Source organism: Pantoea sp., from assembly GCF_039594315.1.
In the GTDB taxonomy this organism is placed as follows: Bacteria; Pseudomonadota; Gammaproteobacteria; order Enterobacterales; family Enterobacteriaceae; genus Pantoea.
In genome coordinates, this window is sequence record NZ_JBCNNP010000013.1 from 1 (window position 1) to 93,103 (window position 93,103).

Sequence of the window (93,103 nt, forward strand, 5' to 3'; positions counted from 1 at the left end):
GATTTGTTGGTGGGTTTATTTCCTGCCATAGTGAATGCATTACCGATCGTGAAAGGGACGCGCAAGTATACCGTCCCAGGATGAACAATCACAGGAGTCAGAATGGCAAAGCGGATTCAATTCAACCAACACGGCGGCCCGGAAGTTTTGCAATGGGTCGATTTCGAGCTGGCCGATCCCGCTGCACACGAAGTGCAGGTGGAAAATAAGGCCATTGGCATTAACTACATTGATACTTACGTGCGCAGCGGCTTGTATCCGCAAGCCAGCTTCCCTTCGGGCGTCGGCACCGAAGCCGCGGGCGTGGTGAAACGTGTCGGATCGGGTGTAACGCGTTTTAAAGTTGGCGATCGCGTGGTCTATTGCCAGGCGGCACTGGGCGCGTACAGCGAACTGCACAATGTGGCAGAAGACAGATTGGTGATTCTGCCGGAAAGCATCAGCTTCGAGCAGGGTGCCGCGTCCTTCCTGAAAGGGCTGACTGTGCAGTATTTGCTGCGTCAGACTTACAAAGTCAAAGCCGATGAAATCTTCCTGTTCCACGCTGCGGCGGGCGGCGTCGGTTTGATCGCTTGCCAATGGGCAAAAGCGTTGGGCGCGCATCTGATCGGCACCGTCGGCTCTGCTGAAAAAGCCAAAATCGCCAAAGATGCCGGAGCATGGGCAACCATCAATTATCGCGAAGAGGATATCGCCAAGCGCGTCAGCGAGTTGACCAACGGTGAGAAAGTCGCGGTGGTGTATGACTCAGTGGGCAAAGATACCTGGGAGCCGTCGCTCGACAGCTTGCGTCGCCACGGTTTGATGGTGAGTTTTGGCAATGCTTCCGGGCCAGTAACGGGCGTGGACTTGGGCATTCTCAACAAGAAAGGCTCGCTGTTCGTTACGCGCCCTTCGCTGTTTGGTTACATCACCAATCGCGAAGAACTGGATGCCGCCAGCAATGAGCTGTTCTCGCTGATTGCCAGCCGTGCCATTCAAGTGAATGTTCCAGATCAGCAGAAATTTACCTTGAGCGATGCGGTGCGCGCGCATCAAGTGCTGGAAAGCCGAGCCACGCAAGGTTCGAGCTTGCTGATTCCCTGATCGCTAAATGCAAACGGGGCTTCCCGTAGGAAGCCCCTTTTTCTTTCTTTTTATAGTTCGCGCTGGTGTAGGGACAGCGGCGATGAATTCGTGTTGAAACAACGCCAATCATCCTGGCAGAAAACATAAGTAAAAAATATGTTTAATTGCGGATTCGTACTAAGCAATTTCCTGGTCTGTGATCTTCACCGCAATTAGCGCCAACCCTTCCGTTCTAAGTCACTGATTTTTCTTTTCAGACGGTTCAATTTTGCTTCGCCCGATGGGGTGGAAAATGCACGATACAGCCACGCCGCCACTAGCGCCAAGATCAGCCACGGCAACAATTTAATAACAATTGCCAGCAATCCGCCAAAGAACATTAAAGCGGTAGCAACAATCAAGGCCGCGATGACACCCAGCAATGAAACGCCGGTCACCAGCAGCATGAGAAAGAAGCCGAGAACAAAGAGTATTTCCACGAAGGTTCTCCAGAATTTCCGATATGGGTACATCAGGAGCATTACAAGATGCGTGCCAACTCCGTGGAGATGCTAACTGATTGAAATTATTGAATGAGGGAAAAAATGCACAATTGCAGAGTGGTGAAAAAAACCAACATGTGGCGAGGAAATAATTAACCAGATATGTACGATTCGTAGCGGCGCGATTTATCGCATTGTGTTGAACTTGCCTAGTTGCGCCACACAGCCCATCCAGACATTGCGCAATAAATTGCGCCGCTACGGTATGTGCAAACTTATTAGGCTTCCTGCGGGATCTTATCCGCTACCAGCGCCAGCGCCGCTTCTAACACGCGCACATCAGCACCCGGTTTGTGGGCATTTTCACTCAAGTGACGGCGCCATTGGCGTGCGCCAGGAATCCCCTGGAACAGGCCCAACATATGGCGCGTAACGTGGCCAAGATAGGTTCCCTGCGATAACTCCGCTTCGATATAAGGATACATGGAGCGCACCACCGCCACCGGATCCGTCAGCGGCGTATCGCGGCCAAACAGCTCACGATCCACCTGCGCCAGAATGCCCGGATTTTGGTAGGCTTCGCGCCCCATCATCACGCCATCCATGTGCTGCAAATGCTGCTTCGCTTCTTCCAGCGTCTTAATGCCGCCGTTAATCGCCATGGTCAGCGCCGGGAAATCACGCTTCAGCTGATACACACGCGGATAATCGAGCGGTGGGATTTCACGGTTCTCTTTTGGACTCAAACCAGAGAGCCAGGCTTTACGCGCATGAATGATAAAGGTGTCGCAGCCGCCCTGTTGCGCCACGGTGCCGATAAAATCACACAGGAATTCATAACTGTCCTGCTCATCAATACCGATGCGGGTTTTCACCGTGACCGGGATGCTCACCACATCGCGCATCGCTTTAATGCAATCCGCCACCAGCTGCGCATCCGCCATCAGGCAAGCGCCAAAACGGCCGTTCTGCACGCGATCGGATGGGCAACCGACGTTGAGGTTAATCTCGTCGTAGCCGCGCTCTTCAGCGAGCTTGGCACATTGCGCCAGCGCCGCCGGATCGCTTCCGCCCAATTGCAGCGCCAGCGGATGCTCGTCCTCGCTATAAGCCAGATAATCACCTTTGCCGTGAATGATCGCGCCAGTGGTCACCATTTCGGTGTACAGCAGCGTATCGCCGCTGAGTTTGCGGTGGAAATAACGACAGTGGCGATCGGTCCAGTCGAGCATTGGGGCAATAGAAAAACGTTGCGAGGAGAAGGTATCGGTCATGAAACGCAGTAAATCCGCAGTAAGTGAGTGATGAGAAACTGCGCAAATGATAGCACAGCAATAACGGGCGACACAGCCGCCCGTTATTAGCACTACACCGTACGTGCTTTTGTCGCAGAAGCAGGCTGACGAGCAGGCTCACCCACGCGCGCCGGAGCAGTTTCTCGCGTGTGCAAGGCAACCCAAGTGGAAATCACTCCCAGCAGCGAGAACATCACCGCCGGTCCAATCCAGCCCACCATGCTGTAAACGCCGGTGGCGATGAACGGCAGCAAACCCGCCACTACCGATGCGCCGTTGTAGCCGAGTGAAATCCCTGATGAGCGCACATTGGCCGGGAACTGCTCGGAGAACCAGCTCGATTCCACCGCAAAGATCGGGTCATGGCTGAACAGCAGCGACATCGCTACCGCCACAATCACCATGGTTACGGCGCCGGTATTGATCAGCATGAACATCGGGATACCGAACAAGATGGTGAAGATGGCGCCAATCAGGAAGATTGGGCGACGACCGTATTTGTCACTCAACGCGCCGTACAGCAAGTGGCTGCCCAAACCAAGCGCCGAACCGATCAGCGTGCCCCACAGCACATGATGGGTATCGGTAATTTTCGCCAGCACCACATACGAAAGCATAAAACTGGTGGTGATGTAGTAACCGCCGGTTTCCGCCAGACGTAAGCCCATAATCTTGACGATGGTGCGCCAATCGCGGCGAATCACTTCCAGCGCCGGTTGTTTGACGATCTGATTGTCGGCTTTGGCTTTTTCAAACTCCGGTGATTCCGCCACTTGCAGACGAATAAAGATGCCGATCGCCACCATCACAAAGGAGATCAGGAACGGCATGCGCCACACCCAATCGCCTTCAAACAATGCGGCCGAGAGCAGAAAAGAGCCGTTCGCCAGCAGCAGGCCGAGCGGAATGCCCAATTGTGGCACCGCGCCGAAGAAACCGCGCTTTTTGGCCGGCGCATGCTCAAAGGCCATTAACACTGCGCCGCCCCATTCCGCGCCGAATCCGATCCCCTGGATCATCCTGAGTAAGATCAACAAGATTGGTGCCAGGATGCCCGCTTGTTCATAGGTGGGTAACGCGCCGATCAGCACCGTCGCGCCGCCCATTGCCAGCAGCGACCAAAACAGCACGGTTTTGCGGCCATAGCGATCGCCAAAGTGTCCGGCCAGATAACCGCCCAGCGGACGCATCAGGAAGCCAACTGCTAAGGTGGCGAAGGCCGCGAGAATGCCGATGATCGGCTCTTTGGTATGGAAAAAAATCGGGCCAAAATAGGCCGCCGCCGCCGTGCCGTAGATGAAGAAATCGTAGCTCTCAACTGCCGATCCAATCATCGATGCGAAGGAGACTTTGGCCGCGTTTTCGCGGGTGCTTGCAGGTACAGAAGTCGTGTTCATGTCTTACCCCGGTATTATGATATTTTTTCGGGCAGCGTGACTGACTGGTTAACGTGTCGGTTTTTGCCAGGTTTCAATCACTCTGCTGTCATCACGTTGCCCCAATCCGGCTTCTGCTGCCGCCAGATAACGAGCATGAGCGACCTGTAAGAGCGGAACCTCTGCGTGACAGGCGATCGCCGCCTCTGCCACTAACCCGCTGTCTTTCACAAAAATATTGATGGCGCTGGAAACCGCCACATCGGTGCCCTCCAACATGCGTGGGCCACGATCCGACAACATCCACGAACCCGCCGCACCGCGTTCCACCAGCTTCAGCACCTGCGCCGGATCCAGCCCTAATGATGTTGCCAGACTTAGCGCTTCGGCGGCCGCCACGATGTGCACCGAACACAGATGCTGGTTGATCACTTTGATCCCCTGACCTTCGCCGATCTCGCTGCCGACGATCGACACCGATCCCATGGCTTTTAATATCGGATCAACGGTGGCGATCGCCGCCGCTTCACCTGATGCAAAAATCACTAATTCCCCGGTGCTGGCGCGCGCGGTGCCGCCCGTCACTGGCGCATCGACCACTTTTGCCCCTGCCGCGATCAGCTGAACGGCTGCTTCCCGCACCGCTTGCGGGCCAACGGTGGACATAATCACCCAATGTTGCCCCGCCACCTGCGGCAAGGCTTCAGCCACCAGCGCCTGCAACTGCTGCGGCGTGGCAACCATCACCACCACCACATCCGCTTCTGGTGCTTGCGTGATGCTGCTGACCGCTTCAATGCCCTGCGCCTGCGCACGTTGGCGCGACGCCTCGAACACATCCACACCCAAAACCGCATGTCCGGCCTGCTGAATCTGGCAGGCCATCGGTACGCCAATCGCCCCGGTGCCGACGAAGATAACTTTCATGCTTTTCTCCTTACGCATTTACGCCAGCCAGACGCGAATCGCGCTGACCACGGCATCAGTGGAAATCCCGTAACGGTCGTGCAAAGTTGGCAACGCACCGGCATCGAGGAATTTGTCTGGCAGGCCAATATGTTTGAACACCGGCATCACCTGCGCGTGCAGCAAGCTGGTGGCAATCGCTTCACCTAAACCGCCGACCACGCTGTGATTCTCCATCACCACCACTAAACGCCCGGCGCGCTGGCACTGCGCGATGATGGTTTCTGTGTCCAGCGGCTTGATGGTCGGCACATGCAGCACCGCCACATCCACGTTGTCATGCGCCAACGCCTTGGCCGTTTCCAGCGCGCGCATGGTCATAATCCCGCTGGCGATCAGCAAGACATCGCGGCCATCGCGCAGCATTTTGGCTTTGCCTAATTCGAAATGGTAATCGTATTCGTCCAGCACCAGCGGTACTTTGCCGCGCAGCAGGCGCATGTAAACCGGGCCTTGATGATCGGCAATCGCCGCCACCGCTTGTTCGGTATCCAGCGCATCGCAAGGATCAACAATCGTCAGGCCCGGAATGCCACGCATCAGCGCAATATCTTCCGTGGCTTGATGACTCGGCCCGTAACCGGTGGTTAAACCCGGCAGCGCGGCGCAAATCTTCACGTTGAGCTGCTCTTCGGCAATCACCTGATGGATAAAGTCATAGGCGCGACGCGTGGCGAACACTGCATAGGTGGTGGCAAACGGCGTCATGCCCTCTTTCGCCATGCCGCCCGCAGCGCCCATTAGCAGCTGTTCAGCCATGCCCATCTGAAAATGACGTTCAGGATGAGCCTGAGCAAAAATGTGCAGATCGGTGTATTTCGACAGATCGGCAGTCAGGCCAACAATATTTGGTCGCGTGGCCGCGGCTTTCACCAGTGCATGACCAAACGGCGCGGAGACGGTTTTCTGTCCTTCGCTGGCGATCGAGGCAATCATCGCCGAAGTGGTCAAGCGCGGTTTTTTCTCTGCGGTGATGCTGCTCATTGTGCGGCCTCCTGAGCCTGATCGAGGATGGCGATGGCCTGCTGCCATTCATCGGCATCAACCCGAATAAAGTGGTTCTTTTCTCGTGCTTCAAGGAACGGCACGCCTTTGCCCATCAAGGTATCCAGCAGAATCACCCGCGGTTTCGGCTCTTGCAGCGCACGCGCACGGTCAAACGCCTGTTGTACTGCGGCGATATCGTTGCCATTCACGCGTTGTACGTGCCAGCCAAACGCCTGCCACTTATCTGCCAGCGGTTCAAAACCCATCACGCTGCTGGAAGGACCGTCGGCCTGCTGCTGATTGATATCCACTAATACGATCAGGTTCGACAGCTGATGATGCGCCGCACCCATCGCCGCTTCCCAGGTGGCGCCTTCATCTAACTCGCCATCCGACATTGAGTTATACACAAACGCCGGATTGCCTTTGTGGCGCAGCGCCAGCGCCATGCCGACACCAATCGTCAATCCCTGGCCGAGCGAGCCGCCAGAGATCTCCATGCCGGGCGTGTAGGTTGCCATGCCGGACATTGGCAAACGGCTGTCGTCAGAGCCGTAGGTTTCCAACTCTTCTTCAGGAATCACGCCCGCTTCAATCAGCGCCGCGTACAGCGCGATAGCGTAATGACCGTGCGACAGCAGGAAGCGATCGCGACCTTCCCATTCCGGATCTTCCGGGCGGATATTCATCGCGTGGCACCACGCCACCGCCAGCATATCGGCCAATCCCAACGCCTGACCGATGTAGCCTTGCCCTTGTACTTCGCCCATTTGCAACGCGTAGCGACGGATGTGATACGCGTGTTGCTGCAAACGTTGCAAAGTGGTCACTTCAGGTTCTGCGAGAGTCGTCATAAGTGTTCCTGAGAAAGGTGAAATCTTGCAAAAGTGGCGAGTAGCGGGCAGATCTATCACGGAGAAATGTGCATGCTATTCACCTGTGAGAACGGCTGCCCACGCTCGCTTTGCCCCTTGGGAACAGATTACGCAGCCACAGCGCCGACCGACAAAAGCAAAAAATGCATCTACTGTTGAATGGGATTCACGAATGTCGTTATTGAGAAAAGCCCCGCTTTCACTATTACGGGCGTTTGAAGCGGCTGGTCGTACTGGCGCGTTTGCCAGCGCGGCGAAAGAACTCGATCTCTCGCCCAGCGCCATCAGTCACGCCATCCGCAAACTGGAAGAGACGCTGGAGACGCGTTTATTCCAGCGCAGTACGCGCGAAATCATCCTCACCAAAGAAGGCGTGGTGTTGCTGGAGCACATTCAGCGTGGCTTTGATGAGATGCAGCGCGGCTTGGCGCTGGTGACCGCCGATGAGTCGCGTCCGCTGCGCTTGCACACCGCGCCGAGTTTCGCTCATCAATGGCTGTTGCCGCGGCTGGGCAGCTTTATTCAGGCGCATCCGCATATCGATTTGCGTCTATCGGCCAGCACCGAATACGCGCGCTTCGAGCAGGATGACTTTGATTTGGATATTGTTTATGGCGAGCCGCGTCCATCGCCTTATGAAAAGATTCCGCTGGCGGTGGAAGAGTTAACGCCGCTTTGTTCGCCAGCGCTGGCCGCGCAGATCAAGCAGCCTGAGGATCTTTATCATCAGCCACTGATCCAATGTGATGTGCAGCTTTATCAATGGAAAGGTTGGTTTGAGGCTAATAACCTCACGCCGCCGCGCCATTATGGTTTGCGCTTTGACCGCAGCTTTATGGCGATTGCCGCCGCCGTCGATGGGCTGGGCGTGGTGCTGGAATCCAAATTGCTGGCCGAACGCGAATTGGCGAGTGGGCGTTTAGTGTGTCCGCTGATCAATACCACGCAAGAGATTCATTACATCGGCCACTATTTGGTGTTTCCGCGCCATCAGCATCGCCATTTTGCGCTCGACAGCTTTAAAACCTGGCTGCTTTCCCAGCTCAATCTGGCCCAGTTACGCTGATTGATTGCGATCACAATTTCCCGCAGATGAAAAAAAACAGGTCGCCGATTGCGACCTGTTTTATGTGAGCCTGTTCACGAGAAATCAGGTTGAATGTAACCGTGATGTGAAATTCATCGGTTAGAAGTTAAATCCAAGCTGCAACATGGCACCGACAGTATTGTCTTCGCCCACCGAACCGGCCAGATCCAGATGTACCGTATTGTGGAATGGCGACACGCCCAAACCAGCGGTGAAGACATTGGTATCGTTCGATTTCATATCGGCGCGATAACCGGCACGTAGCGCCAACCATTCCAGCACGCGATATTCGGCACCGACGCCAGCATATTGGCTGCTCTCTTGCGATTTAAAGCGTTTGGTTTGTGTCAAATCCACATCACCGGCCACGGTAAATGCCCCGTAATTCCACGAAAGTCCGGTGGTGACCAGCGGTCGGATTTGGTAGGTATCGCTGTAACCATTGACCTCTTTGGTGTCGATGTCACGCGAAACCAGGTTCTGTCCGGTCACGCCTAACGTCCAGTGGTCACCGAAATCGGTGGCAAGACCGGCATCGACGTTAAAACCGGTATCGCTGCTGCGATAGCGACTGTCGTTGATATCGTTCTTGTCGTAGTTGTAGATGCTGGCGGTGTAGTTATACAGCCAGGTTTTTTGCACCTTTGGCGTTACGCCCAGTGAAACCGGATGACCTGCAATCGAGAACTCATGAGCAACGGCAACGCCATAATCGGTGATTAACGCCGCCAACCCGTTAGCGCTGGAGCGCAGATTATCTTCATCACCGGGACGCGGAATGATGCTGCCATTGGCTACGCCGCGCAGGTAAGCAATATCGCTGTCCGCCACGTTGGCGCGCACGTGCGCCGTGCCATACGCCTTGGTAATGAAGGCAAACGGCAGGGTTTCATTAGGAACCGTGACAGCCAGCGCCACACCCGCAGTGCCATCGGCTTTGTTGCCACGTAAATCACTGAGCTGATTCGCCATATCGCCAGCAGCCGCTTTAAGTTGCGGGTAGCCATTGAGGTAATCGGCGAATGTCAGGCCATCAATCACTTTCTGATAGCGATCGACGGTATCGGTGATGTCATCGACACGGTCGATTAATTTGTCTTTGTCAGTAACCTGTGCGCCCGCTGAAGGGAAAATGATGCTGACGTTGTCTTCAGGCTGCGCTTTGGTCATCAATGCTGGGTTAGCCAGCACCGCTGAACTCCATGTGGAAGACGCCACGCCAGTGCCGCCCATCGCATCATTGCGTGCGTCGTACCATGTACCTGCTGCCAGAGCCGAAGTAGAAAGAAATACCGCATTCAAACCAACAAGATAAGCAACTTTTTTGTGCCTGAATAATGTCTTCACCATGAGCCTGCCATCACCTTTAAAATGTCGCTGAGCCTCTCACCGACTGAACAGTTTAGTTAGCCGCTATTCTGAACCCTGGCTAACGCTTCATTGCTGTGAATTAAAAGGAAATAGCACTGCTATTCGCAGAATTGGATACGCCCGCACCATTCTGCTGTGTTTTTATGCAGAAATATTAACAGTGAGTAAATTGATGCCAGAAATTACTTAAGACCTTTTGAACCATAGACGCTAACCTGGTGAGTTGCAAAGCAAAAGCCCTCAACCGTTGTCGTGCCTACCAGTTACGATTGGTACAGCAAAAATGCTGCAAAAAAATAACCGGGGAAATGATTCAGGTAATTTGTTGATTGGTGGGAATTTTCTGAGGCGCTTTAAGGATAAAAAGCAATCACAGCAGGGTAAAAATTTGTGTGATAAAATAACATCACCTGTAACCTGGAGAACGCTTATGTCAAACCTCACGCCCGAACAACTTCTGACTCAGGCTGAATCACTTTGCCTCGACCGCGGCGTGCGCCTCACCACCCAACGCGCAGAAGTGCTGCGTTTAATGGCGGAGCAAAATGGTTCGATAAGCGCCTATGATTTGCTGGATCAGTTGCGTGTCAGCGAGCCACAGGCTAAACCGCCGACCATTTATCGTGCGCTGGATTTTTTGCTGGAACAGGGCTTTATTCATCGCGTTGAGTCAAACAACAGCTATGTGGTTTGCCATCATTTCGATGAACCGGCGCATACTTCGGTAATGTTGGTATGCGATGGTTGTGCGGCAGTGACAGAAAAACATGCTCACGGCGTGGAAAAAACCATTGCAGGTTTAGCCGATCAGGCAGGATTTTCACTGCGACATACAGTGATTGAAGCACATGGTTTGTGTGAGAACTGCGCGGAAGTCGCGGCTTGTACCCATCATGAAAGCTGCGAACATGACCATCAGGTGGAAGGGAAAAAACGGGCGAGAAAATAGGGTGGCACTTCCGTGTGCCTTACCGATCACTACGCTAAATGATCGGTGGGTAGGAGCATCTTCCTGAACGGGAATTACCAGCGGTAATCTTTATTGGTGGTTTCCCAATCCTTCACTTCTTTCTCGGCTTGATCTTTCGCGTAGCCGTAGCGTTCCTGAATTTTGCCGACCAGCTGATCGCGCTTACCTTCAATCACGGTCAGATCGTCATCAGTGAGTTTTCCCCACTTCTCTTTAAATTTCCCTTTAAACTGCTTCCAGTTACCGCTCGCTTCGTCTTTGTTCATATAATCCTCCACGTCATCCTGAGTGAGACGGGTAGATCCCCTGTATAAATAAGGAAATACCCACACAACGCGCTACTCATTTGCGCCGTTTGAGATAATTATAGTAGGCGCTGCGCAGTTTGCCGGGAAATACAGATTAATCTGTAGGTTACGCTTCGCTTATCAAGCATTAAACCAGCTGTCACGCCGCCAATGACCGCGCCAGACCAGCCACAACGTTAATCCGCGCAAGGCAAGAAACACCGTCACCGCCAGCCACAAGCCGTGATTGCCCAGCCACGGTAATGTCAAAAGCGTAATGCCATAACCGATCGCCGCCATCACCATGCTGTTACGCATTTCACGTCCACGCGTGGCACCGATAAACATGCCATCCAGCAGATAACACCACACGCCCACCAGCGGCAAAATCACCTGCCAGATGAGGTAGCGATCGGCCATTTCGCGCAGCGCTTCAAGGGAAGTCAGCATGGCGACGATCTGTGGTCCGGTGCAGGCATAAATCACCGCAAACATCAGCGCAACAAAACACGCCTGACGACAGGCCGCATGCCAGATTAGCAGTAACTTACTGCGATCTTTCGCGCCAACCGCTTCACCGGAACAGGCTTCTACCGCGTAAGCAAAGCCATCTAACGCATAGGCCGTGAAAGTCAGGAACATCAGCAACACCGCATTGACCGCCACCACATCTGGGCCAATACGCGCGCCAAGTAACGTCAACGAAGCGAAACAGATTTGCAGCATGAGGGAACGCAACATGATGTCGCGATTAAGACGGAACAAGCGCGCCGCATCGCCGCGCCAGCTGCTTTTTAATAATGAAAAGTGAATACCGCGCATCTTGAGTACACGCGCCACCATCCACAAACCAACGGCAAGCGTGACATATTCCGCCGATGCAGTTGCCGCCGCCGCACCGGCCACGCCCCAGTGCAGCTTAAGCACGAACAGCAGATCAAGCAGGATATTCACCAGATTACCGATAATCAGCAGCACCATCGGCGCTCTCGCATATTGCACGCCGAGCAACCAGCCAAGAATCACTAAATTGGCTAGCGTGGCGGGCGCGCTGAGCCAGCGAATCTCAATGAATATTTGCGCCTGTTGCTGCACTGCTGCGCTACCGCCCATCAATGCGGCGGCCAAATTACTCGCCGGCGTTCGTAACAGCATAAACAGCATGCCAAACACCAACGCGATCAGCAGCGGCTGGGTTAACGCGCGCGCCAGTGCGGTTTTATCATTGGCGCCAAACGCCTGAGCGGTTAGTCCGGTGGTGCTCATACGTAGGAATAGCAGCAACATAAAGATAAAGCTGGTTGCTGTGGTGCCCACCGCGACGCCGCCCAAATAGATTGAGCTGTCGAGATGACCAATCACTGCGGTATCCACCACGCCCAATAATGGCACGGTGATATTAGAGAGGATCATCGGCAGCGCTAGCCGCCAGAGTGTTTTATCTGAAGAGGAAAACAGCCGCATCAGCCCATTCCGTTTTATGCGGTGATCAGCGTGATAACGCCGGACTGTGCCGCAGAAGAAGTTTCAGGAGAGTAGAATAGCAGACTGCGGCCAGCGAATTTCACGCCGCCGCAGTTGGGAAAATCCAGAAATAAATCAGAGCCACTCGCCGTTGCGCACGATGCCAACTGCCAAGCCTTCAATGGTCAGCAGTTGCTCGCGCGTATCGACCACAATCGGTTGGAAATCGTTGTTTTCTGGCAGCAAATGCACAATCGCGCCCTGCTTTTTCCAGCGTTTCACCGTGACTTCATCATCAATGCGCGCCACCACAACCTGGCCGTTACGCACTTCCTGCGTTTTATGCACTGCTAATAGATCTCCATCCATAATGCCGATGTCTTTCATCGACATACCGCTGACGCGCAGCAGAAAATCCGCGCTCGGTTTGAACAGGTTGGCATCTACTTGATAGTGCGCTTCGATATGTTCTTGTGCCAACAGCGGTTCACCCGCAGCAACGCGGCCAATCAGCGGCAGCCCTTCGCTCGGTTCTTCTTCCATTAGCAAACGAATCCCGCGCGATGCGCCAGAAACGATTTCAATTACGCCTTTACGCGCCAGCGCTTTCAGATGCTCTTCAGCAGCATTGGGCGAGCGAAAACCCAGTTGCGCAGCAATTTCCGCACGCGTTGGCGGCATGCCCGTCTGGTTAATATGGTCGCGAATCAGGTCATAGACCTGTTGCTGCCGTGCAGTTAACGCTTTCATCCCGCCCCCTGGTTGTTTATACAGTCGCTGTGAGTATATACAGGTATTGGCGGAATGAAAACCATAACAGAGGGAAAAATCAGCGGGTTGAGGAATCTGGAATCTTTATCTCAAATGCGACCAGAGCAAGGCGATCCAAACAAACAGAGCCAGTAAGATAGTCAGCAGTACCGCAGCCGACCCCATATCTTTGGCGCGCCCCGCTAGCGGATGTTGCTCCTGCCCGATGCGATCAACCACGGATTCGATGGCACTATTAAGGACTTCGACAATGACCACCAGCATCACAGAGCCAATCAACAACACGCGGGTGATGGCATCCACATCCAGCCAGCAAGCGATAACAATCGCCACCAGCGCCGCAACCGCTTCCTGGCGAAACGCGGCTTCATGCTGCCAGGCAGCGCGCAATCCTTGCCAGGAATAACCGGCTGCTTTCACTATTCTTACAATACCGGTGACATTATTTGCCATGTACGTGGAACCCTTGATCTATTTTGACGTCAATGTGTGGCAGTGTGAGGCGGCAGAGCCACAGATCTTCGCTGCGCTTTCTGGTATGCTTGCCGCGCTTTGCTAACAAGAGGCTTTAAGTTGTCTATGTCAGGTTGGCGTAAACTCTATTACAAATTATTGAATTTACCACTCTCTATTTTGGTAAAAAGTAAGGTCATTCCGACCGATCCTGTCTCTGAACACGGGATCGATCCGACACGTCCGGTGATGTATGTTTTGCCTTATGATTCAAAGGCTGACTTGCTGACACTGCGGGCGCAATGTTTGAAACATGATCTGCCCGATCCGCTGGCACCGCTGGAGATCGATGGCACCTTGCTTCCGCGCCACGTGTTTATTCACGATGGCCCGCGCGTTATTCCCTATTTCGTGGCGAATCCGGAATCGGTAAAGCTGTTCCACGACTACCTCGATCTGCATCGCAGCAACCCGCAGCTTGATGTGCAAATGTTGCCGGTCGCGGTGATGTTTGGTCGCGCGCCGGGACGTGAAACGTTGGGCGAAGCCGCACCGCATTTGCGCGTGCTGAATGGCGTGCAGAAGTTCTTCGCTATTCTGTGGCACGGCCGCGACAGCTTTGTACGTTTCTCGCAAACCGTTTCGCTGCGCCAAATGGCCACCGAACACGGCACCGATAAGTCGATTGCACAGAAGCTGGCACGTGTGGCGCGGATTCACTTCGCACGCCAACGTTTAGCCGCGGTTGGGCCGAGTTTGCCGGCGCGCCAGGATCTCTTCAACAAGCTACTTCAGTCCAAAGCGATTGAAAAAGCGGTAGAAGATGAAGCGCGCAGCAAAAAGATTTCGCATGAGAAAGCCCAGCAACACGCCATCGAAATGATGGAAGAAGTGGCGGCTAACTTCTCCTATGAAGCGATTAAAATCACCGATCGCGTGATGGGTTGGCTGTGGAGCCGCTTATATCAAGGCATCAATGTGCATGGCGGCGAGCGCGTACGTCAGCTGGCGCAGGATGGCCATGAGATCGTCTATGTGCCCTGCCACCGCAGTCACATGGACTATCTGTTGCTCTCATATGTCCTTTATCACCAGGGTTTGGTGCCGCCGCACATTGCTGCCGGTATCAACCTGAATTTCTGGCCAGCAGGTCCGATTTTCCGCCGTTTGGGCGCGTTCTTTATTCGTCGTACCTTTAAAGGCAACAAACTCTACTCCACCGTATTCCGTGAATATCTGGGCGAGTTGTTTAGCCGTGGTTACTCGGTTGAATACTTCGTGGAAGGTGGACGTTCGCGTACCGGCCGTTTGCTCGATCCAAAAACCGGCACGCTGTCGATGACGCTGCAAGCGATGTTGCGTGGCGGCAGCCGTCCCATCACTTTTGTTCCGATCTACATCGGTTATGAGCATGTGATGGAAGTAGGTACCTACGCCAAAGAGTTACGTGGCGCGGCGAAAGAGAAAGAGAACTTCCTGCAAATGGTACGCGGCTTGCGCAAACTGCGTAATCTCGGCCAGGGTTACGTCAACTTTGGCGAACCGCTGCCATTGATGAACTACCTGAACAAAAACGTGCCGGAATGGCGTGATGCGATTGATCCGATTGAACCGCAGCGTCCCGCCTGGATGACTCCCGCAGTGAATGACATTGCGGCGAAGCTGATGGTGCGCATTAACGAAGCCGGTGCGGCCAACGCCATGAACCTGTGTGTGACTGCGCTGTTAGCGTCACGCCAGCGTTCACTGACGCGCGAACAGCTGATTGAGCAACTTGAGTGCTACACCCAGTTGCTGCGTAACGTGCCGTATTCGCCAGAAGCGACGGTGCCCGATATGAGCGCCGAAGCTCTGCTTGATCACGCTATGGGCATGAACAAGTTCGAAACTGAGCAAGACAGCATTGGTGACATCATCATTCTGCCGCGTGAGCAGGCGGTGTTGATGACGTACTATCGCAACAACATTCACCACATGCTGGTGATGCCGTCGCTGATTGCCGCTGTAGTGCAACAACATCGTGAAATCAGCGAAGCAGAACTGCTGCGTCAGGTGAGCCTGGTGTATCCGATGCTGAAGAGTGAACTGTTCCTGCGCTGGAAAGATGAAGAACTTCCTGCGCTACTCAATGCCTTGTGCGCAGAAATGGCACGTCAGGGACTGATTTCTCAGCAAAATGGTCAGCTCAAAATGAATGCGGCACGTCATCGTTCACTGCAATTATTGGCAGCGGGCATCCGTGAAACCTTGCAACGTTTTGCGATTACCTTTGCGATTCTCAGCGCCAAACCGGCCATCAACCGTGGCACGCTGGAGAAAGAGAGCCGCACGCTGGCGCAACGTCTATCTGTGCTGCACGGCATTAATGCACCGGAATTTTTCGATAAAGCGGTGTTTACGGCGCTGGTGCTGACGCTTCGTGCTGAAGGCTACATCAGTGATACCGGCGATGCCGATGCCGAACGCACCCACATGATGTGGCAGATGCTGGCGGAGTTGGTGACCAATGATGTGCGATTGACGATTGAAAGTGCGATAACGCACGAGTAACGCGGCAAGCGATAAAAAGGGCGCACTTCGGTGCGCCCTTTCATTTTATAGCATATCGACAAACGGTACCGTGCTGAGCAGGATGCCCAGGAACAGCACCATGCCAACATAGTTGTTATTCAGAAACGCCTGGAAGCAAGGATCACGCTCGCGCTGGGCAATCAGTTTCTGCTGGTGCACAAACAGGCCCGCAGCCAGCAACAGCGACCAGTAAAACGCGCCGCTCAAATTGAGCATCATGCCGACCAGCGCCATCAGCGCCAGCGTCGCCAGTTGCAGCAAACCGATAATCAGCTTGTCATAGCGACCAAACAAAATCGCCGTGGATTTCACGCCAATCTTCAAATCATCATCACGATCAACCATCGCATATTGCGTGTCGTAAGCCACCGTCCAGCAGATATTTGCCAGGAAAACCAACCAGCAAACCAAAGGTAAGGACTCACTAACTGCCGCCCATCCCATCGGGATCGCCCAGCCAAATGCCGCGCCCAATACTACTTGCGGCAGATGGGTGTAACGCTTCATGAAGGGATAAACCCACGCCAGCGCCAATCCGCCGAACGACAGCAAGATCGTCATGGTGTTCATGGTTAACACCAGCATGAAGGCCAGCAATCCCAAACCCGCGAACAGCAGTTTGGCTTCCTTCTCGCTTACCGCGCCGCTCGCCAGCGGGCGTGAAGCGGTGCGCTTAACGTGACCATCAATTTTGCGATCCGCGTAATCGTTGATCACACAGCCAGCGGCGCGCATCACGATCACGCCAAGCACGAACACCAACAGCACTGACAGCGGCGGGATCGCCATGCCAGAAAGCCACAGCGCCCACATCGTTGGCCACAGCAGTAAAACAGTGCCGATCGGTTTGTCGATTCGCATCAGGCGGCAATAGGCTTGCCACTTGGTCATCGGTAAAGTGTTTTGCACAGTCATTTATCCTTGCTCCAGCGAGCGATACAGCGGCGACGCCGGTAAAAACAGTTCGGTTAGCAACAGCGGTTTGCCTGACAAACGCAGCCGGGAACGGCGTCCCCAAAAATCATCAACCTGGCCGGGGTCGATAAAATCACGGCTCAAGGTTGATGAAGAGAACAGATAGCGGCCTAGCGGTCGCGTGCCGAGCTTTTGCAGCATCTGTTCCGGGCCGTTCAATGTGCTTTCAGGGACGACCGTGCGGCCAATCAGCCAGGGTTCGCCATCGCCGCACAGTACAATTTCACGCAGCCAAAAGCGTTCATCGGCAGGCAAGAATGCCGCTTCTTCCTGCACTTCATCGGCAGCAAAAAAGCCTTCGCGGATCGGCTCAACGGTGACCTGCTGGCAATGCTGCTCGAAACGGCGCGTCATGGAATCTTCTTCCAGTAGCCAGTCCAGCAAAGGGGCGGAAAGCAGCGGGGAAGAGGCTGGTAGCCAGTGCAGTGCGCGTAACTGGCGCAGCGCTTCATGCGACATCAGGACATCTCCGGAAAAAAAGTTGCCCTAGTTTAACGCAGAGGAGAATGCGTGGCACGGATCGTTGTGCCACGACAAAGAAAGAAGATTATTTACTCACGTTTCAGGCGATTACTGTTCGCCAGCCACAACGTCACCACCAGAATCAGGATAGCAGCCGAGTAATACAAGGTATCGAACGGGTTTTTATGGTCGACGATGATCAGACGAATAATCGCTGTAATGCCGATATAGATGAAATAGCGCAGCGGGAAGTGGTAGCCCGACTGAAAATACTTCACAATCAGCGCGATAAACTCGAAATAGAGGAAATAGATGACGATGCCTTCGATCAGCAGATACGAAGAAGTTTGCTCGCCGGTACTAAATAGCACGTTAGCAAGGTGAATGGTCTCCTTGCCGAGAAACACCACCAGAATAATCGCCAGAATGATCAGGCCAATATTCAGCACCCATTGCAGCGCCAGGGAAATGTACTGCCCAACGCCTGTTTTTATTGTCATTTTTTCACACCTCGTGCTCTGAATAGCTCTGGCGCTATCATGCTGTAGTGTGATCAAAATCACAATATCTATACTTCGACATCCACGCAAAGCGCGTCGTAGCGCCAGAACTCGCAGTCGCAATCAATTACGCGCTTGTGCTGATCGCGGTTAATGCGGGTGATGAGCAATCCCGGCGTGCCGCTGGCAACATTCAACGCAGGCGCAGCCCGCGTGGGCAGCGGCCCCGGTAAAATCGTAAAACGTGCGCCACCGTAGCGAATGCCATAGCGTTGCTGATACAAATCGGTGAGAGAACGGGTGAAATCTTCGTCTAACAAGCCGGGAAAATAGGCTGGGTTGAGGTAATGCTCAACATACAACACCGCGCGACCATCAATACGCCGCAAGCGACGAATACGGAAAACGATATCGCCTTCCAGCAGCTGAAGATGTCGCGCAATCGCCAGTTGCGCGGGCACCTCGCGCGCCTCAAGCACTTCGGTGCTGGCCACACGCCCCTGCTCTGTTGCCATCGCGTGAAAGTGGCTGTGATGCGACGGGTTATACACCAGTCGCGGCGGCGCCAGAAACCAGCCGCGACGCAGTTCACGATAGATTATCCCCTGCGCTTCCAGCAAACCCAGCGCCTCACGCAAGGTGATGCGTGTGGTGGAATACTGCTCGCTAAGACTGCGCTCCGCTGGTAAGCGTCCGCTGGCAAATTCACCGATTTCAATGCGTTCACGCAGCCCTGCCGCAATCACATCCGCCGTTTTCGACAACATTTTTCAGCCTCATTTTGGGGCAAAACTGCACTATGACAGTTCGATGACTACAATGTGACAAGAACAAACCCACGCTTTAGCGCGCTGTAACCGCATGTGGATCGTCGCGCCACACCACATTTCACCACCATGGTCATAAAACCTTCATCTACTCGGGCTACATTGGCTCGGTTCTTGCTGGTCTAGACCAAGAAGTCCCACAACATATACCGGGAGCAATCGAGATGAAAGCGTTTATCGCCTCTGTAGTAGCCAGTGCCGTACTGCTTGCGTTGCCTGCCGCGCAAGCCGCAGATAATGACCTCGCCACGCTGGAAAAAGCTGCGCGTGCTGAAGGCCAGGTTAACAGTGTCGGCATGCCAGACAGCTGGGCCAACTGGAAAGATACCTGGAGTGATCTCAGCAGCAAATACGGCCTGAAGCACAGCGACACTGATATGTCCTCTGCCCAGGAACTGGCGAAATTCGATGCCGAGAAAGAGAACGCCAGCGCGGATATCGGCGATGTGGGTGCCGCGTTTGGCCCAATTGCCGTAGCGAAGGGTGTCGCACAGCCTTATAAACCCACCCATTGGGACCAAATCCCAAGCTGGGCGAAAGATCCAGAAGGCAACTGGATGCTGGCGTATACCGGCACCATCGCGTTCCTGGTCGACAAGCAACAAGTGAAAGATGTACCGCACAGCTGGGCCGATTTGAAGAAAGGTAAGTATGTGGTCACTATCGGCGACGTCGGCACTGCGGCTCAAGCGGCTAACGGTGTCTTGGCTGCCAGCTATGCGATGGGCGGTGATGATAAGAACGTAAAACCGGCGCTGAGCTTCTTCGGTGAGCTGGCGAAAGAAGGCCGCCTGGGCGTGACCGATCCGGTGATTGCCAACATTGAGAAAGGCGAAATTCAGGTTGCCGTGGTATGGGACTTTAACGGTCTGAACTACCGCGATCAGATCGACAAAAACCGCTACGAAGTGGTGATTCCATCCGACGGTTCAGTGACTTCAGGTTACTCCACCATCATCAACAAATACGCCAAGCACCCTAATGCCGCCAAGCTGGCGCGTGAATACATCCTGTCTGATGAAGGTCAGATCAATCTGGCGAAAGGCTATGCGCGTCCAATTCGTGCCGAGCATTTAACACTCCCTGCCGACGTGCAAGCCAAGCTGCTGCCGCAGTCTGAGTATAAAAATGCCCGTCCAATCAAAGACCAGGCTGCCTGGGACAAAACCTCGAAAATGCTGCCGCGTCTGTGGCAAGAGAACGTCATCATCAATATGAAGCAATAACGTTGTTTTTGTAGGGTGCGCATTCATGCGCACCTTTTTCCATTAAGGAGAAAGGATGAAAACGATCCTGGTGGTATTGGATGGGCTGAGCAATCAGGTGGCGCAGCATGCAATGGGTTATCTGTTTGCCGAATGCGCCCAGGGCAACGGCCAATATTATACGCTGACCTGCGAACTGCCTTCGCTGTCGCGTCCGTTATACGAATGCATTTTGACCGGCATTCCACCGGTGCGCAGCGGCATTATTCATAACGGCGTCAATCGCTTGAGTAATCAGCGCAGCATCTTCCATTACGCGCGCGCTGCTGGCTTAACCACCGCCGCCGCCGCATATCACTGGGTGAGCGAGTTGTACAATCAAACTCCGTTTAATGCCGCGCGCGATCGCCACACCCACGCGCCCGATTTGCCGATTCAGTATGGCCACTTTTACTGGGACGACGGTTATCCCGATTCCCATCTGTTTGAAGACGCCGAAAGTCTGCGCCTCAAGCACGATCCCGATTTCCTGCTGATCCACCCGATGAACATTGACGATGCCGGGCACAAGCACAGCTTGTCGTCGCCGCAGTATCGCAACCGCGCGCGCATGGCCGATGGTTATTTATCGCAATGGATGCCAACCTGGCTGGCGGAAGGCTATCAGGTGATTGTCACCGCCGATCACGGCATGAACAACGATCGCTCGCACGGCGGTATTTTGCCGGAAGAGACCCAAGTACCGCTGTTTGTGTTTGGTTCAGGCTTCTCACTTCAGGCGGATCTGCAACCACAGCAAACCGAGTTATGCGGCATCGTTTGCAGTTTGCTCGGCGTCGAACACGACAAACCGGTTTGTCGCGCACTGCTGGCGGAGCGGCATTAATGAAAGGCAAAACGCTGGCTACATTATTGCTGCTGCCGTTTGCGCTGTTCTGGGTAGCTTTCCAGCTCGCGCCGCTGTTGTGGATTGCCATCAACAGCTTCTGGAGCGATATCAACGAACGTTGGGGCATCGATAATTACAGCGATATCCTCACCTCGCCGTTCTATTTACAGGCGTTTCGTCTGTCGCTGGATATCTCCATCTGGTCGAGCATTTACGGCTTGTTGATCTCGTTGATTGCTGGCTATTCGCTGCATCAGTTGGGAAGCGGCCGTTTTCAGCGCTTTTTGATGTCCTTTACCAACATGACCAGCAACTTTGCTGGCGTGCCGTTGGCGTTTGCCTTTGTGATTCTGCTCGGCCTGAACGGTTGCCTGACGCTGCTGCTGCGCCATTACGGCGTGCTGGAAGGCTTCAAACTGTTTTCGCGTGACGGCATGGTGCTGGTTTACACCTGGTTCCAAATCCCGCTCGGCATTCTGCTGCTCTATCCGGCTTTTGACGGCTTACGTCAGGATTGGCAAGAGTCTGCGGCCTTGCTCGGTGCCAGCCGCTGGCGCTATTGGTGGCATATCGGCTTACCAATTCTGTTCCCGGCGCTGCTTGGCACCTTTGTGATTTTGCTTGCCAATGCGCTTGGCGCGTACGCCACCATTTATGCGCTCACCACCGGCAACTTCAACGTGGTGCCGGTGCGTATTGCTGCGCTGGTTTCTGGCGATATCTCGCTGGATCCAAACACCGGCGGCGCGCTGGCGATGCTGCTGGTGCTGATTATGGCGCTGATTACCGTGGTGCAGCAGTATCTGGTGCGTCGCAGCTATCTCAACGCCAAACCTTCCTGAGGAGCCACACGTGTCCCGCGCGGAAAAATTTTATCATCGCCTGATTGTCTGGCTGCTGTTGTGTATTTTGGCCGCGCCGCTGCTGGCGACGCTGTTGTACGGCATCTCCACCGAATGGAGCGACACTATCTTGCCGCAAGGTTTTACCTTGAAGTGGCTGAGCGAATTGTGGAGCGATCCACGCTTCCTGACGGCGTTAGGTCATTCGTTGCTGGTGTGCTTTGGTGCGCTGCTGTTCTCGTTAGTGCTGGTGCTGCCTGCGATGTTTGTAATCGCTTACTACTATCCAAAGCTGGACGCGGTAATGAATGTGCTGATTCTGATGCCGTTCGCCGTGCCACCGGTGGTGTCATCGGTTGGTCTGTTACAGCTCTATTCGTCTTCCCCGCTGATGCTGACCGGCACGCCGTGGATTTTGATTGGCTGTTACTTCACCATAGCGCTGCCGTTTATCTATCGCGCCATCTCCAACAACATGCAGGCGATCAATCTGAAGGAACTGATTGATGCCGCACATCTGCTGGGTGCCAGCACCTGGCAAGCGGCGCTGTTTGTGGTGTTGCCGAATTTGCGCAAAGGGGTGTTTATTGCGGTGCTGCTCTCCTTCTCTTTCCTGATTGGTGAGTTTGTGTTCGCTAACATGCTGGTCGGCACCCGCTATGAAACCTTGCAGGTTTATCTGTTCAATATGCGCAACGGCAGCGGCCATTTCACCAGCGCCCTGGTGATCTCCTATTTTGCCGTTGTTTTGCTGGTCACCTGGCTGGCGAATGCCCTCAATCCTGAACGAGGCTGATCATGAGTTATCTGAACGTCACCCAGTTGAACAAAAGCTACGGCCCAACCACCATTTTCGAGAACATCGATTTCAGCGCTGAACAAGGCGAATTTGTTACCCTGCTCGGCCCGAGCGGCTGTGGCAAATCGACACTGCTGCGCTGCATCGCCGGATTAACGGAAGTGGATAGCGGCAACATCTTGCTGCAAGGCCAGGATCTGGTGCCATTGCCGCCGCAGAAACGCACCATCGGCATGGTGTTCCAAAGCTACGCGCTGTTCCCGAACATGACGGTCGAGAAGAACGTGGCGTTTGGCCTGAAGATGCAGAAACTGGCGGGCGGCGATATCCAAAAACGCGTGATGGAAGTGCTGGCATTAGTCGAACTCACCGATTTCGCTAAACGTTATCCGCATCAACTCTCTGGCGGCCAGTGTCAGCGCGTGGCACTGGCGCGTTCGCTAGTCACACGTCCGCGTTTGCTGCTGCTGGATGAACCGTTATCGGCGCTGGATGCGCGCATTCGCCGCCACTTGCGCGAGCAGATCCGCAATATTCAGCAAGAGCTGAAGCTCACTACCATTTTCGTTACCCACGATCAGGAAGAAGCGTTGACGCTGTCCGATCGCATCGTATTAATGAATCGCGGCAAGATTGTGCAGAACGGTAATGCGGAAATGCTCTATACCCAACCGGCCGATCTGTTTGCTGCCGGCTTTATTGGTAACTACAACTTGCTGAGTGCAGAACAGGCCACGCAGTTAAGCGGCCAGCCTTTCAGCGGCCAGGTGGCGATTCGTCCCGAGTCGATTCGCCTGTGCGCGCCGCAAGAGGGCATTCCCGCCACCATCCTCAGTCACAGCCTGCTTGGCAACGTGATTCGCTATCGCGTATTGGCGCAAGATATTGAGTTGTCGGTGGATGTGCTCAACCGCAGCGCAGCAGATTTGCACCCCGCAGGCATGCAGATTGGACTACAGTTAGAGATGTCGACGTTGCGCCAGGTCGCTTAATTTAAACGAAAAAAGGTAACGCAACCCGGCAGTGGTTTTACCGGTTGCGCTCACCGTCAGGCTGGCAATCGGCGCATTTTGAGCCTGACGGATGAGGAGCCCTTATACGTGTTAACTCTGCTTAATCTACTCTCTGCCGTGGCGCTGTTGGTGTGGGGCACGCACATTGTGCGAACCGGCATCATGCGCGTGTACGGTGCCGATCTGCGCCGCGTGCTGAGTCGCAGCGTCGAGAAAAAACCGATGGCGTTTCTCGCCGGGATTGGTGTGACGGCGCTGGTACAAAGCAGCAATGCCACCACCTTATTAGTCACTTCGTTTGTTGCGCAGAATCTGGTAAGCCTCACGCCCGCGCTGGTGGTGGTGCTCGGTGCCGACGTCGGGACCGCGATCATGGCGCGTATTCTGACCTTCGATCTCTCCTGGCTATCGCCACTGTTTATCCTGTTTGGCGTGGTGTTTTTCCTCAGCCGCAAACAAACGCGCCTCGGCCAATTGGGCCGCGCCAGCATCGGCTTGGGCCTGATTTTGCTGGCGCTGCAACTGATCGTCGCCGCCGCTCAACCGATCACCCAAGCCGCTGGCGTGCAAGTTCTGTTCTCGACGCTAACTGGCGATGTGATGATGGATGCGCTGATTGGCGCGGTATTCGCCATCATCAGCTATTCCAGCCTTGCGGCAGTGCTGATTACCGCGACCTTAACTGCCACCGGCGTAATCTCGTTTAAAGTGGCGCTGTGTTTGGTGATCGGCGCCAATCTCGGCAGCGGTTTGCTGGCGATGATCAACGCCAGCGGTTCCAATGCGGCCGGTAAACGCGTGGCGTTGGGTAGTCTGCTGTTCAAGCTGATCGGCAGCATCGCCATTCTGCCGTTCGTCAATGTTGTCGCCGACGTGCTCGACAAATTGCCGGTCGATGACGAAGAGTTAGTGATCTTCTTCCACGTGTTCTACAACCTGATTCGCTGCGTGATCATGGTGCCGTTCGCCGATGCAATGGCGCGCCTGTGCCGCCGCATGATTGACGACGATCCGGAGAATGAAGCGCACCTCAAACCCAAACATCTCGATAGCAGCGCGCTGGATACGCCCGCATTAGCATTGGCCAATGCCTCGCGCGAGACGCTGCGTATCGGCGACGTGATCGAACAGATGGTTGAATCCTTTAATAAAGTGGTGCATGGCGATCTGCGTGAAGAACGTGCGGTGCGACGACTGGATGATGATGTCGATGTGCTGTATACCGCCATCAAGCTCTATCTGGCGCGCATGCCGAAAGAGGATTTGCCGGAAGATGATTCACGCCGCTGGGCCGAGATCATTGAAATGGCGCTTAATCTGGAGCAGGCGGGTGATATTCTTGAACGCATGTGCGCCGATGTCGCTGATAAATCGCTGACCGCACGCCGTGCATTTTCACCAGAAGGTTTGGAGGAGTTGAATACCTTGCAAGAACAGGTGCTGTATAACCTGCGCCTGAGTTTGTCGGTGTTCCTGTCGCACGATGTCACTAGCGCCAAACGCCTGCGCCGCTCCAAACATCGTTTCCGCATTCTGATTCGCCGTTTCTCTCACGCTCACGTTGAGCGCCTGCACATGCAAAACGTGCAAAGCATCGAAACCAGTTCGCTGCACCTTGGCTTGCTCGGGGATATGAAGCGTTTGAACTCGCTGTTCTGCGCCGTGGCGTACACGGTGCTGGATCAGCCGGATGATGAGCGGGATGAGGGTTGAGTCGGTCAGGTAAATGCGATAAATCGGTCGCCAAAAATGGCGACCACACAAAAATTACGACAACAAACTAAACGCGATCATGCCGACAATCGCACCGGTGGTGCCGAGGATGGTTTCCATCAGCGTCCAGGTCTTCAACGTTTCCGCTTCGGTGGCACCGGTGAAGCGGCCAAACAGCCAGAAACCGGCATCGTTAACGTGGCTGATAATAATCGAGCCGCCGCCAATACAAATCGACAGTGCCGCCAGTTGCGCGCCGCTGTAATGCAGCGGTTCAATCACCGGCATCACCAAACCGACGGTGGTTAAACAAGCCACGGTTGCCGAGCCCTGAATCACGCGAATCGCGCCAGAAAGGATGAAGCAGGCCAACGCAATCGGCATCCCCGCGCCGGTTAACGCGTGCCCTAAAACCGGGCCGACGCCGGAATCCACCAGCACCTGTTTAAACACACCGCCCGCACCGATCACCAGCAGAATGATTCCCGCCGGTTGCAGCGCGCTGCCGCACACTTGCATCACCTTCTCTTTATCCATGCCCTGACGATAGGCCAGGCCATAAATCGCCACCAAACACGCCAGCAGAATCGCAGTGAACGGATGTCCGATAAATTCCAACCATTCATACAGATGTGAACCCGGCGTGGTGAAGCGCGCGCCGATAGTTTTCAGGCCAACCAACAGCAGCGGGAACAATATCAGCGAAAGGCTAAAACCAAACGACGGCAGTTTGCTCTCTTCAACATCCGGCTGATGATCTTCCGGCGGCGTGCTGAAGCTGACGTGACGGGCGATGAAGTTGCCAAACAGCGGTCCGGCAATCAACATGCCGGGAATCGCCGCACATAAACCCAGCAGGATCATCCAGCCGAAATCCGCGTGCATTTGCGAGGCCAGCAGCATCGGCGCCGGTCCTGGCAACAAAAACGCCGCCGACGCAGCCACGCCCGCAAACAGCGGAATCACCAGCTTGACCAGATTACCTTGAGTGCGACGCGCCACGGCAAAAGCGATACTGATCAGCAACACCACCGCCACTTCAAAGAACAGCGGCAATGCGCAGATCAAGCCCGCCACGCCCATCGCATAATGCGCGCGGCTTTCACCAAAGGTTTTCAACATGCGGATGGCAATTTGATCGACTGCGCCGGTTTCATGCAGGATTTTGCCGAACATCGCGCCCAACGCCACTACAATAGCGAGAAAGCCGAGCGTGCCGCCCATGCCTTTTTCCATGGTTTGCGCGATTTTATCCAGCGGCATGCCGGAGAATAATCCGGCACCAATTGAGACTAACATCAGGGCGACAAAGGCATGCATACGCGCTTTCATCACCAAAAACAGCAGCAGCAGGACAGAGCCTGCTGCGGTTAACACTAGCGTTGCGGTACTCATGACTAACCCTTGTTGATTGCGTCCTTAATGGTCGCAACCGTGGCCGCAACAACGTCATCCAGTGAGTGATTGATATCCACCACTAATACATCCGGCTCATCTGCGCCTGGTTCCTGCAAGGTAGCAAACTGCGTCACCAGCATCTGCGGCTTGAAGAAGTGGCCTTTACGCGCTTTCAGGCGTGATTCTATGGTCTCAAAATCGCCTTTCAGATAGATGAATTTCAGGTTCTCGTTGCCCTGACGCAGGATGTCACGATAGGACTTTTTCAGCGCCGAACAGACGATAATCGAGACTTCCTGAGTGCGCTGCATGGCAAACGCCGCATCATTGAGCGCTTGCAGCCACGGCTGGCGATCGGTGTCATCCAGTGGATGACCATCGGCCATTTTCAGGATGTTGCTGCGCGGATGAAGGAAATCTCCATCAAGAAATGCGGTGCTTAATTGATGAGAAACCTGATTAGCGACGGCAGACTTTCCGCTGCCGGAAACGCCCATCAGGATAAAGACGTGATGCGATGGAGATGGCGTGGTCATGGTTTTGCGCTCCGGCAGTTTTTCTGCCCAATGTTACCGATAACAAATTGTATTGCCATTGTCGGAGCCGACAGAAAAGCTGGCAACCCTTGTTAGGCGGAAAAGCACGAAAGTGTGAACTGACTCAAAAAATCGCCAAAATCAGATGCTGTCACCTTCGGCAATTTCAAATCCGACATCCAACGGTGCAGTGACGTTACGATCGCCGCCAATCCGCGCCAGTAGCATCGCCGCCGATTCCCGTCCCATGCGCTCACGCGGCGTGAGCACGGTTGCCAGACGCGGATTGACCACTTGCGAGATATCGTGGCCGTGGAAACCGGCAATCGCCATTTGTTCGGGCACACGCAAGCCCTGACGTTGGCACTCAAACATCGCACCCACCGCCAGGTCATCGTTGGTACAGAACAAGCTGTCGGTTGCGGGATAACGTTTTTGCGCTTCGCACAGCAACTGCGCACCGGCGCTGAATGATGAGGCGTCTTCCATCATTACGCTGTGCGGCGTTAATCCGGCTTCACGCATCGCTTTCTCGTAGCCCTGCTGTTTCTGCAAGGTACGTTCATCAAGACGCGCGCCAAGGTAAACGGTGTGGCGATGGCCTTTTTTCAGGATAGCATGCGTCATCTGACGCGCTGCTTCGACGTTATCGAAGCCAACTGCCATGTCGAGGCACGGCGTCACGGAATCCATCATCTCAATCACCGGAATGCCCGCCACTTCCAGCATGCGCAGCGTACCCGGCGTATGAGTGCGTTCGGTGAGGATCACGCCATCAATGTTCCAGCCCAGCAGCGAACGCAGCTGCAATTCCTCTTTCTGCGCGTTGTAACCAAAGTGCGCCACCAGCGTTTGATAACCCGCTTCGTCGGTGACGGCTTCGATACCGCGCAACACGTCGGCGAAAACCTGGTTAGTTAAGGAAGGCAGCAACACGCCAATAGCGCGACTGGTGGCGTTAGAGAGCATGTCGGGGGCGCGATTGGGGATGTAACCGAGTTCGTCGAGCGCCACAGCGATTTTGTCGCGCAGCGCCGCAGAGACCTGATCGGGATTACGCAGGTAGCGGCTTACGGTCATTTTTGTGATGCCGACGCGATCGGCAACGTCCTGTAATACCGGTCTTTTCTTCTTCATCGTATGCGCCTGAAATCGGAGATACGACGAGTTTATCATTTTTTTGTCATGTTCAGCGTCAGGCGCGCGTCAATGCGCGCCGCGCCAAAAGTTGCCGTAGGGTCGCCATTTTTGGCGACCGGGGGTTTTACACTGGCGGCAAATCAAACAACAGAATCTCAGCATCGCTGTCCGCTTTGATGCTCAGCGCGCTTTCATCCCAAATCGCCAATGCATCGCTGGTGCCCACTTGTTCACCGTTCACGCTGATCAAACCTTTAACCACCTGAATCCACACGCGACGACCGGCTTCAATCTGCACTTCATCGCTTTCATCGGCGGTAAACACCCAACGCGACAACGTCATGTCCTGGAACACCTTGAGCGATCCGTCACGTTCATCCGGCGTCAGTACAAACTGGCGGCCTTTTACATCGTCGAAACGGCGCTGCGCGTAGCGTGGCTCAATGCCTTTGCGCTCTGGAATGATCCAGATTTGGTACAGGTGCAGCGGATCGGTGGCGCTGGCGTTGTATTCCGAATGACGCACGCCGGTACCGGCGCTCATGATCTGGAACTCGCCGCTTGGGATCTGCTCTTTATTGCCCATGCTGTCCTGATGCTCAACGGTGCCGGAAAGCACATAGGTCAGGATTTCCATGTCTTTATGCGGATGAGTACCAAAACCCTGGCCGCCATCAATCACGTCTTCGTTAATCACGCGCAGCGCCGAGAAGCCCATGAAGTTGGCGTCGTAGTAATCGGCGAAGGAAAAGGTGTGCCAGCTATCCAACCAGCCGTGATTGGCGTGACCGCGTTCTTCAGCTTTACGTACATAAATCATGTTCAATTCTCCTCAATGTTTTTTGTAGTTTGAGCTTGAGATGCATTGATTGATAGCTGAAAAACTTCACTCCTCAGTTCAAAAATAATGAATGAAAAAGGAATTAATACCGATGTGTTTATTAATAAGAACCCGCTAACGAGATTGGTCTTGTAGATAACATCTCTCATAACAAAGAGCATCTCTGACCCTGCTAGCAGGAATAACAAGGAAAAATTATGTCAGAACACATCACTCCACCCGCCAAGCGCCCAATTGAGCGTTTTCTGAATACCGTTGAATGGCTGGGTAATTTATTGCCGCATCCGATTACCTTATTCGCGTTGTTTTCACTGTTTATCATCGTTGCGTCGGCTGTAGCAGCAGCGTTTGGCGTCAGCGTTATCGATCCGCGCCCCGCTGGCGCAGCAGGACGCGCCGCCGATGGCGTGATTCACGTGGTGAGCTTGATGAGTGCCGATGGTTTGCAACGCATCGTCAGTCATCTGGTGACCAACTTCACCGGATTTGCACCATTGGGAACCGTGCTGGTGGCGCTGCTTGGCGTCGGCATTGCCGAGCATTCCGGCCTGCTTTCTGCGGCGATGCGTGCGCTGGTATTTAACGCGCCGAAAAAGCTCATCACCTTTACCGTGGTGTTCGCCGGTATCATCTCGAATACCGCGTCTGAACTGGGTTATGTGGTGCTGATTCCGCTGGCAGCGATGATTTTCCATTCGCTGGGACGCCATCCGCTCGCTGGTTTGGCTGCGGCCTTTGCCGGTGTTTCTGGCGGTTACAGCGCCAACTTGCTGCTCGGTACTATCGATCCGCTGCTGTCGGGCATCACTCAAAGCGCCGCGCAAATCATCGATCCGAATTACCTCGTTGGCCCGGAAGTGAACTGGTACTTCATGTTCGTCAGTACCTTTGTGATTTCCATCCTCGGCACCTGGATCACCAACAGCATCGTCGAGCCAAAACTCGGTCAATATCAGGATAGCGAAGGCGATGCGGTGCGCGGCGATATGGGCGAATTAACGCCGCAAGAACGTCGGGCGTTGAAAGGCGCGGGCTGGGCGGTGTTGGGCGTCACTCTGCTGCTGATCCTCACGGTAATTCCTGGCTATGGCGTGTTGCTCAATCCCAAAACCGGCACGCTGGCAGGTTCACCGTTCCTGAAAGGCATCGTGGTATTCATTTTCGTGTTCTTTGCTATTCCGGGCGTGGTTTATGGCCGCATGATGGGCAATATGCGCAACGATCGCGACGTGATCAACGCCATGTCGGCCAGCATGAGCAGCATGGGCATGTACATTGTGCTGGTGTTCTTTGCCGCGCAGTTTGTGGCCTTCTTTAACTGGAGCAACTTTGGCACCGTGGTGGCGGTTAAAGGAGCCACGCTGCTGGCTTCGCTGGATATGGGCGCGCCGCTGCTGTTTGTCTGCTTCATCCTGATTTGTGGCTTTATCAACCTGATGATTGGCTCCGCGTCAGCGCAGTGGGCGGTGACGGCACCGATCTTTGTGCCGATGTTGATGCTGGTAGGCTTTGCGCCAGAAGTGATTCAAGCGGCCTATCGTATCGGCGATTCGGTGACCAACGTGATCACGCCGATGATGAGCTATTTCGGCCTGATTATGGCGGTAGCGGCACGTTATCGTCGCGATATGGGAATCGGTACGCTGGTCGCCATGATGTTGCCGTATTCGGTGGTGTTTATGATTGGCTGGACGCTGCTGTTTGTGTTGTGGGTGTTTGTGTTCAATCTGCCGGTCGGGCCCGGTGCAGCCACCTGGTACACAATGTAACGGCAAAAAAAAGCCAGCACCCGAGCTGGCTAAATAATACTTGGAAGCAATGTGAGCAATGTCGTGCTTACCCGGCTGTCAGGAGACGTTCCCGAGCTCGCATGACAATAATAATCATTATCATTCGCGTCTGTAAAGTGATTTTGCGATTTTTTTCGCATTGACGTGCCGCGAGAATTCCTTGATGTTAAAGGGGATTTTATCCATTTTGCACAAGGAGCGCTCTATGAGTCAGATCGTCATTCGTCACGCGGTTCCTGAAGATGCTACGGCATTAACGCGTATGTACAGCCAGCCGGAACCGCAAGCCAGCACGCTACATCTGCCATTTCAGTCGCCAACGCTATGGCAAGAGCGCCTGAGCCATCCGCGTCAGGGCGTGCAAATGTTGGTGGCGTGCATTGACGATCAGATTGCCGGGCAGCTCACGCTAGAAGTGCTATCTCTCGCACGACGTCGCCATACGGCAACTTTTGGCATGGGCGTCGATTCAGCTTTCCAACGACGCGGCGTGGGCAAAGCGCTGATGTCAGCGATGGTGGATTTGTGCGACAACTGGTTGCAGGTGACGCGCATTGAGTTGACGGTGTTCGCCGATAATCACAAAGCGCTGGGTTTGTATCAGCAATTTGGCTTTGAGATTGAAGGCACCGCGCGCCGTCATGCCATGCGTGACGGCGAATTGGTGGATACGCACTATATGGCGCGGTTGAAATAACCCTTAAAACCGCGCGATAAATCGCGCCGCTACAAATGCATGCACATACCGTAGCGGCGCAATTTATTGCGCATTATTGATCAGTATCCCGCACTCAAATCATCTACCGAACGCGGATCTGACGCGCCATAGCGCGTGCCATCTGGCCCAATCATAATGCTCTGCGTGCTGCCCATCGCCGGCATTACTTTCACATGCTGACCTTTCGCTTCTAGCAAACGCAGCGTATCCGGGCTAAAGCCCTTCTCGACGCGCAACTGATCCGGCAACCATTGATGATGGAAACGCGGCGCATTGGTGGCTTCGGCGACATTCATGCCAAAATCAATGCTGTTCACCACCATTTGCAACACGGTGGTGATAATACGGCTACCGCCTGGGCTGCCGGTTACCAGCCAGGTTTTGCCATCTTTGGCCACAATCGTCGGTGACATTGACGACAGCGGACGCTTCGCCGGTTGTACCGCATTGGCTTCTCCGCCGACTAAGCCATACACATTTGGCGTGCCCGGTTTGGCCGAGAAGTCATCCATTTCGTTATTCATCAGAATACCGCTCTGACCGGCGACAATGCCGCTACCGAAATAGGTATTCAGCGTATAGGTCACCGCCACCGCGTTACCGTCTTTATCCACCACCGAGAAATGGGTGGTTTGATTGCTTTCGTACGGTTCAAGTTTGCCGGGTTTGATCTCGCTCGATGGACGCGCTTTATTGACGTCAATCTGCTGCGCCAGCGTTTTAGCGTAGGCTTTGCTGGTCAGCGCTTGCTGCGGCACTTTGACGAAGTCAGGATCGCCGAGATATTCCGAGCGATCGGCATAGGCGTATTTTTCCGCTTCGGCCATCACCTGCATGGCATCGGCGCTGCCAAAGCCCCATTTCGCCAGATCGAAGTTCTCGAGGATATTGAGGATTTGCACGATGTGAATCCCGCCAGACGATGGCGGCGGCATGGAGAACACTTCATAGCCGCGATAAGTGCCGCTCACTGGCTTGCGCTCCACCGCGCGATACGCCGCCAAATCGGCTTTACCAATCAAGCCACCGTGTTGCGCCATTTCACCGGCGATCTCATCGGCGATTTTGCCTTTATAGAATGCATCCGGCCCTTGCTGCGCAATCAGTTGCAGGCTGTGCGCGAGATTTTTCTGCACCAAACGTTCGCCTTTCTGATACGGCTTGCCGTCGGCTTGGTAGAAAATAGCGCGGCTGTTGTCGTGATTAATCAACGTCTCTTTGCCGTAAGTGGCAAGATCGTCGGCCAACGCGTCATTCACCACAATGCCGTCACGAGCCAGTTTGATGGCCGGTGCCAGCAGTTTACTCAGCGGCAAGGTGCCATATTTCTGCGCGGCCAAGGCAAAACCGGCCACGGTGCCCGGCGTGCCTGAGGCTAAATGCGAAGTGAGTGATAACTTACTATCTGCATTGCCCTGTTTATCGAGGAACATATCGCGGGACGCGCGCGCCGGTGCCATTTCACGGAAGTCGATGGCGGTGGCACGGCCCGATGCGGTGCGCAGCAACATAAATCCGCCGCCGCCAAGATTACCGGCTTGCGGATGGGTCACCGCTAACGCGAATCCTACCGCCACTGCCGCATCCACCGCATTGCCGCCCTGCTTTAAAATATCGACGCCCACTTGTGTCGCCATCGCATCCACCGACGCCACCATGCCATGTTTGGCTTTGACCGGGTGGAAGGTATCGCTATCGACGCCGTAAGAAACCGGCGGCGCGCTGGCGGGCGCGGCTTGTGCGCCCTGCACCACCGTGAAACTCATCAGCAATGCCCAGCCCAATTGACGCACGTTGCCCTGTATCCTCATCCTGCCACCTCTCTTTTAAGTTATTTACATTTGTTATTAATTGATGCAAGTGTTTGCAAATACTGTAAAAAGCGTAGCAGCTAAGCCAAATTAGGCGCACTCCTGGTTCGAGACTTTGTGATATTGCATAAACTTATGACAGCAGCGCGTGTTGCCACATTGGTAGCATCAGCACACAGCAGGCTGCATTAATGGAGGAAGACCATGAACAAATGGCTAATTGTGATCGCAGCATTGCTGCCGTTGAGCAGCATGGCGAATATGCTGAACAACACTAATAACCCGAACCAACCCGGCTATAACCCGAGTCAGCAGCGGATGCAGACGCAAATGCAGGTTCAGCAGCAACAGCAGAAGCTTAAGTTGCAGCAGAATCAGCAGCAGCAAAGTCAGGATTTACAGCGGAAAGTGCAGGAACAGCGGGATAGTGCCCAGCAGCGCGTGATTCAATCGCAGCCGGGCCAGGTGCAGCAGCAGTCGAACTAACGGAAGTCGGGACCGATAATGTCGATGCGATCGGTACAGATGGCATCAACGCCCCAATCCAGCAGCTCGCGCGCCCGCGCGGGCTGATTCACGGTATATACAAGAATATGCAAACCGGCAGCTTTTAACTGCGCGGTGCGTTCGGCATCCAAAAGCTTGTGATTCAGATGGATCGAAACACAATCCAGCGCCGAGGTTAGCGCTTGCCAATCATCATGCCATTCGTCCAGCAGCAAGCCGCGCGGCAGTTCTGGCACCGCTTGCATCGCGGCTTCTAATGCTTCGTATGAGAACGATGAAAGCAGCGGCGCGGTTTGCCCTTGCCACATCTCGCGTGCCGCCAGCGCCACGTTGCATCCGGTAACCACGTCCAAACCAGTAGTCGGTTTGATCTCGATGTTCGCCATCATGTGATGTTGACGGCAACGTTCGGCCACTTCGCTTAGCAGCGCCAGCGGCTCGCCTTCGTAATCACGGCTGTACCAACTGCCCGCATCCAGCTGCGAAAGCTTGTGCCACGACAAATCTCCCGCTACACCCCAACCATTACTGGTGCGATCCAGCGTGTCATCGTGCAGCAGGAAGATTTGCTTATCTTCCGACAGCTTGGCATCAAACTCGATCATGGTATGACCGTACTGCGCGCCGACATCAATCGCCGCGAGGGTATTTTCCGGTGCCAGTTTGCCGCCGCCGCGATGCGCGACGATGTGCGGATAAGGCCAGTTGTGTTGACTCATTCCAGACGCTTTCCATGGGTTGAATCGAAGAAGTGTAACGCATCTGCCGGCAGATGTAGCCACAAGGTGCTGCCCGCTTGCGGACGTTCGCTATGCGGCAAACGCACCACCATGCGCGCGTTGCCAATACGACCGTGCGCGAGGTTATCGGCGCCGAGCATCTCCAGCGTTTCGACCACCAACGGAATGCCACCGGCATCACGGCTGCTCAGCTGAATGTGTTCCGGACGGATGCCGAGCGTCAGCGGGCGATTGGCCCACTTCGCTTTGCTTTCGCCCAGCAGCAAGCTGTTCAGCGCATCAAGCGTAAAGCGCGTGCCATCGCTGTTGATATTGCCCGGCAACAGGTTCATCGCTGGCGCACCGATAAAGGAAGCCACGAACTGGCTGGCTGGACGCTCATACACTTCCACTGGCGTGCCGACCTGCTCGACCACACCTTTGTTCATCACCATCACGCGCTGCGCCAGCGTCATCGCCTCTACTTGATCGTGGGTGACGTAAATGCTGGTGGTTTTCAGGCGGCGATGCAGCTGTTGCAGCTCAAGGCGCATCTGCACGCGCAGGCGCGCATCCAGGTTGGATAACGGCTCATCGAACAGGAACACCGCCGGTTCACGTACGATAGCGCGCCCCATCGCCACACGCTGACGCTGTCCACCTGACAGCTCACGCGGGCGGCGATGCAGCAGATGATCCAGCTCGAGGCTGCGCGCCGCTTCCATCACGCGTTGATCAATCTGCACTTTGCCCATGCCGCGAATCTTCAGGCCGTAGGCCATGTTTTCGCCGACCGTCATATGTGGATAGAGCGCGTAGTTCTGGAACACCATCGCGATGCCGCGATCTTTCGGTTCGAGGTTGGTGACGCGTTTGTCGTCGATATAAATATCGCCAGAAGTCACGCGTTCCAGGCCAGCCACCATGCGCAGCAGCGTGGATTTGCCGCAGCCGGAAGGGCCAACCATCACCATAAATTCGCCATCGTTAATGGTGATATTCAGTGGCTGAATGATCTGATTTTTGCCGTCATACGATTTGGTGACGGTCTGAAGGGTTACGCCTGCCATTTATTTATCACTCTCCACCAGGCCACGCACAAACGCACGTTGCATCACGAGGACCACCACCACCGGTGGAATCAGGGTTAATAACATTGCCGCCATCACTTCATTCCACTGCGTCGGCCCGCCACTGGTGTTGATCATGCTTTTCACCCCGGCAACCGCGGTGCTGAGGCCCGGATCGTTGATGATCAGCAGTGGCCACAGATATTGGTTCCAGCCATAGATAAAGGTGATCACAAACAGCGCGGCGAGATTGGTTTTTGACAGCGGTAACACGATGTCCCAGAAGAAGCGCATCGGGCTGGCACCGTCGATACGCGCCGCCTCAATTAACTCATCCGGCAGTGACATAAAGAACTGGCGGAACAAGAACGTGGCGGTGGCGGAAGCCATCAGCGGCAACGTCAGTCCGCTGTAGCTGTCGAGCATATTCAGCGTCGAGATCACTTCCACCGTCGGGAAAATACGCACTTCAACCGGCAGCATTAAGGTGATGAAAATCAGCCAGAAGAACAGCGAACGCAGCGGGAAGCGGAACCACACCAGCGCAAACGCCGATAGCATCGAGACGGTAATTTTGCCGATGGTGATGCCCAACGCCATCAGCAAACTGTTGAACATCATCATGCCAAATGCCGGGCCATTACCGTTGACGCCGTGCGTCCAGATGCGCGCAATGTTCTCCCACAGATGTGTACCCGGCACCAACGTCATCGGCACTTGATACACCGCGTCGTTATCCAGCGTTGCTGCCACCAAGGCGATGTAGAGCGGGAACAAAATAGTCAGTACGCCGAGCACCAGCAAGGTATGGCTGAAGATATCCAGCCCGCGTCGATTCTCAATCATTGGTATTGCACCTTACGCTCGACAAAGCGGAATTGCAGAATAGTCAGGCCAATCACCAGCAACATCAGCACCACTGACTGCGCAGCGGACGCCGAGAGATCGAGACCGGTAAAGCCTTCGCGATAGATTTTGTAGATAAGCGTGGTGGTTGCTTGCACCGGACCGCCGCCGGTCGCAGCATCAATCACCGGGAAGGTATCGAAGAAGGCATACACCAGGTTGACCACCAGCAGGAAAAAGCTTACCGGCGTAATCAGCGGCAACGACAAGTTGAAGAAACGTCGCACCGGACCGGCGCCATCGATCGCCGCCGCTTCCACCAGCGATTTAGGGATCGACTGCAATGCGGCGAAGAAGAACAGGAAGTTGTAGCTCATTTGCTGCCAGATCGACGCCAATACAATCAGGAACATCGCCTGGCCGCTGTTTTGCGCGTAGTTCCAGTTGTAGCCCATTTGATTCAGCAGATGGCTGAACAAACCGAGGCCAGGATTAAACAGGAACATCCATAATACCGCCGCCACTACCGGTGCCACTGCGTACGGCAGCAGCAGCAAGGTTTGATAGAGTTTTCGCAGGCGGATAACGTAATCCACCAGCGCCGCCAGCAGCAGAGAAAAGGTCATGCCGCATACCGTCACCAGTGCACTGAATTCAATGGTGGTCCAGAAGGACGCCAGATAATAATCGTCGCTGAACAGACGTTTGAAGTTCGCCAGACCGACAAAGGTGCTAGAGATACCAAAAGGATCAATACTTTGCAGTGAATACCACAGCGCTTCGCCAGCTGGCCATAAGAAGAATATAGCGGTAATCACCAGCTGCGGCAGCACCAGTAAATAGGGCAAAAGACGGGAGCGGAACACGGGGCGTGATGAGGACATAGCAGGCTCGAGCAAAGGGAAAAAATCGGGACTGACGCTTAAGTCAGCCCCGAGATGACGGCATTACTTCACTTGCTGCTCGAAACGGCGCAGCAGTTCGTTACCGCGTTTTACGCTGTTATCCAGCGCGGCTTGTGGTGACTGTTTGCCCGTCCACACGCCTTCCAGCTCTTCGTCCACGATGGTACGAATCTGTGGCATGTTGCCCAGACGCATGCCTTTGGTGAATGGCAGCGGATCTTTGTTCAGCATCTGACGCGTCGCGATGTCCGCACCTGGATTCTTGTCATAGAAGCCCTGTTGCTTGGTCAGCTCATACGCCGCGGTGGTGATTGGCAGATAACCGGTTTTCTGGTGCCATTCAGCAGCGATTTCTGGCTGGGCCAGGAACTTCATGAACTCCGCCGCGCCTTTGTAAGTGTTGGCATCTTTGCCTTTCATCACCCACAAGCTCGCGCCGCCAATGATGGCGTTCTGCGGTGCGTTTGGTACGGTTTCGTCATACGGCATCATGCCTACGCCGAAGTTAAACTTGGCGTAATGTTTGATGTCAGCCAGTGAACCTGAAGACGCGGTAGTGATGCCGCAATCGCCGTTATAGAACTTGGCGGTTGATTCATCTTTACGACCGAAGTAGGTGAAATCACCCTTCTTGTTCATGTCTTCCAGCATCTGGATGTGGCGCACCTGCACCGGCTTGTTAAATTCCAGCACCGCATCGGTACCATCAAAGCCGTTGTTTTCGGTGGCAACTGGCAATGCATGCCAGGCGCTGAAGTTCTCGATCTGAATCCAACCCTGCCAGCCGCTGGCGTAACCACAGGTCATGCCCGCTTTACGCAGCGCGTCGGCGTCTTTCGCCAATTCCTGCCAGGTTTTTGGTGGCTGATCCGGGTTCAGACCGGCTTTTTTGAAGGCGTCTTTGTTGTAGTACAGCACCGGCGTAGAGCTGTTGAACGGCTGAGAAATCAGCTGGCCTTTGCTGTCGCTGTAGTAACCGGCAACAGCCGGTACGAACTGCTTCGGATCCATCTGTACGCCAGCGTCTTTAAACACTTCATTCACTGGCACGATAGCTTTCGAGGCCATCATGGTTGCCGTTCCGACTTCATACACTTGCAGCAAGGCTGGCGCTTTACCTGAACGCACCGCAGCGATACCCGCCGCTAAGCTCTGCTCGTAGTTGCCTTTGTAAGTCGGGACGATTTTGTATTCTGGGTGAGCCTGGTTAAAACGTTGTGCCAGAGAATCAACTTCTTTGCCTAACTCGCCTTCCATTGAGTGCCAGAAAGGGATCTCAGTTGCAGCCAGCGCATTACCGCTGAGCGCCAGACCGAGCAAAACACTCATCAGGCGGGGACGAAGCGTAAAAGCGGACATAAGGTTTTTCCTGTGCTGTTAAGTACGCGCGAAATCGCGCATTTTTTTGTTCGCGAAGTAACATGACACGAGGAAATGACGGATTAATAACAGGTTTGTGACGGCGGTGTGACAGGGGAGAATTAGATTAATTGAGTTAATGTTGGCCGTGGTTCGGAGAGCGTTGTCCCCCATCCCAACCTTCCCCCGCAAGCAGGGGAAGGAGACGCTGCCACATGCAGCTTCATATTTTTTATATGGCAGCGTCTTCCTCCCCCACGTGTGGGGGAGGACCGAGGTGGGGGACAGCCAGCACAATCCTAAGCGCCTAAATATGCGCTCCTGACGGCTTCATTGGACAACAACGCGTCGCCGCTGTCTTCCAATACCACGTGGCCGTTTTCCAGCACGTAACCACGATCCGCCAGCTTCAGCGCCTGGTTGGCGTTCTGCTCGACGAGGAAGATGGTCATACCTTCTTTACGCAGCTGCTCAATGGTATCGAAAATCTGCTGAATAATAATTGGCGCTAAACCCAGCGACGGCTCATCCAGCAGCAACAAACGCGGCTGGCTCATCAGCGCACGACCAATCGCCAGCATCTGCTGCTCACCGCCGGACATGGTGCCCGCGCGCTGCGCTTTACGTTCTGCCAGACGCGAAAACAGCTGATAGACGCGATCAATACGCTCCAGATACTGCTGGCGCGTGGCGAAGAAGCCGCCCATCGCCAGGTTCTCTTCCACCGTCATACGCGAAAATACCCGACGGCCTTCCGGCACAATCGCAATCGCTTCACGCATGATTTTCGCCGTTTGCCAGTCGGTGATCTCTTTGCCATCGAAAGTGATGGTGCCGCTGGTGGCGCGCGGTTCGCCGCACAGTGTGCCGAGCAGCGTGGTTTTACCCGCGCCGTTAGCGCCAATCAGGGTGACGATTTCGCCCTGATTGATGTGCAGATTGATGTTGTGCAGCGCCTGAATCGGGCCGTAATGGGCGTTGACACCCTGCAAGGTTAAAATCGGGTTTGCCATGTTACGCCTCACCTAAATAAGCACGGATCACATCCGGGTTGTTACGCACTTCTTCCGGCGTGCCGTTGGCCAGCGGCGTTCCCTGATTCACCACATAAATGCGGTCAGAAATACCCATCACCAGCTTCATATCGTGTTCAATCAACAGCACTGACACCTTGTGCTCACCGCGCAGTTCAGCGATCAGCTCATCCAGTTCGTGAGTTTCACGCGGGTTGAGACCGGCCGCCGGTTCATCAAGCATTAGGATTTCCGGGCGCGTCACCATGCAGCGCGCAATTTCCAGCCGACGCTGCTGACCGTATGCCAGATTGCCCGCCTGGCGGTTAGCCAGATCCAGTAAGCCGATACGATCCAGCCAGGTGGCGGCGCGATCCAACGCTTCGCTCTCGCCGCGACGGAACGCCGGAGTTTTGAATAAGCCGGAGAACACGCCACTTTTCAGATGCTGATGCTGCGCGACTAACAGGTTTTCAATCACCGTCATTTCACGGAACAGGCGCACGTGCTGGAAGGTGCGCACAATGCCCATGCGCGCAATCTTCTGGCCCGGCATCCCTTGTAACTGCTGATCGCGCAGCTTGATGGTGCCGCCGGTCGGCTTATAAAAACCGGTCAAGCAGTTGAATACGGTGGTTTTACCGGCACCGTTCGGGCCGATCAACGAAACGATTTCCTGCGGATGCAGCTCAAGCGCCACATTGTTAACGGCTAACAGGCCGCCGAAGCGCATCATCAGGCCTTCAACGGCTAATAAAGGCTGACTCATGCCTGCTCTCCTTGTTTACTGCTTTTCATCTTCAGATGCGGACGCTTCATCGGTAGCAATCCTTGCGGACGCCAGATCATCATCAGCACCATCAAACCGCCGAGCACCAACATGCTGTACTCGTTCAGATCACGCATCAGCTCGCGCGACACCACCAGCAGAATCGCCGCGAGGATCACCGCCAGCTGTGAACCCATGCCGCCCAGCACCACAATCGCCAGCACAAACGCCGATTCGACGAAGGTAAAGGATTCCGGGCTAACAAAGCCCTGACGTGCCGCGAACAACGTGCCAGCAAAACCAGCGAACACCGCACTGATGGTGAAAGCAGTCAACTTGATGCGCGTTGGGCTGAGGCCGAGTGAACGGCAAGCGATTTCATCTTCGCGCAACGCTTCCCACGCGCGCCCGAGCGGCATGCGCAGCAAACGGTTGATAACGAACAGCGTCAATACCACCAGCAACAGCGCCACCAGATAGAGGAAAATCACGCGGTCGCTGGGATCGTATTTTAGGCCAAAGAAATCATGGAACGTGCTCCAACCGCCTTCACTCACACGACGGCCAAACTCCAGGCCAAACAGGCTCGGTTTAGGAATCTGCGCGATGCCGTTCGGGCCGCCGGTAATCGCGGTGTTGTTGAGCAGCAGAATGCGCACGATTTCGCCGAAGCCCAACGTGACAATCGCCAGATAATCACCGCGCAAGCGCAGCACCGGGAAGCCGAGCATCAAACCAAATGCGCCTGCCACTAAACCGGCCAGCGGCAAACTTTCCCAGAAGCCAAAACCGTAATAGTGATTGAGCAAGGCAAAGGTGTACGCACCGATGGCGTAGAAGCCGCCGTAACCCAACACCAGCAAACCGGATAAACCCACCACCACATTCAGGCCAAGGCCGAGCATCACGTAGATCAGCGTCAGCGTGGCGATATCGACGCTGCCGCGCGACACCAGAAACGGCCAAATTACCGCTGCTGCAATCACCAGCGCCATCAACAGTTTTTGTTTCGGCGTCGAGCCATCAAAGCCCGGCAACACCAACGCTTTGCCGCTGCGTTTGAATTTGCCGTGCAGCAACGGACGCAGCAGTTGAAACACAAACACCACTGCGCAGCCAATCCAAATCCAGTTCCAACGCACCGCGCCCGCGTTGGCGACCACCAATTTGGTGCCGTTCAAATCAAGGCGTACGCCCATAAAGAAGGTGGCGAGAATCAGTAACATCACCGTGGAGATCACGGCGTTGACCAAACCGAGGCGTTTCATACTTTCTCCACCTCCGGACGGCCAAGAATCCCGGTTGGCATCACCAGCAGCACCACAATCAGCAGTGCGAATGAGACCACATCTTTATATTCGGTGGAGAGATAGGCCGAGGTCAGCGCTTCGGCAATGCCGAGAACCAGGCCGCCAATCATCGCGCCCGGAATGCTGCCGATGCCGCCCAACACCGCGGCGGTGAAGGCTTTCATCCCAGCCATAAAGCCGATAAACGGGTTGATGGAACCGTAGAATTGACCGAGCAACACGCCCGCCACTGCCGCCATCGCCGCACCAATCACAAAGGTCAGCGAGATCACGCGGTCCGTGTTGATGCCCAACAAACTGGCCATTTTCAAGTCTTCTGCGCAGGCGCGGCAGGCGCGGCCCATGCGTGAATAGCGAATGAATAAGGTCAGCGCCAGCATTGACAGGAAGGTCACCACCCAAATCACCAATTGCATGGTGGAAAGCGTGGCGGCAAAGCCGTTGCTCTCGCCCAGCGTCCATTGGCCGGTGATCAGACTCGGCAACGCGAGATCGCGCGAGCCTTGCGTCAGGCTGACGTAGTTTTGCAGGAAGATCGACATACCGATGGCGGAGATCAGTGCGATCAAACGCTTCGACGATCGCACGGGTTTGTACGCCACGCGTTCGATGCTCCAGCCGTAAGCGCTAGAGATGATCACCGCCATCACGAAACCGGCGGCAATCATCAGCCACGAAGTGTCGATGCCCATCATCATCAGGGCGGCAATCACGATAAAGGAGACATAACTGCCGATCATGTAGACCTCACCGTGGGCGAAGTTGATCATGCCGATAATGCCGTAAACCATGGTGTAACCGATGGCGATCAGCGCGTAGGTGCTCCCGAGGGTAACCCCGTTGAACATCTGCTGAATGAAATAGAGAAACTGCTCGGACATAGTGAGGGCCTGCTCTGGGGCTGAAAATTCCCTCTCCCACTTGTGGGAGAGGGCTAGGGAGAGGGAAAAACGACTCGATAGTCCATGCGCGCTGTCCCTCCCCCTGCCCCCTCCCGCAAGCAGGAGGGGGAATGTTTGTTCCACCTTCCTCGCTGGAGGGGGGAATATTAGGTGAATTACTTAACTGCGGTAGAAGAACCGTCTTTGTGCCATTTGAAGACACCAAATTCGAAGCCCTTCAGATCGCCCTTCTGATCCCAGTTCAGATTGCCCATCACGGTAGGAACCGCGGCGCCTTCTTTCAGGTTCTTAGCAATCGCATCTGGCTCATCGCTCTTGCTGCGTTCGATACCAGCCACCAGCGATTGAATCGCGGCGTAAGTCGTCCAGACGAATGGACCGGTTGGATCTTTGCGGTTCGACGCGGTGTTGGCTTTGATGGCATCAACAATCGCTTTGTTCTCTGGCAGTTGGTCATAGCGCTTCGGCAGTGTCACGAACAGACCTTCGGACGCATCGCCCGCGATGTTAGACAGTGAAGCGTTACCCACGCCTTCCGGGCCCATGAAGCCAGCGGTCAGGCCAGCGGATTTCGCCTGGCGCAGAATCTGGCCCAGCTCTGGGTAATAACCGCCGTAGTAAACGAAATCGACGTTCTCTTTTTTCAGGCGTGCAATCAGCGTGGAGAAGTCTTTATCGCCAGCAGTGATACCTTCGAACATCACCACGTTGCCGCCTTTAGCTTTCAGGGTTTTCTGCACGGATTCCGCCAGGCCCTGACCGTATTGCTGCTTGTCATGTACCACAGCGATACGTTTTGGTTTGATGTGATCGAGGATGTAAGTTGCGGCAGTTGGGCCCTGATCGGAATCCAGACCGGTAGTACGCAGCACATCCGCATAACCACGTGCAGTCAGTTCTGGCGCGGTCGCCGCTGGGGTGATCATCAGCACGCCTTCGTCGTTATAGATGTCTGAAGCAGGCTGAGTAGAGGAGGAGCACAGATGGCCGATAACGTATTTGATGCCGTCGTTAACCACTTTGTTGGCAACCGCAACCGCTTGTTTCGGGTCGCAGGCATCGTCATATTCCACGCCAACCAGTTTGTCACCGTTAACGCCGCCTTTGGCGTTGATGTCCTTGATTGCTTGCGCTGCACCGGTAAATTGCATGTCACCGTATTGCGCGACCGGGCCGGTTGAAGCGCCAACGATGGCAATTTTGATGTCTTTCGCCAACGCCGCGTGGCTCATAGCCAACGCGATGCAGCCCGCCAGTAATGCGCGTCCTTTACTCATTTTCATGCGAACTTCCCCATCTGTTGTGTCGTGTCTGTTGTGATTGCATTATTTTCTGCCAGTCAAAGAGAAAAACTCATTTTGCAATAATGAGTTAGCCCGCTTTTCTGGCATTTATTGGTAATAAGGCTTTATTTTTCAGGTTATTAAACAGGAACTTTCTTCTGTAAATCAACTGACATATTCAGAATTGACTGAGTGGATCAGCAGAATCATCTGGTTGTTATGGCCATTTTTCCAGCAGAATGCCAGCGCGTTATGCTGGCTTTTTCAACGTATAGTGATGGCTTACGCCACAATTCTGGCAAATTGAACGGCATTTGACCTATTTTCATTGCAAAAAAGTGACAGCACGCTGACTGTTTAAATTCGCTACAATATCGCCTTTGCACTAGTACAGGTATTAGGTATGAAGCTGACAATCCAGCGCTTAGCATCGTTGACCGCTCAGGATCGAATCGATTTAGCTAAAGTCTGGCCGCAAATCGACATTTCGCCACTTGAAGCGCAATTAAGCGAAACGCAGCGTCTGTACGCCGCGCGCTTTAACGATCGTTTGCTGGCGGCATTGCAGTTAACCATTAGCGGAACGCAGGGAAAGATTACCCATCTCAACGTGCGGGAAGTGACGCGTCGCCGCGGCGTTGGGCAATATTTGCTGGAAGAGACGTTGGCGCAGAATGGCGCGTTAACCGGTTGGTGGATTGCTGATGATGGCGATGCCGATCAGGGCGTGCGAGCAGCGTTTATGCAGGCGTGCGGGTTTCGTGCGCAGGTGGATGGTTGGGTGCGTTAGTCAATTTTCAGACAATAAAAAGGGCGACTTAAAAGTCGCCCCATTTCACTGCCTGATGATTATCAGGCTTCAATCGCCACGCGCAGTTTCTTCATGGCGTTCTTTTCCAGCTGACGCACTCGCTCAGCAGAAACACCGTATTTATCGGCCAGTTCCTGCAAGGTGGTTTTGCTGTCATCATCCAACCAACGTGCGCGGATAATGTCCTGACTACGTTCGTCGAGGCTCAGCATCGCATCACTCAGCTTGTCAGCGGCATGGGCATCCCAGTTGTCCTCTTCAATGCCATCGGCAAAGTCAGAGGTTTTATCCTGCAGATACAGCACCGGCGCCATCGCTTTACCTTCGCCTGCTTCATCATCTGAAGACATGTCGAAAGTCATATCCTGCGCGGCCATGCGCGATTCCATTTCAAGTACGTCTTTGCTGCTCACGCCCAGCTCGCGTGCGACCATTTCCACTTCGTCCTGGTTAAACCAACCGAGACGCTGTTTGCTTTTACGCAGGTTAAAGAACAGCTTACGTTGCGCTTTGGTGGTCGCGACTTTCACGATACGCCAGTTACGCAGCACGTATTCGTGAATCTCTGCTTTAATCCAGTGCACAGCAAACGACACCAGACGCACACCGACTTCAGGATTGAAGCGACGCACCGCCTTCATCAGGCCGATGTTACCTTCCTGAATCAAGTCCGCCTGTGGCAAGCCGTAACCGGAATAGTTACGAGCAATATGAACAACAAAGCGCAGGTGAGACAGGATCAGCGTTTTAGCTGCATCCAGATCGCCCTGGTAATGCAGCCGCTCAGCCAATGCTTTTTCCTCTTCTGCCGTCAGAACCGGCCAGTTGTTGGCAGCCCGAACGTAAGATTCCAGGTTACCCAGAGGAGCAATCGCTAAAGTTTGCATTTCTTTGGTCATTCAAACCCTCACAAATTCAATGGACTTGCTGCACGGTATTTTGCGCAGACGTTACATTATGTCAACGTCACGAGAAAACCAGAAGCAATCTGTGCTACTTGGACGACAAAGTTATCCACAAGTTCAATTATAGCAGTGAATATTTTACACACAGATGACGGCGGGGGAAATAGGAGAATTCCTCTGCTCCCAGATCGTCGGCAGCAGAGGAAGAGTATATCAAAAAACGTTGCTTTTGGTTACTGCGGCGTAAATCGACGTAAATGTTGCACCGTTGCCAGCCAGGCGGCAATCCAGCCAATAATGGCGGCAATCAGCAATAACAGCAGCCCTTCATCCCAGGAAAAACCTTCCAGAACAAAGGTGGTGCCAAATACGTTTGCCACTTGCGCTACCACCGATTGCAGGCGCAACACCAACACTTCAGAAAGAATCAGTGACAATACTGCGCCGCCAAAACCTAATAACGCGCCGCCATACAGGAACGGACGCAGGATAAAGCCATCCGTCGCACCAATCAGTTTCTGCACATTAATGGTGTCACGACGCGCGAAGATGCTGAGGCGCACACTGTTGCCGATCACCAGGAACACCGCCACCACCATCAGCAAGCCAATCATTGAGGCAATTTGTCCGACTAATCCGGTCAACGCCGCTAAGCGCGCAAACCAGCTGTCATCCATACGCACTTCATCGACGCCCTGCACTTTCGCCACGCGATCGCGCAGATTAGCCATGGTGTCTGAATTCTGGAAATTGAGTTTTGGCGTGATGATGGCAACGGCCGGCAGCGGATTCTGTTCCAGCATATCCATCGAACCGCCAAAACCGGACCAGTTGCGGAACTCATTCAGCGCTTCTTCACGCGTCAGATAGTTGACGTTATCCACACCGTCGAGCTGCTTAAGCTGCGCAGTGACGTTTTCCGCCGCCGTATCATCCAGCGATTTATCGAGATAAACCGTGAGCTGCGGCGCGGGATACCACTGCGTTGCCGCCTGGCTGACGTTTTTCCACACCATGTAGCACACGCTCGGGAGTGTCAGGGAGATGGCAATCACCATCACCGTCAGCAGCGTCGCCAACGGCTGACGCCACATATCCGACAGCGTGCCGCGCAGCGCATAGCGCCACTGTTCCTGCCAACCGCCTTTCAGCGCTTTGGTTTTGGAAGGCTGTTTCGCTTTCGGCGCAGGTGCGCGCTTGTTGCGTTTATTGACCATCGTGGCCTCCGTGCAGACGTCCCTGATTGAGCGTCATCACGCGGTAATTTCGGCGTGCAATCAGCCCGACATCGTGCGTTGCCATCAACACCGTGACGCCAACGCGGTTGAACTCTTCAAACAGGCGCAGAATATCTTCCGACAGCGCGTTATCGAGGTTACCGGTTGGTTCATCCGCCAGCAGCACCGCCGGTTTGTTCACCACCGCGCGAGCAATGCCCACGCGCTGCTGTTCACCGCCGGAGAGCTGAATCGGATAGCTTTTCGCTTTGTCGAGCAAACCCACTTTATCCAGCGCTGCCGATACGCGACGGCGAATATCTTCGCCGCTGGCACCGGAAATAATCAGCGGGATCGCCACGTTGTCGTAGACCGAACGATCCATCAGCAAGTGGTGATCCTGGAAAATCATGCCGATCTGACGTCGCAGGAAAGGCACTTCGCTGTGACGCAGACGCGAAATATCGTGGCCGCTAAACCAGATCTGCCCGGCACTCGGGCGCTCAATGCCACAAATCAGCTTCAGTAAGGTACTTTTCCCCGCACCGGAATGGCCGGTCAGGAACGCCATTTCGCCGGGACGCAGATGGAAATCCACTCCCTGCAGCGCCTGACGTCCTCCCAGGTAAGCTTTACTGACCTCTTCAAAGCGAATCATCCCAATCATTCCTCTCGGGCAAACAGTGCCTCAATAAAGTCTGCGGCCTTAAATGGCCGTAAATCCTCGATGCCTTCCCCAACACCGATATAACGAATCGGAATGCCGAACTGGTCAGCAACCGAGAAGATCACACCGCCTTTGGCAGTACCGTCTAATTTGGTCAGGGTGATGCCGGTTAAGCCCACCGCTTCATGGAACAGTTTGGCCTGGCTGACGGCGTTTTGCCCGGTGCTGGCGTCGAGCGTCAACATCACTTCATGCGGCGCGTCTTCATCCAGCTTCTTCATCACACGGGTAATTTTCTTCAGCTCTTCCATCAAGTGCGCTTTGTTCTGCAAGCGACCGGCGGTATCAGCAATCAACACATCGACATGACGTGATTTGGCGGCCTGAATGGCGTCAAAAATCACCGAAGCCGAATCCGCGCCGGTATGTTGCGCCACCACTGGAATATTATTGCGCTGGCCCCAAACCTGAAGCTGCTCAACCGCAGCGGCACGGAAGGTATCGCCTGCGGCCAGCATCACCGATTTGCCTTCGGCTTGATATTGGCGCGCCAGCTTACCGATGGTGGTGGTTTTACCCACGCCGTTGACGCCGACCATCAGAATCACGAACGGCGTTTTGCCGCCGACGTCGAGTGGCGCATCCACTTTATCCAAAATACCGGCCATTTCGGCTTTCAGCAGGCCGTAGAGCGCTTCGGCATCACGTAACTGTTTGCGATTGGCTTGCTGCGTCAGATTGGTGATGATGCGGCGCGTGGTTTCTACGCCAACGTCGGCAATCAGCAGTTGTTCTTCCAGCTCTTCAAACAGCTCGTCATCAATTTTCTTGCCGCGGAACAGGCTGATAAAGCCCGAACCGAGATTTTCACGCGTTTTAACCAGGCTGCGTTTTAGACGGGCGAAGAAGCCCTCTTTGGTAGGACGCTCTTGCTCCTGCGCGATAATCGGCGCAGCAGCCAGCGGTAGATCGCTGACGGTATCCGAAGGCTTTTGCTCCAGCTCCGCATCTTCCGCATAGGTTTCTGCTAACGCCAGCGCTTCCAGTTCTTCGTCGCTTAATGGCGCTTCTTCTTCCAGCTCAAGCTCAGCTTCCGCAACAATCTCTGGTTCAGCCGCGGCAATCACGATGTCTTCGCGCTGCGGCTCTTCTTCAATAGGTGCGACAACCGGCTGTTCAACCTCTTCCGGCAGCACCTCTTCTACGCTGGCAACCGGTTCTTCAATCACTTCCGATTCCGGCTGCTGATGTTCTGCAACCTGCTCAGTTACCGCAACGGTTTCAATCGCCTGCGCTTCGGCGCGATCTAACGCGCTCTCTTCAACGGCCGGCTCTGCAACCACCTCGGCAGTTTGCTGCTGTTCTTCAGCAGGCTGTTGCGTCTCTTCTTCTTTGCCAAAGCCTAACCAGGAAAAAAAGCCGCGTTTTTTCTCTTTTGCCATTGTGTGACCCTACTCCTCGATGGCTTATTCCCGGTAGCACGCTGTTCCCAGGGGATAAAATATTCATTTTTTAGCGGGTGAGCGGCGTAAAAATCAGGTAATTACGCGCGCTATACCAACTCAGTAGTCTAACACTTTCCAGCCAGCGCACCACAGCACCCTTTTTTAACGTTTCTTCTGCCTGCAACGCCCGTTAAACTACGCAACAAATTATGACGAGTTGTGAGTGAAATGAGTAAATCCCCCCGCAACAGCGGCGCCGCAGGCCAGATCCGCATCATTGGTGGCCAATGGCGCGGACGCAAATTACCGGTGCCGGATAGTGCTGGCCTGCGTCCTACCACCGATCGCGTACGTGAAACCCTGTTTAACTGGCTGGCACCGGATATTCAGGAAGCGCGCTGCCTCGATTGTTTCGCCGGTAGCGGCGCGTTAGGACTGGAAGCGTTGTCGCGTTATGCCGCGTCCGTCACGCTGCTGGAGATGGAGCGTGCCGTGGCGCAGCAACTGTCGCAAAACGTGCAAACGCTGCGCGCGACGCAAGCCAAGGTGGTGCAAACCAACACGCTGCAATGGCTCAGTCAGACGGGCGAACCCTTTGATGTGGTGTTTGTTGATCCGCCGTTCCGCAAAGGGTTGTTACAGGAAACGCTGGCGCTGCTGGAGCAAAATGGCTGGTTGGCCGATAACGCGCTGATTTATGTCGAGAGCGAAGTCGAGAACGGTACGCCAGGCGCGCCTGCCAACTGGGATCTCTATCGCGAGAAAATTGCTGGGCAAGTAGCGTATCGCTTATATCAACGTCAACAGGAGAGAGACGATGTGGCTTAACTTAGGACGTTTGCTGATGATTTGCGTGTGGGCATTTTTGTTGCTCAATCTGGTCCATCCGTTCCCCACGCCGCTGCGCTATTTTGTGCACGTTGCACTGTTCTTCATGGTGATCATGCACGGATTGCAGTTGGTGTTGCTGCGCGCCACCCAGCCGAAAGAAGCGCCAAAATTAAGCGGCGTAACCCAGGCGAAGATTTTCTTCTTTGGCGTGTTCGAACTGCTGGCGTGGCAGAAAAAGCATTACCCAAAAGCGTAAGCTTTATCTGTAGCGGCGCGATTTATCGCGCGTCTTTTGAATTCTTTCTGGCTGAAAGATGCGCGATAAATCGCGCCGCTACGGTTATTGTGTGGGAGTGAAACTAACAAAGCGCGTGCCCTGCATCTTCAATTCCCCTTTCGTACCTTTATCGATCTTGTCGTAATCGCTGGCGTTAATCGTCGCTTTAATATCTGAAGCGCCATTCAACGGATGGAACCAGGCTTCATACTTCATATCTTCTGCCACAATCTCTTCACGCTGACGTGAACGACGATTCGGCGACGGGAATTCGCGTTTGGTTTTCACTTCGACGGTTAAAGAACGGATCGGAGAAGCATCGTTGACCGCCGATTCGCGGCGCTGCTTAATAAACTGTCGGGTCGCCAAAACGGCAATAATCGCCAGGACGATGAGAAAGATTAGCGGTGGTTTGCTCATGATTTGTCTCGTGCTTTGCGTGAATGTCGGGTCAGGTCAAGACGACAAAGCATACAACCAGAGTCGGCTGATTGTCACATTCGCGGCCGGTAACTTACACTGAGAACGTGATTTTGGGAAAATTCATCAAATCTGGCGAACATGCTAGAAAAGGGAGAAAAAATGCTTTGGTCTTTCCTTGCGGTACTTTTTTCCGGTTGGCTCTACGTCGATGCTTCCTACCGCGGCCCGCAGTGGCAGCGCTGGTTGTTTAAACCTGTCACCTTACTGTTGTTGGTTGCCTGGGCGTGGCAAGCCCCAACGCTTAACACCACCGATTACCTGATTCTGGCTGGCCTCATCGCGACCTTGGTAGGCGATGCGCTGATGTTGTTACCGCGTCAGCAAATGCTCTACGCGTTGGGCGCATTCTTCCTGTCGCATCTGCTGTACACCATCAGCTTTGCGGCGCATATGACCATGAGTTTCTTCTGGCCGATTCCTCTGACCTTCCTGATTATTGGCGTGATCGTCATCGGGATTCTGTGGAGCAAGCTTGAGGATTTGCGTTGGCCGATCTGCACCTTAATTGGCATGACCTTGGTGATGAACTGGATGGCTACGGAGAATTATTTCTTCCGCCCAACCGATTACAGCTTCTCGCTGCTGGTTGGCGCAGCTTTGCTGCTGTTAGCCAACATTGTCTGGTTTATTTCACATTATCGTCGCCGTTTCAGCGCCGATAGCGCCATTGTTGCCGCGTGCTACTTCGCCGGTCATTTCATGATCGTGCGTTCGTTGTGGCTCTATTAACCACGACAACTTGACTCTGGAGTCGACTCCAGAGTGTAGGATAAGGACGCGGGCATTTGCCCGCCCCTGATTCCGGAGGTTGTATGCATCAACACACTCACGCATGCCGCTGTGGCAAATCCCACAGCCAGCCTAAGCCGCTGTGCTCAATTAGCAGCATCAAACCCACTACTTTGAAGATTTCAGCCGTTCAGCCGGTTACGCCCGACAGTGATTGCGGCTGTTGCGCAGACGAATCACCCGGCGGCGAAAGCGACGGCGAAAGTGACAGGCCCGCGTTAACATCCCATCAATTCCGCTGGCAAATAGCCGGCATGGATTGTCCAAGCTGCGCACGAAAAATCGAAACCGCCGTGCAACGAGTACCGCAGGTGCAACAAGCGCGCGTCATTTTTGCCAGTGAAAAACTGGTGGTCGATGCCGACCAGGATATCCGCACCGCCATTGAACAAGTGGTAAAAGATGCCGGATTCACACTTACCTCTAACGATCCGCAATCCCCCACCCAACCCGTAAGCCGCTGGCAGGAAAATGCCGGTTTGTTGCTGCTGGCCGTTTTGATGCTCGCCAGTTGGCTACTGAGTCAGGTTGCGCCGGTTTGGGGCGATCGTCTGTTTATCGCCACCACCTTGGTTGGGCTCGCACCTATCGCCCGCAGCGCGTGGAAGCTGCTGCGTAACGGTTCGCCATTCAGCATTGAGATGCTGATGACGATTGCCGCCGCCGGTGCGCTGGTGATTGGCGCGCATGCCGAAGCCGCGATGGTGCTGCTGCTGTTTCAACTGGGCGAACGTTTAGAAGCTTACGCGGCGGCACGCGCGCGCAAAGGCGTTACCGCGCTGATGGCACTGCGCCCAGATACCGCCACGCGTCTTAAAGGAACATCACGCGAGCAAGTGGCTCTTGATGCTCTGCGGCCCGGCGATGTGATTGAAGTAGCCGCAGGCGGACGTCTTCCGGCAGATGGCGAATTACTGCAAGCCGCCGCCAGCTTTGATGAAAGCGCGCTGACCGGTGAATCGCTGCCGGTGGCACGTGAACCTGGCGAGCAAATCATGGCGGGCGCCACCAGCCTCGATCGCCTGGTACAGCTCAAAGTGATTTCCCAGCCCGGCCAAAGTGCGATTGATCGCATCCTGCAACTGATTGAAGAAGCCGAAAGCCACCGCGCGCCGGTCGAACGTTTTATCGATCGCTTCAGCCGCCTGTATACCCCAGCGATTATGCTGCTGGCACTGCTGGTGATGGTGCTGCCGCCGCTGCTGGGTTTGGGCGAATGGCAACCGTGGATCTACAAAGGATTGACGCTGCTGCTGATTGGTTGCCCATGCGCGCTGGTCATTTCTACACCTGCGGCGATCACCTCCGGATTGGCCGCCGCCGCACGTCAAGGTGCGCTGATCAAAGGTGGCGCAGCGCTGGAGCGTTTGAGCCGCGTCAACATGATGGCGTTTGATAAAACCGGCACGCTGACAGCTGGCAAGCCGCAAATCAGCCTGATTCACGCATTCAACGCGATGGATGAAAACAGCCTGCTGCGTATCGCGGCGGCGGTTGAACAAGGTTCTACCCATCCGCTGGCGCGGGCGATTGTCAGCGAGGCCGAACGTCGCACGCTGGACATTCCTGCCGCATCGCATCAGCAAACGCTGATCGGCAGCGGTATTCGTGCCCAAATCGATGACGTGACTTACCAATTGCTGACGCCGCGCGAAGCCAAAAACCTCGACCCAGCCCAACAACAGCAGATTGCGAATTGGGAAGCGCAAGGCCAAACCGTGGTGCTGCTGTTGCAAGATGGCGTGGTGCTCGGCGCACTGGCGATGCAGGATCAGCTGCGTGCCGAAGCGGCAAGTGCGCTGGTGGAACTGCGCGCACTGGGCGTGTACAGCGTGATGCTTACCGGTGATAACCCGCGCACAGCGGCCAACATTGCCGCTCAGTTGCAGATTGATTATCGCGCTGGCCTGTTACCCGCCGATAAAGTCGAAGCGGTGAAAAGCTTAGGCGCGCAACAATCATTAGCGATGATTGGCGATGGCATCAACGATGCACCGGCTATGAAAGCGGCGACGATTGGTATTGCGATGGGCAGTGGCACGGACGTGGCACTGGAAGCCGCCGATGTGGCATTGACGCAAAATCAGCTGACGATTCTGCCACGCACGCTGCGATTGGCACGGCGCACGCGCGCCATTATTCGTCAGAACATTGCGTTGGCATTGGGATTGAAGGCAATTTTCCTGGTCACCACGCTGCTCGGCTTCACCGGATTGTGGTTAGCGGTGCTCGCCGATTCCGGCGCCACCGCCTTAGTCACGGCGAATGCGCTGCGACTGCTGCGCCAGCGTTAAGCGCCTTTTTGAATCAGGAACTGGTACGGCAAGATGTCAGTTTGCTGTGCCAGCAACTGATGTTCCATAAAGCGGCAAAAACCGGGAATATCGCGCGTTGTCGCCGGATCATCGGCGATGATCAGCAAGGTTTCACCGGTTTGCATGCCGCGCACCGCTTTACGCACCATCATCACCGGCTCTGGGCAACGCAGGCCCAGCGCATCCAGTTGATGGTCAAACGCAGAAAAGGGATCGCTCATAATTCTCTGTTAGTTATTGGTGATGGGCGCACATTCTAGCGCGCTTATTAGCCAACGCAAGGCGATAACGATTGCGTTAAAATTAACCATTGCATAATTTGCGCAACGCGCTAAGATGCCGACCGATTTTTTATTTATCGCTGTGTTATTCAGCAGCAATGGGTTCCCTCACCCCACTTTTCAAAAAGGTTAGAGATGATCAACTTTTCCTCACGTCAGCGCATGCACGCGCTGTTTTGGCTATCGCTTTTCCACCTGCTGGTGATTACTTCCAGTAACTATCTGGTGCAGCTGCCGGTTTCGATCTTCGGTTTCCACACCACGTGGGGCGCGTTTAGTTTCCCGTTTATCTTCCTTGCTACCGATCTTACCGTGCGCATCTTTGGCGCGCCGCTGGCTCGTCGCATCATTCTTGCCGTGATGATTCCGGCGCTGGTGATCTCCTACATTGTTTCATGCGTGTTTTATCAAGGTGCGTGGCAAGGTTGGGCTTCACTGGAAGAGGTGAACCTGTTCGTTGCGCGTATCGCCTGCGCCAGCTTTATGGCTTATGCGTTAGGACAGATTCTCGATGTGCACGTTTTTAACCGTTTGCGCCTTTTACCGCAGTGGTGGGTTGCCCCGGCAGCAGCGATGTTCCTCGGCAATATCAGCGATACGTTGGCCTTCTTTTTCATCGCCTTCTACAAAAGCACCGATCCCTTTATGGCGGCGCATTGGGTCGAAATCGCCTTGGTGGATTACAGCTTCAAAGTGCTGATCTGCATGATTTTCTTCCTGCCCGCTTACGGCGTATTGCTCAATGCCATGCTGAAGCGTTTAGCTGAGCGTTCTGCACAGCGGCAGATCAATTTCGGCTAATTGCACGCATACCCTAAATAATTCAAGCTGCAAGAAGGCGGCAAGTGTATGAATCCCCGGGAGCTTACATAAGTAAGTGACTGGGGTGAATACACGCAGCCAACGCACTTGCAGCTTGAAGTATGACGGGTATAGACGCTACGCCATATCACGCTAAAATTTCCTGACACTCCGGCGGTTGCTTTTGACCGCCGATTCCGTTTTGATAACGCCTGACTGGAATCATGTAAAAGGGATAAGAATGCGTAACGTAGTGAAATATGTGGGTATTGGCCTGTTAGTCATCGGCCTGGCGGCATGTGACCAGAAGAAAGATGATGCAGCGGCGAACAGCAATGGCGCGAGCGCCAGTCAGTCTGCTCAGACGGTTAATCTAATGGACGGCAAGCTGAGCTTCTCATTGCCAGCGGGCATGTCTGATAAGAGCGGCAAACTCGGTTCTGAATCGACCAACATGCACGTTTATGCCGATGAAACCGGGCAGCGCGCGATTATTGTGATTGCGGGCGATCCAACCAACGAAGGGCTGGATGCGTTAGCACAGCGTCTGGAGCAGCAGCAGCGTAGCCGCGATCCACAGTTGCAAGTGGTGGCGAACAAAGCGGTAACGTTGAAAGATCAACAAGCGCAGCAGTTGGATACCGTGATTTCGGCCAATAATCAGACCTCATGGTCTTCAGTGATTTTGGCAAAAGTGGACGGCAAATTGCTGACGCTGCAAATCACCTTGCCAGCCGATAATCAGCAGCAAGCGCAAAGCGATGCAGACGGCATCGTGAAAAGCATTACCCTCAAATAACCTGTATTCAGGTGCCCATGAATGGGCACCTGAACATCCTGCGCTACAACCTCACTGGCGAAATATGCCAGATCTCATCCGCGTATTCCTGAATGGTGCGGTCCGCCGAGAAATATCCCATATTGGCGATATTCAACGCCGCGCTGCGCTGCCACTTCTCCGGCTGCAGATACAACTTATCCACTTTGTCTTGCGTATCGACATAACTGCGATAATCCGCCAGCAGCTGATAGTGATCACCAAAGTTCACCAGCGCATCAAACAGATTGCGATAGCGTCCCGGTTCCTGAGGACTGAACACGCCGCTGGCGATTTGCGTCAACGCCTGATGCAGCTCCGCATCCTCTTCGTAATATTTACGCGGGTTGTAGCCCTCTTTACGCAACTTCTCGACCTGCGGCGTGGTGTTACCGAAGATAAAGATGTTCTCCTTGCCGACATGCTCCAGCATCTCGACGTTAGCGCCATCCAGCGTGCCGATTGTTAACGCGCCGTTCAGCGCGAATTTCATGTTACTGGTGCCCGACGCTTCAGTTCCCGCGGTAGAAATCTGTTCCGAGAGATCCGCCGCCGGGATAATGATCTGCGCCAGGCTCACGCCATAGTTCGGGATGAACACCACCTTCAGCTTGTTCTTCACCTGTGGATCGTTGTTGATCACATTGGCGACATCGTTGATCAAGTGGATGATGTGCTTCGCCACGTAATAGGCCGACGCCGCTTTGCCGGCGAAGATATTGACGCGCGGCACCCAGTCCGCCGTGGGATCGGCTTTGATGCGGTTGTAACGCGTGATCACGTGCAACACATTGAGCAGCTGGCGCTTATATTCGTGGATACGTTTGATCTGCACATCGAATAGCGCATGCGGATCAAGCACGATATCCATGTTCTTCGCCACCCAATCGGCCAGACGTTTCTTGTTGGCAAACTTGGCATCAGCGATCTGCTCGATAAACGCCGGATAATCGATTTGCGTGGTCAGCTCATTAAGCTGGCCGAGATCGGTACGCCAGTTGCGGCCAATCGCTTCATCCAGCACTTCCGACAGCGCCGGGTTCGCCAGTGCCAGCCAGCGGCGTGGCGTAACGCCATTGGTTTTGTTGCAGAAGCGGCCAGGGAACAAACGTGCAAAATCAGCGAACAGCGATTGCACCATCAAATTGGAGTGCAACTCAGACACGCCATTCACTTTGTGGCTCACCACCACCGCCAGCCACGCCATGCGAATGCGGCGGCCATCGTTTTCATCGATGATCGAGATACGCGACATCAACTCCCAATCATCCGGATAATAGTCCTGGATGGTTTTCAGGAAGTAGTCATTGATTTCAAAGATAATACTGAGATGACGCGGCAGGATTTTGCCGATCATATCCACCGGCCAGGTTTCCAGCGCTTCAGTCATCAAGGTGTGGTTGGTGTAGGAGAACACCTGGCAGGTCACTTCAAACGCATCGTCCCAGCTAAATTTCTGCTCATCGATCAGAATGCGCATCAACTCGGGAATCGCCAGCACCGGATGGGTGTCGTTGAGGTGGATGGCGATTTTATCCGCCAGATTGTCCCAGGTTTCGTGCATCTGCCAGTGGCGGTTGAGAATGTCCTGCACCGTTGAGGAGACGAGGAAATACTCCTGACGCAAGCGCAACTCGCGCCCCGAATAGGTTGAATCATCCGGGTACAGCACGCGCGAGACGTTTTCCGAATGGTTTTTATCTTCTACCGCAGCGAAGTAATCGCCCTGATTAAACTTACCGAGATTGATTTCATTACTGGCTTGCGCGCCCCACAGACGCAGCGTGTTGGTAGCATCGGTATCAAATCCGGGGATGATCTGATCGTAAGCCATTGCCACGATCTCTTCGGTTTCGACCCAACGCACGCGCGCGCCTTCGTGCTGCAAACGGCCACCGAAGCGCACTTTGTAGCGGGTATTAAAACGCTGGAATTCCCACGGATTGCCGTATTCCAGCCAATAATCCGGCGATTCACGTTGTTGCCCATCGACGATGTTCTGCTTGAACATGCCGTAATCGTAGCGAATGCCGTAGCCGCGTCCCGGTAAACCCAGCGTCGCCAGTGAATCAAGGAAGCAGGCCGCCAAACGTCCCAAACCGCCGTTGCCGAGGCCAGGATCGTTCTCCTCTTCCATCAGCTCGCTGAGATCGAGTCCCATCTCATCCAGCGCCTGATTGAGGTCGTCATAAATGCCCATCGCCAGCAATGCGTTGCCGAGCGTGCGTCCCATCAGGAACTCCATCGACAGGTAATAAACCTGGCGCACATCCTGCGAGAGTTGCGCGCGACTGGAGCGCAGCCAGCGTTCCACCATACGATCGCGCACCGCCAGCAGCGCGGCGTTGAGCCACTCATGCTTGTTGGCGATGGAAGGATCTTTACCGATAGTAAACATGAGTTTATAGGCAATCGAGTGCTTCAACGCGTCAACCGTTAAGGTGGGTGAGGCGTAGGTGAAAGGTGCATTCATATCAAGTATCCCAATCTCTCATTACAGCAAACGTTGATAAAGATCGCGGTAGGCTTGTGCTGCCACCTGCCAACTAAAATCCATCCCCATTGCCTGCCGCTGAACGTATCGCCAGAGTGCAGGTCGAGACCACAGAACAAATGCGCGCCGAATCGCTCGCAGCAGCGACCAGGCATTACTGTCTTCGAAGGTAAAACCGCTGGCCACACCGTCGGCGAGGTTCTCCAGCGAACTGTCTTGCACCGTATCCGCCAATCCGCCGGTGCGGCGGACCAGCGGCAGCGTGCCGTATTTCAAACCGTACAGTTGTGTCAGTCCGCACGGCTCAAAACGGCTTGGTACCATAATCACATCCGCGCCACCAACAATGCGGTGCGAGAAGGCTTCGTGATAACCAATTTGTACCCCAACGCGGCCCGGATGTTCCGCCGCCGCGGCAAGAAAACCTTGTTGCAACTCGGCATCGCCCTGGCCAAGCAGCACCAGTTGGCCGCCTTGCGCCAGCAAACCCGGCAGCGCTTCCAGCACCAAATCCAGCCCTTTTTGCTTGGTCAGACGACTGATAACGCAGAACACCGGCGCTTTGTCATCGACCTTCAATCCCATGGCAATTTGCAGCTGGCGCTTGTTTTCCGCCTTGCTCTCCAGCGTTTCGCTGTCGTAGCGCGCGGTGAGCAATAAATCATGCGCCGGATCCCAAATCCCCGGATCGACGCCATTCAATATCCCGCTAAGCCGACCTTCACGCAGACGCTGCTCCAGCAGCGCTTCCATGCCATAGCCGAACTCTGGGCGGGTAATCTCCAGCGCGTAAGTGGGACTGACCGCCGTAATATGATCGGCATAGAACAGGCCCGCCTTGAGATAAGAAATCTGCCCGAAGAACTCCAATCCGTGCATATCGAAGAAAGCACGCGGGATCTCAATCTCATCTAAATGACGCGCCGAAAACAGTCCCTGGTACGCCAGGTTGTGCACGGTAAACACCGTCTTCGCCGGGCGTCCGCGCGCCGCGATGTAGGCGCAGGTTAATCCGGCATGCCAATCATGCGCATGCACGATGTCCGGCTGCCAATTGAAGTCCAGCCCGCTGGCAATCTCCGCGCCCATCCACCCCAGCAAAGCAAAGCGCAGATAGTTATCGACATACGCAAACTGCGAGGTGTCGTGGTACGGGCTACCGGGACGTTCGTACAATCCCGGCGCATCAATTAAATAAATGCCAACACCGTTGAATTGTCCAAAAAGTAAGCGAACCGGTCCAGCAAAAGTTTGTAACTCCGCCAGCGTTTCAGTATCAGGAATCCCTTTACGCAGATCCGGATAGGCGGGTATTAACACCCGCGCATCCGTACCATCGGCTATTTGCGCCTGTGGTAATGCACCGACGACATCAGCCAGTCCGCCGGTTTTCAACAGCGGGAAAAGCTCTGAACAGACATGTAAAACCTGCATCCTGAACCCCTATTGTGTGTTCGCCTGCGTTCCCCGCGGCGAATTGCTGTGTGCCTTGTCGTTACTTACTGACCCGCTCCGGCCAATTTGGCCAGCATGGCGCGCGTCACCAGTACGATGCCCTCTTCTGAACGGTAAAAACGGCGGCTGTCGTCATCGGGGTTTTCGCCAATCACCATGCCTTCTGGGATTTCGCAGGCGCGATCAATTACGCAGCGACGTAAACGGCAGGAACGGTTGATCACCACGTCCGGTAACAGCACCGACGAGTCGATATTGCAAAATGAGTTGATGCGCACGCGCGGGAACAGCACCGAATTCACTACTACCGAACCCGAAATGATGCAGCCGCCAGAAACCAGCGAGTTCATCGTCATGCCGTGGCTACCGGAACGGTCCTGCACAAATTTCGCCGGTGGCAGCGGCTCCATGTGGGTACGAATCGGCCAGGTGTGGTCGTACATATCCAGTTCGGGGGTGACGGAAGCCAGATCCAGATTGGCGCGCCAGTATGCTTCCAGCGTGCCGACATCGCGCCAGTAAGGTTCCGCGCTTTCGTCTACCTGCACGCAGGAGAGCGTGAAGGAGTGCGCATAGGCCTCGCCGCTGGCGACAATTTTCGGCAGCAAATCCTTGCCAAAATCGTGGCTCGATTCTGGAATCTGCAAATCCTCTTCCAGCAGTTGATAGAGATAATCCGCGTTGAACACGTAGATGCCCATGCTGGCCAGCGCTTTGCTGTCGTCGCCCGGCATAGACGGCGGTTTCGGCGGTTTTTCGACAAAATCGATCACGTTATTCTCGGCGTCCACCGCCATCACGCCAAACGCCGTGGCTTCGGCGAGTGGCACTGGCAAGCAGGCAATGGTGCATTTCGCGCCACGATCGGCGTGATCGAGCAACATGCGCGAATAGTCCATTTTGTAGATGTGATCGCCGGCGAGGATCACGATGTACTGCGCGTTGTAGCGGCGAATAATGTCGAGGTTCTGCGACACCGCATCGGCAGTACCGCGATACCAATGTTCGGTCGCGGCGCGCTGCTGCGCGGGTAGCAAATCGACAAATTCGTTCATCTCTTCGTTGAACAGCGACCAGCCACGCTGGATGTGCTGCACCAGCGTATGTGACTGATATTGGGTGATCACGCCGATGCGCCGGATGCCCGAGTTGATGCAGTTGGACAGCGCAAAGTCGATGATGCGGAACTTGCCGCCGAAGTGCACGGCAGGTTTGGCGCGTTTCGCGGTAAGATCTTTCAGACGCGTTCCGCGTCCGCCAGCAAGGATCAGGGCAACCGTTTGTGTAGGGAGCTGGCGCGCCAGCATCAGATGATCTGTTCTATCTAATTTAACCATGTCTGACTCCTTATGATTGCTTTAGGAACACACACACACCGTGCGCGGGACCGTGCCAGACAGTTGTCAGGATGGGGTTATCTTCCCCGGCGAAAGGAGGAATGGCACGCCACTCTCCGTCTGGTAAGGCGACATCATTCACCGAGTCCGTGGCGTTTATTGTTATTAACCAGCGGCTGGAGAGCAGGATCTGCATTCTGTGCGTCCCCTGTTCCCACTCGTCGTTACTCAGTGGTTTGCCGCTGGCATTCAACCACTGCACGTTGCCGTCGCCTTCCTGCCACCAGCCATCCGCCGTCAGCGCGGGAATGCGCTGACGCAGATGAATCAATGCGGCAGTGAAGTCGACCAGTCCTAAATCATCGTGTTGCCAACTCAACCAGGTCAGAGGATTGTCCTGGCAATAGGCATTATTGTTGCCGTGCTGGCTGTGACCGCGTTCGTCGCCGGCCAGCAGCATCGGTGTACCCTGCGCCAGCAATAACGTGGTGAGTAATCCATGCACGCTACGCCGCCGCCGCTCAACGATGTCGAAATTAACCTGCAATCCCTCTTTGCCATGGTTATGGCTGAAGTTATTGCTGCTGCCATCGCGATTGTCTTCGCCGTTGGCCTGATTATGTTTGTTGTTAAAGCTCACCACGTCGCGCAGCGTGAAGCCGTCGTGGGCGGTTATGAGATTGATGCTGGCGTGCGGCAAGCGCGCCTCACGCTGGAATACGTCGCTGGATGCGGCAAAACGGCGGGCAAAATCGCCGTTGTTAAGCTGGCCGTGCAGCCAGTAACGGCGCGCCGCATCGCGAAAATGGTCGTTCCACTCGGCAAAATCCACCGGAAAGTTACCAACCTGATAACCGCCGGGGCCGATATCCCACGGTTCCGCAATCAGTTTGACCTGCGAAAGCAGCGGGCAGGCTTTGATGGCGGCAAACAGCGGCGCATCCTGGCGGAATTCCGGTGTACGCCCCAATACGCTGGCGAGGTCAAAACGGAAACCATCAACGTGGCATTCGCGTACCCAATAACGCAGCGCTTCTAACGCCCACTCCAGCACCTGTGGATGACTGAGATTCAGCGTGTTGCCGCAGCCAGTCCAGTTTTGGTAGTCACCGTTGCCATCCAGCCAGTAATAACTGGCGTTATCCACACCGCGCAGGGAAATCGTCGGCCCAATCTCTTCCAGCTCGGCGGTGTGGTTAAACACCACATCGAGGATCACTTCGATACCGGCGGCATGCAGCGCTTTCACCGCCTGTTTAAACTCCTGCAACGGCGATTCACCGGATGCATAACGCGCATCCACCGCCCACAAAGCAAACGGGTTGTAACCCCAATAGTTGCTCAAGCCCAAGCGCCGCAGGCGCGGCTCGCTGGTGAACTGCGCAATCGGCAGCAACTCCAGCGCGGTAATGCCAAGATGGCGCAAGTACTTCACCATAACAGGATGACCTAACGCCGCATAAGTGCCACGCAGCGTTTCCGGAATTTCCGGATGCTGCTGAGTCAAGCCGCGCACGTGCGCTTCATAAATCACCGTGTTACCCCACGGCGTGCGCGGTGGTTGGTCATCCTCCCAATTGAATTCGTCGGCGATCACCAACGATTTCGGCGCGACCGCCGCGCTGTCCTGCACATCGATTTCCTGCTCGCCGCCGTTAAAACGCGCATCGTCGGCGACATCGCTGGTGACCGCTTTGGCGCAGGGATCGACCAGCAATTTGGCCGGATTAAAACGATGCCCTTGCCGCGGTGCCCACGGGCCATGTACGCGATAGCCATAACGTTGACCAGGTTTCAGCGCCGGATAATAGCCGTGCCAGATATCGCCGCTGCGCGCTGGCAACGGGAAACGGCGCTCAACGCCATCCGCGTCAAACAGGCACAGTTCAACGTGTTCAGCGTGCTGGGAAAACAGCGTGAAGTTAACGCCGCGCCCATCGTAATGCGCGCCCAACGGCGTTGGCTGCCCCGGTTCCAGCATCAATCGCCCTCCCGCACCAGCCAGATGGTTGCCAGCGGCGGCAAGGTCAAACTCAGCGATTGCGGTCGTCCGTGGCTGGCGATTTCATCGGTGTGCACCACACCATGATTGCGCGTATCGCTGCCGTGATAGTCGTGCTGATCGGTGTTCATCACCTCGCGCCAACCTCCACGTTGATTGACGCCAAAGCGGTAGTTGTGGCGAGTGACCGGCGTAAAGTTACTGGCAACGATGATTTCATTGCCTTCGCGATCGCGGCGCACAAACACGAACACCGAGTTCTCGTGGTCATCAACCACCAGCCATTCAAAACCTTGCGCATCGAAATCGAGTTGATGCAACGGGGCAAAATGTTGGTAGCTGTGGTTGAGATCGCGCACCAAACGCTGCACGCCGTTGTGCCAGTTGTCTTCACCTTCCAGCAAATGCCAGTCGAGGCTGCTGTCGTGATTCCACTCACGGCCTTGGGCAAATTCGTTGCCCATAAATTGCAGCTTCTTGCCGGGAAAGCCCCACATCCAACCGTAATAGGCGCGCAGGTTGGCAAACTTCTGCCATGCATCGCCGGGCATGCGATCAAGGATCGAGCGTTTGCCGTGTACCACTTCATCGTGCGACAGCGGCAGCACAAAATTTTCGGTGTAGTTGTAGAGCATGCCGAAAGTCATCAACTGATGATGATAGCGACGATGTACCGGATCGAGTTTCATGTAATCCAGCGTGTCGTGCATCCAGCCGAGATTCCATTTGAACCAGAAGCCGAGGCCGCCATCTTCCGATGGGCGCGTCACGCCGGGATAATCGGTCGACTCTTCCGCCACGGTGACGCTGCCTGGCGCAGCGGCGCCCAGCGTGCGGTTGGTGTGGCGCAGGAAAGAGATGGCTTCGAGGTTTTCGCGCCCGCCAAACACGTTGGGCACCCATTCACCTTCGGCGCGGCTGTAGTCGCGGTAGATCATCGAAGCCACCGCATCGACGCGTAAGCCATCAATGCCGAAGCGTTCCATCCAGTACAACGCGTTGCCAGAGAGATAATTGCTGACTTCGCGGCGACCGAAGTTATAGATCAGCGTGTTCCAGTCCTGATGAAAACCTTCGCGCGGGTCGCTGTGTTCATACAGTTCGGTACCATCGAATTTCGCCAGGCCAAAGTCGTCGCTGGGGAAATGGCCCGGAACCCAATCAAGCAGCACGTTGATGCCGGCATCATGCGCCGCCGCCACGAAGTGACGAAACTCATCGCGCGTGCCAAATCGGCGCGTCGGCGCGTACATGCCGAGCGGCTGATAGCCCCAACTGCCGTCGAACGGATGCTCGTTAATCGGCATCAGTTCAATGTGGGTGAAACCCATTTCTTTTACGTAAGGAATCAGCTGCTCGGCTAACTCCTTGTAAGTCAGCCAATAATTGTTGTGACCGTGACGACGCCACGAACCGAGGTGCACTTCATAAATCGAAATCGGCTTATCAAACGCATTAGCGGCTTTGCGCTGTGGCTGCATTTCGGTTTTAGGCGGCAGGCCGCAAATCATTGAGGCGGTTTGCGGGCGCATTTGCGCTTCAAAGGCAAACGGATCGGCTTTAATGCGCATCTGGCCGGAGGCATCGACGATTTCGTATTTATACAGTTGGCCATTTACCGCGCCCGGCACAAACAATTCCCAAACGCCGAGTTCGCGGCGGAAGCGCATCGGATGGCGACGGCCATCCCAGAAGTTGAATTCGCCCACTACCGAAACGCGCCGCGCATTCGGTGCCCACACCGCAAATCGCGTGCCGTGCACGCCATCAATAGTGGTGCCATGCGCGCCCAGCGTTTCATAAGGGCGCATGTGCGTGCCTTCTCCCAACAGCCACGCATCCATTTCCGCCAGCAGCGGGCCAAAACGATAAGCATCATCAATCAGGTTTTGCTGGCCGTGCCAGGTGACCGCCAGTTGATAACCAAACAGGTTTTTACGACGTGGGATCACGCCGCAGAAAAAGCCGCGTGAATCGAGACATTTGAGTTGGGCGCATTTGCGTCCGGTGCTGGTTTCAATCACCCAAACATCAGAGGCATCTGGCAACAGCGCACGTACTTCGAGGCCTTCAGCAGTTTGATGCATCCCCAGCAAGGAGAAGGGATCGGCGTAATTCCCGGCAAAAAGGGCATTGATCGCATGGCGATCGGGAAGCTCTGACATGATTTCTTCCTATGATTTTGCGCAGGCGACCAGAGTCGGCAGGATTATCGCCTCGGGTGCGCTGCTTTTCATTGAGCCTTGGGGTACACCGCGAGGACATAACCGTCCGTGGGAAAGATCATCACCGTGTACAACAACTATTCAGTTCGAAAAACAAAAACAGTTAACAACCGGCACATCTCTGTTAAATCATAGCTTGGGGCTGGCAGAAGCCAGGGAGGATCGTGAAAAATTCTTGTCGGGCGAGCAAAAAGGGGAAGCGGATCACTTGTCAGGCGCAATTTGGGTTAATTTTTGCAGCCTGGGTTACATAAAAAAGGCCGGGAAACCCCGGCCTGTCTGGCTTACCGCTGCGCTTAATCCACCAGCAGACGCAGCATGCGACGCAGCGGTTCTGCCGCGCCCCACAGCAATTGGTCGCCAACGGTGAAGGCAGAAAGGTATTCCGGCCCCATGTTCAGTTTACGCAGACGACCGACTGGCGTGGTCAGCGTGCCGGTTACGGCGGCTGGCGTCAGTTCACGCATGGTGATTTCGCGGTCGTTTGGCACTACTTTCACCCACTCGTTATGCGAAGCCAGCAGCTGTTCGATTTCGCTCAGCGGCAGGTCTTTTTTCAGCTTCAGGGTGAACGCCTGGCTGTGGCAGCGCAACGCGCCGACGCGCACGCACAAACCATCCACCGGAATCACGCTGCTGGTACGCAGGATTTTGTTGGTTTCCGCCTGCCCTTTCCACTCTTCGCGGCTCTGGCCGTTATCCAGCTGCTTGTCGATCCACGGAATCAAGCTGCCCGCCAACGGCACGCCAAAGTTGTCGGTTGGCAAGGTGCCGGAACGGGTGAAATCGGTCACGCTGCGTTCAATATCCAGAATCGCTGATGCCGGATCTTGCAGCGATTTCGCCACGTGATCGTGCAGCATGCCCATTTGCGTCAACAGTTCACGCATATGACGTGCGCCGCCGCCAGAGGCCGCCTGATAAGTGGCTACTGAAGCCCACTCAACCAAATCGTTGGCGAACAGGCCGCCGAGCGACATCAGCATCAGGCTCACGGTGCAGTTGCCGCCGACAAAGGTTTTGATGCCGTTGTCGAGGCCCTGGCGAATCACGTTGTGGTTAACCGGATCGAGAATAATGATGGCGTCATCTTTCATGCGCAGCGTGGACGCCGCATCAATCCAGTAACCCTGCCAGCCACTTTCACGCAGCTTCGGATAGACTTCACTGGTGTAATCGCCGCCCTGGCAGGTGATGATAATATCCAACGCTTTCAGCGCCTCGATATCAAAAGCATCCTGCAACGCACCGGTCGACTTGCCGCCGAACGACGGTGCCGCCTGACCAAGCTGTGACGTGGAGAAGAACACCGGATTGATCACATCAAAATCGCGTTCTTCGCTCATGCGTGACATCAGCACTGAGCCAACCATGCCACGCCAACCAATAAAACCTACATTCTTCATTTTCTGTCCGTCCAGGCTTCTCTCAGAGGAAGCCCTGTGTAGTGCGAGAAAAAGACGGACCGGATAATCCCGTCCGTCTGCGTAATAATCAGGTTTACCTATGACCGTCAACTCTACAAAATGCAGCACTTCTGGCAAGTGAATTAATTCGATAAGCCTAACTTTTTCAGCAACACAACTAATAATGGCTACCCAACATGACTGAAATGATATCCGCGACCATACTGCTGCTGCTGATTATGGACCCGCTGGGCAACCTGCCGATTTTTATGTCGGTGCTCAAACATCTGGAACCCAAGCGCCGTCGCGTGGTGCTGATGCGCGAAATGCTGATTGCGCTGATTCTGATGCTGCTGTTTCTGTTTGCCGGTGAACGCATTCTGGCGTTTCTCAATCTGCGCACCGAAACGGTGTCGATTTCCGGCGGCATTATTCTGTTCCTGATCGCCATCCGCATGATTTTCCCCTCTGGCGAAAGCAGCACCAGCGGTTTACCGGCCGGTGAAGAACCGTTTTTGGTGCCGCTGGCAATTCCCCTAGTGGCTGGCCCGTCACTGTTGGCGACGCTGATGCTGTTGTCGCATCAATATCCCAACCAAATGACGCATTTAGTCGGCGCGCTGCTGATTGCGTGGGGTGTGACGGTGGTGATTTTGCTGATGTCAGGACTGTTTTTACGCTTGCTGGGTGATAAAGGCGTGAATGCACTGGAACGTTTGATGGGATTGATTTTGATTATGCTGGCGACGCAGATGTTTTTGGATGGGATTCGAACTTACCTGAAGCTGTAATGAAAAAGGGCGGCTATTGCGCCGCCCTCAATGCTTATTTCTGCTTCTTATCGATGGGTTTACCTGACCAATAACCGGCCAGCAGCGAACCTGACAAGTTGTGCCACACCGAGAACAGTGCGCCCGGCAATGCCGCCAGCGGCGAGAAGTAAAGCTTGCCTAACGTGGCCGCCAAGCCGGAGTTCTGCATACCGACTTCCAGCGCCAGCGTACGGCAGGTGGACTCATCGAAGCCAAACAGCTTGCCGCCCCAATAGCCGCCCAATAGACCAATCGCGTTGTGCAGAATCACCGCTACAATCACCATCAAACCGACCGAACCGATAAAGCCTTGGCTGCCAGCCACTACCGCGCTGATGATCAGCAAAATGCACAGCATAGAAAACGCTGGCAGATACGGCTCAACGCGACGCACCACGCTGTTCATGGTGTGGTGAATAATCAGGCCAAGACCAATCGGGATCACCACGATTTTCACGATGCTCAGCAGCATGCCGACCACATCCACCTGAATGTGCGTATCGACATAGAAGCGCGTCAGCAACGGCGTGGCGAACACGCCAACCAGCGCGGAAACAGACGAAATGGTCACCGACAGTGCCACATCGCCTTTCGCCAGATAGATCATCACGTTTGAAGCGGTACCGCTGGCGACGCTGCCGACCAGAATCATACCCGCCGCCAGATCCGCGGGCATCTGGAACAGTTTCGCCAATCCCCATGCCGCCAATGGCATCACTAAATAGTGCAGGAATGTGCCAGCGATAACCGGCGCAGGACGCACCAGCACGCGTTTGAAATCGTCGATGTTAAGCGTGACGCCCATGCCGAACATAATCAGCATTAGCAGATAAGTGACCCACGGGCCAATGCCGAGAAAAGTCGAGGGAGAGTAATACGCCGCGACCGAGAGCAGCACGGCCCAGAGCGGGAACAGGCGAGTAAGTTTGCCGAGCATGAAGCACTTCCTATTGGTTTTTTAATTTATGTTGCGTTGCCACAGATGAATTGCCGCGCGGGGAACGACCACAGCAGCGGACGCGGGATCATAACATTTCATTATCATGGCGTAAGGCGGGAAGTGGCTTCAGAGGGAAAATGCGGATCGGCTGCTGCCGATCCACGGAAATGATTAGAAATTACTCTGCTTTTTCCAGTAAAAAGCGGTAGATCGCACCACCAATCGCCGCACCGATAATCGGTAACAGCCAGAACATCCACAGCTGTTCTAATGCCCAGCCGCCCTGGAAGATGGCAACGCCGGTGCTGCGCGCCGGGTTAACAGAAGTGTTGGTGACGGGAATGCTCACCAAGTGAATCAGCGTCAGCGCCAGGCCAATCGCAATCGGTGCAAAGCCTGCTGGCGCACGTTTATCGGTCGCGCCCATGATCACAATCAGGAACACCGCCGTCAGCACCAGTTCGGTGATCATGCCGGCATTCAGGCTGAAACCGCCCGGTGAATGCTCGCCGTAACCGTTTGAGGCGAAGCCGCTGGCTGCCGCATCAAAACCGGCTTTACCGCTGGCGATCAGATACAACACGCCTGCCGCGGCAATCGCGCCAACCAATTGCGCGATGATGTAAGGCACCACCTGCCCCGCCGGGAAACGTCCGCCGACGGTTAAACCAATGGTGACTGCCGGATTGAAATGACCGCCCGAAATGTGGCCGACCGCAAACGCCATCACCAACACGGTCAAACCAAACGCCAGCGCCACACCAGCAAAGCCAATCCCTAACTCTGGAAACGCCGCAGCCAATACCGCACTGCCGCAACCGCCCAATACCAGCACGAACGTGCCCAAACTCTCTGCCACCAATCTTTGCATATCTATTCCCTCAAATAATTTAATGTTTTCGCGGCGGGATTATCGTTTTAGGCGATTAAAGCGCAACCGCTGATTGAGAGATTAGTGTGATTTTTAGGCAATTCCAGCGAAAACAAGACGGTTCTCGCCAGGAAGAATGGGGATCATCAGAAACGTCTGGTGCGAAAAGTTGGGTGTCGCTGGGCTTAATTTATTGTTTAGTAAAATTTACCAATAAAAAAGCCGGACCATGTCCGGCTTGATTTTATGCACTAAAAATTTGCCTTAAGAACCAAAAAGATTCTTATGCAGCGCACGCACCACTTCTTCAGCATCTGGCGTTGGCACCAGGAAGCACAGGTTATAACTGCTTGCGCCGTAACAGATCATGCGCAAATTGAACGGCTCCAGTGCGCCAAATACCTGTTTGCCCACGCCACAGGCTTTCGACAGGTTGTTGCCGATAATCGCCACCAGCGCCAGATTCTCTTCCACTTCCACGCGGCACAGTGACGAGAGCTCGGTAAGCAGCGCTTGAGTTAGCAAGCTATCGCCGGTCGTAGTCGAACCGGTGCTATCCAGGGTCAACGCCACGCTCACTTCAGAGGTGGTCACCAGATCAACCGAGATATTGTGGCGTGCCAGAATCGCGAACACTTCAGCAAGGAAACCGTGTGCATGCAGCATATTCAGGCTATGCAGCGTGACCAGCGTTTGCTTGCGGCGTAACGCCAGCGCGCGGAACAGCGGTGGATTCTGCGTTTCGTTGCATACGCGCGTACCGCCGGCAGCCGGATCTTTACTCGAACCAACAAACACCGGGATATCGCTGCGCACCGCGGGTAGCAGCGTGGCAGGATGCAGCACTTTGGCGCCAAAGATCGCCATTTCAGCCGCTTCTTCGAAGGTGATCTCTTCGATGCGTTTGGCGGTTGGAACCACACGCGGATCGGTAGTGTAGATACCGGCCACATCGGTCCAGATATCGATACGCGCCGCCTGCAACGCTTCACCCAGCAACGCTGCGGTGTAGTCGCTGCCGCCACGGCCCAGCGTGGTGGTGCGGCCTTTGATTTCGCTGCCAATAAAGCCCTGCGTTACCACCAGCGCTTCAGCCACACGTGGCTGCAATTGAGCGACCGTCAGCTCTTTCAACGTGGCGACATCCGGTTCTGCACGACCAAAACGATCGCTGGTACGCATCACTTTGCGCACGTCAAACCATTCGCTGTTGACCTGACGCTCACGCAGGATCTCGACGAACAGCAGCGTTGACATCAACTCGCCGTGGCTGACCAGTTCATCAGTTAAAGCATGTGAGGTTGCCAGCGAGGTGGCTTCAGAAAGCATCGCGATGTTTTCCAACATGCGATCAATTTCCTGGCGAATCACCTCAGGTGATTGCAAGCGATCGATGATGGCGTATTGGATGTTGCGGATTTCATCCAGCAAATGTGCACGCTGCTCAAGTTCACGGCCTTCCGCCAGCGCCACCAGCAGGTTGGTCACGCCAGCAGAAGCGGAGAGCACCACTAAACGAGTATTGGGATCAGACAGCACGACATCCGCGCTGCGGTTCATAGCATCGAAATCGGCAACGCTAGTGCCGCCAAATTTAGCCACGATCAGAGTTTGAGACATTTAACGAACCCCGTGTCAGGTTATCTTTCTTCCGTTTTTGGCGACGGAAGACATAGTAGCAGCCTAGGCACAAGAGAAGAGCAGAATTGGGCGGACAAGATCAAAGTAGACAAGTCACCAAAAGCGCTTCACCTTGCGAACCGTCCGACTGTGGACGATTCTGGTGACAACCCAGAGGATTCAGCCCCTGCAGCCGACAGTGCAACACCCCGCGTGTTGCCCCACCTCGGCGTCACACCCCCTGATGTGTTATCTGCGGATACGGATCCTCAAACACACTGCCTGGGCGACGCGCCTCTTCTGGCTTACACCCGGAGGTGTAAGTAGCGCGCATAAATTACTGATTATTTTCCCCCCTGTCCATCCCTGCAATTTGAGGATTTCTCACTTTTACACTTCGACAAGCGCATCGCAGAACAAACGCGCTGGCCCACATCGCCCTAAAGTGGTTTGCAGTTAAGACAAACGCGGCTTTTTTCTGACGCAGCACAGAGAAGTTTGCGGCAGTGCTGCGCAAAATCACCGCCGGATAAAACTGAAACGCTGCGGCCACGGTCACAAATTTTTTCCCTTCGCTTGCAACTGTGGTCATACTAATTCGCGTCGCAAGCATGCTATGGATGCCGGGCCAGCAGGATGCCCCGGATGGAATGACGGTTTTAATTTCAACTAGAGTGTTGCCATGAAAAATATCAATCCGACCCAAACCGCAGCCTGGAAAGCGCTGCAACAGCATTTTGAACAGATGAAATCGGTACAAATTTCCGACCTTTTTGCCCAAGATGCCGATCGTTTTGCGAAATTCTCTGCCACTTTCGATGACCAGATGTTGGTGGATTTCTCAAAAAACCGCATCACCGCTGAAACGCTAGAAAAATTGCAGGCGCTGGCTAAAGAGACCGATCTGGCGGGCGCGATTAAATCGATGTTCTCCGGCGAGAAGATTAACCGCACCGAAGAGCGTGCGGTGCTGCACGTTGCCCTGCGTAACCGCAGCAACACGCCAATCGTGGTGGATGGCAAGGATGTGATGCCAGAAGTCAACGCGGTGCTGGCGAAGATGAAAGGCTTCTCCGAGCGCATCATCAGCGGCGAGTGGAAAGGGTATACCGGCAAAGCCATCACTGACGTGGTGAACATCGGTATCGGCGGTTCCGATCTCGGTCCGTTCATGGTGACCGAAGCGCTGCGTCCGTATAAAAACCACCTCAACATGCACTTCGTTTCCAACGTCGATGGCACGCACATTGCTGAAACGCTGAAAGATCTCAGCCCGGAAACCACGCTGTTCCTCGTGGCATCAAAAACCTTCACCACGCAAGAAACCATGACTAACGCCCACAGCGCGCGTGACTGGTTCCTGAAAACCGCTGGCGATCAGCAGCACGTGGCCAAGCACTTTGCTGCGCTGTCGACTAACGGCAAAGCGGTGGGCGAATTCGGTATTGATACCGACAACATGTTCGAGTTCTGGGATTGGGTTGGCGGTCGCTATTCACTGTGGTCAGCGATTGGTTTGTCGATCATCCTGTCGATTGGCTTCGAGAACTTCGAGCAGTTGCTGAGCGGCGCGCATGCGATGGATAAGCACTTTGCTAACACGCCTGCCGAGCAGAACCTGCCGGTGCTGCTGGCGCTGATTGGTATCTGGTACAACAACTTCTTCGGTGCTGAAACCGAAGCGATTCTGCCATACGACCAATACATGCATCGCTTTGCGGCTTACTTCCAGCAGGGCAACATGGAATCCAACGGTAAATACGTCGACCGTGAAGGCAATCCAGTGGATTACCAAACCGGCCCAATCATTTGGGGCGAGCCGGGTACCAACGGTCAGCATGCGTTTTATCAGTTGATCCATCAGGGCACCAAACTAATCCCTTGCGACTTCATCGCACCGGCGCTGAGCCACAACGTATTGGCCGATCACCATCCAAAGCTGCTGTCGAACTTCTTTGCGCAGACGGAAGCGCTGGCGTTTGGTAAATCACGTGATGTGGTAGAGAAAGAGTTTACCGATGCCGGTAAATCAGCCGAGTCCGTCGCGCACATCGTGCCATTCAAAGTGTTTGAAGGTAACCGCCCGACCAACTCCATCCTGCTGCGTGAAATCACCCCGTTCAGCCTCGGCGCGCTGATTGCGCTGTATGAGCACAAGATTTTCACCCAAGGCGCGATTCTCAACATCTTCACCTTTGACCAATGGGGCGTTGAGTTGGGCAAACAGCTGGCGAACCGTATTCTGCCAGAGCTGGAAAATGACGCGGAAATTAGCAGCCACGATAGCTCCACTAATGGCTTAATTAATCGCTACAAATCCTGGCGTTAATATTCCTGCCAATTGATCAAAGGCGGCTAATTAGCCGCCTTATTTATGTCAAATATGGAATAACAATCGCAAAGCTTCTATTTATTGGCGCCGAGAAGGTTAGATAATTCTTAAAGTGCAGTAAGGAAATTCGCATTATTTGCAGATTATTCCGAACACCACTCGATAAAGAATGGCCCTAATTATGAGGACCAAATAGGTTATCTCACTGATAGATTTATTATTTTTATTTATCCCCCGTCAGTATTTTCTGAATTTTATCCTTTGATATCAATAGTTAATGCAAAAGTGAAAAATCCTGCCACCAGTGCGGGATCCCATCAGTTATTCCACTGTGAAAAATAATCGCCATTAAAAAAAGCAGTTATCGCCAATTCGCCTTATTTATCACCAGAATTGTCCTCACATTCCGCCCTCTTTTCCTCGCGCTGAACTCTGGTAATTTGTTGCCCTATACTGAACGCGCCCGAAATCTGGGTAAATCCTTCATTCATTTTATAAATGCAGGAAACGTTATGAAAAAACTGATGGTTGCTGGTGCAGCCTTACTTTACGTCGCCGTTTCTTCTGCTGCGATTGCCGCACCAGAGGAAGCTGGTGCTGCAGCAGGCGCGCAAGCGGGAGCAATCTCGTCCGGCGCGTCCACCGCTGTCGGTATCGGCGCGCTCGGCGCGTTAGTGGGCCTCGGCATTGCTGCTACTGGCGGCGGTGACGGTGCAAATACCGGTACAACAACAACCACCACAACGAGCACCACTCGTTGATGTAGCACCTTTAAGCATAACCACACAGTCGTGTGGTTATTTTTTGCTTGGTTTGATTAGACAGGGATACACAGTGCGCCGACTCTCTTTGCTACTCCTTTGCCTGTTGCTACAGGCCTGCACACAAACGCAAAAAGGCCTCGAACAAACCGTGAAGCTGGCCATCAGCGGCCCGGATGATGTCACGGTCACCGATGAACAAGTCAACAACCTGCCTTACGCCAGCATGTACGCGCGCGTTAATGAAGGACCACGTATTTTCGTAGTACTGGGTTACAACGAAAACGGCCAACAGAAATGGATCACCCAGGACAAAGCCATGCTGGTGATGCAGCACGGCCGTTTGGTGAAAACGCTGGGCTTGCCGAGCAACCTCACCGACGTCAGCAACCTGGCGCAAGATCCACTCGCCGATGCGCTGCACCTGCAAAACGGTGCCAGCTGGACGCGCGTGGTGCAGTGGCGCGAGCAGGATAAAGTGCGCGCGGCGACGGCAACCTCCACCTTCCAGCGCGGTGACGATACGGTGCTGGATATCGCCGGTGAACGCGTGCCGTGTCGCGTGTGGCAGGAAACCGTGCGCATGGAGAGCGTCGGTGCAGAATGGCAGAACACCTTCTGGATCGATAACCGCGATGGCAGCGTGCTGCAAGCCAACCAGATGTTGGCAGCCGATGCATTCCCTGTTGATACCACCATTCTGAAGCCGGCTAAATCATGAAAAAAATAACGCCACTGCTCGCCGTTTTAGCGCTGCTGACGGCAGGCCATGCGCTGGCTGCCAGCCAGGTTACCGTGCACGATGTGCAGGGAAAAAAAACGCTGCAAATCAATGATGCGCAGAATCTCAGCCAATTGCTGACCAACCCGGCGCTGCACAGTTGGTGGCCGGGTACGGTGATCGCTGAACGGGGTGCAACCGCTGTAGCGCAACAACAGCAGCAACAACTGCTGGCCGATCTGCGCGTCTGGCAAGCCGACAGCGGCGAGTCGCTGTCTGCCACCATTAGCGCGGTGATCCACCAGCTCAGCGCGGTGCCGGTTACCGGTCGCCAGTTCACGTCGCTCGATCCCGATGAAGTGCGCCTGCGCCCGCAAGCGAACCGCACGCTGCAAGGCAGCTACGACCTTTACACCCTGGCGCAGCCTACACAGGTGCTGGTGCTTGGCGCGCTGGAAAATCCCGGCAAAGTCAGCTGGCAACCGGGCCGCGAAGTGCGTGATTACCTCGACGGACACGATCGTTTGTCCGGTGCTGAACGCAGTTTTGCCACGGTGATTGCGCCGTCCGGCAAGACGCAGCAAGTGCCTATCGCTTACTGGAATCATCGCCACATTGAAGTGGAACCTGGCAGCATTATCTGGCTGGGATTCACCTCATGGAGCCTGCCTTGGGGCCACAGCGATTTGAATGAGCGCATGCTTTCCGTTCTGACTCACCGGATACCAGACTGATGAAAAAACAATTACTTCTCAGCCTGTTGGCTGCTTCTGTTTCCGCCGCTTGCCAGGTGCATGCGGAAACCTGGCCGGATCCGGTCGGCCCTTCGCAATCCGATTTCGGCGGCGTGGGATTGATGCAAACGCCCACCGCGCGTATGGCAAAAGAGGGCGAATTTAGCGTCAACTTCCGCGATAACGACCAATATCGCTACTATTCAGCCTCAATGCAGCTGTTCCCGTGGCTGGAAACCACCGTGCGTTATACCGATGTGCGTACCCGCCGCTACAGTGCGGTAGAAGGTTTTAGTGGCAACCAAAGCTATAAAGACAAAGCTTTCGATCTCAAATTGCGTCTGTGGCAAGAGAGCTATTGGCTGCCGGAAGTGGCATTTGGTTCGCGCGATTTGGGCGGCACCGGCTTGTTCGACAGCGAATATCTGGTGGCCAGCAAAGCGTGGGGGCCGTTCGATTTCAGCCTCGGCATTGGTTGGGGTTATCTCGGCAACAGCGGCACGATTAAGAACCCGTTCTGCTCCTACAGCGACAGTTTCTGTACTCGCACCGGCGGCGGCGAAACCGGCACCATCAACGGTTCACAGATGTTCCACGGCCCGGCAGCGCTGTTTGGCGGCGTGGAATATCGAACGCCGTGGCAGCCGCTGCGCCTCAAGCTGGAATATGAAGGCAACGATTATCAGGACGACTTTGCCGGTCGTCTGGAGCAGCGTAGCAAGGTTAACGTCGGTGCGATTTATCGCCTCACCGATTGGGCGGATATCAACGCCAGCTACGAACGCGGCAACACCTTTATGTTCGGCTTCACGCTGCGCACCAACTTCAACGATCTGCACCAATCGCATATCGACAGCGCCAAACCGGCATACAATCCGCAGCCGCAGGGCAATTTGTTGCAGCCAACGGTGGTGGCGAACCAGCTGACCGATCTGAAGTACAACGCCGGTTTGAACGGCCCGCGCATTCAGACCAAAGGCAGCACCTTGTATGTCTCTGGCGAGCAAAACAAATATCGCGACACGCGTGAAGGCGTAGATCGCGCCAATCGCATTGTGATGAATAACCTGCCTGCTGGCATTGATACCATTGATGTCACCGAATCACGCTTTAACATGCCGCAGGTGACGACGCGCACCAACGTTGAGAGCTTGCACAACGAGCTGGCAGGTTATCCGCTGGGACATGAGCAGCCGCTGCAACAAACGCGTGAGAATCCGGTTGATGCGGGCAACACCGAGCAAGGTTTCTTTATCCGTAAAGATCGCCTGAATTACAGCCTGTCGCCGGTGCTGAATCAGTCGGTGGGTGGGCCAGAAAGCTTCTACATGTATCAGGTTGGCGTGATGGGCAACGTCGATTACTGGCTTACCGATCACCTGTTGGTCGGCGGCAGCGTATTCGGCAACCTTGCCAATAACTACGACAAGTTCAACTACAACGGCGCACCGGCGGATTCCACCTTGCCGCGCGTGCGTACGCACATCCGCGACTACGTTGAGAACAACGTTTACGTTAACGATCTGCAAGCCAACTACATGGGCTATCTCGGCAACGGCTTCTACGGCCAGCTTTACGGCGGTTATCTGGAAACCATGTACGGCGGCGTGGGTGGCGAAGTGTTGTATCGTCCGGTGGATAGCAACTGGGCCTTTGGTGTGGATGCCAACTACGTGAAGCAGCGTGATTGGGACAACATGATGCAGTTCACCGATTACAAAGCGCCAACCGGTAATCTGACGGCATATTGGCGTCCGTGGTTTATGCAGGATGTGTTGGTGAAAGCCAGCGTTGGGCAGTATCTGGCGAAAGATAAAGGTGTGACGGTCGATGTGTCGAAGCGCTTTGACAGCGGCATTATGGTCGGCTTCTACGCCACCAAAACCAACGTCTCTGCCGAGCAGTATGGCGAAGGAACCTTTACCAAAGGCTTCTATATTTCGGTGCCGATGGATCTGTTCACCGTGACGCCAACCCGTGGTCGTGCGCAGGTGAATTGGGTGCCGTTGACGCGTGATGGTGGCCAGATGTTGGGCCGCAAATATCAGCTGTATGATCTGACGTCAGATCGCGATGCGCGATTTAATTGATTGATTGCATTGAAATAGTAGAAAGGTCGCCATGTAGGCGACCTTTTTCACTTAATCCGCGTCGTAACCGAGGTTTGGCGCTAACCAACGCTCGACTTCACTGACGCTCATCCCTTTACGCGCGGCGTAATCTTCCACCTGATCGCGCTGAATCTGCGCCACGGCGAAATATTTGCTCTCAGGATGGCTGAAGTACCAGCCGGACACCGCTGCGCCCGGCCACATGGCGAAAGATTCGGTGAGCTTCATGCCGGTATGCTTTTCCACATCCAGCAACTGCCAGATTGGCGCTTTCTCAGTATGTTCCGGACAGGCCGGATAACCTGGCGCCGGACGAATGCCCTGATAATTTTCGCGAATCAGCTCTTCGTTGCTGAGATTTTCATGGGCAGCAAAGCCCCAAATCACCTTGCGCACGCGCTCGTGCAGATACTCAGCAAAGGCTTCAGCCAGGCGATCCGACACCGCTTTCACCATGATTTTGTTGTAATCATCGTGCTGCTGATCATACGCCTCAGCCAACGCATCCTCTTCCAGTCCGCCGGTCACCGCAAACGCACCGAGGTAATCCGCTTTACCGCTGGATTTCGGGGCCACGAAGTCGGCGAGGCAATAGTTAGCGAAGTCGGTCTTTTCGGTTTGCTGGCGCAAGTGATGGCTAACGCACAACACTTCGTTGCGGCCTTCATTGCTGTAGATTTCGATGTCATCGCCCACGCGGTTAGCCGGGAAAATCCCCACTACGCCGCGTGGATTGAGCGTGCCCGTGCTGCTCAGCATATCCAGCATCGCGTTGGCATCGGCAAACAGGCGCTTGGCTTCCTCGCCCACCACTTCATCTTCGAGGATGCGCGGATATTTGCCCGCTAGCGACCAGGTCATAAAGAAAGGCGTCCAGTCGATGTAATTGCGCAGCGTTTCAATGCTGGCTTCCACTGGGCTGACACCAAGGCGATGCGCCACCGGCGGCGTATAGCTTTCCCAATCGATGGCGTAATCGTTGTCGCGCGCAGTTTGTAAGCTAACCGGCGGCGTGCGCGGCTTTTTACGTCCGTGCTGAATACGCACCGTGTCGTACTCTTTGCGCGTGCGCGCCACGAAATCTTCTTTCAAAGTGTCGGACAGCAGCGAAGACACCACGCCAACGGTGCGCGAGGCGTTCTGCACATACACGGTTGGGCCGCTGTAGTTCTGCTCGATTTTCACTGCGGTATGCGCTTTGGAAGTGGTCGCGCCGCCAATCAGCAGCGGAATGGTGAAGCCCTGACGCTCCATCTCTTTCGCCACATTGACCATTTCATCCAGCGACGGCGTGATCAAACCGGAAAGTCCGATGATATCGGCATTCTCAGCTATCGCGGTTTTAAGGATTTTGTCGCTCGGCACCATCACGCCCAGATCGATGATTTCGTAGTTGTTGCATTGCAGCACCACGCCAACGATGTTTTTGCCGATGTCATGCACATCGCCTTTGACCGTTGCCAGCACGATCTTACCGTTGCTGCGCCCGGCTTCTTTGCTGGCTTCGATGTAAGGTTCGAGGTACGCCACCGCTTGCTTCATCACGCGCGCTGATTTCACCACCTGCGGCAAGAACATTTTGCCCTCGCCAAACAGGTCGCCGACCACGTTCATGCCGGACATCAGCGGCCCTTCAATCACCTGGATCGGACGTTCAAAGCCCTGACGCGCTTCTTCGGTATCCAGCTCAATAAATTCGGTAATGCCTTTTACCAACGAATACTCAAGACGTTTCACCACGTCCCAGCTGCGCCATTCCGCCTGCTGTTTTTCCTGCTCGCCATCGCTTTTGTTGCCGCGATATTTTTCCGCCAGCTCCAGCAGCCGTTCGGTGCCATCCTCGCGGCGGTTGAGAATCACGTCTTCTACCGCATCGCGCAGCTCGGCTGGCAAATCATCATAAATCGCCAGCTGACCGGCGTTGACGATGCCCATGTCCATGCCGTTGCGGATGGCGTAATAGAGGAACACCGCGTGAATCGCTTCACGCACCGGTTCGTTACCGCGGAATGAGAACGACACGTTAGACACGCCGCCGGAAATCATCGCGTGCGGCAGTTCGCGCTTAATGTCTTCACACGCGCCGATGAAGTCCATCGCGTAGTTGTTGTGCTCTTCAATCCCGGTGGCAACGGCAAAAATATTCGGGTCGAAAATGATGTCTTCGGGCGGGAAACCGACTTCTTCGGTGAGGATCTTGTAGGCGCGGCGGCAGATTTCGATTTTGCGCGCGCGCGTATCGGCCTGGCCGACCTCATCAAACGCCATCACCACCATCGCCGCGCCGTAACGACGCACTTTACGCGCGTGCTCAATGAACGGCTCAACGCCCTCTTTCATTGAGATCGAGTTGACGATGCCTTTGCCCTGAATGCATTGCAGACCTTTTTCGATCACTTCCCATTTCGAGGAGTCGATCATGATCGGCACGCGCGCGATATCCGGTTCACCAGCAATCAGGTTGAGGAAACGCACCATTGCTGCTTCCGCATCCAGCATGCCTTCATCCATGTTGATATCGATGATCTGCGCGCCGTTCTCAACCTGCTGACGCGCCACATCCAGCGCTTCGTTGTACTTCTCTTCTTTAATCAGGCGCTTAAATTTCGCCGAACCCGTGACGTTGGTACGTTCACCAACGTTGACGAACAGCGAATCGGCCTGAATGTTCAGTGGTTCAAGACCCGCCAAACGGCAAGCAACGGGAATGTCTGGCAATTGGCGTGGCGCAACGCCTTCCACCGCCGCCGCCATCGCGGCGATGTGTTCCGGCGTAGTACCGCAGCAACCGCCGATAATATTCAGGAAGCCTGAGCGCGCCCATTCGCCAATTTGTTCCGCCATGATCGCCGCATCAAGATCGTATTCGCCAAAGGCATTCGGCAAACCGGCATTCGGGTGCGCGGTAACGTAGCCTTCAGCAATGCGCGATAACTCGGCCACATATTGACGCAGTTCGTCTGGTCCCAACGCACAGTTGAGGCCGAACGACAGCGCATCGGCGTGGCGCAGCGAGTTGTAGAAACCTTCGGTGGTTTGCCCGGAAAGTGTGCGGCCAGAAGCATCGGTGATGGTGCCGGAGATCATCAGCGGCAGGTCAACGCCCATCGCTTCCATCTCGGCTTTTACCGCGTAAATCGCCGCTTTGGCGTTCAAGGTATCGAACACCGTTTCAATCATGATGATGTCGGAACCACCGGCAATCAGCGCATGGGTGGATTCGCGATAGGCTTCCACCAGCTGATTAAAGGTGACATTACGGAACGCAGGATCGTTAACATCTGGCGAAATGGAACAGGTGCGGTTGGTCGGGCCTAATACGCCTGCGACGTAGCGTGGACGATCCGGCGTTTTCGCCGTCCAGGCATCAGCACTGGCGCGCGCCAGTTTGGCGGCTTCGAAGTTGATTTCGGCGGATAGCGCTTCCATCGCGTAATCGGCCATCGCAATGGTGGTGGAGTTGAAGGTGTTGGTTTCCAGAATGTCCGCGCCCGCGGCGAGATAGGCATCATGGATTTCGCGAATCACCTGCGGTTTGGTTAGCACCAACAAGTCGTTGTTGCCTTTCAAATCGGATGGCCAATCGGCAAAGCGGCTGCCACGGAAATCCTGCTCACTCAGTTTATAACTCTGGATCATGGTGCCCATGCCACCGTCCAGAATCATGATGCGTTGCGCCAGCTGCTGTTGCAGCATTTCTGTTTTAGTGCTCACTCTTGCCCCATCCACGTCATTGCGTTGGCTAATATGCCAGCCAGACATACTGGCACAACTTTTAGATGAGCAAAAGTCAGGGTAGATGAGACATTTTCAGGAATAACGCCCTACAGGTCTGACCAGAAAGTCAGCGTTTGCATTAATAGCGTTAAAAACGAAAATGGTTTCCAGCATTGATGCGAATTGGAGACGTTATGGCAACCCCCGTGCCCGCGAAACGCGGCAAGAAACCTCGTGCTACAACGACCACCGCCAGCGCGCCCGTTGGCGGGCAAGTCCAATCTTTAACGCGCGGCCTGCGTTTGCTGGAATTGATTGCTGAATCACACGGCAGCGTGGCATTGACCGAACTGGCGCAACAGGCCGGTTTGCCCAACTCCACCACCCACCGTTTACTCACCACCATGCAGCAACAAGGTTTTGTCCATCAGGTCGGTGACCTGGGCTTGTGGACCATTGGTTCACACGCGTTTGTGGTCGGCAGCAGCTTCCTGCAAAGCCGCAACTTGCTGGCGATTGTGCATCCGGTGCTGCGCAAGCTGATGGAAGATGCGGGCGAGACGGTGAATCTGGCGGTGCTGGATCTCAGCGATTATCAGGCAGTGATTATCGATCAGGTGCAATGTACGCAACTGATGCGCATGTCGGCACCGATTGGCGGCAAGTTGCCGATGCACGCGTCCGGCGCGGGTAAAGCGTTCCTGGCCCATCTCAGCGATGAGCAAGTGACGGCGCTGCTGCATCAAAAAGGGCTGCATCACTACACGCCGAAAACCCTGATGTCGCCGCACAGCCTGAAGGAAAATCTGGCGCTGATTCGTAAGATGGGCTTTTCACACGATGATGAAGAACACGCGCTGGGTTTGCGCTGCGTAGCTGCACCGATCTATGACGAACATGGCGAACCGTTTGCCGCCATCTCGATTTCTGGCCCAATTGCGCGCATGACTGATGACCGTATCACCGAACTTGGCGCGCTGGTGATCCGCGCCGCCAAGCAGGTGACACAAACCTATTCCGGCCGCTAAGCGGCTACCGAGGTATATCGCGCGCTAAACCTTTGATTGGCGCGCCACGCAATCACCTCTTCGATATGCCCTTGTCGAATGCGCGTTTGCAGCGCGCGCCACCAGTTGGCATCAAACAATTGCGGATGCAGCGCTTGCAGTAACTTGCCGGTCGCCGGTTCACTGCACAGCGCGTAGCGGAAGGTTTCCGGGAACACATCATCTGGCCCAACGCTGTACCACGGCTCGGCCTGCAACTCATCTTCTTCATAGCGCGCAGCCGGCACATCGCGGAATATCAGTTCGGTCATCGGGCGAATTTCGTCATAGTCGTAAAACACCACGCGACCATGCCGCGTCATGCCGAAGTTTTTAAACAGCATGTCGCCGGGGAAGATATTCGCCGCTGCCAGTTGGCGAATCGCATCGCCGTATTCACCAATCGCATGCTGACGCTGTTCTGGTGTGGCTTGCGCCAGCCACAGATTGAGCGGCTCCATGCGGCGCTCCAGCCACAAATGACGGATGATCACCACATCGTCGCGCACGTCGAGCTTTTCCGGGATGTCGCGCTCAAATTCTGCCATCAAGGCCGCCGGAATGCGCGCGCGTGGAATGGCGAAGTGCTCGAACTCTTGGGTATCGGCCATGCGTCCGACGCGATCGTGCTCTTTGACCATGCGATAACAGTCACGCACCTGCGCATCGGTGACCTCTTTTTGCGGCGCGAAGCGATCTTTAATCACTTTGAAAACGCGATCAAAACCCGGCAGCGTAAACACCATCATCACCATGCCGCGAATGCCGGGCGCGATGGTGAAATCTTCCTGGCTGTGCGCCAGATAGTGCAGATATTCGCGATAACATTCGGTTTTGCCGTGCTTCTGGCAGCCAATCGCCATATAACGTTCAGCCACGGTTTTGCCCGGCAGAATCGGTTGCAGCCACGCCACCAGCGCGGCTGGCACCGGCGCATATACCATGAAATAGGCGCGCGCGAAGCCAAACACAATGCTGGCGTCATCGCTGTCGGTGAGACAGGTATCGATCCATAAACGCCCCGCATCATCGCGCTGGATCGGCAGCAAACACGGCACCATGCCGCTGCTTAATTGCAAACGCGCCACAATCCACGCGGTTTTATTGCGGTAAAACAACTCGCTCGACACATCCAGCGTCGCCGTCGCCAGTTGCGCTGCACCAAACTGTTCGTGCAGATGGCGCACAATCCAGCCGATATCGCGGGTTTGATCCTGCCACGTTAATCGCAACGGAATGTCGTTCAGCACCTGACGCAAGGTTTCCTGCCAGCTTTGTTGTGGGCGATACAGGCGCGACAGCGGGCGCTGCGCATCCGGCGCCGGTGCGTACGGCTGCGACGGGAAGATAAATAAACGTTCGGGAGACAAATGGCTGTGACCTTGCAGCCGACAATAGACCGAATTAAAGAAACTCTCGGCGATTTCATGACGCGGATAACCCGGCAGCAGGCTTTCATAATGGCTTTTGACGCGCAGCCAAAACGCTTCATCCCAACTTGAAGTGTCATTAAGAATGCGCAGTTGATGGGTAACCAAGCCAACGTGGTGATCGTAAAGATGGATACGCGCTTTCATCGCCTGTTGTACCGCATGCCAATCAGCCTGTTCGAAGCGCTGTTGCGCACCAGCGGTGATATCCAGAAAGCGTCCATACTGCGCGTCAAAACCTTGCAGAATGGTATGGGCGATCAGCGATTCTCTTGGGGTCATCGGCAACGCTCCGCTATCGGTTTGCCAGAAAAGCGGTCGCCATGAATGGCGACCCTACGAAGTGCGGTGCAATGCGCACCGGCTGGCGGTTAAAACTGCGAGGCTTCGGTAGAACCGGTTAAGGCGGTCACGGAGGATTGGCCGCCCTGAATCACATTGGTGATGCGATCAAAGTAACCGGTGCCGACTTCCTGTTGATGCGAGGAGAAGGTGTAACCTTTATCGCGCGCGGCAAATTCCGGCTGCTGCACTTTCTCGACGTAATGGCGCATGCCTTCACCTTGCGCATAGGCGTGCGCCAGATCGAACATGTTGAACCACATGCTGTGAATGCCCGCCAGCGTGATGAACTGGAAGCGATAGCCCATGTCGCTCAGCGCCTGCTGGAATCGTGCGATGGTGCGATCGTCGAGATTCTTCTTCCAGTTAAACGATGGCGAACAGTTGTAGGCCAACAGCTTACCGGGATATTGCGCGTGGATCGCATCGGCAAAGCGCTGTGCCAGTTCAAGATCTGGCGTTGAGGTTTCGCACCACAACACATCGGCATACGGTGCATACGACAAGCCGCGACTGATAGCTTGTTCAATACCCGCATGGGTGCGGAAGAAGCCTTCCGAAGTGCGTTCGCCGGTGATAAACGCTGAATCACGCGGGTCGCAATCGGAGGTGATCAGATCGGCGGCATCAGCATCAGTGCGCGCAATCAACACCGTAGGCACGTTCATCACATCCGCCGCCAGGCGCGCCGCCACCAGTTTCTGAATCGCTTCCTGCGTCGGCACTAACACTTTGCCGCCCATGTGGCCGCACTTTTTCACCGCCGCCAGTTGGTCTTCAAAATGCACCGCTCCGGCACCGGCCTGAATCATAGATTTCATCAGCTCGAAAGCGTTGAGCACGCCGCCAAAGCCCGCTTCCGCATCGGCGACAATCGGCAGGAAATAATCAATGAAATCGTCATCTTCCGGCGACACGCCGCTGGCCCACTGAATTTGGTCGGCACGCTGGAAGCTTTGATTGATACGCTCCACCACGTTCGGCACGGAATTGACCGGATACAGCGATTGATCGGGATACATTTGCCCGGCCAGATTGGCATCCGCCGCCACTTGCCAGCCAGAAAGATAAATCGCCTCAATGCCGGCTTTCGCCTGCTGTACCGCCTGGCCGCCGGTTAATGCGCCAAGGCTGTTGATGTAGCCTTTGCTGGATTCGCCATTCAGCAGCGACCACAGCTTGGTAGCTCCACGTTCCGCCAGCGTGCACGCCGGATTGACCGATCCGCGCAGATTTATCACATCCTCAGCGCTGTATGGACGAGTAATTCCCTGCCAGCGCGCTTCGTTCCAGCTTGATTCCAGTTGTTTGATCAGTTGCGTACGATTCATAGCACTATCTCCAAATTCAAGGCAGCAGGCGGTAGCCCGGCAGAGTGAGGAAAGAAACCAGTTCATCATCGGTGGTGATTTGCGCCATCAGCGCGGCGGCATCGTCGAAACGTCCGTTGCGGCAACGTTCTTCGCCCAGGCTGTGTTGCAATGTTTGTAATTCTTCGGCCAGTAAGCGTTCAAACAGCGCCACGGTAACCGGCTGCCCATCGCTGAGAATTTGTTTGTGGTGAATCCATTGCCAGATGGAAGTGCGGGCGATTTCGGCGGTCGCGGCGTCCTCCATCAAGCCATCAATCGGCACGCAGCCGTTACCGCTGATCCACGCCTCAAGATATTGCAGCGCCACGCGAATGTTGGCGCGCATGCCCGCTTCGGTGCGTTTGCCACGGCAAGGCGCCAGCAGACGTTCGGCGGTGATCGGTGCATCTTGCTCACGCGTGATATGCAGCTGGTTGGGATGATCGCCGAGACGACGGTCAAACTCCTCCATCGCAATGTCAGCCAAACCAGGATGCGCCACCCAAGTGCCATCGTGACCATTGCTGGCTTCACGTGCTTTGTCCTCCTGCACTTTCTGCGTCACCCATAAATTGCGCTCGGCGTCTTTGCTCGGAATCAGCGCCGACATGCCGCCCATCGCCAATGCGCCACGGCGATGACAGGTTCGAATCAGTAAACGCGAATAGGCATCAAGGAACGGTTGATCCATGCTGATTTGCTGGCGATCCGGCAAGATGCGATCCGGATGTTGGCCCAGCGTTTTGATGTAGCTGAAGATGTAATCCCAGCGTCCACAATTCAGGCCAACGACGTGATCGCGCAGTTCCCACAGGATCTCATCCATCTGAAACACCGCAGGCAGCGTTTCGATCAATACCGTGGCTTTGATGGTGCCACGCGGCAGATCGAAGCGATCTTCACTGAAACGGAAGATCTCACGCCACCACGCCACTTCCGCCGCATGCTCGGTTTTCGGCAGATAAAACCACGGCGCGTGGCCCTTCTCCAGCAACGCTTCCACGTTGGTAAACAGGTACAACGCGAAATCAAACAGTCCGCCGGGAATCGCGCGGTCGCGCCACTCCACATGCTTTTCGTTGAGATGCAAACCACGCACGCGGCACATCAGCAACGCCGGATTGGCACGCAACTGATAGATCTTGCCGGTGTCGCTGGTGAAGCTCAGCGTGCCGTTAACCGCATCGCGCAAAGTTAATTGCCCATCGATCAGCTTCGGCCAGGTCGGCGCCAGCGAATCTTCGAAGTCCGCCATGAAAACGTTGACGTTGGCATTCAACGCGTTGATCACCATTTTGCGATCCGGTGGCCCAGTGATCTCGACGCGGCGATCTTGCAGCAGTTGTGGAATCGGGCGCACTTGCCATTCACTTTCGCGAATGGAAGTGGTTTCCGAATTAAATCCCGGCAATTCGCCTTGATCATAACGTTGCTGACGTTGTTGGCGTGCTTTGAGCAGCCGTTCGCGCTCGGGCGCAAAACGCACCACTAACGCGTGCAGAAAGTCGATGGCTTCTGGGGTGAGCAGCTGCTTTTCCTTGTGGGTAAAGGGCTGGCTGAAGGTTAGCGTATTGCTGATAACCGAGTCTGTCATGCGGGCTGCCTCCTGTGTTGATCCTTCGTCTGGCGATCGGATCCGGATGTAGGGTGATTTTTAACCTGCAAGATCAGAGCATAATGATTTTTATTTTATTTTCAAAAACTATTTCCATTTTCATCTTTCAGATGATTTATATCATTGATTATTATTTAATTTAATCTCTCGAATTAAAGGCAATGCATTCCACTGGTAAATTTCAGGCAAAAAAAAGCCGCGACATTTGGGGTTGTCGCGGCAGGATCTGTTTTGCTTTGGATTATTCGAGCGATGGATTCATGTGGCGCAGATCGAATGGCGTGATCTGATAAACGTAGTAGTTGAGCCAGTTGGAAAACAGCAGGTTACCGTGGCTGCGCCAGCTGGCACGCGGCGGCAGTTCTGGGTTGTCGTGCGGGAAGTAGTTAAACGGTACGTCCGGATGCAGACCCGCATCGTAATCGCGATGGTATTCGCCTGAAAGCGTTAACGCATCGTACTCTGGATGTCCGGTAACAAAGGCCAGACGCTTGTCTTTGCTCGCCATCAAATAGGCGCCGGTGGCTTCCGATTCCGCAAACAGTTCCAGATCGGTGTAATCGCGAATCAACTGGCTGGGGAAATCAGCATATCGAGAATGCGGTGCGAGGAAATTGTCATCAAAACCACGCGTTAGCAATGCATGAGGATGCAGAATCTGATGCTCGTAGACGCCAGATAATTTGTTCTGCCGTGTCTGCTTAGGAATTCCATACAAGATGTTAAGCGCCGCTTGTACCGCCCAACAGACAAACAGCGTGGAAGTGACGTGCTCTTTCGCCCAATGCAGCACGCGCTGGATCTGCGGCCAATAGGCAACATCATTGAAATCCACCAATCCTAAAGGTGCACCCGTGACAATCAAGCCATCGAAGTTGTCGTTTTGGATGTCTTCAAAGTTGCAGTAAAAGTTGTTGAGATGCTCACTCGGCGTGTTGCGTGATTCACGGCTATCAATGCGCAGCAGCTGCACATCAATCTGGAGCGGCGAGTTGGAAAGTAGGCGCAAAAACTGGTTTTCCGTTTCGATTTTCTTCGGCATCAGGTTAAGAATCAGCACTTTAAGCGGACGGATTTCCTGAACACTGGCGCGCGACGACGTCATGACAAAGACGTTTTCATCACGCAAGAAATTCACTGCCGGTAATTCGTCGGGAATCCTGATTGGCATAACCTACTCACCTCTTACTTATAACCGTATAAACGTTTAGACATCCAGATGCCCGACATTAGCCTGGTGCTTTGTGAATGTCGAGCCTTCATGCGGAATATGAAAATGTTTCAGCTTAAATCGGCAAACATCTCGACGAATGGCTGAATCACCGATGCCTCGCTGCTGGCGTGTCGATACAGCAGCCAGGTGCGGCTTTTCAGCGTTTCACCCGCAACCTGCAATGGCTGACAGCACAAGCGATCGGACAAAGGCTGGTAGCTCGACACGATGGCATATCCAAGACCACGCTCCACCATCGCCAGACACACTTCCAGCTTGTCCACTTGCATTGCGACACGCGGAGCCAATGTGAAATTCGCATTCCACCATCGCTCAATCAGATGGGTGATATGACCGCCATGATTGATACGAATCTGCGGCAATTGCGGTAATAGGCGCAGATCAAGCGGTTGCTGACTCACCAGCCAATAGTCATCAACGTCGACCAAGCGTTTGCCATCGCGCCAATGATAATCATCTTTGACCAGCGCGGCATGGACCTCTTCCCGCTGTAGCTTCTGGTACATCTCTTCGCTCAGACCGCTAACCAGGTTAACGCGAATACCGCTGTGCTGCGTGCTGAAGCGCGCGAGAATTTCCGGCAGGCGATAAGCCGCATAATTGCTGGTGACACCAAGGCGCAGTTCCCCCTGGCGCGGCTGCGTTAGGCTTTGCAAGGTTTGTCGCAGCAACTGCGATTCATTGAGCATTTTCGCCGCGTGCTGCGCCAGATAACGGCCTTGCGCGCTGAATACCAGCTGACGCCCGCTCTCTTCAAACAGCGCCACTCCCAACTTACGTTCTATCTGCTTGAGGCGATAACTCAACGCCGGTTGCGAGGTGAAAAGCTGTTCTGCTGCACGCGTGACGTTTTGGTGTTGCCACACCGTATGAATGATCAGCCAATCTTTTTCGTTCATCGCATCTCCCCGCTACGTTGCCATCCATAAAATAATTTTTGCCAACAGTGAGCAAGCAATAAAAAAGCTCAATTGGGAATTTGTGACGCAGAGGTTTATATCTGAACAATACATTTTAATTCAAAGCATTACTCGCACCATGATGGTGAGAGCATGATTGCAGGTGCACTATGTCAGAGCAGAAAGAAAAAATTATTTATGCCGTAAATCATTTGAGTGAGGCGATGGCGCTGTTGGCTCGCGATATTCATGCTCATCCTGAACTGAGCTTTGAGGAGCATCGTTCGGCAGCGGCTTTGCAGCAACCACTGCGCGAGGCAGGATTTGAAATTACTCAGCCATTGGCTGGCATGGAAACCGCGTTTCGTGCGCGCTATGACACGGGCAAAACTGGGCCGCATATTGCGCTGTTAGCCGAGTATGACGCGCTGCCCGATTTAGGCCACGCCTGCGGGCACAACCTGATTGGTACGGCTTCAGTTACCGCGGCATTGGCGCTGGTACAAAGTGGCCAGTGGCAAAGCGGCTGTTTAGAAGTGATTGGCACGCCGGCTGAAGAGGAAGGCGGCGGGAAAATTATCATGGCGGATCAGGGCATTTTCTCTGATGTTGATGCGGTGATGATGTTCCATCCACGTGAGAAAAATATGATGACGCGCGGCGCATTAGCCTGCGTGGATGCGGTATTCAAATTCTATGGCAAGGCGGCACATGCGGCTTCCGCGCCTCATCTGGGTGTTAGCGCGCTGGATGCGGTGATTCACACCTTTGTAGGCATCAATGCCCTGCGCCAGTTCTTCACTGATGACGTGCGCGTGCACGGCATCATCACCCACGGCGGTGATGCCACCAATATTGTTCCAGCCTATGCCGAAGCGAAGTTCTTGATGCGTGCGGCAACGGTAGGTGGATTACAAACCGTGCGACAGAAAGTCTTTGCCGCGGCGCACGCTGCCGCTGCGATGAGCGGAGCGCGTATTGAGATTGAAGAAGGCCTGACCTATGCCGAACGTAATAACAATCAAGCATTGGCGGCGCTTTTTCAGCACAACATCGAACATTTAGGGCTGACCGCCGAGGCGGCACCCGATCGCGGTGGCGTGGGTTCATCGGACATCGGCAACGTTAGCCAGCTGACCGCCGCTATTCACCCCTATTTACGCATTGGTGATGTGATCCCACACACGCCGGAATTCGCCATTGCAGCAGCATCGGAATCAGGCATTGACGCGATGTTGAATGCCGCCAAAGCGCTGGCGATGACCGCTTTTGATTTGCAATCCCCCCAACATCTTCAGGCCGTACGCCAGGAGTTTACTCGCTGGCATAGCGTCCATCATTCCGCTGGAGAACCATTATGAAAACAGGCTTAACCTTGCTGGCAACCTTATCACTGGCGCTGGCTAGTCAGGCATTCGCTGCCGGCGAAACACTGCGCGTTGGTGCAGATCTCAGCTATCCACCGTTTCAGTTCCGCGATCAAAATGGCACGCCAACCGGCTTTGAAATCGATATTACCAATGCTGTTTGCCAGGCCATACAGGTGAAATGTGAATACGTAGTAAGTAGTTTTGATGCTGAAATTCCCTCTTTGATGGCGAAAAAAGTCGATTTCATTTCCCCACTTGGCGCTACTGAGAAACGCCGTAAATCGATCGATTTCAGCGATTTTATCTACCATATCCCGACAAAATTGGTCGCGCATAAAGGCAGCAATCTGCAACCAGACGTCGCTTCACTGGTCGGTAAGCGCATCGCGGTTCAGCAAGGTTCGATTCAGGAGATGTATGCCAATAAATTCTGGGCACCTAAAGGCGTCGATATTGTGATGTATCCCGATCAGGATGTGATTTATCAGGATCTTGCCGCGGGAAGGTTGGATGGAGCATTGAGTCCGGGCGTTGCGGTTACCTTTGGTTTCTTGAATAAACCAGAAGGTAAGGATTTTGCGCTGACCGGGCCTGAAGTGCGTGATGATAAATTATTCAGCATCGGTTCGGCTTATGGCGTGCGTAAGGATGATGAGAAAACACAAAAGCTGCTGAATGAAGGGCTGGCGAAAATCATGGCGGATGGCACATGGGAGAAGATCAAGCAGCACTATTTCGGCGCACTGGAAATGAAGGTGACGCGTGATGTTGCCCAATGAGTTACAGCTGGCGATGCGGCAATTACTGGAGAAGTTCCAGCATTGGCATCGCTTATCGGGTAGCGCTGATGCCGAACACAGCATTGACTGGCTATGTGACTTTTTGCAGCAGAGGCAGATTTCCTTTCATCGCGAATATTGTCGATTGTGGTTAAGCGATCCGCTTTCCGCTTCGTTAACTCTGAATAGCGATCCCGATTGGCATATTCCAGCGAAAACGCGTTCCTTCTCTGCAGATTGTCCGCAAGGTGTCGAAGCCGAGTTGGTGTATGACGATCGTGCACTGACTTTTATCGCGGATTGTGAGCGAACGGAGTGGGAAAACCGGATGAAAGGGAAAATTGTCGTTGCTGATCAAGGATATGAAGACTACGTTCAGCGGTTGATGCAGGCGGGTGCCGCGGGTTTGATTCATATTTGGGGCTCCGCGGAGAGTGCACTGCATGAAGAAACTGTCGGCCCAATTTGGGGATCGCCGGTACCCGATGATCTGCTGCGCTATCCCACTCTTCCGGTTATTAGTATCAATCAGCAAGATGGCAAAGCGTTGCTTGAACGTATGCAGCAACCGCTACGGGCGAACATCATTACAGTATTGCATGAACATATCGCACGCTGTTCACTGCCGATCATTGAACTGCCCGGAGAAACTGAGGAGTTTGTTCTGCTCTCCAGCCATTACGATTCCTGGCATCAAGGCGTGACCGATAATGCAACCGGCAATGCGCTGTGTCTGGCGTTGGCACTGCATTATGCTCAAAATCCAGAGCAGCTGCGACGTGGCTTGCGCATCGCTTTCTGGCCGGGGCACTCCAATGGCCGTTATGCCGGCTCCAGTTGGTATGCCGATCATTTTCGTGATGAGCTGGTTAATCACTGTGTGGCTCATATCAATGTCGATTCGCCTGGCTGTGTCGGCGGCAGTGAAGTGGTGATCAATGCCAGCGGTGCGGAGTCCGTTAGCTGGCTGAACCAGGCGGTAGAAAAGGTGACAGGTTTGCCGGCCTCACGTATTTCCCCGCTGGGTAAAGGTGGCGATCAGTCCTTTTGGGGCGTCGGAATTCCGTTACATTTCGCACTGCGCGAAGAACCGGCGCTACGATCCTCACTTTCCCCCGGAAGTGGCGGCGGATGGTGGTGGCATACCGAGCAGGATACCCTGGATAAAGTTGATGATGCCCATCTATGGCGCGATGTGAAGATTCATCAGCATTGGCTGGATGCTTTATTGATGGATGAAGTGCTTCCGCTTGATGCGTCAAACTATTTGCATCAGCTACGTTCCGCATTGACGCAGTTGCAGTATGAGATCGATCCCGCTTTTTCGTTGCAGCCGATTGATGTGCTATTAGAACGTTTGATTCTTGAAATGGGATCAAAAAAAGTATCTGAGAAGGCGTTTGGATTGTGGCATCGCGCTCGCTATCGCGCATCTGATGATTTTCATCCCGACTTGAGCTTCCATGGTGGGGCCTTTCCCGGTTTGCAATTATTGCGCGGTCACCGGCAAGAAAATTGTAGCGAACGCTATTGGCTGATGCTTGAAACGCAATTCGTCCGCCAGCGCGATCGTCTGTGCGAGCTTTTTGCGTTGAGTTTGCAGCTAATCCTGCATGAAATCGGATGATTTTTGCTGTGTTTCTCTAATATTCAGACGTAAAAAAGCCCTGAACTCGCGTTCAGGGCTTCTTCAC

The 93,103-nt window shown here is 54.5% G+C and carries 82 protein-coding genes and 1 riboswitch; of the genes, 30 read left to right on the forward strand and 52 right to left on the reverse strand.

The window, feature by feature from the left end; all coding sequences use genetic code 11:
* The first annotated feature begins 102 nt into the window (after positions 1–102).
* Positions 103–1,086 (forward strand): quinone oxidoreductase, encoded by a 984-nt coding sequence (locus tag ABDW13_RS10550; protein ID WP_343552515.1) that lies wholly within the window; start codon positions 103–105, stop codon positions 1,084–1,086.
* 194 nt (positions 1,087–1,280) lie between these two features.
* Here ABDW13_RS10550 and pspG read toward each other — a convergent pair whose 3' ends face one another.
* From pspG to ABDW13_RS10580, 6 genes are all read right to left on the reverse strand, one after another.
* The gene (gene pspG / locus ABDW13_RS10555) at positions 1,281–1,547 is read right to left on the reverse strand and encodes an envelope stress response protein PspG (protein ID WP_343552516.1); all 267 of its coding nucleotides are present in this window, start codon (positions 1,545–1,547) and stop codon (positions 1,281–1,283) included.
* 281 nt (positions 1,548–1,828) lie between these two features.
* Positions 1,829–2,824, reverse strand: a complete 996-nt coding sequence (gene dusA / locus ABDW13_RS10560; protein ID WP_343552517.1) for a tRNA dihydrouridine(20/20a) synthase DusA — start codon at positions 2,822–2,824, stop codon at positions 1,829–1,831.
* A gap of 92 nt (positions 2,825–2,916) precedes the next feature.
* Entirely contained in the window at positions 2,917–4,242 is a 1,326-nt protein-coding gene (locus ABDW13_RS10565) for an MFS transporter (RefSeq protein ID WP_343552518.1), read from the reverse strand.
* Between the two features lie 48 nt (positions 4,243–4,290).
* Positions 4,291–5,148, reverse strand: coding sequence for an NAD(P)-dependent oxidoreductase (locus ABDW13_RS10570; RefSeq protein ID WP_343552519.1), 858 nt, complete (start codon positions 5,146–5,148; stop codon positions 4,291–4,293).
* Positions 5,149–5,166: 18 nt separating this feature from the next.
* Positions 5,167–6,171 (reverse strand): transketolase family protein, encoded by a 1,005-nt coding sequence (locus tag ABDW13_RS10575; protein WP_343552520.1) that lies wholly within the window; start codon positions 6,169–6,171, stop codon positions 5,167–5,169.
* Entirely contained in the window at positions 6,168–7,028 is an 861-nt protein-coding gene (locus ABDW13_RS10580; RefSeq protein ID WP_343552521.1) for a transketolase, read from the reverse strand. Before ABDW13_RS10580 ends, ABDW13_RS10575 begins: the two co-directional genes overlap by 4 nt.
* A gap of 193 nt (positions 7,029–7,221) precedes the next feature.
* Here ABDW13_RS10580 and ABDW13_RS10585 point away from each other — a divergent pair, with 193 nt between their 5' ends.
* Positions 7,222–8,115, forward strand: a complete 894-nt coding sequence (locus tag ABDW13_RS10585; RefSeq protein WP_343552522.1) for a LysR substrate-binding domain-containing protein — start codon at positions 7,222–7,224, stop codon at positions 8,113–8,115.
* A gap of 120 nt (positions 8,116–8,235) precedes the next feature.
* Here ABDW13_RS10585 and ABDW13_RS10590 read toward each other — a convergent pair whose 3' ends face one another.
* Positions 8,236–9,486 (reverse strand): conjugal transfer protein TraF, encoded by a 1,251-nt coding sequence (locus tag ABDW13_RS10590; protein ID WP_343552523.1) that lies wholly within the window; start codon positions 9,484–9,486, stop codon positions 8,236–8,238.
* A 451-nt stretch (positions 9,487–9,937) separates the two neighbouring features.
* Between ABDW13_RS10590 and zur the strand changes: the two genes are divergently transcribed.
* Positions 9,938–10,456: a zinc uptake transcriptional repressor Zur gene (gene zur / locus ABDW13_RS10595; protein WP_343552524.1), complete on the forward strand. Its 519-nt coding sequence runs from the start codon at positions 9,938–9,940 to the stop codon at positions 10,454–10,456.
* A 74-nt stretch (positions 10,457–10,530) separates the two neighbouring features.
* Here the strand turns inward: zur and ABDW13_RS10600 are convergent, their stop codons facing one another.
* The 4 genes from ABDW13_RS10600 to ABDW13_RS10615 form a co-directional block, all read right to left on the reverse strand.
* A complete protein-coding gene (locus ABDW13_RS10600) occupies positions 10,531–10,743 on the reverse strand; it encodes a CsbD family protein (RefSeq protein ID WP_343552525.1) in 213 nt (70 codons plus the stop codon).
* Positions 10,744–10,905: 162 nt separating this feature from the next.
* Entirely contained in the window at positions 10,906–12,228 is a 1,323-nt protein-coding gene (gene dinF / locus ABDW13_RS10605) for an MATE family efflux transporter DinF (protein WP_343552526.1), read from the reverse strand.
* Between the two features lie 135 nt (positions 12,229–12,363).
* The gene (gene lexA, locus ABDW13_RS10610) at positions 12,364–12,978 is read right to left on the reverse strand and encodes a transcriptional repressor LexA (protein WP_343552527.1); all 615 of its coding nucleotides are present in this window, start codon (positions 12,976–12,978) and stop codon (positions 12,364–12,366) included.
* Positions 12,979–13,083: 105 nt separating this feature from the next.
* On the reverse strand, positions 13,084–13,452 hold the full coding sequence (locus ABDW13_RS10615) for a diacylglycerol kinase (protein ID WP_343552528.1): 369 nt from the start codon (positions 13,450–13,452) through the stop codon (positions 13,084–13,086).
* A gap of 126 nt (positions 13,453–13,578) precedes the next feature.
* Here ABDW13_RS10615 and plsB point away from each other — a divergent pair, with 126 nt between their 5' ends.
* A complete protein-coding gene (plsB, locus tag ABDW13_RS10620) occupies positions 13,579–16,002 on the forward strand; it encodes a glycerol-3-phosphate 1-O-acyltransferase PlsB (protein ID WP_343552529.1) in 2,424 nt (807 codons plus the stop codon).
* Between the two features lie 45 nt (positions 16,003–16,047).
* Here the strand turns inward: plsB and ubiA are convergent, their stop codons facing one another.
* The 4 genes from ubiA to ABDW13_RS10640 form a co-directional block, all read right to left on the reverse strand.
* Positions 16,048–16,932, reverse strand: coding sequence for a 4-hydroxybenzoate octaprenyltransferase (gene ubiA / locus ABDW13_RS10625; protein ID WP_343552593.1), 885 nt, complete (start codon positions 16,930–16,932; stop codon positions 16,048–16,050).
* A 6-nt stretch (positions 16,933–16,938) separates the two neighbouring features.
* Positions 16,939–17,457 carry a chorismate lyase gene (ubiC, locus tag ABDW13_RS10630; protein WP_343552530.1) on the reverse strand — a complete coding sequence of 173 codons (519 nt, stop codon included), beginning with the start codon at positions 17,455–17,457 and terminating at the stop codon, positions 16,939–16,941.
* A gap of 92 nt (positions 17,458–17,549) precedes the next feature.
* On the reverse strand, positions 17,550–17,960 hold the full coding sequence (psiE, locus tag ABDW13_RS10635) for a phosphate-starvation-inducible protein PsiE (RefSeq protein ID WP_008109934.1): 411 nt from the start codon (positions 17,958–17,960) through the stop codon (positions 17,550–17,552).
* Positions 17,961–18,028: 68 nt separating this feature from the next.
* The gene (locus ABDW13_RS10640; RefSeq protein ID WP_343552531.1) at positions 18,029–18,727 is read right to left on the reverse strand and encodes a UTRA domain-containing protein; all 699 of its coding nucleotides are present in this window, start codon (positions 18,725–18,727) and stop codon (positions 18,029–18,031) included.
* 224 nt (positions 18,728–18,951) lie between these two features.
* Here ABDW13_RS10640 and ABDW13_RS10645 point away from each other — a divergent pair, with 224 nt between their 5' ends.
* From ABDW13_RS10645 to ABDW13_RS10670, 6 genes are all read left to right on the forward strand, one after another.
* The gene (locus ABDW13_RS10645; protein ID WP_343552532.1) at positions 18,952–20,013 is read left to right on the forward strand and encodes an extracellular solute-binding protein; all 1,062 of its coding nucleotides are present in this window, start codon (positions 18,952–18,954) and stop codon (positions 20,011–20,013) included.
* Between the two features lie 55 nt (positions 20,014–20,068).
* Complete coding sequence (locus ABDW13_RS10650) at positions 20,069–20,878, forward strand: alkaline phosphatase family protein (protein ID WP_343552533.1); 810 nt, start codon at positions 20,069–20,071, stop codon at positions 20,876–20,878.
* Positions 20,878–21,723, forward strand: a complete 846-nt coding sequence (locus ABDW13_RS10655) for an ABC transporter permease subunit (protein WP_343552534.1) — start codon at positions 20,878–20,880, stop codon at positions 21,721–21,723. The genes ABDW13_RS10650 and ABDW13_RS10655 overlap by 1 nt, the downstream gene beginning before the upstream one ends.
* Positions 21,724–21,733: 10 nt before the next feature.
* Entirely contained in the window at positions 21,734–22,519 is a 786-nt protein-coding gene (locus ABDW13_RS10660) for an ABC transporter permease (RefSeq protein WP_343552535.1), read from the forward strand.
* Positions 22,520–22,521: 2 nt separating this feature from the next.
* The gene (locus ABDW13_RS10665; protein ID WP_343552536.1) at positions 22,522–23,514 is read left to right on the forward strand and encodes an ABC transporter ATP-binding protein; all 993 of its coding nucleotides are present in this window, start codon (positions 22,522–22,524) and stop codon (positions 23,512–23,514) included.
* A gap of 108 nt (positions 23,515–23,622) precedes the next feature.
* Entirely contained in the window at positions 23,623–25,248 is a 1,626-nt protein-coding gene (locus tag ABDW13_RS10670) for a Na/Pi cotransporter family protein (protein WP_343552537.1), read from the forward strand.
* Positions 25,249–25,302: 54 nt separating this feature from the next.
* On the opposite strand, the gene gntU is transcribed toward ABDW13_RS10670, so the two are convergent.
* From gntU to ABDW13_RS10690, 4 genes are all read right to left on the reverse strand, one after another.
* Positions 25,303–26,643 carry a gluconate transporter gene (gntU, locus tag ABDW13_RS10675; protein WP_343552538.1) on the reverse strand — a complete coding sequence of 447 codons (1,341 nt, stop codon included), beginning with the start codon at positions 26,641–26,643 and terminating at the stop codon, positions 25,303–25,305.
* A 2-nt stretch (positions 26,644–26,645) separates the two neighbouring features.
* Entirely contained in the window at positions 26,646–27,182 is a 537-nt protein-coding gene (gene gntK / locus ABDW13_RS10680; protein ID WP_343552539.1) for a gluconokinase, read from the reverse strand.
* Positions 27,183–27,323: 141 nt separating this feature from the next.
* Positions 27,324–28,319: a gluconate operon transcriptional repressor GntR gene (gene gntR, locus ABDW13_RS10685; RefSeq protein ID WP_343552540.1), complete on the reverse strand. Its 996-nt coding sequence runs from the start codon at positions 28,317–28,319 to the stop codon at positions 27,324–27,326.
* Positions 28,320–28,446: 127 nt separating this feature from the next.
* The gene (locus ABDW13_RS10690; RefSeq protein ID WP_343552541.1) at positions 28,447–29,142 is read right to left on the reverse strand and encodes a pirin family protein; all 696 of its coding nucleotides are present in this window, start codon (positions 29,140–29,142) and stop codon (positions 28,447–28,449) included.
* A 218-nt stretch (positions 29,143–29,360) separates the two neighbouring features.
* Here ABDW13_RS10690 and ABDW13_RS10695 point away from each other — a divergent pair, with 218 nt between their 5' ends.
* Together ABDW13_RS10695 and ABDW13_RS10700 are read left to right on the forward strand one after the other, a co-directional pair.
* The gene (locus tag ABDW13_RS10695; RefSeq protein WP_343552542.1) at positions 29,361–30,932 is read left to right on the forward strand and encodes an AbgT family transporter; all 1,572 of its coding nucleotides are present in this window, start codon (positions 29,361–29,363) and stop codon (positions 30,930–30,932) included.
* A gap of 226 nt (positions 30,933–31,158) precedes the next feature.
* Positions 31,159–31,650 carry a GNAT family N-acetyltransferase gene (locus tag ABDW13_RS10700; protein ID WP_343552543.1) on the forward strand — a complete coding sequence of 164 codons (492 nt, stop codon included), beginning with the start codon at positions 31,159–31,161 and terminating at the stop codon, positions 31,648–31,650.
* A gap of 80 nt (positions 31,651–31,730) precedes the next feature.
* Here ABDW13_RS10700 and ggt read toward each other — a convergent pair whose 3' ends face one another.
* A complete protein-coding gene (gene ggt, locus ABDW13_RS10705) occupies positions 31,731–33,482 on the reverse strand; it encodes a gamma-glutamyltransferase (protein ID WP_343552544.1) in 1,752 nt (583 codons plus the stop codon).
* A gap of 204 nt (positions 33,483–33,686) precedes the next feature.
* Between ggt and ABDW13_RS10710 the strand changes: the two genes are divergently transcribed.
* Positions 33,687–33,968 carry a DUF2756 domain-containing protein gene (locus tag ABDW13_RS10710; protein ID WP_343552545.1) on the forward strand — a complete coding sequence of 94 codons (282 nt, stop codon included), beginning with the start codon at positions 33,687–33,689 and terminating at the stop codon, positions 33,966–33,968.
* Here ABDW13_RS10710 and ugpQ read toward each other — a convergent pair.
* From ugpQ to ABDW13_RS10760, 10 genes are all read right to left on the reverse strand, one after another.
* Positions 33,965–34,708 carry a glycerophosphodiester phosphodiesterase gene (ugpQ, locus tag ABDW13_RS10715; RefSeq protein WP_343552546.1) on the reverse strand — a complete coding sequence of 248 codons (744 nt, stop codon included), beginning with the start codon at positions 34,706–34,708 and terminating at the stop codon, positions 33,965–33,967. The genes ABDW13_RS10710 and ugpQ overlap by 4 nt on opposite strands.
* Positions 34,705–35,778 (reverse strand): sn-glycerol-3-phosphate import ATP-binding protein UgpC, encoded by a 1,074-nt coding sequence (locus ABDW13_RS10720; RefSeq protein ID WP_343552547.1) that lies wholly within the window; start codon positions 35,776–35,778, stop codon positions 34,705–34,707. Before ABDW13_RS10720 ends, ugpQ begins: the two co-directional genes overlap by 4 nt.
* On the reverse strand, positions 35,779–36,624 hold the full coding sequence (gene ugpE / locus ABDW13_RS10725; RefSeq protein WP_343552548.1) for a sn-glycerol-3-phosphate ABC transporter permease UgpE: 846 nt from the start codon (positions 36,622–36,624) through the stop codon (positions 35,779–35,781). It lies immediately after the preceding gene.
* The gene (gene ugpA, locus ABDW13_RS10730) at positions 36,621–37,508 is read right to left on the reverse strand and encodes a sn-glycerol-3-phosphate ABC transporter permease UgpA (RefSeq protein ID WP_343552549.1); all 888 of its coding nucleotides are present in this window, start codon (positions 37,506–37,508) and stop codon (positions 36,621–36,623) included. The genes ugpE and ugpA overlap by 4 nt, the downstream gene beginning before the upstream one ends.
* A gap of 63 nt (positions 37,509–37,571) precedes the next feature.
* On the reverse strand, positions 37,572–38,888 hold the full coding sequence (ugpB, locus tag ABDW13_RS10735) for a sn-glycerol-3-phosphate ABC transporter substrate-binding protein UgpB (RefSeq protein ID WP_343552550.1): 1,317 nt from the start codon (positions 38,886–38,888) through the stop codon (positions 37,572–37,574).
* Positions 38,889–39,187: 299 nt separating this feature from the next.
* Entirely contained in the window at positions 39,188–39,901 is a 714-nt protein-coding gene (gene livF, locus ABDW13_RS10740) for a high-affinity branched-chain amino acid ABC transporter ATP-binding protein LivF (RefSeq protein WP_343552551.1), read from the reverse strand.
* 1 nt (position 39,902) lies between these two features.
* Positions 39,903–40,670, reverse strand: a complete 768-nt coding sequence (livG, locus tag ABDW13_RS10745; protein WP_343552552.1) for a high-affinity branched-chain amino acid ABC transporter ATP-binding protein LivG — start codon at positions 40,668–40,670, stop codon at positions 39,903–39,905.
* A complete protein-coding gene (locus ABDW13_RS10750) occupies positions 40,667–41,938 on the reverse strand; it encodes a high-affinity branched-chain amino acid ABC transporter permease LivM (RefSeq protein WP_343552553.1) in 1,272 nt (423 codons plus the stop codon). Before ABDW13_RS10750 ends, livG begins: the two co-directional genes overlap by 4 nt.
* Positions 41,935–42,861 carry a high-affinity branched-chain amino acid ABC transporter permease LivH gene (gene livH, locus ABDW13_RS10755; protein WP_343552554.1) on the reverse strand — a complete coding sequence of 309 codons (927 nt, stop codon included), beginning with the start codon at positions 42,859–42,861 and terminating at the stop codon, positions 41,935–41,937. Before livH ends, ABDW13_RS10750 begins: the two co-directional genes overlap by 4 nt.
* Before the next feature lie 176 nt (positions 42,862–43,037).
* Complete coding sequence (locus ABDW13_RS10760; protein ID WP_343552555.1) at positions 43,038–44,165, reverse strand: branched-chain amino acid ABC transporter substrate-binding protein; 1,128 nt, start codon at positions 44,163–44,165, stop codon at positions 43,038–43,040.
* A 403-nt stretch (positions 44,166–44,568) separates the two neighbouring features.
* On the opposite strand from ABDW13_RS10760, the gene panM reads away from it, so the two are divergent.
* A complete protein-coding gene (gene panM, locus ABDW13_RS10765) occupies positions 44,569–44,955 on the forward strand; it encodes an aspartate 1-decarboxylase autocleavage activator PanM (RefSeq protein WP_343552556.1) in 387 nt (128 codons plus the stop codon).
* 62 nt (positions 44,956–45,017) lie between these two features.
* On the opposite strand, the gene rpoH is transcribed toward panM, so the two are convergent.
* From rpoH to ftsY, 4 genes are all read right to left on the reverse strand, one after another.
* Complete coding sequence (gene rpoH, locus ABDW13_RS10770) at positions 45,018–45,875, reverse strand: RNA polymerase sigma factor RpoH (RefSeq protein WP_343552557.1); 858 nt, start codon at positions 45,873–45,875, stop codon at positions 45,018–45,020.
* 239 nt (positions 45,876–46,114) lie between these two features.
* A complete protein-coding gene (ftsX, locus tag ABDW13_RS10775) occupies positions 46,115–47,098 on the reverse strand; it encodes a permease-like cell division protein FtsX (RefSeq protein WP_343552558.1) in 984 nt (327 codons plus the stop codon).
* Complete coding sequence (ftsE, locus tag ABDW13_RS10780; protein ID WP_008109888.1) at positions 47,088–47,756, reverse strand: cell division ATP-binding protein FtsE; 669 nt, start codon at positions 47,754–47,756, stop codon at positions 47,088–47,090. The genes ftsX and ftsE overlap by 11 nt, the downstream gene beginning before the upstream one ends.
* A 5-nt stretch (positions 47,757–47,761) precedes the next feature.
* Entirely contained in the window at positions 47,762–49,207 is a 1,446-nt protein-coding gene (gene ftsY / locus ABDW13_RS10785; protein WP_343552559.1) for a signal recognition particle-docking protein FtsY, read from the reverse strand.
* A 231-nt stretch (positions 49,208–49,438) separates the two neighbouring features.
* Here ftsY and rsmD point away from each other — a divergent pair, with 231 nt between their 5' ends.
* Both rsmD and ABDW13_RS10795 read left to right on the forward strand, forming a co-directional pair.
* Positions 49,439–50,038, forward strand: coding sequence for a 16S rRNA (guanine(966)-N(2))-methyltransferase (rsmD, locus tag ABDW13_RS10790; RefSeq protein ID WP_343552560.1), 600 nt, complete (start codon positions 49,439–49,441; stop codon positions 50,036–50,038).
* Positions 50,028–50,297: a DUF1145 family protein gene (locus ABDW13_RS10795; protein ID WP_343552561.1), complete on the forward strand. Its 270-nt coding sequence runs from the start codon at positions 50,028–50,030 to the stop codon at positions 50,295–50,297. The genes rsmD and ABDW13_RS10795 overlap by 11 nt, the downstream gene beginning before the upstream one ends.
* A gap of 84 nt (positions 50,298–50,381) precedes the next feature.
* Here the strand turns inward: ABDW13_RS10795 and ABDW13_RS10800 are convergent, their stop codons facing one another.
* The gene (locus ABDW13_RS10800; RefSeq protein ID WP_343552562.1) at positions 50,382–50,738 is read right to left on the reverse strand and encodes a DUF2500 domain-containing protein; all 357 of its coding nucleotides are present in this window, start codon (positions 50,736–50,738) and stop codon (positions 50,382–50,384) included.
* Between the two features lie 162 nt (positions 50,739–50,900).
* Between ABDW13_RS10800 and ABDW13_RS10805 the strand changes: the two genes are divergently transcribed.
* Together ABDW13_RS10805 and ABDW13_RS10810 are read left to right on the forward strand one after the other, a co-directional pair.
* On the forward strand, positions 50,901–51,530 hold the full coding sequence (locus tag ABDW13_RS10805; RefSeq protein WP_343552563.1) for a lysoplasmalogenase: 630 nt from the start codon (positions 50,901–50,903) through the stop codon (positions 51,528–51,530).
* 83 nt (positions 51,531–51,613) lie between these two features.
* Positions 51,614–53,884: a zinc/cadmium/mercury/lead-transporting ATPase gene (locus ABDW13_RS10810; RefSeq protein WP_343552564.1), complete on the forward strand. Its 2,271-nt coding sequence runs from the start codon at positions 51,614–51,616 to the stop codon at positions 53,882–53,884.
* Here the strand turns inward: ABDW13_RS10810 and tusA are convergent.
* Positions 53,881–54,126, reverse strand: coding sequence for a sulfurtransferase TusA (gene tusA / locus ABDW13_RS10815; RefSeq protein ID WP_343552565.1), 246 nt, complete (start codon positions 54,124–54,126; stop codon positions 53,881–53,883). The two genes, ABDW13_RS10810 and tusA, sit on opposite strands and share 4 nt — an antisense overlap.
* Before the next feature lie 195 nt (positions 54,127–54,321).
* Here tusA and ABDW13_RS10820 point away from each other — a divergent pair, with 195 nt between their 5' ends.
* Entirely contained in the window at positions 54,322–54,987 is a 666-nt protein-coding gene (locus tag ABDW13_RS10820; protein ID WP_343552566.1) for a 7-cyano-7-deazaguanine/7-aminomethyl-7-deazaguanine transporter, read from the forward strand.
* 241 nt (positions 54,988–55,228) lie between these two features.
* A complete protein-coding gene (locus tag ABDW13_RS10825; protein WP_343552567.1) occupies positions 55,229–55,786 on the forward strand; it encodes a DcrB family lipoprotein in 558 nt (185 codons plus the stop codon).
* A 43-nt stretch (positions 55,787–55,829) separates the two neighbouring features.
* On the opposite strand, the gene glgP is transcribed toward ABDW13_RS10825, so the two are convergent.
* The 6 genes from glgP to asd all read right to left on the reverse strand — a co-directional run bounded on the left by glgP (position 55,830) and on the right by asd (position 66,723).
* Positions 55,830–58,277 (reverse strand): glycogen phosphorylase, encoded by a 2,448-nt coding sequence (gene glgP / locus ABDW13_RS10830; protein WP_343552568.1) that lies wholly within the window; start codon positions 58,275–58,277, stop codon positions 55,830–55,832.
* A 21-nt stretch (positions 58,278–58,298) separates the two neighbouring features.
* A complete protein-coding gene (gene glgA / locus ABDW13_RS10835) occupies positions 58,299–59,732 on the reverse strand; it encodes a glycogen synthase GlgA (RefSeq protein WP_343552569.1) in 1,434 nt (477 codons plus the stop codon).
* A gap of 65 nt (positions 59,733–59,797) precedes the next feature.
* Positions 59,798–61,090 carry a glucose-1-phosphate adenylyltransferase gene (gene glgC, locus ABDW13_RS10840; RefSeq protein ID WP_343552570.1) on the reverse strand — a complete coding sequence of 431 codons (1,293 nt, stop codon included), beginning with the start codon at positions 61,088–61,090 and terminating at the stop codon, positions 59,798–59,800.
* Between the two features lie 10 nt (positions 61,091–61,100).
* Positions 61,101–63,071, reverse strand: a complete 1,971-nt coding sequence (gene glgX, locus ABDW13_RS10845; RefSeq protein ID WP_343552571.1) for a glycogen debranching protein GlgX — start codon at positions 63,069–63,071, stop codon at positions 61,101–61,103.
* Positions 63,071–65,257 carry a 1,4-alpha-glucan branching enzyme gene (gene glgB, locus ABDW13_RS10850; RefSeq protein WP_343552572.1) on the reverse strand — a complete coding sequence of 729 codons (2,187 nt, stop codon included), beginning with the start codon at positions 65,255–65,257 and terminating at the stop codon, positions 63,071–63,073. Before glgB ends, glgX begins: the two co-directional genes overlap by 1 nt.
* A 356-nt stretch (positions 65,258–65,613) precedes the next feature.
* Positions 65,614–66,723 carry an aspartate-semialdehyde dehydrogenase gene (gene asd, locus ABDW13_RS10855; RefSeq protein WP_343552573.1) on the reverse strand — a complete coding sequence of 370 codons (1,110 nt, stop codon included), beginning with the start codon at positions 66,721–66,723 and terminating at the stop codon, positions 65,614–65,616.
* 197 nt (positions 66,724–66,920) lie between these two features.
* On the opposite strand from asd, the gene ABDW13_RS10860 reads away from it, so the two are divergent.
* The gene (locus tag ABDW13_RS10860; RefSeq protein WP_097095273.1) at positions 66,921–67,514 is read left to right on the forward strand and encodes a YhgN family NAAT transporter; all 594 of its coding nucleotides are present in this window, start codon (positions 66,921–66,923) and stop codon (positions 67,512–67,514) included.
* Positions 67,515–67,548: 34 nt separating this feature from the next.
* Here the strand turns inward: ABDW13_RS10860 and panS are convergent, their stop codons facing one another.
* The 4 genes from panS to ABDW13_RS10880 form a co-directional block, all read right to left on the reverse strand.
* Positions 67,549–68,472 carry a ketopantoate/pantoate/pantothenate transporter PanS gene (gene panS, locus ABDW13_RS10865; protein WP_343552574.1) on the reverse strand — a complete coding sequence of 308 codons (924 nt, stop codon included), beginning with the start codon at positions 68,470–68,472 and terminating at the stop codon, positions 67,549–67,551.
* Between the two features lie 181 nt (positions 68,473–68,653).
* On the reverse strand, positions 68,654–69,346 hold the full coding sequence (aqpZ, locus tag ABDW13_RS10870) for an aquaporin Z (RefSeq protein ID WP_343552575.1): 693 nt from the start codon (positions 69,344–69,346) through the stop codon (positions 68,654–68,656).
* 264 nt (positions 69,347–69,610) lie between these two features.
* Positions 69,611–70,966: a lysine-sensitive aspartokinase 3 gene (lysC, locus tag ABDW13_RS10875; RefSeq protein WP_343552576.1), complete on the reverse strand. Its 1,356-nt coding sequence runs from the start codon at positions 70,964–70,966 to the stop codon at positions 69,611–69,613.
* A gap of 113 nt (positions 70,967–71,079) precedes the next feature.
* Positions 71,080–71,274: riboswitch (Lysine riboswitch) on the reverse strand.
* Between the two features lie 29 nt (positions 71,275–71,303).
* On the reverse strand, positions 71,304–71,558 hold the full coding sequence (locus ABDW13_RS10880; RefSeq protein WP_343552577.1) for a hypothetical protein: 255 nt from the start codon (positions 71,556–71,558) through the stop codon (positions 71,304–71,306).
* A gap of 90 nt (positions 71,559–71,648) precedes the next feature.
* Between ABDW13_RS10880 and pgi the strand changes: the two genes are divergently transcribed.
* From pgi to ABDW13_RS10905, 5 genes are all read left to right on the forward strand, one after another.
* On the forward strand, positions 71,649–73,295 hold the full coding sequence (gene pgi, locus ABDW13_RS10885; RefSeq protein ID WP_343552578.1) for a glucose-6-phosphate isomerase: 1,647 nt from the start codon (positions 71,649–71,651) through the stop codon (positions 73,293–73,295).
* A 515-nt stretch (positions 73,296–73,810) separates the two neighbouring features.
* Complete coding sequence (gene yjbE / locus ABDW13_RS10890) at positions 73,811–74,059, forward strand: exopolysaccharide production protein YjbE (protein WP_343552579.1); 249 nt, start codon at positions 73,811–73,813, stop codon at positions 74,057–74,059.
* 73 nt (positions 74,060–74,132) lie between these two features.
* Positions 74,133–74,780, forward strand: a complete 648-nt coding sequence (locus ABDW13_RS10895; protein ID WP_343552580.1) for a YjbF family lipoprotein — start codon at positions 74,133–74,135, stop codon at positions 74,778–74,780.
* Positions 74,777–75,514 carry a capsule biosynthesis GfcC family protein gene (locus ABDW13_RS10900; RefSeq protein WP_343552581.1) on the forward strand — a complete coding sequence of 246 codons (738 nt, stop codon included), beginning with the start codon at positions 74,777–74,779 and terminating at the stop codon, positions 75,512–75,514. The genes ABDW13_RS10895 and ABDW13_RS10900 overlap by 4 nt, the downstream gene beginning before the upstream one ends.
* Positions 75,514–77,604, forward strand: coding sequence for a YjbH domain-containing protein (locus tag ABDW13_RS10905; protein ID WP_343552582.1), 2,091 nt, complete (start codon positions 75,514–75,516; stop codon positions 77,602–77,604). The genes ABDW13_RS10900 and ABDW13_RS10905 overlap by 1 nt, the downstream gene beginning before the upstream one ends.
* A gap of 51 nt (positions 77,605–77,655) precedes the next feature.
* Here ABDW13_RS10905 and metH read toward each other — a convergent pair whose 3' ends face one another.
* On the reverse strand, positions 77,656–81,339 hold the full coding sequence (metH, locus tag ABDW13_RS10910; RefSeq protein ID WP_343552583.1) for a methionine synthase: 3,684 nt from the start codon (positions 81,337–81,339) through the stop codon (positions 77,656–77,658).
* 197 nt (positions 81,340–81,536) lie between these two features.
* Between metH and iclR the strand changes: the two genes are divergently transcribed.
* Complete coding sequence (gene iclR / locus ABDW13_RS10915; protein ID WP_343552584.1) at positions 81,537–82,370, forward strand: glyoxylate bypass operon transcriptional repressor IclR; 834 nt, start codon at positions 81,537–81,539, stop codon at positions 82,368–82,370.
* On the opposite strand, the gene aceK is transcribed toward iclR, so the two are convergent.
* The 5 genes from aceK to ABDW13_RS10940 form a co-directional block, all read right to left on the reverse strand.
* Complete coding sequence (gene aceK, locus ABDW13_RS10920) at positions 82,367–84,100, reverse strand: bifunctional isocitrate dehydrogenase kinase/phosphatase (protein WP_343552585.1); 1,734 nt, start codon at positions 84,098–84,100, stop codon at positions 82,367–82,369. The genes iclR and aceK overlap by 4 nt on opposite strands.
* Before the next feature lie 89 nt (positions 84,101–84,189).
* On the reverse strand, positions 84,190–85,491 hold the full coding sequence (gene aceA / locus ABDW13_RS10925) for an isocitrate lyase (RefSeq protein WP_343552586.1): 1,302 nt from the start codon (positions 85,489–85,491) through the stop codon (positions 84,190–84,192).
* Between the two features lie 16 nt (positions 85,492–85,507).
* Complete coding sequence (gene aceB / locus ABDW13_RS10930; protein WP_343552587.1) at positions 85,508–87,106, reverse strand: malate synthase A; 1,599 nt, start codon at positions 87,104–87,106, stop codon at positions 85,508–85,510.
* 262 nt (positions 87,107–87,368) lie between these two features.
* Positions 87,369–88,298 carry a homoserine O-succinyltransferase gene (metA, locus tag ABDW13_RS10935; protein ID WP_343552588.1) on the reverse strand — a complete coding sequence of 310 codons (930 nt, stop codon included), beginning with the start codon at positions 88,296–88,298 and terminating at the stop codon, positions 87,369–87,371.
* A gap of 110 nt (positions 88,299–88,408) precedes the next feature.
* Positions 88,409–89,260, reverse strand: a complete 852-nt coding sequence (locus ABDW13_RS10940) for a LysR family transcriptional regulator (protein WP_343552589.1) — start codon at positions 89,258–89,260, stop codon at positions 88,409–88,411.
* Between the two features lie 170 nt (positions 89,261–89,430).
* Here ABDW13_RS10940 and ABDW13_RS10945 point away from each other — a divergent pair, with 170 nt between their 5' ends.
* Genes ABDW13_RS10945 through ABDW13_RS10955 form a run of 3 tightly spaced genes read left to right on the forward strand, consistent with a single transcriptional unit; the run spans position 89,431 to position 93,036 of the window.
* Entirely contained in the window at positions 89,431–90,621 is a 1,191-nt protein-coding gene (locus tag ABDW13_RS10945) for a M20 family metallopeptidase (protein WP_343552590.1), read from the forward strand.
* Complete coding sequence (locus tag ABDW13_RS10950) at positions 90,618–91,409, forward strand: transporter substrate-binding domain-containing protein (protein WP_343552591.1); 792 nt, start codon at positions 90,618–90,620, stop codon at positions 91,407–91,409. Before ABDW13_RS10945 ends, ABDW13_RS10950 begins: the two co-directional genes overlap by 4 nt.
* The gene (locus ABDW13_RS10955; protein WP_343552592.1) at positions 91,396–93,036 is read left to right on the forward strand and encodes a M28 family peptidase; all 1,641 of its coding nucleotides are present in this window, start codon (positions 91,396–91,398) and stop codon (positions 93,034–93,036) included. The genes ABDW13_RS10950 and ABDW13_RS10955 overlap by 14 nt, the downstream gene beginning before the upstream one ends.
* Positions 93,037–93,103 lie beyond the last annotated feature (67 nt).

Bases quoted from the DNA above. Each gene is read 5' to 3' on its own strand.
- ABDW13_RS10550 (WP_343552515.1), top strand. From the start codon at position 103: ATGGCAAAGCGGATTCAATTCAACCAACACGGCGGCCCGGAAGTTTTG.
- dusA (WP_343552517.1), bottom strand. From the start codon at position 2,824: ATGACCGATACCTTCTCCTCGCAACGTTTTTCTATTGCCCCAATGCTC.
- ABDW13_RS10565 (WP_343552518.1), bottom strand. From the start codon at position 4,242: ATGAACACGACTTCTGTACCTGCAAGCACCCGCGAAAACGCGGCCAAA.
- ABDW13_RS10570 (WP_343552519.1), bottom strand. From the start codon at position 5,148: ATGAAAGTTATCTTCGTCGGCACCGGGGCGATTGGCGTACCGATGGCC.
- ABDW13_RS10575 (WP_343552520.1), bottom strand. From the start codon at position 6,171: ATGAGCAGCATCACCGCAGAGAAAAAACCGCGCTTGACCACTTCGGCG.
- ABDW13_RS10580 (WP_343552521.1), bottom strand. From the start codon at position 7,028: ATGACGACTCTCGCAGAACCTGAAGTGACCACTTTGCAACGTTTGCAG.
- ABDW13_RS10585 (WP_343552522.1), top strand. From the start codon at position 7,222: ATGTCGTTATTGAGAAAAGCCCCGCTTTCACTATTACGGGCGTTTGAA.
- ABDW13_RS10590 (WP_343552523.1), bottom strand. From the start codon at position 9,486: ATGGTGAAGACATTATTCAGGCACAAAAAAGTTGCTTATCTTGTTGGT.
- zur (WP_343552524.1), top strand. From the start codon at position 9,938: ATGTCAAACCTCACGCCCGAACAACTTCTGACTCAGGCTGAATCACTT.
- ABDW13_RS10600 (WP_343552525.1), bottom strand. From the start codon at position 10,743: ATGAACAAAGACGAAGCGAGCGGTAACTGGAAGCAGTTTAAAGGGAAA.
- dinF (WP_343552526.1), bottom strand. From the start codon at position 12,228: ATGCGGCTGTTTTCCTCTTCAGATAAAACACTCTGGCGGCTAGCGCTG.
- lexA (WP_343552527.1), bottom strand. From the start codon at position 12,978: ATGAAAGCGTTAACTGCACGGCAGCAACAGGTCTATGACCTGATTCGC.
- ABDW13_RS10615 (WP_343552528.1), bottom strand. From the start codon at position 13,452: ATGGCAAATAATGTCACCGGTATTGTAAGAATAGTGAAAGCAGCCGGT.
- plsB (WP_343552529.1), top strand. From the start codon at position 13,579: ATGTCAGGTTGGCGTAAACTCTATTACAAATTATTGAATTTACCACTC.
- ubiC (WP_343552530.1), bottom strand. From the start codon at position 17,457: ATGTCGCATGAAGCGCTGCGCCAGTTACGCGCACTGCACTGGCTACCA.
- psiE (WP_008109934.1), bottom strand. From the start codon at position 17,960: ATGACAATAAAAACAGGCGTTGGGCAGTACATTTCCCTGGCGCTGCAA.
- ABDW13_RS10640 (WP_343552531.1), bottom strand. From the start codon at position 18,727: ATGTTGTCGAAAACGGCGGATGTGATTGCGGCAGGGCTGCGTGAACGC.
- ABDW13_RS10645 (WP_343552532.1), top strand. From the start codon at position 18,952: ATGAAAGCGTTTATCGCCTCTGTAGTAGCCAGTGCCGTACTGCTTGCG.
- ABDW13_RS10650 (WP_343552533.1), top strand. From the start codon at position 20,069: ATGAAAACGATCCTGGTGGTATTGGATGGGCTGAGCAATCAGGTGGCG.
- ABDW13_RS10655 (WP_343552534.1), top strand. From the start codon at position 20,878: ATGAAAGGCAAAACGCTGGCTACATTATTGCTGCTGCCGTTTGCGCTG.
- ABDW13_RS10665 (WP_343552536.1), top strand. From the start codon at position 22,522: ATGAGTTATCTGAACGTCACCCAGTTGAACAAAAGCTACGGCCCAACC.
- gntU (WP_343552538.1), bottom strand. From the start codon at position 26,643: ATGAGTACCGCAACGCTAGTGTTAACCGCAGCAGGCTCTGTCCTGCTG.
- gntK (WP_343552539.1), bottom strand. From the start codon at position 27,182: ATGACCACGCCATCTCCATCGCATCACGTCTTTATCCTGATGGGCGTT.
- gntR (WP_343552540.1), bottom strand. From the start codon at position 28,319: ATGAAGAAGAAAAGACCGGTATTACAGGACGTTGCCGATCGCGTCGGC.
- ABDW13_RS10690 (WP_343552541.1), bottom strand. From the start codon at position 29,142: ATGATTTATGTACGTAAAGCTGAAGAACGCGGTCACGCCAATCACGGC.
- ABDW13_RS10695 (WP_343552542.1), top strand. From the start codon at position 29,361: ATGTCAGAACACATCACTCCACCCGCCAAGCGCCCAATTGAGCGTTTT.
- ABDW13_RS10700 (WP_343552543.1), top strand. From the start codon at position 31,159: ATGAGTCAGATCGTCATTCGTCACGCGGTTCCTGAAGATGCTACGGCA.
- ggt (WP_343552544.1), bottom strand. From the start codon at position 33,482: ATGAGGATACAGGGCAACGTGCGTCAATTGGGCTGGGCATTGCTGATG.
- ABDW13_RS10710 (WP_343552545.1), top strand. From the start codon at position 33,687: ATGAACAAATGGCTAATTGTGATCGCAGCATTGCTGCCGTTGAGCAGC.
- ugpQ (WP_343552546.1), bottom strand. From the start codon at position 34,708: ATGAGTCAACACAACTGGCCTTATCCGCACATCGTCGCGCATCGCGGC.
- ABDW13_RS10720 (WP_343552547.1), bottom strand. From the start codon at position 35,778: ATGGCAGGCGTAACCCTTCAGACCGTCACCAAATCGTATGACGGCAAA.
- ugpE (WP_343552548.1), bottom strand. From the start codon at position 36,624: ATGATTGAGAATCGACGCGGGCTGGATATCTTCAGCCATACCTTGCTG.
- ugpA (WP_343552549.1), bottom strand. From the start codon at position 37,508: ATGTCCTCATCACGCCCCGTGTTCCGCTCCCGTCTTTTGCCCTATTTA.
- ugpB (WP_343552550.1), bottom strand. From the start codon at position 38,888: ATGTCCGCTTTTACGCTTCGTCCCCGCCTGATGAGTGTTTTGCTCGGT.
- livF (WP_343552551.1), bottom strand. From the start codon at position 39,901: ATGGCAAACCCGATTTTAACCTTGCAGGGTGTCAACGCCCATTACGGC.
- livG (WP_343552552.1), bottom strand. From the start codon at position 40,670: ATGAGTCAGCCTTTATTAGCCGTTGAAGGCCTGATGATGCGCTTCGGC.
- ABDW13_RS10750 (WP_343552553.1), bottom strand. From the start codon at position 41,938: ATGAAACGCCTCGGTTTGGTCAACGCCGTGATCTCCACGGTGATGTTA.
- livH (WP_343552554.1), bottom strand. From the start codon at position 42,861: ATGTCCGAGCAGTTTCTCTATTTCATTCAGCAGATGTTCAACGGGGTT.
- ABDW13_RS10760 (WP_343552555.1), bottom strand. From the start codon at position 44,165: ATGAAAATGAGTAAAGGACGCGCATTACTGGCGGGCTGCATCGCGTTG.
- panM (WP_343552556.1), top strand. From the start codon at position 44,569: ATGAAGCTGACAATCCAGCGCTTAGCATCGTTGACCGCTCAGGATCGA.
- rpoH (WP_343552557.1), bottom strand. From the start codon at position 45,875: ATGACCAAAGAAATGCAAACTTTAGCGATTGCTCCTCTGGGTAACCTG.
- ftsX (WP_343552558.1), bottom strand. From the start codon at position 47,098: ATGGTCAATAAACGCAACAAGCGCGCACCTGCGCCGAAAGCGAAACAG.
- ftsE (WP_008109888.1), bottom strand. From the start codon at position 47,756: ATGATTCGCTTTGAAGAGGTCAGTAAAGCTTACCTGGGAGGACGTCAG.
- ftsY (WP_343552559.1), bottom strand. From the start codon at position 49,207: ATGGCAAAAGAGAAAAAACGCGGCTTTTTTTCCTGGTTAGGCTTTGGC.
- rsmD (WP_343552560.1), top strand. From the start codon at position 49,439: ATGAGTAAATCCCCCCGCAACAGCGGCGCCGCAGGCCAGATCCGCATC.
- ABDW13_RS10795 (WP_343552561.1), top strand. From the start codon at position 50,028: ATGTGGCTTAACTTAGGACGTTTGCTGATGATTTGCGTGTGGGCATTT.
- ABDW13_RS10800 (WP_343552562.1), bottom strand. From the start codon at position 50,738: ATGAGCAAACCACCGCTAATCTTTCTCATCGTCCTGGCGATTATTGCC.
- ABDW13_RS10805 (WP_343552563.1), top strand. From the start codon at position 50,901: ATGCTTTGGTCTTTCCTTGCGGTACTTTTTTCCGGTTGGCTCTACGTC.
- ABDW13_RS10810 (WP_343552564.1), top strand. From the start codon at position 51,614: ATGCATCAACACACTCACGCATGCCGCTGTGGCAAATCCCACAGCCAG.
- tusA (WP_343552565.1), bottom strand. From the start codon at position 54,126: ATGAGCGATCCCTTTTCTGCGTTTGACCATCAACTGGATGCGCTGGGC.
- ABDW13_RS10820 (WP_343552566.1), top strand. From the start codon at position 54,322: ATGATCAACTTTTCCTCACGTCAGCGCATGCACGCGCTGTTTTGGCTA.
- ABDW13_RS10825 (WP_343552567.1), top strand. From the start codon at position 55,229: ATGCGTAACGTAGTGAAATATGTGGGTATTGGCCTGTTAGTCATCGGC.
- glgP (WP_343552568.1), bottom strand. From the start codon at position 58,277: ATGAATGCACCTTTCACCTACGCCTCACCCACCTTAACGGTTGACGCG.
- glgA (WP_343552569.1), bottom strand. From the start codon at position 59,732: ATGCAGGTTTTACATGTCTGTTCAGAGCTTTTCCCGCTGTTGAAAACC.
- glgC (WP_343552570.1), bottom strand. From the start codon at position 61,090: ATGGTTAAATTAGATAGAACAGATCATCTGATGCTGGCGCGCCAGCTC.
- glgX (WP_343552571.1), bottom strand. From the start codon at position 63,071: ATGCTGGAACCGGGGCAGCCAACGCCGTTGGGCGCGCATTACGATGGG.
- glgB (WP_343552572.1), bottom strand. From the start codon at position 65,257: ATGTCAGAGCTTCCCGATCGCCATGCGATCAATGCCCTTTTTGCCGGG.
- asd (WP_343552573.1), bottom strand. From the start codon at position 66,723: ATGAAGAATGTAGGTTTTATTGGTTGGCGTGGCATGGTTGGCTCAGTG.
- ABDW13_RS10860 (WP_097095273.1), top strand. From the start codon at position 66,921: ATGACTGAAATGATATCCGCGACCATACTGCTGCTGCTGATTATGGAC.
- panS (WP_343552574.1), bottom strand. From the start codon at position 68,472: ATGCTCGGCAAACTTACTCGCCTGTTCCCGCTCTGGGCCGTGCTGCTC.
- aqpZ (WP_343552575.1), bottom strand. From the start codon at position 69,346: ATGCAAAGATTGGTGGCAGAGAGTTTGGGCACGTTCGTGCTGGTATTG.
- lysC (WP_343552576.1), bottom strand. From the start codon at position 70,966: ATGTCTCAAACTCTGATCGTGGCTAAATTTGGCGGCACTAGCGTTGCC.
- ABDW13_RS10880 (WP_343552577.1), bottom strand. From the start codon at position 71,558: ATGACCACAGTTGCAAGCGAAGGGAAAAAATTTGTGACCGTGGCCGCA.
- pgi (WP_343552578.1), top strand. From the start codon at position 71,649: ATGAAAAATATCAATCCGACCCAAACCGCAGCCTGGAAAGCGCTGCAA.
- yjbE (WP_343552579.1), top strand. From the start codon at position 73,811: ATGAAAAAACTGATGGTTGCTGGTGCAGCCTTACTTTACGTCGCCGTT.
- ABDW13_RS10900 (WP_343552581.1), top strand. From the start codon at position 74,777: ATGAAAAAAATAACGCCACTGCTCGCCGTTTTAGCGCTGCTGACGGCA.
- ABDW13_RS10905 (WP_343552582.1), top strand. From the start codon at position 75,514: ATGAAAAAACAATTACTTCTCAGCCTGTTGGCTGCTTCTGTTTCCGCC.
- iclR (WP_343552584.1), top strand. From the start codon at position 81,537: ATGGCAACCCCCGTGCCCGCGAAACGCGGCAAGAAACCTCGTGCTACA.
- aceK (WP_343552585.1), bottom strand. From the start codon at position 84,100: ATGACCCCAAGAGAATCGCTGATCGCCCATACCATTCTGCAAGGTTTT.
- aceA (WP_343552586.1), bottom strand. From the start codon at position 85,491: ATGAATCGTACGCAACTGATCAAACAACTGGAATCAAGCTGGAACGAA.
- aceB (WP_343552587.1), bottom strand. From the start codon at position 87,106: ATGACAGACTCGGTTATCAGCAATACGCTAACCTTCAGCCAGCCCTTT.
- metA (WP_343552588.1), bottom strand. From the start codon at position 88,298: ATGCCAATCAGGATTCCCGACGAATTACCGGCAGTGAATTTCTTGCGT.
- ABDW13_RS10940 (WP_343552589.1), bottom strand. From the start codon at position 89,260: ATGAACGAAAAAGATTGGCTGATCATTCATACGGTGTGGCAACACCAA.
- ABDW13_RS10945 (WP_343552590.1), top strand. From the start codon at position 89,431: ATGTCAGAGCAGAAAGAAAAAATTATTTATGCCGTAAATCATTTGAGT.
- ABDW13_RS10950 (WP_343552591.1), top strand. From the start codon at position 90,618: ATGAAAACAGGCTTAACCTTGCTGGCAACCTTATCACTGGCGCTGGCT.
- ABDW13_RS10955 (WP_343552592.1), top strand. From the start codon at position 91,396: ATGTTGCCCAATGAGTTACAGCTGGCGATGCGGCAATTACTGGAGAAG.